A 110,144-nucleotide genomic window follows, 5' to 3' on the forward strand; every position below is an offset into this window, starting at 1 on the left:
GAACTCACCAAGGAAACCATTCGTTTCGATACTAAAAAGAAGGTGATAACCACTCAGCCAAAAGGCGAATGCCGATAAAGCAACGGCCCCGATCGTCCGAAGGCAAACCGCCGGCGCATTCAGGGTCCGTGACAGGCCAATATCGCGCAACGCAAAACCTGCAATCGCCACGAGGCCAGCCAGACCGCCAATCATCAAGAGCCCGCTATCGAGCAAATATCGGGTCACATCGCTCGCCGGGCCCATATCCGTTGCCAGGGTTTGGGCAGACGCCATGCTGGGCAACAACAGGGCGGCGAAGATCAAGGACAGGCATTTCCGGCGCATAGGCCATTCTCCATCAGTCAATGCTTCATTGTCCTAAGAGTGTTTCCAAATCTGTAAAAGCGCCCGGAATTTGCGCCAAGCCCCGTTTTCGGGCCATACGCCGCATCCCAAGACCAGTAGACGCCAGCAGGCGGAAAGGCGAAACTGCGCCCATGACACAATCATTCGACATTGCGATTGTTGGCGGTGGCCTCGCGGGGGGCTTGGCTGCGCTTGCCTTTGCTTCAAAAGACTTTAGCTGCGCGATCATTGACGCTGGCGACCCCAAAAAAATGCGAACGGCTGGATTTGATGGTCGAACAACCGCGATCTCCTATGCTTCGGCGCGAGTCTTTCGTCGCCTCGACCTGTGGGACCAGATCGCACCCCATGCGGAACCGATCCGGGATATTCTGGTCACCGATGGCCGGGCCAAATCGCGCTTCGATGAAGGCACGGTATCGAGCTTTCATTTGCATTTCGACAGCCGGGAACTGGGCGATGACCAACCATTGGGCTTTATCGTTGAGAACCGGATCTTGCGGAATGTGATGTTCGACGCCATCGCCACCCATGACAACATCACCCTCATCGCCCCCGCAAAACGTAACGCAACCCAGTTTGACAGCGCCCGCGCCGTTGTAACGCTTGAAGACGGACAAGAAATTGTCGCCGCCTTGGTGGTCGCCGCCGATGGGCGCATGTCATCGCTAAGGGCGGAAGCCAATATCAAAACCAATCAATGGCGCTATCGCCAAACCGGTATTGTTGCGACGGTCGCCCATGAACGCCCCCACGAAGGTGTCGCGCAGGAATTTTTCTTACCGGCCGGGCCTTTTGCAATCTTGCCGATGACGGAGAACCGGTCGTCGCTTGTCTGGACCGAAAAATCCGACGCCGCCGACGCCTATATGCGCCTTGATGATGATAAATTCCGTATCGAGATTGAAAATCGTTTTGGTGAATATCTCGGCGCGCTTGAACCCGCTGGCCCGCGCTGGTCATATCCATTGGCCTTTACCCTTGCGCAAAGTTATGTCGCCCCGCGCCTTGCGTTAATCGGCGATGCGGCCCACGCCATTCACCCGATTGCCGGTCAAGGGTTCAATCTCGGCGTAAAAGATATCGCGGCCCTTGTCGATGTCATCACCGAAGGCCGCGATGTTGGTTTGGATATCGGCGCGCTGACCGTATTACAAAACTATCAGCAATGGCGTCGATTTGATTCCGCCGCCCTCGCTCTTGGTACGGATCTTTTAAATCGTCTGTTCTCAAATGATTTTACGCCCTTGCGGATCGCACGGGATATCGGCATGGGCGCGGTCAATTCAATCGCGCCGCTTAGAACCTTTTTCATGCGACAAGCCGGTGCCGATATGGGCACATTGCCAAGCCTGATGGCGCGCGAGACCTAAACTGGGGAGATCAATGATGCGACTAACCAAACGGGAACTTATCAAAGTAACGGGGTTCGCGGGCATCGCCGCTGCGACCGGCACCCAGGCGGCGAATGCCGCGCCACGAACCGACATGGCAGCTGGCGCAAAGCCGATCACCGCTGATGAACGCCGCACACGGATCGAAAAAGTACAGGGCTTGATGCGCGATCAGGGCATCAGCGCGCTCTTGCTCGATGCGGGTTCCGCAATGGTCTATTTCACCGGCATCAATTGGTGGCGATCAGAGCGCTTGACGGGCGTCATTATCCCGGCGGATGGAGAAATCGCGGTTGTCACGCCCTATTTCGAAGAGCCGTCCATTCGGGAAAGCCTCATGGTTGGTGATGACGTGCGCACCTGGCACGAACATGAAAGCCCGTTTGAATTGGTGGCCGGCATTCTAAAAGACCGTGGTCTGACGAAGGGCAAGCTCGCGATTGAGGATACGGTCCGGCACTTTATTGTTGATGGTGTCGCAAAGGCCGCCCCGGAATTTGAGATCGTTTCCGGACATGACGTCACCTTGGGCGTTCGGCTTTATAAATCACCTGCTGAATTGGCGCTGATGCAAATTGCAAATAACATCACCCTTGCGGCCTATAAGCATGTCCATTCAAAAATTGAAGCGGGCATGTCGCAACAGGATATTTCAGCCCTGATGAGCGCTACCACGGCCCAGCTTGGCGGCGCAGTTTCATTTTCGATGGCACTGATTGGCGAGTCCAGCGCCTATCCGCACGGATCGAACAAACCTCAGACGGTTCAGGAAGAGTCTATCATCCTGATGGATTGTGGATGTTCCGTACACGACTATCAATCGGACATTTCGCGGACTTGGGTCTTTGGCGAACCGACCGCCAAACAGCGCAAGGTCTGGAACACCGTCAAGCAAGGGCAGGAATTAGCGCTTGAAACCGCCCAGCTCGGCGTTAGCGCGGGCACTGTTGATGATGTGGTTCGCCGCTATTACGAAGCCGAAGGGTTTGGGCCGGGTTATAAAACACCGGGCCTTCCGCACCGTCTCGGCCATGGGATCGGCATGGACGTGCATGAGCCAGTTAATTTCGTTCATGGCGAGGAAAAACCGCTCGCGCCCGGCATGTGTTTTTCAAACGAGCCGGGGATTTATCTGTTCGGGGAGTTCGGCGTGCGATTGGAGGATTGCCTTTACATGACCGAAGACGGGCCGAAGCTCTTTACGGACCTGTCTCCCTCGATCGACGCGCCGTTTGGCTAGGGAAACCACACCGGTTACCCTACGGACGTTCTTTGTAGGTCGGTTTGGCGGTTTGACAGAGCGATAAAAATCGCTAGCGCGCATATGCAGTTGCTGATAATAATCTCCGTCGGGCGGAGGGGAGGTTTTTATGGCAACCACGGCACGGGTATCGTCTTTAGGGCGATCACAGTTTTACCTATATATGTCGCTTGGCCTATTGGCGACGGCGATCCTTGGGTTTTTCAATACCTATATCCAACCGCTCGCACTTGGCACCTTTAAAGGCCAAACGATCTTACATATTCATGGCGCGGTTTTCTTTGGGTGGTTTATCTTTTACGCCGTTCAAAACTGGCTGGTAGCGAGCGGCCGGACGCGTATTCATCGCGAAGTCGGTTTATTGGGCATAGCGCTTGCGACTGCAATGTTCTTTACGGTGATGATCACCACGACTATCCGCATCAATTATTTTGAAGCTCTCGGTTTTGGCGAACAGATTCGAATTTTCAGTTGGGTGCAGGTCGGCGGTATTCTTTTCTTCATAAGCCTTTTCACGCTTGCGATCCTGTCTATTCGCAACCCTGAAACCCATAAACGCCTGATGTTATTGGCGACAATATCTTTGATGGACGCGCCTATTGCGCGCATTCTGGCCCTGTTTTTATTGCCGCCCCCACCGCCCGGCTTTATCGGGCCGCCGCCGGTCATGGCGGCCGTCATTGGCGGGCTTGGTGCATGTGTGTTTCTGATTTGGGCGGTTATTCATGATTGGCGCACAAGGGGCCGACCGCATTCGGTCTATTTATATGGTGGCGCGGCCTTTATTCTTCTTCAGCTCACCCGCATTCCCATCAGCGAAACAGGAATGTGGATGAAAATCTCAACGATGATCGGAAATCTCGGCCATTAGCCGCGCAGAACCAGTTCGCCTTTGCGCGCTTCAACGCTTTCAAGACGTGAAAGATAACTCATGCCCAATAGATTGATGTTGAGCTGGTCGTCTTTCAGGATAAAGGCTTTGACCCCTTGAATGCGAAGGCCGTCAATGTCGATCTCATCAATCGTTACAAACGCCGCTTTGGTTTCGCCATTTGCCGTATGCACCGGATAGGTATAGTCCGTCCACGATGTATAAATGCCGGCGGCGCGGGCATCGCTATCACGGAGCGCGACATAGCTTGCACCGGTATCGACCAAAAATTTAGCGGGCCGTTGATTGACCGCTGCGTCCACATAAAATTGCTGATCCGGTGATGCTTTAATCCGGATTTCATCACCCCAATGGGAAACCCGGTTTACCTGCGGTTCTGGTGATTGCAGGCTCGCGGCGCGCGCAGGGGTTTTTGGCTGAGCCGATAGGCGCGCCTCAAAAACCCGCGGTGCCGCAATGGCTGTCGCGACAATAATAGCAGCAGCAATAATTTCGGTACGCATGTTCGTCCCTTCACTTCAGGGACTATATAAACAACTCTTTATTTCAGCTTTTTCTGCGCTTTAGTTCAAATTCGACCGTTTCGAATTAACCAAGACCGAGCACATCACGCATCGTATAAAGGCCAGCGGGCTTGCCCATAACCCATTGCGCGGCTGCCACCGCACCCTTGGCAAAAAGACCGCGATCAATGGCGCTATGGGATAGGGTGATAACCTCTTGCATGCCCGTAAAAGCCACCTGATGTTCGCCCACAATACCGCCACCGCGCATGACCGAAAAGCCGATGTCACCCTGCTTGCGTTTACCGGCTCTGGTGTCATCAACGCCCGAAGAGACCTGGTTAAGATCGACCCCGCGCCCGCGCGCCGCCGCCGCACCCAGCATCAAGGCCGTACCGGAGGGGGCATCGACCTTTGCGCGGTGATGGGCCTCGAAGATTTCGATATCGTAATCATCGCTAAGTGCTTTCGCACCGGCCTCAACAAGGGCGGTTAAAACATTAACGCCGACACTCATATTGCCGGACTTCACGATAGGAATGGATTTCGCCAGATCAGCGATCTGCGATTCTTCCTCATCGGAAAAACCGGTCGTGCCGATCACATGGGCGACGCCTTTTTCCGATGCGGCGCGGGCATTGCTGATTGTGACCTTGGGGGCGGTAAAATCGATCAACGCACCGGCCCGGGTGAGGCCTTTTTCCGCAGCGTCTTCGACCGCAAGGCCAATCGCATCAAGCCCCGCAAGCACGCCAATATCTTTACCAATATCGGGACCGTCCGGTCTTTCGAAACCACCTGCGAGCGTCGCGCCGGGGGTTTTCAAGATCTCAGCAACAATCGCGCGGCCCATGCGACCACCGGCACCGGCAACTAAGATGGATGTTTTCGCCATGGGACTTCCTTACTCGACTGACTTCACGATCCGCGCGGGAACGCTGTTCCGTAGCGGTGCGCGAAATATTTCGCAATGTCTCGCGCATTATCAATGAACCGGGCCCCATTGGCGGTTTGAACCGGCGTGTCGCCGGCGTCGGAATTATCACCCAATAAAAGTGTCGGGCAATTTTGATGATCATCGCCCAACAGGCCCGTGAGTTCGAGACGCGGGCGGTCAATAGGTTGATAGCGGATATCGAGCGATTCTTTAATCGCAGGATAATAGCTCAGTACCCCCCATATTTCTGCACATTCCGGGCAAAATTCACGTCGGCCATTGGCCGAAAATCCCGGCGGTAGCAAAAATAATACGTCTCGCGTCATCTTAGTCCTTTCCAAATACCTTTTTATTCATAGTGGCGTCTTGGGCATCACCAAGACCGCCACCGCTCAGGGTTTGTTCTGCCCCTTCGCCCATCAACATTTCAAGCACGGCTTTAGTCTCTTCTTGCGAGTTCACGCGCGGGAAGTCCATATCCGGTTCTGGCACGCCGAGAAACGCACAAAGCGGTGCCCAGCCATCCTTGACCTCGAAAACCAATAACCGCTCTGGCGCAATGGTGTTTTTCACGGCCTGAACATGGCGATCAAACGCATCGAGCATCTTGGCGCGGTCATGCACATCGCCGCCGAGATAGCTCCATATCGCTTTTTCCGACAAGGTGCCAAAGGGCGTCGGTCGCGACATATCAACCATGCGCGGGCTCAAAATCGTTTCCTGGGTGGAGACGAACCATTTTTCCGGATCGCGGACCGTCAAAATTATTTTGGCATCGGGATAATGGTCGGCAAGTTCACGCCAGAAACCCGCAATCGGAAAATCGCAACCGGATTGATAGTTACTGAAAATCGTTTCCCAATCAGGAGTTTCACCGGCTTTCACCTGATCGGCTGCCCGGATCCACAGATCGATATGACCCGGCGTCGCAAAGACCTCGCTCATATGATAGCACGGCCCGATCCCCAAGGTTTCCAATGCGACTTTCAACGATGCCGTACCCGTTCGGCCAAAACCAACACCAATAACTTTCATAATGTTCTCCCATTTCGGGCGAGCCTAGCACCATATTCAGAATGCGCATATCGCATTGACAATCAGAAATTGGGATTGCGCCTAAAAACCTTCCGACTATGTTCGCGCGGGTTATGTCACGCATTCCTTCCCTCCGCGTTTTTCGCCATCAAGGTTATCGGCATTATTGGTTCGCCCGGCAGTTGATTTCTGCTGAGCGTCAAATGGTGGCCGTTGCTATTGGCTGGCAGATTTATGACCTCGCGCGGGAAACCCGTTCGGTGGAGGAGTCGGCCTTCCTGCTTGGGCTTGTTGGTCTTGCGCAGTTTCTGCCGGTTTTCTTTCTCTCACTGGTGGGTGGTCAGGCCGCAGACCGGCTAAACCGAAAAATGATTTTGGTGGCCTCGAACCTGATCCGCTTGCTGATCATTGGGGTTCTGTTTACCGCGAGTTTCTATCCGGCGGCGGTTGCCATCCCTGCGATTTTTATTGCGGCGACGCTGACCGGCGGGGTGAATGCGTTCACGCCCGCAGCGGCCAATTCGCTTTACCCAACGCTTGTGCCGCGCGAAGACCTGCCGGTTGCGATTGTGTGGAATTCGCTCGGGTTTCAGACCGCGGCAATCTTCGGCCCGGCGATTGGCGGGTTTTTATATATTGGCGGGCCGCAGGTGGTTTACGCCACCGGTGCGGTGCTAATCGCCATCGCCATTGCCAGCCTTTGGACCGCGCAAACCCCCGCCCATGTGCCCAACAAACAGGCACGCGGCGTTAAAATGGTATTCGAAGGGTTACGCTATGTGCGTGATAATAAAGTCGTGCTCGGATCAATCTCACTTGATCTGGTGGTGGTCTTTTTCGGCGGTGTGACCGCATTATTACCGGTCTTTGCGCGCGATGTTTTGCATATCGGCACCGAAGGGCTCGGGTTCTTGCGGGCCGCGCCAGCCATCGGGGCCGGACTGGTGGCGCTGGCGCTCGCCATCAAACCTTTTAGCCGCCGGGTCGGCTTTTGGATGTTAAGCGCGATTGCGGTTTATGGCCTTGCCATGCTGGGCTTTGCGCTCTCCCCCTATTTCTGGCTTTCCATGATCATGCTTGCCATCACCGGCGCGGCCGACATGGTGTCGATGTATGTGCGATCGTCGGTGATGCAGCTCGCCACGCCGGATGGCATGCGCGGCCGGGTTTCATCGGTGTCGTTCATTTTCGTTTCAGCATCGAATGAGCTTGGCGAATTTGAAAGCGGTGTCGCTGCGCGCTTTCTTGGCCCGGTCGGGGCGGTTCTGTTGGGCGGTGTTGTTTCGATTGTTGCGGCGGGCGCGTGGATCAAACTGTTCCCGGCGCTGGCGCGCGCGGACCGCTTCGAAGACACAGCGACCATCGGGCAGGAAAAAGCCTAACTCGCAGCCTCCAGCGTTGCGAGATTTTCGACTTTCCACGTCAGGCGATAGGTCACCATATAGGCGTCATGGTCGGATAGCATTTTACCGTTGCGCGGTTTTTCAAACATCTTTTCCGCGCGGATCGGGCGAATATCAATTTGCGGCACACCGGCAAAACCCTGCAGGTCTTGGGTGTCGAGCCAAGGGGCGTCGCCCGTCCATGGCATGCGCGCATCACAAGCCGATTGCGGCTCAAGACAATATTGCGCCACCAGCTTACCCGGCAGGGTCTTGGCATTATGCCCAAAGCGGTCTTCTGAATGGCGGGTGTTGAAATCACCGGCGTAAATGATCGGCCAATTGGGGTTGAGCGATTGCGCCATCAGCGCGCCCATTTCATCAACCTGTTGGCGATGGGCGGCGAGCGCCCGCGCCGCTGAAACACCGGACGCACCATTGGAATTGAGATGCGTGTTTAGAATCTGGATCGGCGCAGGCGCACCGGGGATCTCTATCACGGCGATCATTGCGCCTTTATTGGCAAGGCAATCATAACCGGCGCAGCTGTTTTCCTGAAACGGCGTCATATGCGCCGCAATCACCGGATAATCGCTGAAAATAAAAAGCCCGGATGACAGAACCTTACCGATGCGCTCGCCCTTTAAAAAGCGGCGGGCACGGACGAACCCTTGGTCAATGCGCGGCAGGTCAAGCGCGGTCACGTCTTTTGCGCTCGGGCCAGAGATTTTATGGGCATAAGGCGCGCCAACCGCTTCGGATGCGGGGGTAAATGCCTCCTGAAGGACGATTACATCGGGTGCGCGCTCCGCCGCATGCAACGCGACCATGTCACGGGCAATTTCCTTCAACGCCGCCGGGCGACCACGCCGAATCGGCCACGGCAACCCAGCGACATTATACGTCATCACCGAAAAATCCATCGACGCTGTCCCCCGCGCAGCATCGATCTTGATCCTCGGTGATTTCGTCAAATGTTGGACCGTGGGCGGATTATCGGCTTCGGTGGAATTACCGGAAAGCGCCGTGAATGCGCTCAGAACCAGTGCCGAAGCAACCAGTAGCGGCGTGCGAACGCGATTTCCAAACTTCATCATCACAAAGCCGATATGCCCCAATGATTGAGGCTATGGCGGAAGTCTATGACAGGAATTTATCCGGCAGATGAAAGTTTTATGGCGATAAACACCGTAGGCGGACCAAGTGCGCCTTATTTATTGTTAATGGCGGGAGGCGCGCGCAATCTATGCGCTGTTTTTGGTGCGCTAACCATTCAAGCTAAGATACAGGTCATCCCAGTCCGGATTAATCGCTTCGATCATCCGTAACTTCCAGCTGCGATTCCATTTTTTGATTTGTTTTTCACGAAGGAGTGCTGCCTCACGAGTATCGTGGGTCTCATACCAAACGAGTCGACCGACATCATATTTTGCCGTGAACCCTTTGCGGATTTTTTCTTTATGTTCCCAAACCCGTCGGCCTAAATCATCGGTCGATCCCGTATAGAGCGTGCCATTACGTTTACTCGCGAGGATATAAACAAAAAATGGTTTCATTCCCCGAGCCTAAAACCCTTCGCCAAAATCCGCCAGCCGACTAATTGTATTGGATTCTGGACCCCCGCCTTCGCGGGGGAGGACGGTGGTGGTGTCCCCAAAACCGACGATCCCCGCGCAGGCGGGGATCCAGTCAGTACAGAAGAAATTTCACCGCGTGCGGTATCAGCGACCGTCGGTGACGTTTTCCCAGAAATTCTTGGCGCGGTCGAAAAAGCCCCGTGATTGTGGGCAGGCCGCTTCGCCGCCGCCGGCCTCACAGAATTGGCGCAGCAGGTCTTTTTGTTCGGCGTTGAGGCCCGTTGGGGTTTCGACCTGAACCTCGACATAAAGATCGCCACGGCCTTTTTGGTTCAGGACCGTCATGCCTTTTGACCGTACACGGAAGCGTTTTCCGGTTTGCGCCCCTTCGGGCACAGAGATTTTAACGCGCCCGCCATCAATGGTCGGCGCTTCGAAATCACCGCCCAAGGCCGCCGTCGTCATGGGAATCGGCATCATGCAATAAAGGTCTGCGCCGTCCCGCTCGAACAAATCATGTTCTGTGACGTGAACGAAAATATAGAGATCGCCCTCGGGGCCACCGCGCGGTCCGGCCTCGCCCTCGCCCGAAAGGCGAATGCGGGTACCGTCTTCGATGCCGGCTGGCACATCGACACTTAACGTGCGCTCGCGCCGGACACGGCCCTGACCGCCACAATCTGTACACGGATCGGCAATCACCTGACCTTCGCCATGACAATGCGGGCAGCTGCGTTCAATGGTGAAGAAGCCCTGCTGAACACGAACCCGGCCTGCGCCCTTACAGGTGCCGCAATGGGTTGGCCCAGAGCCCGGCTTTGCGCCCGACCCTTCGCAGGATTCGCAAGCCACAGAGCCCGGTACGCGAATTTCGGTTTTCTTGCCCGCAAAGGCGTCTTCGAGGCTGATTTCAAGATTATATTTGAGGTCCGCGCCACGGCCCGGTCCACCGCGACGACCACCGCGCTGACCGCCCATAAATTCGCCGAAGATTTCGTCGAAAATATCGCCAAATCCAGCAGCGCCCGCGCCGCCACCAAAGCCGCCGCCCATACCGCCATGGCCGTTTGCGCCATTTTGAAACGCCGCGTGACCAAACCGGTCATAGGCCGCGCGTTTCTGATCGTCGGACAGGATTTCGTAGGCTTCGCCTAATTCTTTGAATTTTTTTTCCGCTTCCGGATCACCCTGATTTCGGTCGGGATGATATTGCATCGCGCGCTTACGGAAGGCCGATTTAATGGCCGCGCCGTCTGCGCCGCGTTCTACGCCCAGAACTTCATAATAACATGCTTGCGCCATAGTGATTTTCGCGCCCGTCTTACTGGGGTTTTTAACGCAACCCCTTTGGCCGGATTTGCGCCCATTAGAACGTACCCGGTTGAAATGACTGCGCCGCGCATATTCTGCGCGGCGCAATTAATGGTTTAGTCTTTCTTGTCGCCGTCGACTTCTTCGAAGTCCGCGTCGACAACATCATCGTTGTCTTCTGCGGCGCTATCAGCTGCAGCCGCAGCGGCACCGCCATCTTCATCTTCGGCACCGGCCTCATACATGGCTTCGCCAAGTTTCATGGTCGCGGTTGCGAGTGTTCCGGCAGCGTTGTTGATGTCATCAACGCTTGCGTTCTCATCTTCGAGCTTGGCTTTAAGCGCGGCCAAGGCATCATCAATGGCTGACCGATCTTCCGGCGCGAGCTTGTCGCCATGTTCTTCAACATTTTTCTCTGTCGAATGGACAAGTGCTTCGGCGCGGTTCCTCGCTTCGACGCCTTCACGACGCTGCTTATCGGCGTCCGCATTGGCTTCGGCGTCTTTGACCATTTTTTCGATATCGTCATCGGACAAGCCACCGCTCGCCTGAATACGGATCGACTGTTCTTTGTTGGTCGCTTTGTCCTTGGCTGAAACGTGGACAATACCGTTGGCGTCGATATCGAAGGTCACTTCGATTTGCGGCACACCCCGCGGCGCTGGCGGAAGGCCCACAAGATCGAACTGGCCAAGGCTCTTATTATCGGCGGCCATTTCGCGCTCACCCTGGAAGACACGGATCGTCACAGCGGACTGGTTGTCTTCAGCGGTCGAGAAGGTCTGCGACTTTTTCGTCGGGATCGTCGTGTTTCGGTCGATCAGACGGGTAAAGACACCACCCAAGGTCTCGATACCGAGCGACAATGGCGTAACGTCGAGAAGCAGAACGTCTTTGACGTCACCTTGAAGAACACCGGCCTGAATTGCGGCACCAAGGGCAACAACTTCGTCAGGGTTCACGCCTTTATGCGGGTCTTTGCCAAAGAACTGTTTTACCGTTTCCTGAACCTTTGGCATCCGGGTCATACCACCGACAAGGATCACTTCGTCGATATCGCCAGATGTCAGGCCAGCGTCTTTGAGCGCTTCTTTACAAGGCGCAACCGTACGCTTGACGAGATCCTCAACGAGGCTTTCGAATTTCGCCCGTGAGAGCTTCATGGTCAGGTGTTTCGGACCAGACGCATCAGCAGTGATGAACGGCAAGTTCACTTCATAGCTTGATGTGGTTGAAAGCTCTTTCTTGGCTTTCTCCGCTTCTTCTTTCAGGCGCTGCAGCGCAAGTTTGTCTTTGCGCAGATCAATGCCCTGATCTTTTTTGAACTCATCCGCGAGATAATCAACGATACGAAGGTCAAAGTCCTCACCACCAAGGAAGGTGTCACCATTGGTTGAAAGCACTTCGAAAACGCCGTCGCCGATTTCGAGGATCGAAATATCGAAGGTACCGCCGCCAAGGTCATAAACCGCGATTTTCTGACCGCCGGTTTTCTTGTCGAGGCCATAAGCAAGCGCCGCCGCTGTTGGCTCGTTGATGATCCGAAGGACCTCAAGGCCAGCGATTTTACCGGCGTCTTTTGTGGCCTGACGCTGGGCGTCGTTAAAGTAAGCAGGAACCGTGATAACCGCTTGGGTTACATCCTGGCCGAGATAGCTTTCGGCGGTTTCTTTCATTTTCTGAAGGATAAACGCAGAAATCTGTGAAGGGGCGTATTTCTCGCCGCGCGATTCAACCCATGCATCGCCATTGTCACCTTTGACAATTTTGTAGGGGACCATCTCTTTGTCTTTTTGCGCGGTCGGGTCGTCATAAGGGCGACCGATCAAGCGCTTAATCGCGAAAAAAGTATTTTCCGGGTTGGTGACTGCCTGGCGCCGCGCTGGCTGGCCCATCAGGCGCTCATTGTCCTCTGTGAAAGCAACAACCGACGGCGTCGTCCGCGCGCCTTCGGCGTTTTCAATCACTTTCGGCTCTTTACCCTCCATGACGGCGACGCAAGAGTTCGTCGTACCGAGGTCAATGCCAATTACCTTACCCATTCGTTCGTTCTCCGTTTTAGCGAGCTGTCCATTTATTCCCGGCCTTTACGTCGGGCCTCAAAAATGAAGTGGCGCCAAAAAGCGCCGGAAGCGGACACGCCCCTGATCATCAGTGACACAAAATGGTCGCAGTCACCCAAAATTCAATTGGCCCCGACTGCGACGTTCGGGCGGGATATAAGTAGGGGCGAAACAGGTCGCAACCCCGTGAGCATGGGCATTGCGCCAAAAATTTGGACGAATGCTCAAGAACCACGATCACGGTGTGAATTAGACGGCCCTGACCGAGCGAACCGGATTCGATTATGGCCATGATTTCGGAGCGCGATGTGGGCCGAGACGGACGACTACAGAGCGGACATTAGGCGTTCTAATTGGCGTCGCCATTACCCTCTTGAGGGAATTGCTTACTCGACCCAGAATATGCAAATGTGTGATATTATCACACTTTCTTTTATTTGTGGGCGGGAGAACACATGACAAACCAACAAGACATGCCGAGCGGCGCGTTTAAAAAAGAACACGCGGCTAATTATGATGATCGGTGGAAACCGCTGGCAGCGATCACCGACGCGTTGCATCTTTTCAGCCGAAGCGCGCTTACATCGCTTCCTGATGATGCGCATATTCTCTGCGCGGGCGTCGGAACGGGGGCAGACATCCTCGCCTTTGCCGAGGCCTATCCCGGTTGGCAATTCACGGGGTTCGATCCGTCAGAGGACATGCTGGACGTTTGCCGGGATAGAATGGACGAAGCCGGGCTCGCGGGCCGGTACACCCTTCATCAAGGTTATATTGACGACCTCCCGCCGACAGCGCCTTTTGACGGCGCGGTCAGTTTCCTTGTCTCGCATTTCATTACCAACGCCAAAAAACGAGCGGAATTCTTCCGCGCAATTGCGGACCGGCTTTCGCCCGGCGCGCTCTATTTAACCGCCGACCTCGCCGCCGATTTTAACGATCCCACCTTTGACGATTTGATGGACATCTGGCTCGGGACAATTGCGATGGCGGGTATGAATGCAGAGGGGCAAGCCAATTACCGAAAAATGTTCCGTAAGGAATTTGCCGCCCATACGCCGGTCGAAGTTGAGAAAATGATCGAAGCCAGCGGGTTCAATAGACCCATCCAATTCTATCAGGGCGGGCTGATCCGCGCATGGGCGGCGCAGAAACCTGAATCTGAGCCTAATCGTCGATTTTGGCGGCGGCTCTGACGAGATTGATAAACTCGGCGCGGTCGCCATAGGGATCTTTACCCTTGGAACCGGATGCCAGATCAATAATCTCTTCATACGGATATTTATCCGTATAGCCCGCGCGTTGCAGCTTTTGTCCGAAAGCGGCAACGGCGGCGGCGAAACGTGCATCCGCGGGTGCGGTTTCAAGATTATCGGTCATATCGGCGGTCATAAAGGGTTGTTCGATCAATCGGCTGTCGTCTTCATCGGGCGATTTGTAACGCAGCCGAATGAAGGCCAATTCATCCGTGTTCCCCCCAATCTCCGGGCTTGGTTGATAGCGCAACGCATCAATCAGGCCCGCATCAGAACCGGTCAATGCCAATTCATACAGCGCCGTTACCGTATGGCCTGAACCGATATCGCCCGCATCGATGGCATCATTATTAAAGTCTTCGCGATTAAGCAGCCGCGTTTCATAGCCAATCAACCGATATTCTGCGACCACCGCCGGATTGAACTCGACCTGAAATTTGAGGTCTTTCGCGATCGGAAATAAGGTCGAGCGGAATTCACGCACAAAGACCTTACGCGCTTCATTTAACGTATCGATATAGGCGGCATTTCCATTTCCGGCCTGCGCCAGTTTCTGGGCAATGACGTCATTATAATTGCCTTGGCCAAATCCAAGGATGGTCAGATAGATCCCGCCTTTGCGTTTTTGAGCAACAAAATCTTCGAGACTGCCGGGGTCCGTGATACCGACATTAAAATCACCATCGGTCGCGAGAATGATCCGGTTGATTTTATCCTCGGCAAAATTCTCTTCCGCCAGCTTATAGGCGAGTTCCAACCCTTCGCCGCCAGCGGTCGAACCGCCCGCTTCGAGATTATTCAGCGCTTCAATAATTTTTGTCTTTTTATTGCCCGGCGTTGGCTCAAGAACGACACCCGCAGCGCCCGCATAAACAACAATCGACAAGCGATCATCCCGCGACATCTCATCGACCAAAAGCTCGACAGACTTTTTCACGAGCGGCAATTTGTTTTCGGCATTCATCGACCCGGACACATCGAGCAGCAGAACAATATTGGCGTCCGGCGTTGTTTCGGGCTGCAGGTCATAGCCCTTGACCCCGATATGCATCAGCCGTGTTTTTGCATTCCACGGGCTCGGCGTAACCCAGATCGTTGGCGTAAAGGGTTCTTGAGCGCTTTTTGGTTCTTTATACTGATAATTGAAATAGTTCACATATTCTTCGATGCGAACGGAATCCGATGGCGGCAGACGGTTATCTTTTGAAATATAACGGCGCATAACCGAATAGGCCGTTGTATCCACATCCGATGAGAATGTTGAAACCGGTTCTTCGGCGGTCAGCTTGATGGGATTTGGGTCGGTATCTTCATATTGTTCGGTGACCTCCGGCGCGGGAGCGACCATACGGTCAGCGCTGGCATATCCGGCCATATTCGCCATGGCCGCGGGCGGCGCATATTGCCGCTTTCCGGTGACGACAACGTTTTCATCGGCAGCTAATTCCTGATTTGTCTGCGGATCCGATGAACACCCGACAAGCGCTGCAACGATCAAAACACTCGCACTGAATTTCGCAAAATCTGTGGCCATGATCTCTCCCCTTGTCCGCTTCGCACGCGGCAAGCACCCCTGCTGTGCTATTGCAGTTAAGTATAGGAAAGGGCGAAATTGCGGCAAAGACAAGTCAAATGAATGAAGATCATTGCCGGTCAGTTTTAGTGTAGATCGCGCGCAACCCGGAAACCATTGTCATATTCACGGGTGGTTTTTGCTTTGGCGATACGGTGCCCGGCGCGCAGGCGCCACCCCCCGGTATTCCATGCACCGCCTTTCAAGACACGGCGATCGCAATCGCCATTGCCGCGCGGTGAGCCATCGGGCATGCCGCCCGTATGGGACGCAGACCAACAATCGCTTGTCCATTCCCAGACATTCCCGTGCATATCAAAAAGCCCATAGGGGTTTGGCGCGAAACTTGCGACCGGCACCGTCCGTTTACGGAAGGTTTCTTTCTCAGCGCCATAAGGGAAATTGCCGTTAAAATTCGCTTTGGCAATGGTAAGCGTCCCTTCGAACCCGAAAGGCCGGGTGGTGCCGCCACGCGCTGCATATTCCCATTCGGCTTCGCTCGGCAGGCGATAATTGCGCCCGGTTTTATTCGACAGCCACGCCGTATAGGCCTGAGCATCCTCAAAGGACACGCTGACAACGGGGTGCTTATCCCGGCCCCAACCATGATCCGGCGCGCGATAGGCCTTGCACCCGCCATCGGCGACACAGGCATCCCACTGCGCGAAGGTCACTTCGCGGGAGCTAAGCGCAAAATCACGCGCAATTGCGACTTCGAGGAGCGGACCTTCGCTTTTATCGGTTGCCCCCATCAGGAAACGGCCCGCAGGAATGACTGCCATATCTGGGCAGTCCACGCATTCCTTAAAATAATTCCCGGTAAATGCGGCGTCGGTGATCACCGCCGGTAAGGGCGTCACGTCGCTCGCCTCGCCGACGGATTCGGCGCTTGCACTTGCGACGAGCATTTCCATTTCGTCTGTGTCGTCCGCTATGTTTTCGGTCGGTTCGGTTGAGACTTCGGTCTCAGTGATTGGGTCCGACGCAATTTCGCGGTCCTCGGCAATGGCATCATTGGCCGACACCATGGGCAGGGCCGGCACGTCGAGCGGCGGTTCGCTGATGGTTACACTTGCGAGATTGCTTGGCGTAATCGGCGAAGGATCTGGGGTCGTATCGACCTGGCGCGGCTCAGCGATCGTTTCCTGCACCAGTCGATCACTACTCGGCACCGGTAAAATGATCGGCACAAGGACGGCTGTCGCCGCTGCCATCAAGACAAGGGCGGCCGTCCCGCCAAAGGCAACATCACGCGCTTTGAACCGGATAGGCTCGCGCTTTTGCGCGAGGAACGGCGGGAGCGCATCCATTTCATCCGTATAGGGCTGACCGGCCTCGGGGTATATTGGCGCTTGCTCAAATTCAATGGGGTCTTGGTCGGGCGTAATATCTGGCTCGGTAAAGGCGGTATCTTCAACCGGTTCCGTTTCCGGTTCGCGCCACACCATGCCGTCTTGGAGTTTCATGCGGCTATGGGCCAATTGAATTTCTTCAAGAATAAACCGGAACCGTGGATCATCGGTCGCACCGGACCAGCCGGAAAGATCGACCGGGGGAAGTGCCTCGAACCCGCCGGGCGGGGACGCACCATTCACCGCCACGGGAATAAGCGCGCCGCGGGCCATCGCATCAAATGCCTGTTGGTGCAGTTTCGCGAGCTTTGCGGCGGCATGTGTCCACAGAACGATCGCGGCGCTTTCGCTTTCGGATGATTGATCCGTACCGATATCATTATCCGCAAAGACCCGTTTGGTTGCGTGGCCGGCATGACTTAACGCTGTGGCGATTTTCTCGCCCAACGCTTCGTCACGTGGTGCATGGATGATGGAGACAGCGGACATAAAGGATCGTTTCTATAGCGGTATAAGTAGGTTCGCCGATAGGCTGCGCAAATTATGAATCCCGCTCTTTTAAGGCGAATCGGTGCGATCCGCCGATAGTCGTTAACTAAAAGTTTTGCAAGGATCGATTGTGGAAAACCCATCGACCATACGCTTTTGGTGGAAAATTTGTTCTTGATATGTTCTGATTATCCTGTATCGTCCCGCCCAAGTTGTTGGCTTAAGGGACTTTTCTTTTCGGCAGAGATTGCGCCATTGCGGGGGGAGCCAAATGGTCGCGCAGATCACCACATTTGCATTTCACGGGGTCGATGCCCGTCCGGTCACCGTTCAGGTCCAACTGACCAGTGGTTCGAACGCGTTCTCGATCGTTGGCCTTCCCGACAAAGCGGTGTCGGAAGCGCGCGAACGGGTGCGGGCCTCTTTGGCGGCAGTCGGCCTCGGGCTCCCGGTCAAGCGGATCACCGTTAATCTGGCACCGGCGGATCTCCCAAAGGAAGGCAGCCATTTCGATTTGGCGATTGCTTTGGGGCTTTTGATTGAAATGGGTGCCGCGCCCAAAGATGCGGGCGAAGGATTTGCGGTGATGGGGGAGTTAGGCCTCGATGGATCGATCGCGCCCTGCGCCGGTGCCCTTCCTGCGGCGGTCGCGGCGAATGCTATGGGGCTTGGGTTAATTTGCCCGGCAACGAGCGGCGCGGAGGCAGCATGGGCCGGTGGTGACGCCACGATTTTGGCACCGAAATCAATTCTTCAACTGGTTAATCACTTCAAGGGAACACAGGTTCTTTCATCGCCCGCGCCGGGTTCGCTCGAAGCTGCCCCATCGGTGCCGGATCTTATCGACGTAAAGGGCCAAGAGACCGCAAAGCGCGCCTTGGAAATCGCGGCGGCGGGCGGACATAATCTTTTGATGGTCGGGCCGCCCGGTGCCGGTAAATCAATGCTTGCCGCGAGGCTGCCGGGATTGTTGCCGCCCCTTTCCCCGGCGGAAATGCTCGAAGTTTCAATGGTGCAATCCTTGGCCGGTTTATTGGAGGGAGGCCGCCTCACCCGCGCACGCCCCTTCCGCGCGCCCCATCATTCTGCCTCTATGGCGGCGATGATCGGTGGCGGCATGCGAGCGAGGCCGGGGGAGGCCTCGCTCGCCCATCATGGGGTATTGTTTCTTGATGAGCTGCCGGAATTTTCCGGCCTTATGTAGCAAACGCACCAAAAATATCATGGAACTAAGCGCCTGAGAATCCTAAACTTTCCCAATGGAAAGACCGAACACAGTATCAGCCCTAGAGGCTAAACGCGCCCAGCTTATCAAGGAACTCAAGCTGGCAAAGAAGGCGGTTAAAGCGATCCGCATAGACCTACAGCATGTAGAGGCGGCAACACGGTTATTCACGGACAACACCCCAAGGGCGATACCGCGCCGTGACGTTCAATTCAGGGCTGAGCGGGGCGAGATGCTCCGGCATGTCTTGAACAGCTTCAGGACGGCAAAGGAGCCTCTAACCTCGCATATAATCGCAGAGGCATGGTGCAAGGAACGGGGCCTGAAAGCGGACCACGAAACCTATGTCCTCATGCGTAAGCGCGTTGGGGCCTGCCTGAACAAGCTGAAGAAACGCGGCACCATTAAGCATATCGCTACGGAAGGGCTGCATAAGCATTGGGTGCTATGCAAAGAACGCTAACGGACATACTGGGCCAAATATCGCCACGGGAGCGCATGGAGCGCCGTAGACGCTTGAACGCAATTGCGGACTACTGGGCGCTATATTTGACCCAGAAATACGGGAATGAAGCCCTGTACCGGTGCAGGTGTCATCAAGTGAATACAGCTAAGGCTGGGGCAATGCTGCGGAACCATATTTGGGGACGGGTGGCGGAGCGATTGAAAGGAGAGAAAGGTTGCGAGTGAAATTGCTGCATTTGATGGCGAAGCTATTGGGAGTCCAATTCCATGTGGATGGACTCCCGTTTGGTGCGCAAATTAGCCGTAAAGGCGGTTTGCGGGGCTCGACTTGTTCCAGCGGCGGCGGATCGTCTCAGCCGTCGTTGTATCTAGTCCGAACCAAGCCGCCATATCCGTTGTCGAATTGACAACGAATACAGTATCATTTGCGTCGATTACGCGAACCAATGCATCGCGCACTTGGGCCTCATTGTAGTTGCTGTCGAGGTACCACAGGGATTTGTGAACCTTTACCGCTGCGCCCAATTGCTTGATTGCATTGATAATTTTACTGTAGTCCTGTCCGGGACGGTACAGGTCGTACGAGATCGTCAAGTTGAACTTAGCCATTTTTAATCTCCTATGGCTGTAAGTCGCATTTGCCTTGACGCTTAAAACGGTACAGATAAACTCTGCATTCGAAAGCCTTAGATCCGCGGGCAAATGCAACTGGATTTGCGGATCGCCGCGGCGCGGAATCACCACAATTCCGCGCCGCAACTTTATCAACCATATAGATCGCTGATTTTCCGTCTCTGAGTCAAGATACGGCGCCTACGGATTATTCCCAGCACAACATATAGAGTTTTCCTTATATGCTGCGCTGCCAATATCCTTTCCACTGGCGGCTCACCGGTGCAGTCATAGCGTTCCGAACAATGCGGCCAGCTAAAGCGCCATTGCTTTCGCGGCGATGATCTTCAAGCCATGCAGCGTGCGCGGCGTACTGGTGCAGGTATTGCGGCGAAACGTGATGGTGCTGGCCGGAAACCATGCGGCGAAGGCGTGAAAAGTAGCTTTCAACTTGGTTCGTGCAGATACCGTTCGCGCTATAGGCTTCGCTGTGATTGATGCGGTTAACTGGGAAGAAGGCGTTCAGCGTATCCCAGTGTGAAGCCTCGTCAGCGTGGATTTCAGCGCCGTTTGCAACGCGGTTGCGGGCAATCTCGACACCTTCCGCTTCCGACTTCCGAATGAAGGTCAGTGTGCGGCCTGAGCGCTGACGAAGTGCGATAACAACGCGGCGCTTGCCTGTCTGGTGACGGGCAAGGCGACGGTCAACGCGGTTAATCTCTTGGTTTGCTGGGCGGATATGGCCGCCGAAATATGCGCCATCGATTTCTACCGTGCCTGACAGCTTGGTGTTTTCTGTTTCGTCTGAAAGCGCTTCGCGGATCTTATGCGCGAGAACGAAAGCGGTCTTGTACTGCACGCCAAGGTCACGGCTTAGCTGAACCGATGAAACACCCTTCGCGGCGTTCGCAACGATGCAGATCGCGGCCAATAGGTCGGTGAACTCCATTTTGCGGCTGGCAAAGATGGTGCCTGACGTAACAGAGAACTGGTGCGAGCACGCTTTGCATTTGAACTTGCGACGGGTCGAGATGTCGTAAGTCTCAACACAGCCGCAACGTGGGCAAATGGCGTCGCCATCTGTTTCAGGCCAGCGGATTTCGCAGAATTTACGGTAAGCGGCTTCTTCCCCAGCTTTGTAGATGTCCTTGAGCTTGAGGGTGCGAGAAGCGGCTGAAAGTAAAAAATGCTGTGTCATGGTACTGTTTCCGATGCCTTATGCATCGTATATAGTACCTAATAGTACTGTTTACAATACCCTTGGTGTCGTTTATGATAAAAAAAGTAACATAAACGGTATCTATATGAGCGAAACAGACTGGGAAAAGAGGGTCAGCAACCTCCTAAAAGCTGAGTTAAAACGAAAAGGCATCACCTATAGCCAGCTAGTCGAAAAACTGGCTGAAATAGGAGTTGAAGAAAAGGAAGCAAACATCAAGAATAAGCTCTCTAGGGGCAAATTCTCAGCGGTGTTTTTATTACAAAGTTTGCAGGCCATTGGTTGCGAGTCGTTGTCGTTACGGTCGTAACGATTGCGTTTGTTGCCGTTGCGATGAAGTTAGCGCCAAACGAACCGTCAATAAGAGAGCAACGGCCAGATGATGAACGGGCTGCCAATTATAGCAATAGCGTAACCTGTGAGGCGGATTGCCAAGTGTCTTTTGGACTCGCCAATCGACATTCCGGCGAGCAGGGCGAAATATCCCAAGGCGGAAATTACGGCGCGAACGATGATGTCTTGACCCTTGGCGAGTCCGATTTGCTCGCGCAAGAACGAATGGCCTTTTGGACCAAGGCCATTGGCGTTTTTACTGCAATCGGTCTTGGCATCCTTTTCGTCACTTTTGCGGCAACCCGTGATGCTGTTGTTGAAACTAGGAAAATCGGCGAGGCGCAAACGCGGGCATATTTGTCCGTCATTGACGCAGAAATAGTCGATCCGGAATTTTCCGACTTTGCCTTTGATGTAATCGTCACCATTAAAAACTTTGGCCAGTCGCCAGCCTTTCAGTTTCGCTGGCTTGCAGAACCGACTTTGCAGTATTTTTGGGGCAATAATCACCATGCGCCATCGGAAAGCGACCTTGAGAAAATCCGGCCTTTTGATACGCCAATCGTAATCAGCGCTGGAACTGAAGAACAAATTCGAATCCCCATTCTGGAAAAGGCCGTTCATGAAATCATGGACGGTAGAGGGCCGGGCGATTTGATTCTTGTCGGCTCCATCGAATTGTTTTGGAAAGACGTTTTTAAGCGCGATAATCAAGCCACAGCTTGGCTGCGGCCCGAAATTGATAGCGACACGCTGCCGGGATTCCGTGGAAAGTTGATGGTGACAAACCACGATCCAGAGAAAGACAAAGCAAACGCCAAGAAGCCTTAACACCTAGCGCCCCCATGCCTGAGAGCGCTTGGTGCGTTTGCTACATAAGACCGGAATTTTCGGCCACCGTGCTCGATAGCCTCCGGCAACCGCTGGAAACCGGTGATGTCTTGATTGCCCGAGCCAATTTTCATGTGCGCTATCCGGCACGTTTTCAGCTCGTCGCAGCGATGAACCCTTGCCGTTGCGGTTACGGCAAAGCGAGCGGCCGGGCCTGTGGGCGCGGGCCGAATTGCGAGCAGGTTTACCAATCGCGGATTTCGGGGCCGATGCTCGACCGGATGGATATTTCGATTGAGCTACCGGCCGTGACCCCGGCGGATCTGGCCGCGCCAGCCAATGGCGAAAGCACCGCCGCGGTTGCTGCGCGCGTCGCCAAGGCCCGCGCCGCGCAATCGGAACGCGGTGATCCTGCCGCAACCGGGCCGGTCTCATCAAATGCTGCCATGAGCGACGCTGACCTCACCCGCTATGCAACGCCCGATCCAGAAGGCAGTGCCCTACTGGCCCGTGCGGCGGAAGCCTTGGGTCTTTCGGCCCGGGCCTATACCCGGATTTTGCGGGTCGCCCGCACCCTCGCTGATCTTGACGGTAGTGATGGGGTCAGGCGTCGCCATGTAGCCGAGGCGGTCAGTTTTCGGCGGCGGAGCGATATGGGGATGTCGTCAAAAATGCCTATGGGTGCGCAAATTGCCTCATAAATCCGCAATTTAGGGGAAAACCCGGACGAAATTAACCAAAGCTATCAACCATTTTTCAAGGCCCTGCCCCCATTATGGGCCATCAAAAATTGTGGGGGTTCGTCCATCAATGCCGCAATCGGGCAATACATCATCCAAATCACAAGAACTGATTATCGTCTGTGATTCAAACGGGCTTATCCGGTTCGTTTCTCAAAGCTTTGCACATTTGTTCGGTGCCGCCGTAGAAAACTGGCTCGGTCGGCCATTTGCCCCCGGCGGCGATACGGCAAAAATCGGTGCCCCGGCCCGCTATAAAACCGAAGCGCAGATCGGCGGTCGCGACCTCATTGTTTCCTGGACAGAAACCCTGCTTGAGGGCGGCGAGCGCCTTTATGTCGGTGAACCCGATACGCAAACGGGCGATGACGAAATCACCGACGCCGCCACTCAGATCGAAGCACGCGGCAGCGAAGACAGCGCCGATTCCGTTGACCCGAAACTCCAGATGCTCGCAACCATGAGCCACGAAATGAGAACGCCTTTAAACGGTATTCTCGGCATGACGTCGCTATTGCTCGATACAAATCTTGAGCCCAATCAACGGGCCTATGCAGAATCTGTCCGCGAATCTGGCGTATCGCTCCTTGCCCTGATTAATGATCTTCTTGATTTCTCTAAAATCGAAGCCGGGCGGCTGGAAATTGATCACGCGCCCTTTAGCCCGCTTAATCTGGTTCAATCCGTAGCTGAACTATTATCCACAAAAGCCGCTGACAAAGGCGTCGAACTGACGGCCTATGTTGATAGCGCTGTGCCGCAACAGCTTTTTGGCGACGAGGCACGTTTGCGGCAGGTCTTGATCAACCTTGTGGGCAATGGCGTTAAATTTACCGATCGCGGCGGCGTCAGCATCGAAGCCCGGTTGGTCAATGCAGAAAACGGCACAGCGCATGTCGTCTTTTCGGTGCGCGATACGGGTATCGGCATTGATGAAGACAAACAGGCGACGATCTTTGATGAGTTCTCGCAAGCGGGCAATGATTCCGCGAGCCGCCGTGAAGGAACGGGCCTCGGCCTTGCCATTGCGCGCAAAATTGTCATGGCCATGAATGGCGACATTACTTTTGCCTCGACACCGGGCGAAGGCAGCACCTTCGCCTTTACGGTTGATTTGAATTACGAAGGTGAAGCGCCATTACGGCCCGCGCCGTTTGATGCGCCAATCGTAATTGCGTCGCGATCAGAGGTTCTTTCGCGGTGTCTTGAGCTGCAGTTAAGCGCCATCGGTGCCCATAATGTTCACAAAATGACAACCCCGGATGACGCCGCCGAAACCCTGCGCAAACATCCGGATGCGATTTTGCTATGTGATATTTTCATCGCGGGCGAAAGCAACGAATCCCTCGCGAAAATGGCCGCCCGGTCTTATGTTCTTTTATCGCCGCTTGCGCGCAACCGCATTGGTGAAATGCGCGAAGCCGGTTTTGGCGGCTATTTTATCAAACCAATTCGCCAATCATCCTTACATCAACAATTATTCGAAGATGACGTCAAAGCCCCAGCGCCGGTAAAACCCGAGCCACAAAACACAAATGACATCACCTATCGGGTATTGCTGGCGGAAGATAACCAGATCAACGCGGTTCTTGCGACCACCATTATCAAGCGCGCTGGCCATACGGTCGATGTCGCGCCCAATGGCGAAGAAGCCGTCAAAATGATCCGCGCGCAAGATTATGATATCGTCTTGATGGATATGCATATGCCCGAAGTTGACGGGCTCGAAGCGACGCGCCGGATCCGCAATCTTGAAAGCGATATGCGGCGTGTGCCGATCATCGCGCTGACGGCCAATGCGATGGCGGCGGATCGCCAGAAATGTATCGCTTCGGGGATGGATGATTTCCTGTCAAAGCCGTTTGAACCAAAAGACCTGACCATGTTGTTGGCGAAATGGGGTAAAAGCGGCAGCGCCTATAGCGAAGCCTCCTGATCCGAAAAATCACAGGTGCCCTATTCGGGTGCCTTTATTTCACCGAAAAACAAAAGTAGCGTCGCCGCCATGACAGACATTTCGCGCGCCGACGACGGCAAAAAATCACTCCTTGAATCGCTTGCCGCCTATCTTCGGGCGCGCAGCGTTGTCATGTTGTTGCTTGGCTTCTCCGCCGGCTTGCCGTTTTACATGATCTATCAAAACCTCTCGCTCTGGCTCGCAGAGGCGGGGGTCGAGAAAAGTGAAATCGGCTTGTTTGCGTGGACCGGCTTTGCGTTTTCATTCAAATTTGTCTGGGCCCCCTTGGTGGATCGCACACCGATCCCGGTCTTGGAAAAGCTAATCGGCCGGCGCCGGGCATGGATGGCGGTTGCGCAAATCGCGATTGCGCTGACCCTTTTAGCGATGTCAGCGGCAAATCCCTCTGGAAATCTCTGGATCGTCGCGCTGATTGCGGTTGCCATGGCCTTCGCCGCCGCGACCCAGGACATCGCCATTGATGCTTGGCGGATCGAAGCGGCCACCGATGAAGAACAAGGCGTCATGGCGGCGATGTATCAATATGGCTACCGCGTTGCGATTATGGTTGCGGGGGCCGGGGCGCTGTTTGTTGCCGATCAGGTGAATTGGCCCGCGGCCTATCAATTCATGGCGCTGTTGATGGGCATCGGTTTATTGACCGTATTCTTTGCGCCCAAGGTCGAAGTTCGCGCCTATGAACCGCCACCGCGCGCGCCCTTGGCCGAAACCTTTTCGCGATCCGTCATTGGTCCGTTTCGGGATTTCTTTGCCCGGTACGGTGTTCATGCGCTAGTGATTTTATTGTTCATCGCGCTCTTCCGCGTGCCTGATTTCCTTATGGGCTATATGGCCGGGCCGCTTTATATTGATCTTGGTTATGACAAAACCACTATCGGTGCGATACGGTCGGGTGCCGGACTGTTCGCGACGTTGTTTGGTGTCTTTCTTGGCGGCATTTTGGTCGCCCGCTTTGATTTCCGCTGGAGCCTGTTGATCGGTGTTCTGGCGCAATCCCTGACGAACTTGATCTATAGCTGGCTTGCCCTATCGGATGCGACCACGGGCGGCCTCGCCTTTGCGGTCATTGCCGACAATATCGCCTATGGGGCCGCAGGTACGATCTTAATCGCCTATATGTCGAGCCTGACCAACACCGCATTCACCGCCACCCAATACGCACTGTTTAGCTCGTTTTATGCGCTGCCCGGAAAATTTGTCGGTGGGTTTTCCGGTTTCATGGTCGAGGCATTTGGCTTTGCGTGGTTCTTTGCCATCACCGCGATTATCGGCCTGCCCGCTGCGATTCTGGTTTTCTTTCTGAAACAGTCAGAAAAGAAATTCAAAGCAGAACCGGTCGCGCCTTAGCCCGCCGCGAGACAGTCAACGAGGTCAGGTTTTTCGGAACCTGACTCGAGCGCCGTGACATCAACATGTTCGACCGTCGGTATGCCCAACTCGTCCGGATAAAGAATAACGATCACGGTACATTCTTTAAGGGCATAGCGCCGGAATTCGCCCTCGCCTTCCCGGCGTGTCAGGGCCGGGGTGCCCAAAAGCGCATCGATATTCTGGCCATTGGTCCCTAGCAATTGATCGAGCTGATAGACCGGGCCGGTCTCGATTTTTGGCTTGGGTTTAGTGGTGATTTCCGGGGATTTTTCCGTGGCCGTACTACAGCCAGCAATCAAAGACAGACCTGCAAATATTGTTAAAATACCAAACTGTCTCATCCGAGCCCCTTTTACTTTTCCCAAGACCCAATGGCCTTTAGCCCCTTACTGGTCGCGAACGATACGCGCGGTGCGATTTTACGACAACCACATAATTCTGTAATTTCATTTAGCCCGCCATGGGGGACCGCGCCTTGCCCTGATGCGCCGGGATACCTATAAGCCGTGCGTGAAAAAGCTGCCCATAAGGAAAATTGATGTCTCAATCTGATCTCGACGTGATTGGCGTCGGCAATGCAATCGTTGACGTTCTCGCGAAAGCGGATGACGCATTTTTGGCGACCCACGACATTCCCAAGGGCGGCATGTTGTTGATTGACGAAGATCAAGCCCGGGTCATCTATGATGACATGGCCCCTGGCGTCGAAGTTTCTGGCGGGTCCGCCGCAAATTCAATTGCTTGCGTGGCTTCTCTGGGCGGTAATGGCGGTTTTGTCGGTAAGGTTTCTGCCGATGCGCTGGGCGATATTTTTCGCCATGATTTGCGGGCAATGGGCGTTGAGTTTGACACCAAACCGCTCACCGAAGGACCGGGCACGGGTCGTTGCCTGATTAATGTCACGCCGGACGCGCAACGCTCGATGATGACATTTCTTGGTTCAGCCGGATATGTGGCACCGGATGATATCGACCCTGCGCAGATCAATCGCGCAGCAATTACTTTTTTTGAGGGCTATCTTTTCGAGCAACCGGTTGCGCGCGAAGCCTTTTTGCGGGCCTGTGAAATCGCCAAAGAGAACGGCAAGAAAACGGCGCTGACGCTTTCGGATGCAAGCTGCGTTGATCGGCAGATCGAAATATTGCCGGATTTCATTTCGAACAATGTCGATATTTTGTTGGCCAATGACGTTGAAGCCGCCGCATTGTTCGGTACCGACGACATTGACGCAATGGTCGAAAAAGCAAGAGCCCTTTGCCCGCTAACGGCGGTTACGCGCTCTGAAAAAGGCTCGGTCTTGATCCCGCGCGAGGGTGATGTGGTTTATGTCGACGCCTATGCGCCATCTTCGCTGATTGATACGACCGGTGCGGGCGACGCCTATGCGGCGGGACTGCTATTCGGTCTTGCCCGCAATTATTCACTGGATAAAGCTGGTAAACTCGGGTCTATCGCGGCGAGCGAAGTGATTAGCCATTTTGGCGCACGTCCTTCGGAAAGCCTGAAAGACCTCGCTGAGAAAGCTGGTATTTTATAGGGGGAAGTGAATGAAACATTGGCAAATCGGATTAATCGTCCTGACCATCATTGCCGGTGTTTTGTTCTGGAAGCGCGAGCCATTGGTGTTCGCCTGGTATTCCGGCAAAATCGAAAAATCCACGCTGGCAGAGCGGATTGATCTGATCGATGACGCGATTGAGATCCGCCTGCCCGATAATCAAGCTGCGCCCTATCCGGTTGTTTTACAGTTTCATGGCTGCGCCGGTATTCGCCCCGAATTTCAACATCAATGGGCCGACATAGCGAACAACAATGGCTATGCGGCTGTGATCGTCGACAGCAATTCACCGCGCGGCTATTCGCGCGAGGAATCGCTCGAGATTGTATGTGCCGGGAAAGACCTTTTGGGGTTTGAGCGCGCTGGCGATGTTTATGCGGCGCTTGAATACATCAAAAACGACAGCCGTCTTGATACGGATAATATTATCTTGGCCGGTTGGTCGCATGGGGCTTGGACAGTCATGGATTTCTTGACCATGGACCCGGAAAAAGCACCGCCGGGCATAACCGACCGTTCGGTTTCAAGCCCAACAATAGACGGTGCAATTCTGTTTTACCCTTATTGCGGTTTTGGCACGCTGACCCGGTTTCGGCCGCTATCCCAATCGCCGAAAATGCTTGGTTTCATTGCGGAAAAGGACGAGATGGTCGATGCGCAGGCCTGTATCGAGTATTTTCAAAAACAGAAAAAACGCGACCCGGCGCTAGAGTTCATTACCTATAAAGACGCCCATCATGTTTTCGATGATCCGTTTTTGGAGCCCGATTATATTCATTGGTATAATGAAGAATACTTCGCGGATGCCAAAACACGCTATGTGAATTTCCTGAACGACATTGTCAGTGCGCAGTAGCGCGGGAGACAATATCTTCGTAGGCCGCTTCGACTTCGGCGCGGGTTCCTTCAAGCGATTGACCAGTATTAATTACATAATCGGCGCGCTGACGTTTGTCAGAATCCGGTAATTGTAACTTCAAAATCGCATCGAGTTTTTCCGCTGTCATGCCCGGCCGCGCCAACACGCGCTCGCGTTGCACCTCTTCGGGCGCGCTCACAACAACGGTCGCATCGAAAAATTTGTCGGTGCTGTTTTCAAACAAGAGCGGGATATCAAGCACAGCAACCAATGCGCCCGCATGGGCCGCGGCGGTCATAAATCGCTCTCTGTCTTCGCCCACCAAGGGATGCACAATATCTTCAAGCATTTGGAGCGCCGCCGGATTGTTAAGAACCTCCGCCGCTAACCGGCCCCGATCAACCTGGCCATCAACAATGGTCTCGGGAAATTCCTTTTCGATTGCCTTTACCGCAAGACCGTCTTTTTCATAAAGTCTGTGTACGGCATCATCGGCATTCCATGTGGCCGCGCCGAGCCCCGCAAACATCCGCAAGACTGTGGATTTACCCATACCTATTGAACCGGTGAGACCGATTTTGATCATGTTGTTTCTCGTCTTTTAATCTCTTTAAGGAGGATGTTTTTTAAATCCTCATCGACTTTTGCGTTGCCGCGAAACCATTGCTCGAAGCCCGGTACGGCCTGATGCATCAACATCGCCAGGCCATCAATGGTGTGATGATTTTTTGCGGCCCGAAGCAACGGGGTCTCCAGCGGCGAATAGACAATATCAGCAATGACGGATTTTGATTTTAGCGGTGAAAGATCAATTTCCAAAGGCGGTTGTCCGGTCATGCCGAGGCTGGTCGTATTGACCAAAAGGTCCGCACCATCAAGGACTTCGCTCCGTTTATCCCAATCAACGACCGCTAGGCCAAATTCGGCGGCCAGCGCTTCGGCTTTTTCGCGCGTGCGATTGGTGATGGTGATTTTCTGAATGCCTAATTCCTTCAAGGCCAGAATCACCCCGCGCGCGGCACCGCCGGCTCCTAAAATCACGCCATGATCGCCGGGCTGATCGGTATGGTCTTTCACCGCATTGGCAAATCCCACAACATCAGAATTATCCGCATAGATATGATCTTCGCGAAAGGTGAGCATATTTGCGGCACCTGCGCTTTTTGCCGTTCCGCTGGCGTCATCGGCGATGCGCAATGCGTTTTCTTTATGGGGTTTTGTGACATTGATCCCCGCAAAACCAACCTTGCGCAGACCGGCAATGACCGCCCGAAAATCGTCTTCGGTCGGTTCAATTGCAATCGGGATATAATATCCATTTATGTTTGCCCGATGCGCCCAAGTTGAATGAATGACCGGCGACAAAGAATAGGTTACGGGCCAACCGGCAACACCTGCAAGAATAGGAACATTTTTCATTTAATAGGCCAGAATGTTTTCGCGCCGTAAAAGCGCCAATAACGGAAACAAGGATAATCCGAGAACGGCGTAATGATCGCCATCAATATGGTCAAAAAGGCGGCTGCCCAGTTTTTCGATTTGATAGGCACCGACACTATAGAGGATTTCGGGGCCCGCTTCTTCGAGATATTGGTCAATCTCTGCTTCGCTCAATGACCGCATATGAAGGGTCGGGCGATCGAGATTGCGCCAGATGATTTCACCATCGCGGGCAACCGCAATCGCATTTATCAAAGTATGAGCAGCGCCTTGCGTTTCTAAAAGCCGGTCTTTGGCTTCGGCCATGGTTTTTGGCTTATCATAGGCGCGGCCTTCAAATTCCATGATCTGATCGGAGCCAATAACAATACCCGGCGTCGTCGCGGCGACGGCCATACATTTTGCCTCGGCCAATAGCATTGCCGTTTTTTCGAGGTCTATGCCATCGGATTTTGCTTGCTGTTTGATTTCGTCTTCATCCACATCGGGTTTGACCACATCAAACGGGACGTCCGCGCCGGAAAGGATCGCTGCGCGGATCGAGCTACCGGAGGCGAGCGTTACGCGAGATTTTGAATTCATCGGTTTTGTCTTGCAGAAAGTTTGGTGAGAATAGCGGCTGCGGTTTCTTCCACGGATTTCCGCGTGACATCAATCATCGGCCAGCGATGTTTTGCGTATAATCGCTTGGCGGCGAGGACTTCTTTGCGGATTGCATCCAGATCGGAATAATCCTCGACCGAGCCTTCGGCGTTCATACCGCCAAGACGGCTTTTCCGAATTTGCGCAAGCCGCTCAGGGGATGCGACCAAACCGACGACCATGGGTTTGCGCAGGGCAAATAACTCTTTCGGCGGCGGCGAAGTCGGCACCAATGGAATATTGGCGGCCTTGATCCCGCGATTAGCCAGATACATGCAGGTCGGTGTTTTCGAGGTACGGCTGACACCGACGACGACCACATCCGCCGGTTCAAGATCCCAAACCATCTGGCCGTCATCATGGGCCAGCGTATAATCAAGCGCGGCAATCCGTTTGAAATAGGCATCATCAAGCTGATATTGCGCGCCGGTTTTCATGGTCTGCTCAAGCCCAAGATAATCGGTGAACGCATGGCGCAGCGGATCGAGTACCGAAATCGCCGGGGTTTGCAGCTCGCTGCAGCGGATTTCCAACAGCCGCCGCAATTCAGGATTAATCACCGTATAAAGAACAAGCCCGGGCGAGGCTTCGATTTCCGCAAGGGCGCGTTCCATTTGGGCGCGCGAGCGGATAAGCGCGTATATATGTTCCAATGGTTTTGCCGCATTAAACTGTGACGCCGTTGCCTTGAGCATCGCGTTCAAGGTTTCACCGGTCGAATCCGACACCAGGTGAACATGAAAATAGGTCGCGATCGGCTCTTTTCTGCGCACTACTTTTGGCGTCGAGGCCTTGTTTTCTGCGGTTTTCGCCATGAATTAACTACTTCTACCCAGTTCTGCGTTTGCCCTGTGGAATTATAGGGGAAACATGGTCCAATTCGCGAGCACGATTTTAGGCCGTTGTATAACTACCCGAGTCATACCAGCGAGGCGCCCAAGCGGATTTGAAAAGTATGACCGGTCATACTTTGCTCCCCCTTTTTGCTAGGTCCACGGGATGAATCAAGGGCGCCAATTTTTATCCACATTGTTTTTTGAACAAGCTGCGGCGTTAGAGCGGCTTTTCAACATGATTGGGAATACTTATTCCCACCGGTGAAACTCTGTGGGAATTAAGTGTATCTTCAGGGGATTCATCTTTCCGGCGATTTTATCCCCGGGATTCAGCCTGACTCTTAATCTTAATACTTTATTAAGAAAGATTTATAGAAAGTTAAGAAGGAAGATTTTCGCGGTATGGCCGAAAACGGAAACGACGCACCTTCAGGCGACGCTCAGTCAAAATTCATTCGAGTGTTCGAAGGAGATGTGCCCTCTGTTCCACCAATGTGGTTCATGCGGCAGGCAGGTCGCTATTTGCCGGAATATCGCGAACTCAGATCAAAGGCCGGATCGTTTCTCGATCTTTGCTACAATTCTGATCTCGCTGCAGAGGTAACACTTCAACCGGTTCGTCGGTTTGATCTTGATGCAGCTATTCTCTTCGCGGACATCCTGTTGATCCCGCATGCCCTCGGACAGGATTTGCGTTTTGTCGCTGGCGAAGGACCAAGGCTTTCGCCGGTGGTCAGCGCCGGTGATCTCGATGCGTTTCGGCAGTGTGACATCCATCCAACGTTGAGCCCGGTTTATGAAACGGTCGCAAAGACCAAAGCCGAACTCGGCGCGGACAAAGCATTGATCGGTTTTGCCGGCGCACCGTGGACAGTCGCGACCTATATGCTTGCGGGCGGTCCGATGAAGGACCCGGCCAGTTTGCGTCGCCGGTTTTATGAAGAAAACGATTTCATCACTGGCTTGATTGATGTGCTGTGTGAAAAAACGGTCGAGTATCTGATCAAACAGATCGATGCGGGCGCAGATGCGGTGCAGCTGTTTGATACATGGGCCAGTGGCTTGCCGTGGCCGGTATTGGAAGCGGTTTCGGTGAAGCCGCTTGAACATATCGCTAATCAAATAAAGAAGGCACGGCCGGGCGTTCCGGTCATCCTTTTCCCTAAGGGCGTTGGCGAGAAACTTGGTGAATATGCACTGATCCGAAATTGCGATGGCGTCGGCATCGATTATGCGATGGACCCGAGCTGGGCCAGAACCCATCTGCCGGGCCGTGTCGTCGTTCAGGGTGGGCTTGATCCGCTTTTAGTTGTCGCGGGCGGCAAAGAGATGGAACGGGCCGCAGAGACCTATCTGAAGCTGTTTCACGATGTCCCCTATATTTTTAATCTCGGTCATGGCTTCATTCCGGAAACGCCGCCGGAAAATGTTGCGGCGCTGGTGAAATTTGTCAGGAGCTATAATGGCTGAGTTTCTAGGCTCGATTTATCTGTGGATTAAATCGGTGCATTTGATCATGGTCATCGCCTGGATGGCGGGCATGATGTATTTGCCGCGGCTGTTCGTTTACCAGCACCAATCGGAAAAAGGCGGCGAGGCGGAGCGGTATTTCATCCAGATGCAACGGCGTTTGATGAAAGGCATCATCAATCCGTCGATGGTGCTTGTCTGGGTGTTGGGGATTTTGATGCTGGTGGCAAATCCGGCGATTTTGTCCGCGGGCTGGTTCCACGTGAAGCTGACGATTGTCGTGATTATTTCGGCCATTCACGGGTTTTATTCATCGTCGCGCCGGAAATTCGAGGCCGGGGAGCGCCCGCGCACCGAGAAATTCTGGCGAATTATGAACGAAGTCCCGTTTTTAGGCCTGATTGTGATCGTAATTATGGTGATCGTGAAGCCATTTTAGGCGCTTAGGCGAATCATCGATTGACGAAATCCGTTGTTAGATTATATCTAGCGCAACTTTCCTTTTTTGCGCGCTAAAACTCACGCTGCGCGCCTGTTTTTTTCATTGCTGACCATCTATGACCTCGCGGGTGATGCTCGCGCGGGTTTTTCCGATTGAGGATTTCCATGCTGCCTAAAACCATGTCGCTCGAAGAGCTCAAAGAAAAATCACCAGCAGATCTGGTTGCTTTCGCTGAGGAAGTGGAAGTCGAAAACGCCTCGACCATGCGGAAACAGGATTTGCTCTTCTCGATTTTGAAAGAGCTTGCGGATCGCGATGTTGAGATTAATGGCGGCGGCGTGCTTGAGGTTTTGCCCGATGGGTTCGGGTTCTTGCGTTCACCGGATGCAAGCTATCTTGCGGGACCGGATGATATTTATGTTTCGCCAACCCAGATCCGCCGTTTTGCGTTGCGCACCGGCGACACGGTACAAGGCGAGATCCGCAGCCCGAAAGATGGCGAGCGGTATTTTGCGCTTTTAAAAGTCCATACGATCAATTTCGAAGACCCGGAAAAAGCGCGCCACAAAGTTCACTTCGATAATTTGACGCCGCTTTATCCGAATGAGCGCCTGAAAATGGAAGTTGAGGGTGCCTCATCAAAAGATCTGACCGCGCGGGTCATGGATCTGGTGGCACCAATGGGGAAAGGCCAGCGGGGATTGATCACCGCGCCGCCGCGTACCGGTAAAACCGTTATTCTGCAAAACATTGCCCATTCAATCGCGACCAATCACCCGGAAGCCTATCTGATCGTTCTATTGATCGACGAACGCCCGGAAGAGGTGACGGACATGCAACGGTCGGTGAAGGGTGAAGTTGTTTCATCAACCTTTGACGAACCCGCAACTCGTCACGTTGCAGTCGCAGAAATGGTGATCGAAAAAGCGAAGCGCCTGGTTGAGCATGGCCGTGATGTTGTGATTTTGCTCGATTCCATCACGCGCCTTGGCCGTGCCTATAATACGGTTGTGCCTTCATCCGGTAAGGTTTTGACCGGTGGTGTCGATGCCAATGCGCTGCAACGGCCGAAGCGCTTTTTCGGTGCCGCGCGGAATATCGAAGAAGGTGGTTCACTGACGATTATCGCAACGGCGCTGATCGAAACCGGTTCGAAAATGGATGAAGTCATCTTTGAAGAATTCAAAGGGACCGGTAACTCTGAACTTATCCTTGACCGTAAAGTTGCGGACAAACGGACCTATCCAGCAATCGATATTGCGAAATCCGGCACCCGGAAAGAGGATCTCATTACCTCCAAGGCCGATCTTCAGAAGGTCTTTGTGCTTCGCCGTATTCTTTCGCCGATGGGCACATCGGACGCGATTGAATTCCTGATCGAGAAGTTGAAACAGACCAAATCGAACCAGGACTTCTTCGATTCAATGAATACGTAACTGTAATCATTACAGCCGCAGGCTTTTGCGGAACTAAAAGTCAGTCATTCCATTGGTTTTATGCGGGCGCATAAAAATGGAGACGTGACTATGACTGACTTTATCGCACGCGATGAAACAGCTACATTGATTTCTGCCGACAAAGTTGAGGGAACTGCCGTTTTCAATCATGACGGCGAGAAACTCGGCTCGGTCGAAGATGTGATGCTGGATAAACGCCAGGGCAATGTCGCATTCGCGGTCATGTCTTTCGGTGGGTTTCTGGGAATGGGTGAAAAACATCACCCACTGCCTTGGGATACGCTGGATTATGACGAAGACCGCGATGGCTATGTCGTCAATCTTTCAAAAGAAAAACTGGAAGACGCGCCGACCATTGAGCGTAACGAGACCAATCGTCTTTATGATCGAAGCTATGGCGAAAAGGTCTATGGCTATTATGGCGTTCAGCCTTATTGGAACTAGATGGAAAAACCGGCCGGAGGTCTCTCCGGCCGGGCCAATCAGCCAATAAATAAAAGCGCACGCAAAAGATAAGCGACGCTGGCGACAACGGCTGCGCCGGCGACCGCGAGAAGTACAAACCAAACCAGTTTGGATTTTACTGCATGGTTTTCTTTTTCGTCCTTGGACGGACCAACGGGTTTGAAAATATTAGCCATGATACCCTTCCCCGGATTGCACTTTCCCCCAAAAGAGCGAGTACACATAAACCGTATAGGCAAGGATGGTCGGCAATAATATGCCGCCGCCCACAAGCAGGAACCACAAGGATTTATCATGGGCTGCGGTTTCCCAAATGGTTTTTGCAAACGGGACGTTATAAGGGAATAGCGAGACCACAAACCCAAGATAGCCGGTCAGGAAAATGCCCGCCGCCAGCACAATCGGCAGCCAGTCTTTGGTGGTTTTGACCGTGAGTTGCCGCCACAAGACGAGAATGAGCGCCAGCCCCGCAAGCGGTATTGGCGATACGGTCAAAAATTTTCCGAACTCAATATTTGTCATGGAAACACCCCAGCGCGCCGTCACGCGCGGATCAATCGACAAGGTGGCGAGGCTGACAGCCGCCATGGCAAGGGCAACCCCGATCAGGGTTCGGCGCGCCCATTTTCGTGCGCCCTCGCGGGTTTCCCCTTCGGTTTTCAAGATGAGCCAACACGCGCCAAGCAGAACATAGCCAATTACCACTGATATTCCGACCATCACCGAAAATGGGGTGAGCCAATCAAACCCGCCGCCGGAATAGGCGCGGCCCGTGACCTCGATGCCTTGAATGAAAGCCCCGAGAATAACCCCTTGAGAGAATGCAGCGATAAGCGACCCGCCGAAAAAGGCGTTGTTCCAGAATTTTTTCGTCGGTTCGCGCACGGCCTTGTGCCGGAACTCAAATGCCACGCCGCGGAAAATCAATGCGGCCAGCATAATCAGAACAGGGATATAAAAGGCCGGAATGATAATCGCGTAAGCCAATGGAAACGCGGCGAATAATCCGCCGCCGCCAAGGATCAACCAGGTTTCATTTCCATCCCATACCGGTTCAATAGTTGCGGTCATCATCGACCGTTCGGCTTCGTCTTTGGCGAAGGCCGTCAGGATACCGATGCCGAGGTCAAACCCGTCAAGCAGGACATACATCATAACGGCAACGGCGATAAGAATGGCCCATATCAATGCAACATCCATGATACCTCTCCCTTATGATGCGCTCGGCGCGAGGCCAGTAGGTTTATCATCGTCGGTTTCAGCGGGGTCGTGAACAGAGCCGAGCGGCGTGCCCGGTGCACGTTTTTCGTCCTTAGGCGGACCAACGGGCTCATCATCAAAGCCGCGGGTAGCGATCCGGGCCATGTAAACAACGCCAGCGGTGAAAATGATGGCGTAGACGATCATGAAAACCAAAAGCGAAAATGCAACCTGACTTGCAGGCACGGGCGAGACACTATCGACCGTGCGCAGCACCCCATAAACCGTGTAGGGCTGGCGGCCTACTTCGGCGACGACCCATCCGGCGATCACTGCAACAAAACCAAGGGTACCACCGGGCACCGCGAGGTAATGGAACAACCCCGGTTTTGTGAGCTTTTTTGCTCGCCAAAGCCAAAGGCCCCAAAGGCCAATTGCCAACAAACCCAGTCCGGCCCCGACCATAATCCGGAATGCCCAGAACACGATAAAGACCGGCGGATGTTCAGACTCCGGAAATGCATCCAACCCTTTGAGCGGTTTTTCGCCGCCGACCACCACATCACCAAGGCCGGGAATCCCGATCTCGGCGATATTGCGCTGGTTCTCCTGATCAGGGAGCGCAAAAAGAATGGTCGGTTGACCCTCTTTGGTTTCCCACCAGCCTTCCATGGCCGCGACTTTTGCGGGTTGATAGTGGTGCGCGATTTCACCTGACCAATGACCGGCCCAAATCTGGAGCGGCATTAACACCGCGAGCGTCCCGGCGGCCATGCGCATTTGCCACCGGGTTGGCTCCGATATGCGTCCGCGTATGACCTGAATTGCGCCAGCGGCCATAATGACGGCAGCGGTCGTAATAAAGGCCGCAAGCATCATATGCACATATCTTGCGGGGAAGCTGGGATTGAAAATCACTTCCATCCAGCTTGTTACATAAAACCGATCATCCGGACCCAGCTCAAATCCCTGGGGGGTCTGCATCCAGCTATTGGCGGAGAGAATCCAGAACGCGGAAATCATCGTACCGATGGAAACGGCGAGCGTTGCGATGAAGTGAAGTCGATTACCAACGCGCTTCCACCCAAACAACATCACGCCAAGGAAGGTTGCCTCAAGGAAGAAGGCCGTCAGGACTTCGTAACCCAGAAGCGGCCCCATCACATTGCCGGTTTTATCAGAAAAAACAGACCAGTTAGAGCCGAATTGATAACTCATCACGACGCCGGACACGACGCCCATGGCAAAGGCGAGCGCAAAGATCTTCACCCAGTGGAGATAGAGCCGCAAAAACACATCGCGCTTGGTTTTAAGCCACAACCCCTCGCAAACGGCCAAAAACGCAGCCAGTCCGATCGTGAATGACGGGAACATGATGTGAAATGCAATAACGAACGCGAATTGCAAGCGTGACAGGATAAGCGCGTCTAGTTCCATAGGGCCCACCATTTTTTGCTGACTAGAAACTAATGAGTTTATTCGAATACTCAAAGCGCATGAGATGACGCAGCGGCGGCATGCCGCATCGCACAAGCCTTAGTACAATTTTGTCGCATCCCGGACGATCAGACAACAGCCAAATCGGTTCGTCGCATAAGAATGGGATTAATCGCGTAATGGCGACCGTTCACCGAATGGTGATTGAACGTCGAAACGCGGCGATCTAGGTTTATCGTATAGCTTCATCAGTACACGACACTCTTGGCCGGGGCGCACAGGAGGGGGGTGGATCTGTGTTGCAAAATGAAAAGGAGAGTCCGATGAGAAAAACAGCTAGTTTTGTTGCGTTGATTGGGTCGAGCACGCTTTTGCTAACCGGCATTGCACATGCTGATTATGCTTCGGTGCAAGAAAAATATGTGAGCGGAGCATTTTCCGAGGCCGATGATGATTGGCGCCGGATTATGATTAACCGCAATGATGCTTGCGGATCATACGGCAAGAATGGCACGCGCCGCATTGATGTGTTGATCGACGATTACGAAGCCCTCGGCAAAGCGATTTCGCAGGGCAATGAGGCAACCGCGACGAAAGCCGCCAAGGAGCTTGCATCATCAATCGAACGCAACCAGCGATTTAAATCCTGCTGGCGCAAGATTTCGCGCAAGAACGGAATTACAACATCCTTTACCGTCGCCCTTAAAAAACTATAGGGCAGCGATTGCTCGCCAATAAGTGATCTTGTTGGCGGCCTTTTTACTGCGATCGATGATTGCTGTCTTTGATGTCAGCGCGCATAAAAATAACAGGGCCCGGTCGGGCATTATTTTATGGAGCGCTGGCACATGACGATGAAACTTATCCATTTTCCAATGACCCGGAGTATCCGCGTTGCATGGGCAATTTATGAACTTGGCCTGGACGTGGAAATCGAGACGTGCCCCTTTGAGCGGGAGAAATTAAAAGAACCGGAATATCTGGCGCTGAACCCTGTTGGGAAAACACCGGTATTTCTGGAAGACGGGAAACCGATGCTCGAGTCGGTTGCGATCATCGAATATCTTTCCAATAAATATGCGGATGGACGTTTATCACGCGGACCGAAAGATAGTGACTATGCGGATTATCTTCAGTTTATGGAATTTGGTGAAGCGGGGATGGGCGCTTATATCGGGATGCTTGCCGGTCAGACCGCGATATTGCCGAAAGAGCAACGTATTGAGGCAATGAAAATCTGGTCGCAAAACGAGACCAAGAATTGCCTAAACTTTCTCGAAAAACATCTAACGGATCGGGAATATCTTCTTGATGAGTTTTCACTCGCAGACATCTCGGTCGGTTATGCGTTGTTCCTGATAAAAATTACGCGCAATGGCGAATTGATGGACGATGCGACCAAAGCCTATTTCGAGCGATTAACCGCGCGCGACGCATGGAAAAAAGTGTCGGCGCTGGAGCCTGCATAAAAGAAAACGGGCTGGCCAAAACGGAAGCCAGCCCGTGTGTTCTCCCCCCGGAAACAGAATTGAATTATTCGACGACCTCTGCGGGCGCGGCTTCAACCGGTGCCGCGTCGCAATTGCGGCCTTCATAAAGGCCGACCATGTAAATCCAGCGCTTCTCTGCGATCGCTTTACGCATGGCTTCCTTTTCTTTCTTCTTTTTGGAAGAGCGACCGAGCAATCCGCCCACTTGTCCCACGGCCCCGAGGGCTTTTCCGCCCGCGCCGCTAGAAATCATTGCCTGTTGCGCGAGCGAGGTGCCCATGCCGGCAAGCTGTTCCGCATCCATTAACCCGCTGGCGGGCGATCCGCCGAGCACGGTTTCCATACGGCCAGCTTCGGCGATAATCGCGTCACAGCTAAGGCGCGCATCACCCATTTTCATGGGCTGGGTAATTTCAATGTCGGATGCATCATCGCCTGCAAAAGCAGAAGCGCTAAACAGGGCTGTGGCAGCGGCGGTGGCAGTCAGTAGTTTTTTCATATGGAGTCCCCTCATTCGTTCGGTCACGACCCAGTCAATGCCGTGAACCGTGTGAAGTCATGACGTGCTGTGGGGATGGCGGCATCCCCCTTGCGGGGTATGCCGGTCAATTTGTGTGATAGAGACGTTAGAAAGGCAGGTTTAGCTGCCACGACACGCCATAGCGGTCATTTATCCACGCAAATCTTTTCGAAAAACCCCAATCCCGAAGGGGCATCAGGGTATCACCGCCTTCTGAGAGGGCGTCAAAGACATTCGATTGCTCTTCTTCGGAACTGCAATCGACAAAGATCGACAATGACGGCGTAAACGAAAAGTCGTGTTTCACCGGACTATCAAGCGCGATGAACCCTTGGTTACCGATTGAAAAATAGGCGCGTTTCACCGTGTTTTCTTTACCGGCCTCATCTTTTGACCAGTGTTCGATGCTTTTTAGTTTTGCATCCTTAAAAACCGAGACATAGAAATTTATGGCTTTTTCTGCGTCCTTTTCGAACATCAGAAAGGGCGTTACCTCCTGAACCATTTTTGGCTCCTTTTCTTTATTTAGGGATTATTGTTGGCCTCCTCCGCTGGTGGACCAGTAAATTCGGCATCGATGCGAAAGGTCACAAGATCTGCGACGCCCATTGTGCTGCCTTCTGGCGGCAATCCGGTGTCGAGCCCGAAATGGCTTCGGTTTATTTTACCCTCCGCGATAAAGCCAATGCGCGCATTCGGATCATAGGGGGGATAGCCGGCATAACCGCCTTTATAAGTCACGTCGAAGCTGAGCGGCACCGTCGTGCCGAGCATGGTCATATTGCCATCGACACGCGCGCTGTTCGGTCCCGTCGGGATGAGTTCATTCGAATGAAAAATAATCTCTGGATGGGTATCGGCATCAAACCAATCTACACCAAGCAGTTCTTCAAGAAACCCATCGGGCGGTGTCGGAATGTCTAGCGAGCTAACGTCGATGCTTGCACTGAGGGTCATGGTCTCGGGTGCGCTTGGGTCGAAATTGAGCGCCGCATCAAACCGGTCAAAACTCGCGGTGTAATGAGAAAAGCCCAGATGATCGACCCGGAAAACCAAGCTGGCATGGGATGGGTCAAGAACGTAAGCCCCTGATGGCGCGGTGATTTCTGCGGCGTTAGAGGGTGTTTTGGCGTCCGGCGCCGGGGCTGTCTCGGCCGAGCATCCGATGATCGAAAGCGCTATGAAAAGGGGTAAAACGCGCATGGATCAATCACCAACTTTTTGAATGCCGCATTGACCATCGCTCGGCGCGCGCCCGGCATCATCCAGTGCAATATGGGCGGCATACGGACGGTCGGTTGCGATTATATCGACGCCTTGCGCGGCAATTTCGGCATAACGATCTTCATCACCATCAGCCGCAATCGCCCGGTCAATCGAATCTCTTCCGCCGAGTGTGCCGAAAATAACCTCGACATCGCGGCTATTCAGTATGGAGAACAAACGCGGGCGCGGATCTTCGATGCCGGTAAAGCCGAGAATTCTGTCATCAGGAATGCCAGTCGCCACGGCGCGGTTAAGGTCGGATTGGGAATTCAAGCTAAGGGAGATCATCGCATTGGGCATGAGGCTATGGAGTTTGCGAGCTGAGGCCCGTGAATAGGCAATAAGAATGACGCGGTTTTCTGCGTTCTGGGCGATTATCTCTTTGGCGACATCTTCATATTTGGTGGTGCGCTTGAAATCGACCTGAATGATTGTGCGGCCCTCAGCCCATGCCAGCGCGTCAGCAAAGCGGGTTGGGGCAAAATTGGTGATCCGCCCGTCATTATCTTCGAGCTTTAATTTCTTTAGCTCTGCCCATGACAGGGCGTTTGTTTCGCCTTCGCCATTTGTGGTGCGCTCAAGCGTGTCATCATGCATGAGGTAAAGAACCCCGTCGCTTGATGTGGCCACGTCAATTTCCATGACGGCAGGGATTTTGGTCATGACCTCGGCCATGGTTTCGAGAGCATTTTCCGGAAATCCGGGAGTCGGTCCACCGCGATGGGCCGAGACCAAAGTGACCCCTTCGTTCTCCAGGCATTCAAAGAAGGCGTTGAGATCATTCCCGGCGGCGATCCGCCATCCCATGGATGAATTGAGCCGAGGTGTTTGTGTGTCTGTGTCAGTTACAGAGTCACTGCAAGCGACCAAGGCCAGGCTACTGGCGGCGAGAACCCATCTAAGCATCTGAATTTCTTCTCTTATGTTGTTAAAATGATTGAACCCGTGGTGGTACCACTTTCGAGGAGCCGGTGCGCTTCGGCGGCATTCGATAGGGCAATGCGGTGGCTTATTTTCGGGATGATCGCCCCTTGGGTAATCATCGCAAACAAGGTTGCGGCCATCGCGGGCAGATGATCGGGCGTCGCGTAGTGGAATAAGGTTGGCCGGGTCAGGGTCAGCGAACCGCGCCGGGCCAGCTCAAGCGGTTCAATCGCCGGGGGCGGCCCCGAAGCATTACCAAAGGTGACCATATGCCCGCGCGGGGCGAGACTATCGAGAGACGCGGTGAAGGTCGCAGCGCCAACGGAATCATAGGCGACCTGCACGCCCGCACCATTGGTCAGACGCCGTACTTCCTTGGCAATATCCGTATCTTTATCGCGGAGGATAATTTCGTCTGCGCCGCTCGCTTTGGCGATGGCTTTTTTGTCTTCGGAGCCAACGACGCCGATAATCCGTGCACCGATATTACGGGCCCACTGACAAAGGATCGTGCCGACACCGCCCGCTGCCGCGTGGACAAGGCATGTGTCTTGGGCTTTTAACTCATAGACCTGACGGAGCAGCATTTCGGTGGTGAGCCCTTTCAGGAAAAGTGAGGCCGCAACATCTTCGCCGATGCCATCGGGAATTTTTGCGGCGCTGCCGGCGCTGACATTCACATATTCCGCATAGGCACTATTACCGGTGAGGCAGGCAACACGGTCACCGACCGCAAGGCCCGTTACCCCGTCGCCGAGCGCATCAATGACTCCAGCAGATTCTGACCCCAGAATTGCGGGCATCGACAGCGGATATAGGCCACGCCGTTGATATATATCGATAAAATTGACGCCGATCGCGGTGTTTTTGACGCGGATTTCGCCGGGTCCAGGCGGCGGCAAATCATGATCGCGAAATTCAAGAACGTCAGCAGATCCGTTTTGGTCAATGAATATTGCTTTGCTCATAATATTCCCGTCTGGCTCAACTTCCGCACGTTTTGGCGAAGCCGGATTGACCATGGCTTGCTACGCGCTCATCTTACGCAGGACTTTACATGGTGGGGCGGCGTTATGCGACACTTTCTGGTGGTTTTCGTAGCGACCTTGGGTTTGACCGGGTGCGCGACCGAAATCATGAGCGAAAAAGAATGTCTGGCGGGGAACTGGTCAGCGGCAGGGTTTGAAGACGGGTCAAAAGGCCTGCTCGCGCGCACCTTTGATGAGCGCGCTGCGAGATGTAGCGAATTTGGTGCGCCTGCCGATCGCGGAACCTATATGGAGGCGCGGGAATCCGCGCTTTATCAACTTTGCACCGATGAAGGCGGCTATCGCTTTGGCCGTGCCGGGTCGAGTTATCTCGGGGTTTGTCGTCCATCGCGAGAGGCAGATTTCCTGAACGGCTATATTTCAGGCCGACGGATTTATACCTATGAGCGATCGCGCGATGCGGCCCAGCGTGAATATGACGAGGCGGTCAATACGCTGGAGCGTCATCGGGACGAGGTGCGTCGCTGGCGCGCGGCATTGCGCGATGATGATTTAACGCCCGAGGAGCGGAATAAAGCGCGCAAAAATCTCGATTATCACCGTGAGCAAATCCCTTATGCGGAGCGGCGGGCGGACAATACGCTTTATGAGCTGGGCCGCGCGGATGAAGCCTTATCAACGGCGCTTCGGGGCAGTGACGCGTGGGAGCGTACCAATGAGTTTCTGGAAGCGCGTGACCGGTTGATGGAAGTGCATGATTTTGCGCGTGCTGAACCGAGTATCGATCATTGTACGGATCAACTGCCTTATTACCAGCCAATGTGTTATCTGAGTTTTGGGACCCGGCTGACTGACAGCCGAACCGGGGCCATGTGCGCCCAGGGGCCGGGGGAAGCGCGCTCGGGTCGGCGTTCGATCGAACGCGATGCCCAAGACGGTGAAGTCACTGGTTTTACACAGTTTTTCGACTTTTATAGCGTTGATGAAAGGGGCCGTGCATCGCGTCAGCCGGTTGGCGCGTTTCAGGTATTCTTTGATGAACGCGGAGCCTATGAAGGCGTCGCGTGTTCGTTTTTACGCTAAGCTGTCAACAGCGGTCGATCCGCGCTAAACAAGTCATCAGCAAGGAGGCCCTATGAAATTTACAATCAATATTGATTGCACACCGGCAGAAGCGCGCGCATTTTTTGGTATGCCGGACGTTGAGCCGATGAATAAAATGATCGTCGATGAGATGACACGGCGCGCGAAAGACAATCTAGATACGCTCGCTGATCCGGAACGGTTCATGGCGCAATGGATGCAGATGTCCGGCAAGAGCATGGAGCAATTCCAGAACCTGATGGGCTCTGCCATGGGGGCCGCGCCGAAGAAGAAATAGATCAATCGGTTTTCGGTTTTGCAGGAAACGCCGTCACAATGGCAAGCCCGACCATCAACATGATCGCGCCGAAAAGCTGAACCGCGCTGACATTTTCGCCAACAACGAAGATGGCCAAGACCCAAGCCGTTAGCGGTTCGGCGAGGGCGAGGGTCACCGCGGTCGATGCGGTGACGTGATTAAGCCCCCATGTATAAAGTACATAAGAGACCCCGGTGGAAACGACACCAAGGAACAGAAGCGGCAGCCAGACAGTGCCGCCGGTCATCCACGCAACGGGCAGGAACAGAAAAACCGGCAGGACAAAAAGACTGGCGATCGAAAAGGTCGCGGCGGCGGTGGTAACAGATGGCGCGCGCGGGCCGATCTGGCTGGTGATGACGGAATAGGCTGCATAGGCCGCACCGGCGAGGGCCGCAAAACCAAATCCAACCACCGACCCGGAACCAGCACCGCCCGCCAGCACCAATAAAAGGGCACCGCTAATTGAAATCGTCTGGCCGATGATCCGCGTTAAATGCGGAAATTGTCTTTTGATGACAATCTCATAGAGCGTCACCCAGATCGGCGCGCTGCCCACGGTAATAGCCGTTCCAATCCCGACCCCAGAATTAAGCACGCCAATAAAGAAGGCGATATTATAAACCGCGATCCCAAGACCAGCGAGGAGGATCGGGCGCAAGGGCAATAGGCGAAAGCTGTTGCGGGTTTTTGCGCTCAGCATTGCAAGCATGATCAGCGTCAACGCACCAATAATAATGCGCATGGCACCGACGATGATCGGCTCTTTGCCCTCGGGGAGTAGGGTCTGAATGGTGCCGGTCGTGCCCCAAAGTATGGCGGCGGCAATGACGGCGATTATTCCGATGGAACGAGCGGCAGGCATGGAGGACTCCGGGGGGCGGGACTTTCAGGGCGCTTTGCCGTTTTCTTGATGGAAGTGTCAATCGCGAAGGCCTGTGGCATTTATACAGAAAGGCCTGACAGGACCGCGCTCTTGATGATAAGAGGCGCAGATATTGGTGATGGGTTTTAGATGATGGCCGGTAAAGGCGATACAATTTTTGCGAAAGCGTCCGGTGCCGGGAAAGCCGGGGTATCGGTCTATCGTCTGTCGGGACCGGCGGCGCACGCGATCTCCGCGCAATTAGTTGGTAGACAGATTAAATTACGCGAGGCCGCATTGGTGGCATTACGCGACCCGAAAGATGGCGCAATTATCGATCGCGGTTTGGCCATACTTTTTGAAAACCCGAAAAGTTTTACCGGCGAAGACGTTGCGGAATTCCATCTTCATGGCAGTCACGCAGTCGAAATTTCGCTCTATGAGGTGCTCTCGCGGCTCGGGGCGCGGCCTGCGGAAGCGGGCGAGTTCACCCTCCGAGCGCTCAAGAATGGCAAGCTCGATTTGGCCCAGGCAGAGGCGCTTGCAGATCTTATCGATGCCGAAACGACCCTTCAGAAGAAACAGGCATTGGGCCAGCTAGACGGGCGTTTATCGGCGGTGGCCGAAGACTGGCGGCGGGAGATTTTGGCGGTCATGGCCCCGCTCGAAGCGGATATTGACTTCCCCGATGAGGGCGATGTTCCGGCGGCGATTGCCGCGGCGGCAGGTCCGGCGATTGCGCGCCTTCGAGAGTCGTTGATTGCATTTCTCGATACATCAGGACGTGCACGGACGATTAGGGAAGGCGTGTCGATTGCGATTATCGGTCCGCCCAATGCGGGCAAGTCATCCCTTGTGAACGCCCTCGCCGGTTCGGAGATCGCAATCGTTTCAGACATCGCCGGCACGACGCGAGACATTGTCGAAACGCGGCTTGATCTTGGCGGCGTGGTGGCGGCCATCGCCGATACGGCGGGTCTGCATGGTGCGCAACATGATGTCATCGAAGCGGAAGGCATGCGCCGGGCGCGGGCGCGCGCAGAGGGGGCTGACCTGCGTGTCGCCGTCCTCGATCCACGCAGCGAATTTGTTTCACGTGAAACACTCGACCTCCTTCGGCCCGGTGACTTTCTGATCTGGTCGAAGGCGGATCTGAGTGCGGGCATACCGGATGAGGCCCCGGAAGGGGTCATTGTCCATCAATTGTCATCGAAATCCGGTGCGGGCCTACCGGCATTTGTCGAAAAGCTGACCGAGGCGGTGGCCGGTGGCGCAAATGCCGATGGCCCTGCCCTCACCCGCGCGCGGCATGTCAAAGCGGTGGAAGAAGCGATTGATGCCCTCGCCCGGGCTGAGGCCAATATTACGCGCGCGCCGGAATTGGCCGCCGAAGATGCTCGACTTGCGGCCCGCGCGCTGGGCCAGATCACGGGCGCGGTAGGCGTTGAAGACATATTGGGCGAGATCTTTTCGAGCTTTTGCATTGGCAAGTAAAACTTGTATAGCAATACTTTTTAATTTTACGAATACTTGTATTAGTAATGTAAAAACCATACTAGGGAGGTTCTTGTTATGGCTAAGTGTGGGCATTGTGGCGGTATTGGCAGTAATATTGAAACAGTAGCACCTAGCGGCGCATCATATAAACAGTGCGCTATCTGTTGTTCCAGATGCAACGCGATCCTAGGTATTACTGGCTATTATGACGCTGGTGCTCTTGTTAAAAATCAAGAAGATCAAATTAAATCACTTAAGCGTGACGTAGATCAAATTACCTATCAACTTAGGAAAATAGAGACAGCTCTGATAAGAAAACAGTAGTCACTTTGCCAGTTCGCAAATGACTAGGGTTTATATTTTCTCTGATGAAGCCGGTGACTTCGTTTTTCGGAGTAATGGTCGTGCCAGTAAATATTTCATTGTTTGTACCATCGCTTTGGCTGACTGCGAAGTTGGTAACAAATTGCTCGAATTGAGACGGGACATGGTTTATCGCGGGCTGCCCGCGAAAGACTGGTTTCATGCGACCGAGGATAAACAAATTGTTCGAAGTGAGGTTTATGACTTAATTTCACGGTATGAGTTTAAGATTGATGCTACTATTCTTGAAAAATCAAAAGCACAACCTCAGACGCGCGTTAATGAAGCGAGATTTTATCAGTATGCTTGGTATTATCATTTGAAAAACCAAGGCGCGGAAATCTTTGACGGAAAAACCGAAGCTCTAATTACGGCCGCCGCTATTGGCACAAAAAAAGGACAAGCGGTCTATACAAGTGCGGTAAATGACGTATTGCAACAAACCATTCACCGGCAACATTGGGCGACTACATTTCCAAAATCTGCAGCTGAACCTTGTCTCCAAGTAGTGGACTACTGCGCATGGGCTATACAACGAAAATGGGAACGTGGGGACGTTCGTAGCTATAACCTAATAGCCGACAAAATTCGGCGTGAGTATGATTTGTTTGAGAGAGGAAGAGTACATTACTACTGAAATGCAGTGTGGCCCGCAACTTGGCTATCCGGTTAGGGAAGCGCCCGAGGGGTCTTATCACCAAGCAAGGGCCACGGCTCATAAGTACGCCTGTTTAATATAATTTCAAGTTAAATTTCACAAATACAGCGCTATTTGGTCTCGGCCATATTATCTACGAGATCCAATGGTTTTCTGGCTCTCGAATTTAGACTTAAAATCATAAACACCATTAATTACAATGGGGTATGATTTTCTATCCACCCCCTTTTTAACGCCCGTATAATGCGCATCTGGACATCCACGGGAAGATCGCTAGAACCGCGCTTCCCCCCTGTGTAAAACCGAAGAGCCGAGATGAAAGAATACGACGTCATTGTGATTGGTGGTGGGCATGCTGGCTGCGAAGCCGCAGCGGCGGCCGCGCGCGCGGGTGCGAAAACCCTGCTTGCGACACACCGCAAGGACACAATCGGCGAGATGTCGTGCAATCCGGCGATCGGCGGTCTGGGCAAGGGCCATCTGGTGCGCGAGGTCGATGCGCTTGATGGGGTGATGGCGCGGGTCATCGATCAGGCCGGTATTCAGTTCCGGATGCTCAACCGCTCAAAAGGCCCTGCGGTTCGCGGCCCACGGGCACAAGCTGACCGGAAGCGCTATCGCACCCAGATGCAGGCATTGCTTAGCGACTATCCCAATCTCGACATTGAAGAGATGGCCATTGAAGATTTGATCGTCGATGAGAATGTTCCACGTGGAACAATCACCGGCGTCCGCGCGATGGACGGCACGGAAGTCCGCGCCCGCGCAGTGGTCCTGACCACGGGGACATTCCTGAAAGGCGTTATACATATCGGCGACCGGCGTATTCCTGCGGGGCGCGCCAATGCCCGCGCCAGCGACAAGACATGGGGCGGGGTCGAACCGCCCGCATTGGGACTGTCGGATCGGCTTTATGGTCTGGGCCTGGAGATGGGACGCCTCAAAACCGGTACCCCTGCCCGCCTTGATGGTCGGACGATCCATTGGGACAAGCTGGAAATGCAGCCCGCAGATCCCTCGCCCGTGCCGTTCTCTTTCCTGACCGATCAGATCAAAGTCCCGCAGATATCCTGCGGCGTAACCGGGACCACACCGGACACCCACAAGATTATCGAAGAGAATATCGGTAAATCGGCGGTCTATGGCGGGGCGATCTCTGGTCGCGGTCCGCGCTATTGCCCATCGATCGAGGATAAGGTGGTTCGTTTCGCCGAACGCGAGACCCATCAGATCTTCCTCGAACCGGAAGGGCTTGATGATCATACGGTCTATCCGAACGGGATTTCGACCTCCCTGCCTGAGGAAGTGCAGGCGGCCTTTTTGAAAACCATCCCCGGTCTCGAAGACGCGGTGGTCATTCGATATGGCTATGCCATTGAATATGACTATGTAGACCCGCGCTCGCTCAAGCCATCGCTGGAAACAAAGGCCCTGCCCGGTCTTTTCCTTGCGGGACAGATCAACGGGACCACCGGCTATGAAGAAGCTGCGGCGCAAGGGCTTATGGCCGGCGTAAACGCAGCGCGCCATGTCTCGGGGGCTGAGCCCTTCGTGCTGGATCGGTCCCAAGGCTATATCGGGGTGATGATCGATGACCTTGTAACGCACGGAGTTACAGAACCCTATCGCATGTTCACGAGCCGCGCCGAATACCGCCTGACGCTTCGCGCGGATAATGCGGATCAACGCCTGACGCCCCTCGGGATCGCGGCAGGTATCGTCGGCGAGGCACGGGCGCAGATGTTCCACGTGAAACAATCGGCGCTGAATGCGGCGCGGGTTTGGGCACAGGAAACCACGCTCACCCCGAACGAAGCCGCAAAATACGGGCTAAAAATCAATCAAGATGGTCGTCGGCGTAATGTGATTGACCTGTTGTCCCTGCCCGATGTCTCGCTTTCGGATCTCGCCGCCATATGGCCAGACCTCAAGGCGCTTGATCCTGCGGTGGCGGAACAGCTCGAATTCGATGCGCTTTATTCCGGTTATCTTCACCGGCAAGAGGCGGATATCGTGGCCTTCAAGAAGGACGAAAGCCTCGCCCTGCCCGCCGATCTGGATTATGCGGCGATCAAAGGCCTCTCAAACGAGGTTCGGAACAAGCTGGTCGAGGCCAAGCCCACCACCCTCGGACAGGCGGGCCGCATCGAAGGCGTGACCCCGGCGGCGCTGGCATTGCTGCTTGCCTGGGTGAAAAAGAACGTCCGCGCTACCGCGTGACGAATTAGTTTTCCGCAATTGGCGAATCTGGCGCGCAGGCCGCTATGCGACGCCGAAAAGGTTAGCTATCACCAGAGGTTCAATCCCCTTGCCCCATGGCAAAGCCCTTATGGTTAAAGGCTCATGACCCCCGAAGCGTTTCAAACCGCCGCAAATGTTTCACGTGAAACAATGGATCGGCTTTTGGCGATGGACACGGTTTTTCTCGATTGGTCGTCGCGTCACAATCTCGTTGCGCGCTCGACAATCGATGACCGCTGGGCGCGGCATTACCTCGATTCCGCCCAGATCGTTCCGTTTTTGCCGGAGGATATGACCACGCTCGTGGACCTTGGTTCTGGTGCCGGCTTTCCGGGGCTGGTTTTGGCGGCGATGCTCGCAGATCGAAAAGTCTCTGTGACCCTGATCGAATCGATTGGCAAAAAGGCGGCTTTCCTTCGGGCGGCGGGCGACGCCATGGGTCTCCAAAATTTAACGGTCATACCGGCGCGAATCGAATCACTTAAGCTACAGAAAAAGCCTGATGTCATCACGGCGAGAGCGCTCGCCCGGCTTGATAAATTACTTGGCTATGGCGTTGGATTACAAAAGAAAACTACCAAGTATTACTTTTTGAAGGGACAAGATGTAGCGGGTGAATTGACCGAAGCCACTAAATATTGGCATATGGATGTGAAACGACATCAAAGCCGAACCAATGCAGATGCGACCATTCTGGAGATCGGAAATGTCGCCCGGGCACGGAAATCGTCAAATGGCTAATCCTCGCATTATCTCTATCGCCAACCAAAAAGGCGGCGTCGGCAAGACCACAACGGCGATCAATCTTTCGACGGCGTTGGCCGCTGTGGGCGAAAAAGTCCTGCTGATTGATCTCGACCCGCAGGGGAATGCCTCAACCGGCTTGGGAATTTCCGCCGCAGAGCGTGGCGTCACCACCTATGACGTTTTGTCTGGCGAATATCGGATGGAAGCGGCCGTGACCGAGACCGATATTCCCGGCTTGATGCTTGCGCCGGCTGGTGTTGACCTGGCGGGCGCGGAAATTGAGCTAATCGACGCTGACCGCCGGCATTTTCGCCTGAAAGACGCGCTCGAAGACTATACATCAAGCGAAAAAGGCGCGGACATAACCTATGTCTTGGTCGATTGCCCGCCATCGCTCAGCTTGCTGACTATTAATGCCCTCGCCTCGTCGGATGCGGTGATCATTCCGCTTCAATGTGAGTTTTTTGCCCTCGAAGGGTTGTCGCAAATCCTGCGCACCATTGATACGGTCCGGGCACGGATTAACCCGATGATCGAATTGCAGGGTGTCGTTCTGACCATGCATGACCGCCGCAACAATTTGACCAATCAGGTCGAAGACGATGTGCGCGGGCATTTGGGCGATAAGGTGTATCGCACGGTGATCCCGCGCAATGTCCGCATTTCCGAAGCGCCGAGCCACGGAAAACCGGCGCTTTTATATGACCTCAAATGCCCCGGCAGTCAGGCCTATATCCAACTGGCGTCAGAGGTCATCCAGCGCGAGCGTAGCCGGGCCAAAGCTGCATAAAGGTATATAAATCATGGCAGTAGCAGAAAAGAAAAAGAGCAAGGGATTGGGCCGCGGCCTTGACGCCCTGTTGGGTGATGCCCCTTCGGCGCGGCGCACAAACACCGAAACGGAACGCGCCACCGGTCCGAAACGCGAATTGCCGATCGAGCAATTAAAAGCGAATGCGGACCAGCCGCGCCGTGTTTTTTCTGATGATGCCATCGCCGAGCTGGCGACTTCGATTGCGGATAAAGGCATCCTGCAGCCGATCCTCGTTCGCCCCTTGGGCAAGGACCAATATGAAATCGTCGCCGGGGAGCGTCGCTGGCGTGCTGCGCAAAAAGCAAAGCTGCATAAGGTTCCTGTTATTATCCGTGAACTGACGGATGAAGAAACCGCAGAGATCGCGCTGATTGAAAATGTGCAGCGCGTTGATTTGAACCCGGTTGAGGAAGCCGCCGCCTATCAGCGCCTCGCTGACGAATATAAACGAACCCAGGATCAGATCGCCAAAGCGGTCGGCAAATCCCGCAGTCATGTGGCGAATATCATGCGGCTGTTGGCGTTGCCCAAGAAAACCCTCGATACGCTTCAGCGCGGCGATATTTCCATGGGCCATGCGCGGGCCTTGCTCGGCTCGTCGACGCCCGATGCTCTTTGCGATGCGATTTTGAAAGAAGGCTTTTCCGTTCGCCAGACAGAAGAGCTCGTCCGCAAAGCCGAGCGCAAGGAAAAGGATGTTGCGCCGGACGCAACAAATAAGGCCGGAAAATCAAGCGCTTCTGGTGGGTCAAAAGATGCCGATACGCGTGCGCTCGAACGTGACCTGTCTAATATTCTGGGTCTTGAGGTGGCAATTGATCACTCGAAAAAGGGTGCCGGTTCTTTAACCGTCAATTATCTGACGCTCGATCAGCTTGATGACCTTTGTCGTCGTTTAATGGGCTCTGGGGTTTAATCTCGTTCGGGAATTTTACCCTCAAGCAGCCATTTTTTTGCGAGCGCCACGTCGGAGAAAGCGCGAACCCGGCCATTTGCCAGTGCTTTGACCGTCCGCGAGGCACTGGCATAGGTATCAATGCCTTCGACTTTCACCGACGCATCGGGAAGAACCACCGCTTCGCGTTCCAGCCCCGCGCTGAACGCAGCGGGCATGATTTCGTTCATCAGCCAATCTTCAGAATGAGAAAAATCCGACAGCATGAAACGGAGATCCGCTAGCCAATACTGAAAGGAACCGGTTTGGAACAGCTGTAAAACGTGGCGCAACACGTGCCGAAATTCATCCGGTCGGTCATAGCGGTCAAACCAGACATCCGACACGATCCCCAATTCCCGATTGCATCCAACAATCGCATAGACTTGGTTGTTTGCGCGATGGAAAACTTGATCGGACTTAACGGAAAACGCCTTCGCAATATCAGGCTGAATTACCGGGGAGGTTTGCATACACGATACCAGAATTCATTTTTTACTCTCCCCTACGCGCGGGACCATAACATGTAATCAACTCGGTTCAAGGTTGCGTTTCAGCGTGTTTTCTGTGGTGTTTTAGCGTTTGCCCATGACTGCCAAACGAAGCGCTGTTCGTTCAACAATCTCTCTTTGTGGTGCGCCAGTGGTTTTTGCATCCAGCTCGGCATCGATCAGCATGCGGAGCGCAAGGTCAAGTTTTGTGCCACGCCATTTATGCAGCCGGTTTTCAAATGCGCGCTGCTCGCCAAAGAAAACCGGCGGCCGCAATTTCTTCATTGCTGATGCGGCACTTTCTCCTTGATCGATGTAATCATTAGCTGTTTTCAGTCGTGCAAACTGGCGTTGTAACGCGCGCAAAAGCCCGATTGGGCTTGCGCCGGCGGTGGCGGCTTTGTGCAACGCATTGGCAAGACGGGTCGGTGCACCGTCCGCTGCCGCGCTAGCAGTATCGTCTAATGCGTCACCCAGACCGTCCACCAAAGAGGCTTTGACGTCATCAAGGGTAATTGTTGCGGGGCCCGATCGTAGTGATTTTGGTCCGACATAAAGAATGAGTTTGTTGATCTCTCCGCGAGAAATTCCGTGATCCTCACCCAAAATTGCGACCAATAAATCAAGCGCATCATCATCAAACCGGAGGTCTTCTGCCCGCGCCATCTCTGTGGCCAAGGCTCGAACATCGCCGGCCCCTTCGACATAACAAGGTAGCGCCGCACCGGATTTCGATTTCTCAAAGGCTTTCCGCAGTCCTGATCGGGGGCTTAACTCCCCTGCCTCAATGATGACAATGCCGTTGGGTTTCAGGTGTCCACCATCAAGTGCATCCAGCAAAATGCCTGCGGGCTTTGCGGCAGCTTCGCCACCTGTCCGTATCCGGATGACCCGCTCACCACCCGCAAAAGATAGCGCTGCGATCTCGTCGGCAAGCCGCCCTGGTTCCTCTTTCAGGTCGGCATCAGAAAGCTCAAGATAATTAAACGGGTCTTTGAAATCAGCGACCACATCTTTCGCAAGTTTGACGGCGCGTTCCCGTGCCAGTCCAGAATCCGGCCCATAAATAAGGATCGCGGCGATGTGTGCGTCGCGGCTAGAGAGAAAGCTTTTTATGGCGCGGCCTTTTAGGGCGACCATACCTACTCTTCCACTATGGGTTCGATGACTTCGCCGCGGCGCGGCTCTGTTAGAATTTCTTCCGGGCTCAGTTCAGTCTCGTAGGACCGGCCTTCATTCTTGGTGCGCTCTTCCGGCGGCTCATCAAAGCGGATCAAAAGATCGCGCTCGATTTCCTCTGCCAACAAGCGGGCCGCTTTTTCAACGGCGGTTCGTTCGGCAAAAAGTGTCGAATATTGCGAGCTCACGATATTGTAGGATGTTACTGCGCGGGCACTGCCCCTGAACCGCGAGCCATTGGTCAAATCAACCACGGTATAGCGGGCGCTCAGGCGGTAATTATATCGTGTCACGGTCGCATCGATCTGAACCGCAAGCCGTTCAGCCGACTCCGTCACAGTCACATAAAGCTCGTATTTTGGTTTGATCCCGTCGACAGTGGACATCCGCGCATTCAGCGCTTCGGTTACCACCGGCTCGACCGCTGTCGGCCCGGCCACATGGCGCACCTGAATCTGGCGGAAAACCGGATCGCCCGTTGCCGAATCTGTCGTTGCGTAAATCGGGTGAAACCCGCAGGCGGAGACCGCGAACAACATTGTCGAGGCAGCGAGCGCTCTCAGTTTGATCATGGTCTTTTCCTTTCCGCCCGCAATCAATTCGCGACGATATTTACAATCCGGCCCGGTACAACCACCACTTTGCGAATGGTCAGGCCATCAATATGGCGCTGAATGGTCTCATCCGACAAGGCCACTTGTTCCACAGTGTCTTTATCCGCATCAGCCGCCACAGAAATTTCACCGCGCCGCTTGCCATTGACCTGAACACCAATGGTCAGCTCGTCTTGTGCCAATAGGTCTTGATCAGCCACCGGCCACGGCGCATCGCAAACAAGACCTTCATTTCCGAGATGGCTCCAACATTCCTCTGCGAGATGCGGAATGAACGGCGCAATCAGCCGGACCAGCGCAGATAGGGCTTCGGCTTTGGCCCAATCGCCTGCGCCTTTGTCGGCTTTTTTGAGGGCGTTCAGGAATTCGTAGACCCGTGCAATCGCTTTGTTGAAACGGAAATGCTCGATGTCCTCGGTAATACCGGCAATGGCACCGTGGGTTGCTTGCCGCAATGGTTTATCCGCATCCGTCACATCTGGTTTGGTGAGATCGACATTGCGCGCAGCGTCGGCACCGGCAGATACCGTGTCCCAAATCCGGTTGATCAGGCGCCATGCCCCTTCGACACCGGAATCGGTCCATTCCACATCGCGCTCGGGCGGCGAGTCAGAAAGCATGAACCAGCGCGCGGCATCAGCACCATATTGCGCAGCAATGGCTTCTGGGGCCACGACGTTCTTTTTCGATTTCGACATCTTTTCGATCGGACCGATCTTCACCGGTGACCCATCATCAAGACGTCGCGCTTTGCCCTTCTCGACGACGACATCTTCGGGAAGCACCCATTCGCCGTTTTCGTCTTTGTAGGTTTCGTGGACGACCATGCCTTGGGTAAAGAGATTGGCAAATGGCTCATCGACAGAGGTGTAGCCCGCTTGCTTCATCATCCGCGAGAAATAGCGCGCATAAAGAAGATGCAGGATCGCGTGTTCAATACCGCCGATATATTGATCTACGGGCAGCCAATAATCGGCCGTTGACGGATCAACCGGCTTATTTTCAGGCTGCGAGGCAAAGCGCGCAAAATACCACGAGCTATCAACAAAAGTATCGCACGTGTCCGTTTCCCGGCGGGCTTTCGCGCCACATTCAGGGCAATCCACATGCTTCCATGTCGGGTGCCGATCAAGCGGATTTCCGGGTACTGAAAAATCGGCCTCTTCCGGCAATACAACCGGCAGATCTTTTTCCGGTACCGGCACGATCCCGCATTTCTCACAATGGATCGCCGGTATCGGACAGCCCCAATAACGCTGCCGCGAGACGCCCCAATCGCGCAGGCGATATTGGGTTGTACCCTCGCCCAAACCCATGGCTTCGATTTTCTCGATTGCCATTGCGATGGCGTCGCTGCTCTCAAGCCCGTTCAGGAACTCAGAATTATAGATTTTGCCCGGACCCACATAGGGTTCGTCGCCGATTTCGAATGTCGCCGGATCTGCGTCTGGCGGCAGGACCACCGGCGGCACAGGGAGGTCATATTTCCGTGCGAAATCGAGGTCGCGCTGGTCATGGGCCGGACAGCCGAAAACCGCGCCGGTGCCGTAGCCCATCAAAACGAAATTCGCCACATAGACCGGGAGCTTCCGATCATCGAATGGATGCGCCATTTCGAGGGGAAGTTTAAAACCGCGCTTCTCGGCTTTCTCGATGGCCTCTTCTGAGGTGCCGGTTTTCTGGCACTCAGTGATGAAATCCGAAAGACCGTCGACTTTGTCCGTCATTTCTGCGGCCAAAGGGTGGTCTGGCGAAATCGCCACAAAGCTCGCGCCAAAAAGCGTATCCGGCCGGGTCGTGAAAACCTCGATACCGTTATCATGCCCGGATGGTGCATTAGTTCCGTCAGCGAAACGGAACTTCATCTTCAAGCCCTTTGACTTCCCGATCCAGTTTTTCTGCATCAGGCGGACATTTTCGGGCCAGCCGCTCAGGCGGCCATCATCAAGCGCGGCCAGCAGGTCGTCTGCCGCGTCGGTAATCTTGAAAAACCACTGCGAAAGGTTGCGCCGTTCGACGGTCGCGCCAGACCGCCAGCCCTTGCCGTCGATGACCTGTTCATTGGCCAAAACGGTTTGGTCCACCGGGTCCCAGTTGACCATGCTTTCTTTGCGATAGGCGAAACCGCGTTTCCAGAAATCAAGGAACATTCTTTGTTGATGGACATAATATCCCGGATCGCAGGTCGCGAATTCCCGGCTCCAATCAATCGAAAGACCCATTTGCTGGAGCTGCCCACGCATGATCTCGATATTGCTGCGGGTCCATTTCGCGGGATGCGAGCCGGTTTGCATCGCTGCGTTTTCCGCTGGCATCCCAAATGCGTCCCATCCCATCGGATGCAGTACGTTAAATCCGCACGCTTTTTTATACCGGGCAATGACATCGCCCATCGCATAATTGCGCACATGCCCGATATGGATACGCCCTGACGGGTACGGGAACATTTCGAGCACGTAATATTTTTTATTGGTCGTCTTATCGCTGGTTTCGAACGATTTCGCGTCGGACCAGGCTTTTTGCCACTTTGGCTCGACCTCTTTGGGATTATAGCGGGACATCAATCTGTCTTTCGAATTCTGAATTCATTACCCGCCTTTAGGCTGGGTCATGCGCAAATAGCAGCTTTCGAGCCTGTTGGGGAACAGGCTCGGCCTTTGTTTGCTACATTTAAATTGTCGCTGTTGTTAGTCGTCGATGACGTTCAGGCGAAGCTGACGAGCGCGGGTCAGAATCGCATTCTCGATTTCCCGCGCCGTGGCTGGGTTCACGGTCGCATCATTCCACGCGCCGGCCTCGTCCCGTTCCTGACGGAAAACCGAAACCCGCAATGCGTCTGCCCGTAGGGCGCTGTCGAGAATGTAAACATTCGTCTTGAAGCGCTCATTCGGGATTTCCGGGTTCACATACCATTCGGTAATGATCAGGCCCGCAATCGGGTCGGCCGAAAATACAGGAAGAAAATCGAGCGTTTCGAGCGACGCTGCCCATAGATAGCGATTAACGGTCGTCGCTTGTGCACCGCGGCCAGATTTGTAATCCGCCAAAGTCGCATTGCGGTCTGCATCGGCGCGATTGCCACCACATGCAGCGAGGGCAGCGGCAGCCCCCGCCATAGCGAGAAGTTTGATAATATTGCGTTTTTCGGGCTTCATCGTGCGAAATCCTGTATCCTGGCCGATAATTAGACCATTTCCTGTAACCATATCGCTGGAGGGCGGTCGGGCACTCCTTAACGAAGGCCGTGGCTTTGTTACCACAAACCGCCAATTACACAACGGGGAAACCTGCGCACTGCTTGAACCTGCCCTTTTGAGATGCGAATATATGGATTGGTCATAAAGTCAGAACTTTGTGCCGTTAACCATTTTGAGAAAAATGCTCTGATAGCATTCTCAAAGCAGGGTTTGATTTCGGGGTTGTTACCCGGAAATTGAACAACCACGGACCCGTCGCATTTTTGCAACGGCAACGGTGGAAAACTGTGCGGTTTAGCGGTCCGGGCTTTGGACTCCCCTTGGTTTGGGGTACAGGGGCGCTATGTCGGGAGGGTCCGGGCTTTTGTCCGGAATTGTTTGAGTAAGTTGTGGGGACTCGCTCAGGCATAAATTGAGAGACGATGACGCGACCGCTGCCTGTAGGTCAGGTTGAGGTGAGTTTTGTAGAGGCGCGAAGGCAAGGATTTCCGGATCCTTCGCAAATAGGGACGGTAGTGAGACTGATGACCAGTCTTCGGACAGCGATGTTAGGTGTTAGCGCTGCGGCTTTGACCGCTGGTGCCGCGCTTGCTGCTGACCCCGTCGAAATCGACGTCGAAGGCGAAGCGAGCGTTGCTGCTGGTCTTGTCGATGGCGATGCCAAAGCAGACGCCAACGTGGAAGTCTCGATCAAAGGGTCAACACTTTTAGATAACGGTATCGAAGTCGGCGCGGTTGTTTCCGGTCGGCTTGATGGTGATCAGCCCCGCCAGATGTTTTCTGGCGGACGTTATTCAAGTCTCCTGAGCGGCGGCCCACGCGGTATCGCGCCGGACGAAAGTGATGCCTATCTACAGGGTGCTTATGCTTATGCGCGCGGCTCCTTCGGCCAGGTTATCGTTGGCCGGGATCAGGGAGTAGCGCGGCTTCTTGGTGTAACGTCACCAACGATTTTCTCTTCGGTGAATGTCAATAATTGGCAGACTGACCTTTCAGGGCTCAATGACATTCATACGCTAAACGATTTTACTGGTTACGCGACAAAGCTAACCTATATGCCGCCGGCGAATTTCCTTGGTGGTGTGCTTGGCGGGCTTCAACTTGGCGTTTCCTACTCACCGGTTTTGAGAAATTGCGGCGATTTATTATGCGCCCCGGAATCCGGATTTGTCGTTTCACCAGAGGGCATCATGCTCACGGAAACGAGCAAATGGGATGATGCTATCGAAGCGGCCATGTACTACGAAAAAGGGATTGGTCTTGGCACTGATCGTTTGTTCGTTGGTGTGGGTGCAAGCTTTATTCACGCTGATGAAGACACGCGGACATTGTCTTCGGTTTTTGGTGATTATGAAGCCTATTCCGTCGGTTTGAACCTCGCCTATCGCGGTATTACGCTTGGCGGGTCGATCAAATCGACAAATGCCGGTCTCGCGACGTTTGGCGAAGACGGCTATCTCGCATTTGATGCGGGTGTGACCTACCGCACCGGTGAAGAAGCTGGTGATGTTGCTTTCATGATTGGCGTTGGTCAGTCAGAGGCAAATGTAATTGGTGCGAACCCGATCGACCCAACCTTATTCAGAGATACACGCAGCGCACAGGCTGGCGTGACCTATGTTCTCGGACGCGGCATATCTGTCGGCGCAGCCGCCCAATATGTCGAATCCAAGAAACCCGTGGCCGCAGGTGGACCCGAAGAAGCCACCACGGTTGTGATCGAAAGTTCGATCAAATTCTAAGAATTCTAAGCGCCTAAAGCTTAGAGGGGATATGAGATGGGGCAGTTCTTTTTTAAGGGCTGCCCCATTTCGCATAATTGGGTTTCATGATAAGGCATTCCCTCGATACCGGGGAGAAATGTTCATGTCACACACCAATAACCATATTGATTATGTCGAGTTTACTGCTGCTGATCTTGGTGCGGTAAAGGCATTTTATGAGAAAGCATTTGGTTGGGAATTTGAAATCTGGGGTGACGACTATGTCAGCTTTAAAAGTGCCGGCCTTGAAGGCGGATTTCTTCGCGCCGAAACACCCAGCGCCGCCGGTGCATTGATTATTCTTTATGCCGATGATTTAGAAAAGAGCGAGAAAAATGTTGTCGATGCTGGCGGTGAAATCATCGCGCATCATGAATTCCCCGGTGGCCGTCGGTTTCACTTTCGTGACCCCGGGGGAAATAGACTTGGGGTCTGGACGCTCGCCAGTTAATCGCCCCAAAAAGCGCCTATGGCGGCTAAACCGACGACATTTCGGCCGGTCAACTGATTAGCATTTAACGCTGTGACGCCGCCCAGAGCGATAATCGGGATCGACGCATTCTCGGCGATGGTTTTGAAGCCGCTCGCGCCTAATACATTCCCATCGGGATGGCTGCGCGTTTCAAACGCGGGCGATAGGATCGCAAGATCAGCGCCAATTTTTTCAGCTTCGGCAAGCTCCTCTTTGTTGTGGCATGATGCCGTCAACAAAAACCGTGCCGGCAAATCCGCTTTCGTCAGTGTACTCCACCGCGGTCGATGAACACCCGCAGCGTCAACGGCAATGGCAAGATCGGGGTTGCCCGCAATTAACAGGGAAATCCCACGGGCTTTGCATATGATCGATAATCGCCGTGCCAATGCGGCGCGCTGCGGCAAATCGTAATCGCGCAAAATCACCGCAGCGCCTTTGGGCAAAATCCGGGCTATCAATTCGGGATGGGTGACGCGCGCCTGATCGGTCATAAATACCAGTGAGAAAGGCGAGTTTCTGCCCGATTGATATTTGAGTGCAGTCGCTGCGGCTGCTAATTTTGCAGTCCGTAAGCGGAGCCCCTGATGACGATCGACGACCAAAATAACCTTCCTGACGATATCAATCCGGCCGAAAATCTCGCCGCAATCACCGAAGATATATCCGCAGCATTGCGCGAAGCCGGAAAAGAACAAAACCATGTTACCATTGTTGCAGTGTCAAAGCAGCATGAGGCGGCGCGGATTTTGCCGGTGCTCGAAACGGGGCACCGCGTCTTTGGCGAAAACCGCGTTCAGGAAGCACAGGCGAAGTGGTCGGCACTGATCGAAAAATATCCTGACACCGAGCTTCGTCTGATCGGGCCGCTTCAAACAAATAAAGTCAAAGAAGCGGTGGCGCTGTTTGACGTTATCGAAAGCGTAGACCGAATAAAACTCGCAAAGGCGTTGGCAAAAGAATTCGAAAAACAAGACAAACGGCTCAAGCTATTTGTCCAGGTCAATACTGGCGAGGAAGAACAAAAGTCCGGTATTGCCCCGAATGACGTTGTGACCTTCGTTGATGAATGTCGTGACCAGCTGGGGCTTACGATCGAGGGGCTGATGTGTATTCCGCCCGCCGCGGATGATCCGGCACCGCATTTTGCACTTCTAGCGAAACTGGCAAAAGACTGTGGCGTGTCAGCGCTATCAATGGGCATGAGCGGTGATTATTCGATTGCGGCGCAGCTAGGCGCTACCCATGTAAGGGTTGGAAGCGCAATATTTGGCCTACGCCCTGCAAAATGATGTAAGGTTTTGGATAAGGTCACAGGGCCGTAACAAAAAGTTGTCTCGTTGTGAATTTCATTTGGGGTCGGTTCAGGGGTATGACCCGATCTCATGAAGCTGACTTATTAAGGGAAGAGGCTGGCAGAGCATGAACCGTTCAAAGAAGATTTTGCTGGTAGATGACGACGAGTTGCTGCGTGACGCGCTTGTCGATCAGTTTGGGGTTCACGATGAATTCGCACTCGAGCCGGTATTAACCGCAAGTGCTGCAATCGAACGAGCCAAAGAAGAAGCCCATATCGACCTCGTTTTGCTCGATGTCGGGTTGCCCGATATGGATGGTCGCGAAGCCTGCCGCATTATGCGCAAGAACGGTTTTAAATCGCCGATCATCATGCTGACCGGTGCCGATAGTGAAGCCGATACGATTTTAGGGCTCGATGCTGGTGCGAATGATTACGTCTCAAAGCCATTTAAGTTCGGTGTGTTGCTGGCCCGGGTACGCGCCCATTTGCGTAGCCATGAACAAAGCGAAGATGCGGTATTCAAAGTCGGCCCTTACGAGTTTCGTCCGGCGGTGAAGATGCTCGTCACCGAAGACGACAAGAAAATCCGGCTGACCGAAAAAGAAACATCAATCCTGAAATTCCTTTACCGTGCGGGTGGAAAACCAGTGACGCGGGATGTCTTGCTAGACGAGGTATGGGGCTATAATTCTGGTGTGACGACACACACACTTGAAACCCATGTTTACCGCCTGCGTCAGAAGATCGAGCCTGATCCGTCAAATGCTTCTATTTTGCTGACAGAAAGCGGTGGATATCGTTTGTCTTTATAGAGAGCAAAATGACAGTAACGATTTATCATAATCCGCGTTGTTCGAAATCACGCCAGACATTAGAGTTGCTTGAGAAAAATGGCGTCACGCCAAAGGTCGTTCGTTACCTTGAAAATCCGCCAAGCAAGACGGAACTAAAATCAATCGTCAAAAGTCTCGGCGTTAAAAGCGCGCGCGAAGTTATGCGCGTCAAGGAAGCGCCGTATACAGATCTTGATTTGAAAAATGTAACCGCTGAGAGCGCCTTGATCGACGCCATGGTGGAAAACCCGATTTTAATTGAACGGCCTATCGTTGTTAATGGCGATAAAGCCGCTATCGGACGCCCGCCGGAATCAGTACTCGACATCCTTTAGCGGGTGGCCGGGCTTCAGGCGGCAATCAGGGCTTCGATTTCGATCCGTTTTACCATTAGTGATCGATAGCCTTCCTCGATAAATTCGTCAGCGCGATCGAATGATGTCGGCATAGCGTCGCGCATATCGGGCTTGATCATGATTTCTGGCGCGTCGATCACCGCTTTCGCACGCGCCAATTGCATTTGGAAAATGTCTGCGGCGGCATAGGCGGTTTCAAATAGATGGGGCTTGGCCCCTGCCCGAGCTTTGGCAAACTCAATCTGTTTCTCGATTGCGGCTTTTGTGTCTTCGATCAACTTGCTCACTGCGCCGGTAACCGTGTCCGGTGCGGGTACGCCGGGCGGGATCACCGCCGGGACAGAGCTTGGCGGTGCATCGAAACGATCAAGAACTTTGGGCACGGCGTTTAGGTCAATCGCAATAACAATATCTGCGCCTAATTCCCGTGCGAGGGAAACCGGGACGGGGTTTGCCAATGCGCCATCGACCAGCCAGCGGTGGTTCATATAGACCGAGTGAAACACAACCGGGATGGCGCTTGATGCGCGGGCCGCATCAATCACCGAACCCCGCAACATTTTGACTTCCTCACCGGTAGCAAGATCGGTGGCAACCGCGCCAAACTTAACCGGCAGGTCTTCGATATTCTTGTCGTAATCTCGAAATGCCTCAAAAGCCGGTGCGGTGTCGATGAAACCGCCCCGATGGACCTTTAGTGAGAAGTGTTGAAGCGCGGACAATGACCCAAGCGATCTCGCCCATCTGCTGAACTCATCAAGCGCGCCGATTAGATGCGCGCCGCCAACCAATGCGCCCACTGAACACCCGGCAATGACATCGGGTTTTGCACCGATTTCTTCCAGGGCGCGCAAAGCACCGATATGGGCCCAACCGCGTGCGGCACCGGAGCCAAGGACTAATCCGATTTTTTTTGACATGCGCCTCTCCGCTCTAGGATCTTCCCTTGGTCATCTCGCGGTGTGATATAATCATTGCGAGGCCACATCATAACATGAACCATCGGTTAGGTTGTGTTTTCTGTCTGTGGAAAAGTGGCGCTTATTGTTGCCGGCCTAATCGCGGATGACGCCAGCGCCGAGGTGGCGTGGTCCACCGAACCGCGTCATAGTTAACGGTCGAATCACTCTTTTGGAGAACCCCCAGTGTCAGGTGCGGAACCCGTAAAAACCTCGCAAGAAGAGCCTCTTGATCAATCGAATGGCGAAACCCCGCCGCGGCCGCCTACGAATGAAGAGATAATCGCGATGATGGATGAAGCGGCGTCGAAAGCGAATGCGTCAGATAATGACGATGGCGGCTTGGTCAATATCGCAACATTCTGGTTGCTGTGGGCCGGGGTTGCGATTGCCCTTCTCGCGGTGGTCTATGTGATCATCAGCGCGGGCGAAAGTGGCGGAACCGGGTTGGTTCTTGCGGGCGGCATTGCGCTGCTGGTGGCGCTCTTTCTCGGTGGGGCGGCGTTAAAAATGTTCTCGCCGGTTTTGGCCGCAGGGGTAATGATGCGCCGGGTTACTGGAAAAAAACCGGCTGAAGCGGTGGAGCTTGCAGGTGCGGAAATTTTGAGCGCTCTTGGCCTTGCTGAACGCGTACTCGACGCGGATATGGACGCCCGCTTGGTGGCGCGTCGTGATGGCGTCGTTACCTACGCAAACCGCGCTTACACACAGCTTGCAAAAGATGCCGGCGTCATGGGTCCCGCGGGCTTGCCACCGCGTATTGATCGCCTGTTCGCGCAGCAAGGGGCCGAGGCAACAAAAGTGTTCCGCCTTTGTAAGGCCGCGAAAAGCGCCGAAGCGGCGGAAGAAATTATCTACCAAACCATGGGGCTTGATGGCGGTGGTGACCGTCGCCGGTTTGAAGTCAGTGTACGGCCCATTCGCGGCGCAGATGATCATGTTGCATGGCGTCTGCGCGAATTGCCGGTTGAAGAAGAGGAACAGGATAGTCTTGCGGCCGCCTATGCAGACTTTCCTCGGCCCGTTTTTGCGCTTGAAAAGTCTGGGCAAATTGCCTGGACCAATGCAGAAATGCGCAAAAAACTTGGCGCAGATCGCGGAACGATTACTTCGATCGATGATGTGGTGCTTGGCGAAACAAGCAATCTGGTCCGCAATCTTTGGCGCATTGATCGGTCATCGTTTACGGCCCATGTCCGCCGTAAAAATGCTGATCCTACCGAGGCAAACTTTTGTTCGTTCCGGCGCGGCGGTGTCGGTGAAGGCTTTGCCTGTGTCGAGTTGACTATCGACGAATCCGTTGACGAAGTTGAGGATGTTGCCCTGTCTGGTGACATTTCTGAATCGCCCTTCGGTGTTTCTATTATCGAAGGCGAGATCAATCGTGACGGTCGGGTGGTAGAGGCGAACAAGGCCTTCGCCGAAGCCTTTGGTGCGCAAAAGAAGAATGCGCCCCTGTCGAAATCCCTCAGCGCAGAAACGCTTGAAGAGATTGCCGAAGAAATTCGCCGCAAGACCCGCGCAGGAGGGTCACCAAAGCCAATTGAAGCCACAGTCGGTTCAGGCGTACACGCGCGAACTTTTGCGCTATATGCGCGGCCCGTGCGCCGTAAGCGGGGGTCTTACGGAACGCGCCGTACACTGCTTTATTCGGTGGATGTAACCGATCGCAAGCAGATGGAAGAAGAATATGCGCAGGACCAAAAACTGCGCGGCATCGGCGAGCTGGCAAGTAAGGTCGCGCACGACTTTAACAATTATCTTCAGGTTGTTATCGGTCATTGCGAGCGCTTGATGTTGAAACATCCGGCGGGTGATCCGGCCTATCCGGATTTGGTTCAGATCCGCGAAAATGCTCAGCGTGCGGCAAATACAACGAAGCAACTCTTGGCCTTCTCACGTAAGCAAACGCTCAAAAGCGAAGTGCTTTCGATTACCGAATTGTTGCGTGACTTCTCGCGGTTCCTGACCCGTTCGATAAGTGAGAAAGTCAAACTCGAGCTTGTAAATGGACGCGCCCTGCCGTCGATCAAGGTTGATCGCCATCAGTTGGAAACCGCGATCATGAATCTCGCTGTGAATGCGCGGGATGCAATGGGGAATGCAGGCGGAACATTGACGATCCGGACGCAGTGTATTCCGGCGGAAGAGGTGAAGTCTCGCGAAGTCATTGGCCTTCTCGATCAGGATTATGTCTTGATCGAAATCGCTGACACCGGCCCCGGCGTGCCAAAAGAAATCGCGGACAAGATTTTCGACCCGTTTTTCACGACGAAAGATTCTGGCAAAGGCACCGGCCTCGGCCTTTCCACCGTCTACGGTATTATTCGCCAGCTCGATGGTGTTATTGCGCTGAAACCGGGCGTGAAAAATGGCGCGACATTCGAGATATACCTGCCGGCCTATGACGCAGAAGAAGCTGCGCAGACCGAACCGGCGGCTGCACCAAAGAAAGAGCCACAGGACTTAACGGGTGCCGGGCGTATTCTGATCGTCGAAGATGAAGATCCGGTCCGTAATTTCGTAATCGCCACTTTGGGCGATTGCGGCTACGAAATCAGCGAAGCCGAAGACGGTGACGAAGCATTAGAAATTCTGGAGGAAGATCAGGATTTTGATCTGATCATTTCTGATGTGATGATGCCGGTCATGGATGGCCCATCAATGGTCGCCGAGGCTCGTGAAAAACTCGGCATAAAATCTAAAGTCATATTTATGTCTGGATATGCCGAAGCCGCTGTGCGAGAGCAGCTCGATGTGATTGACGGTGCGGGCTATATTCAAAAACCATTTACCCTCAAAGGAATTGCGGTCGCGGTAAAAGAAACGCTTTATTCTTCTGAGGATTAATTACAATAAAAGACATCTGGCGGATGTCGGGACGACCAAGAAAGGAAACGGGGCGGCGGAATGCGGCAGATCGTATTTGACCTTGAAACAACGGGTTTCAAATTTGCAGAAGGTCACCGAATTGTGGAAATCGGTGCCGTCGAAATGGTCAATGGTGCAGTGACCGGCCGTAATTTCCATTCCTATGTTAACCCTGAGCGCGACATGCCAGAGGGCGCATATAAAGTACACGGACTATCGGCGGAGTTCCTGAGCGATAAACCGATCTTTACCCATCCCGAGGTTGCACCGGCTTTTCTGGACTTTGTCGGCGATGCGCAATTGGTTGCCCATAATGGGATCGGCTTTGACCTTCCTTTTTTAAACGCTGAACTTGCGGCGGCGAAGCTGCGCATTCTTGATAGGGATAACATCGTCGACACGCTGCATATTGCGCGGCGGAAATTCCCTGGCTCGCCTGCTAGCCTTGATGCTTTGTGCGCACGCTTTGGTATTGATACGTCAACGCGAGAGCGTGATGGCCACGGGGCTTTGCTCGATTCAAAACTGCTCGCCGCGGTCTATATCGAACTGACCGGCGGTGCCCAAGCGGGGCTCGATTTCAAACGCGATGACAGTGACGAAACGCAATCGAGCGGGATTAACGTAACACGCGCGCCAGCGCGCCAGCGGCCACAGCCGCTTCGGTCTTTGGTTACGGAAAGTGAAAAATCAGCGCATGACGCTTTCGTCGCGGAACTTGGCGAAGAAAGCGTCTGGAGCCGGTTGGCTGGCGTAAAAGCCGACGCCTAGTTGACGGCTGGTGCCGCCTCTTCGCCATTCTCTTGCGCAGCGCGGCGCTGCTGGTTGGCGATGTAAATGCCCATGAAGTCGATTGGCTCAAGCATCAATGGCGGGAAGTTACCATTCCGCGTTGCGTCGGCCACGATCTGGCGCATGAACGGGAAAAGAAGCCGCGGGCACTCGACCAGCATGACCATTTCCAGCTGTTCGCGCGGGACATTGGTAATCTCGAACACCCCTGCATAGGTCGCTTCGACCACAAACATCGCTTCGCCATCTTCACGATTGGCGCGGGCAGCAACCGAAAGTTCGATCTCATATTGGTTCGGGTTCAAGGCGCGGCCTTGAACGTCAACATTGACCTCGATCTTTGGGGTTGAATTGGATTGATAGACCCCTGGCGCGTGTGGATTCTCGAAGGAGAGGTCCTTGAGATACTGAGCGAGGACAGTAAGCGACGGTGCCGCTTGTTGGCCCTCAGGGGCAGCAGAATTCGGATTGGCAGGCGTATCGGACATGAGATCGTTCCGTTTTCATATTTTGAAAGAGCCGGCTCATTACACGGTAGGCGAAGATGCTGCAACCCGAGCCGGAAAAACTGCGAAAACTAGCGCATTAAGTCGTCGCGATGGACCACGCGGGCGCGGATAAACCGCAAGGCAATACGGGCGAGTTCGCGTCTTATGGGCGGTACAAGCAGTAAGAACCCTGCGGCATCGGTTAAAAAGCCTGGTGTCATCAAAAGCGGCGCAGCGACAATCAATAATGCGCCATCGACCACAGAATCGACTGGCAGCCGCCCCGTCTGAAGGTCACTCTGGGCCGCATTCAGCGCCGCCAAGCCCTGCATTTTGATCAAAAAACCGCCTAAAAAGGCCGTAAAAATACAGGCGAGAACGACCGGCAATGCGCCGAAAGCATTGCCCGCAGTCAATAATACGGCGATTTCAGCGATCGGGCCGACAATAAATAGCGCAAGGAGGATAAACAGCATGTTGCTCCGGGTGTATTCTGCTCGTTTGCTCCTATATAGAGTGCGCTTTGGGAATATTAAGGTTTGAAGGCAATATTGGACGCTATGGATCCAGTTCTTCTCTTTTTCGCCGGTGTAGCGGCATTTGTGATTTTTCGGCTGATCTCCGTGATGGGTACTCGTACCGGTCACGAACAGAATACCGATCTGGAAGCCATTCAGCGCGCGTCGCAGAAACGGGCGAGCGATGATGGCCGCGAGGAGACGAATGACGCTGATGAAGTCGTTGTTCAGAAGCCGGTATCGGCGAATGCGCGCCCATTGCGCGAGGCCGATCCTACCTTCGATGAGGCCAGCTTCCTCGCGGGTGCGCGTAGCGCCTATGAGATGATTATTGAAGCATTTGCCTCGGGCGACCTCAAATCAATCCGCGGTTTTCTAAACAGCTCCGTTTATGAGGCGTTTAAGGGTGCGGTCGTTGAGCGCGATGCCGCTGGTTACACGACCGATCTTAAATTCGTTGGTATTGAGCGGGCTTCGATTATCGAAAGCGCTGTCGAAGGCGAGAATATGGTCGCTATTGTCGAGTTCGCTTCCAATCAGGTCCGGGTGACACGTGACCGCGACGGTCAAGTGGTAGACGGCGATCCGAACCGGATTGATCTGGTCAAAGACCGTTGGAAGTTTTCTCGCAAACGTTCGAGCCGCGATCCGAATTGGACGCTCGTGGCGACCGGCGGTGCGGATTAATTCTGAAATGCATTGCAGCAATTCGCGGTCTGGCCGATAACATTTCTATGTTTCGGTCAATCATGAATTTATCCCTTTCATGACCGAATGCGTATTTTGATCCTGATGGGGAACACTGGGCCGTGAAGTCATCAACAGGAACGCTACTCCGACTCTTTTTGGCTGGTGCGCTGCTCGTTGCGATGGCGGCAGCGGCGTTGGTGTTTTCGGGTGTGTTGCCGCCCTATTATGATCGGGAATTTTCTGACGAAGATTTTGGTAATCCGGCGCTGCAACTGTTGCCGATTTCGTATGACGAGATCGATGGTTGGCACCGGGATGATCCGACTGAGGCCCTCAATGCCTTCATGCGATCGTGTGAGATATTCGAAAAACAAGATCCGTCACAGGCCGCCAATCCACTGGAAAATACTCTATTAACAGGGGTTTCCCTTGCAGGTACCATCGCCGATTGGCAGCGGCCCTGCCACGAAGCGCGGGCATTGACCGTCAGTGCATATAGCGATCCATCCATTCGGCGCGGCGCGATTCGAAAATTTTTTGAATTCCATTTCCAGCCAATTGAAGTCTCTGTGAAACGCGCGCCCCTGCCCGATAGTCGCGCGCGTCGGGCACCGCCGAAAATCGAAAATGACGGTGTGTTTACCGGCTATTACGAGCCTGTCTATCCCGCATCGAATACTCAGACAGACCGGTTTTCCGCACCCCTTCTTCCGCGTCCGGATGACCTTGTCGAAGTTGATCTCGGGATGTTTCGCGATACCCTCAAAGGTGAGCGTATTGCCGGCAAGATCGAAGGCAACCGGCTTGTTCCCTATGCCGACCGAAAGTCGATTGAAAACGGCGGCATTGATGGCGATCCAATAGCCTGGCTTGATCCCAACGATTTATTCTTTCTGCAGATTCAAGGATCCGGGCGATTGTTCTTTGAGGATGGAACCGCCCTGCGTGTTGGTTATGGCGGCCAGAATGGTCATGCCTATACAGCGATTGGCCGGGTGATGGTTCAACGTGAAATCATGCCGCTTGAAGACGTTTCCATGCAGTCTATTCGGCAATGGCTGGTTGATGCTGACCCTGTTGAGGCGCAATCCCTGCGAGAAGAAAATGCATCATATGTCTTTTTCAATCGCCTCGATCAGGTCGCTCCCGAGTTAGGCCCCCTGGGGGCACAAGGGGCGTCATTGACGCCGGGCCGGTCACTGGCGGTTGATCGCCGTTATTATCCGCTCGGTATGCCTGTCTGGATCGATATTCGCTTGGACGAGAATGCTGACCCCTTACGGCGGTTAGTGATCGCTCAGGATACGGGCGGCGCTATTCGAGGGCCCATTCGTGGCGACTATTATTGGGGGTCTGGCGAAGAAGCCGGTAAAATGGCCGGTGAAATGAACGCGAGGGGTAAGATGATTATTCTTCTGCCCCAGCGTCTGGCCGAACGGATCGAGTTTAAAAGGGCAAATCGCTTGTGAAACGACGGCGGCATCTGACGGGCGAGGAAGAGGCACTTTGGCGAAAAGTGACCAAAGATGTTTCGGCTTACCGCCCCCAAAAGCAAGAAGAAGTGCCGCTTGTTTCGCCATCGCAACATCGTCCGGCGTCTTCGGCAAAGCACCAGAATTCGGCTTATCGGCCCGATCAGAGGCCGATACAGAAAAAATCAGGTCCCACCCCGAACCCAATGGGTGCGGGTGACCCGCGCATGGACAGGCTCGCAGGTCGCGGGCGCATTGCGATTGATGCGGTTCTCGATCTCCATGGCCATAATCAGGTTACGGCGCGCATGGTTCTGCATAATTTCATCCGCGAAGGTCATGCCCGCGGCGCAAAATGTTTGCTGGTTATCACCGGCAAAGGCGGCATGGTCTCAGGCGGGCTGGTAAAGCACGATGCGCATGATGGCTTTGCCAATAAAGGGCGGGGTGTCTTACGTGGTCGATTTCAGGATTGGTTGAGCGAGGACAGTGTTCGGCGTTTTATTTCCCGGTCCAGCTCGGCCCATCAACGCCATGGCGGTGATGGGGCCTTTTATGTTTTTTTGAAACGTTAGCCGTTCAGCAGAACTTTCCAGACAAACGCAACGACAATTGCGATTGGCAATACGATAAACATCAACAAACGCGGTAGCCGGATCGCGAAGTTGGTTTCAACAAAGTCAGCAGCCCAATCCAACACAGCTTCATTCCACCAGCGACGGGGCTTGTGTTTCGGCAGTTGCGCCTGTTCTGGTTCAAACGGCATGGCAGCCAAAACGGTAACGCCGCGATTTTTCCAGCGCTGGAAGGATTTCTTGAGTGCGCCGTTAAGAACAGAACCGCGCAGGCGCCGCGTGAGCATTTTCATCGGCCCATAGGCGAAGTCACGGGGGTCGAACTCGATATCTAGCACCACCGAAGATGGCTTGTCGCGGCCGCTATCTTCGTCAATGCGTACGACCGAATGGCGGACGCCAAAATTCCGAAGATAGTTTTCGATATCCCCTAGCGAGGCCGCGGTCGCATCCCGACGGAAGCGCAGCATCACCCGAACGCCCTGCTCACCCGTTGGACGAACCGACAGGAACACCCAAGATATCAATGCGACGAGGGTGCCGAGGAGCACCGCGGACCCGGCCGTTAATCCGGAAAGCCAGGCAAGTTGCGGCGGATAATCAAAATTGAGCGGTGTCGCAGTGAGTAGCCCAAAACCACCAAGCCCGACTAATGCGATTGCGGCAGTACCGCCAACATAGCCAAGCATCTTCGAAAAGCCGGAACCGATTGTGCCTGACGGGTTCGAAATAGCCTCAAGGCGGCGTACCCAATAGCCCGTTTTGGCATCGGTCGTGCGATAACGGTCCTCGACCAGTGTTTGATCGGGATTATTCTCAACCACCATAAAACGGGTTTTCGCCGGGGCGGCATCATCATATTCATGATCGATTATGACGTAGTCGGATGAGCGCATCGCGACTTCGTAAGGCAAGACCATGGCAAAGAGCGGATTGCTTTGTGTGTCGGCTCCAAGCGTCGAGACAAACTGGGTTTTGCCGGTGACCGGGTCAAACATGGTGTTTGTCTGGCGGTTTGAATTTACCGAAGACCGCGCCAGTCGCGCCAGTTCCCGATGAGGTTCGATCATCTGCGAGGTCTCGCGCACCTCAACGCCGATTGCGCGCATGCCATCTAGCTTCGACTTGCAACGCCGCGCCGCCTCTGGGCCTGCAAAGACAACGTCTATCCGGTCACGGATCAGTTTTTGATCCGCCATATCGATCGGCAGACCAGCGCGCGGGCTTTCATTGGCATAATCACCGGTCGGCGCATTATCGCTGCCTGTATCTAAAAGGCCCCATGACTTTCTGAAGCGTCTTTGCAGCGCCGAAAAACCGGTACCCGGATGTGATGATTGAATAATGTCGTAGAGTTGCGATTCATGCACGGCGAGGCAAAGCTTGTCTGTCGCCTCGACCTGATCGACGCCCAAAAGCGTGAACTGGCTGGCCATCGCCCGCAGCGCTTCAAAGTCATAACCCGTATACGGATGATAAAACGGGATGACAGCAAAATCTGCCGTATCCTGTTTCACCGCCATCAAAGATTGCTCTTTGGTCCGCAGCGGCATTGTCTGCGCGTAATTATAGTCAAAATTGCTGTTGGTGCTGGCCCGTTCAAATTCGCGTTCGATCCGCGAGTTGACGGCTCCTAGACCGGCGTCAGGGACATTACCCTTTGCCCGCGCGCGGCGAAGGAAGGAATCCGTGGCTTGGTAGCCATATCCCCATTCCTCGCCAGTGAAGGCGATTTTCGGTTGCTTCTTGCCTTTTTCGAGCGGGCTTCGATTGCTGCGCTCGGCAGAATCCTCCGGCTTATCCGCAAAACGCGGGTCAGCATCCTCCGCAAAGGACATCATGGACCGTCGCTTCCAAGTCCGCGCCGCGCCGTCAGCCATGGTAATTCCCCGCTCGTTACCCTCTCACGAGCGGATAGATTAACCTGTCCTTAACGATCGTGAAAGCCCGGAATGAGGCGGGAAAGGGTGTCTAGGCGCATATTTATGCGGTTTCCCGCCAGAAAGAGCGGGAAATGCCACAGGTCGGCCCGTGAAAAGCGAAAAGTCACGGTTGTTTCGAAGGCGAAAATGACCTCGAAAACTAAAGGATATACTTTGACAGATCGGCGTTTTTCGTAATTCCGCCAAGCCGGTCATTGACGAAAGCCGCATCGATACTGATCGTCTCGCCAGTTTTGTCGGTTGCGGTAAATGAGACCTCATCGAGCACGGTTTCCATGATCGTGGCCAATCGGCGGGCACCGATATTCTCAACGCCGGAATTTACCTCTGCGGCAGCATCGGCCAGCGCGTCTATCGCGTCTTCGCTGAATTCAAGGGTCACGCCCTCGGTTTCCATGAGCGCGGAATATTGCTTGATCAGGCTTGCTTCCGGCTCTGTCAAAATCCGCCGAAGATCATCACGGGACAATGCATCTAACTCGACCCGAATAGGCAATCGCCCTTGCAGTTCCGGCAATAGATCAGATGGCTTTGAAAGGTGGAATGCGCCCGAAGCAATAAACAAAATATGGTCGGTTTTAACCGGGCCGTATTTAGTGGTCACGGTCGCGCCCTCGATCAAGGGGAGTAAATCGCGTTGGACCCCTTCGCGCGAAATATCGGCGCTGGCCCGTTCGGAACTCCGTGCAATTTTGTCAATCTCATCGAGGAATACGATGCCGTCATTTTGTGCAAGTTCAACCGCTTCGCGCCCGATCGCTTCGTCATCGAGCAATTGCTCTGACTCTTCTGCCAAAAGTGGTTCGTATGCGTCTTTTATTTTGATACGGCGCGTAACTTTTGGCGGCTGGAACGCTTTGCCGAGCATGTCTGAGAGGTTGATCATGCCCATTTGCGCACCGGGCATGCCCGGAATGTCAAAGGTTTGTGGCGCATTCTGCGTCTCGCGCAATTCAAGATCGATCTCGCGATCATCAAGCTCGCCGGCGCGTAATTTCGTGCGGAAGGCTTCTCTTGTGCTCTCACTTCCGCCCTCGCCGACCAAGGCATCAAGCACCCGATCTTCCGCAGCGGCTTGCGCTGCGGCTTTGACCTCTTCGCGTTTCTTTTCGCGGACAAGGCCGACAGCGATCTCGACAAGGTCGCGCACGATCGAATCCACATCGCGACCAACATAGCCAACCTCGGTGAATTTGGTGGCTTCGACCTTCAGGAAGGGCGCGCCCGCAAGGCGCGCAAGGCGGCGCGAAATTTCAGTTTTGCCGACGCCAGTTGGGCCGATCATGAGAATATTTTTCGGCGTAATTTCGTCCTGCAAAGCGCCTTCGACGCGGCGGCGGCGCCAGCGATTACGTAGCGCGATAGCAACGGCGCGTTTGGCGGCTTTCTGGCCAACAATATAGCGATCAAGCTCGGAGACGATTTCGCGGGGGGAAAATTCACTCATGAAGTATCAGGCATCCAAATAATCTGGTGAAACACCGCCTTCACATAAGCGTCTGTTTGAAAATCGCAATCCCGTACCCTCAATGAGGCACCCTTTAGATGCCTCATTTCCTGACGACGCGATGGAAATTTATAGTGTTTTTATTTTACGGCTGGCAAAGGCAAAGCCCGCAATCCCCGCAAGCAATAGCGGCAAGATCGCTGGTGCCGGGGTATCGGCCACCTGCTCAGCGCGGATGCTGACCGGTAACCAGTCGTCGTTTGAGCTGTTCGCTTCATTGGAATTACTCGCTACGGTCATGGTCTCGAAATTTGCCATTTCGCCAACCGGGTTTTCGGGTATCGCCGAACGAGGCAAGGCATTTGTTGAGGCTTGGGTACTGGTAGCAAACATTAGGACTAGAACTAGGAAAGAGAAAAATATCTTCACGCGAACTCCGAAAAATCAATTTTTCGCATGGCAGTCGCGTATCTCGACGTCTTGTGCTCGATAGGCGTGCCATTGCGGTGCAACACGCCCTAGAAGTGCAAGAATGAGGCGAGTTTAGCCCACGGGTTCGCGATTTCAGCGACGCGTATGAATTTCAATTTTCGGGAGTTCGGATGCCGCGCGACGAAAAGGCCCGGACCGTTCGGCCATTACCAGGGGATGAGAGGGGTGGTCCCTACCCGTCTATTGTCTCAATGGTCAACGAGTCGTTGGTATAAATACAGATCGTCGCCGCGATTCCCATCGCCTTGCGGACAACCTCCTCTGCGCCAAGATCGGTCTCGTTCATGAGCGCCAGAGCGGCAGACCGCGCGTAATCACCGCCGGAACCAATTCCTGTGACACCATATTGCGGTTCCAAAACGTCCCCCGCGCCAGAAAGGGTTAAGGTCACATCCTTGTCGGCGACAATCATCATGGCCTCAAGTCGGCGCAGATAGCGATCGGTGCGCCAGTCCTTGGCCAATTCCACACAGGCGCGGGTCAATTGTCCGGGAAATTGCTCTAACTTTGCCTCAAGCCGCTCTAACAGGGTGAAGGCATCGGCGGTGGCTCCAGCAAAGCCAGCGATGACCTTTCCACCGGCCAGACGGCGTACCTTTTTGGCGTCACCCTTCACCATGGTGGGCCCAAGACTGACCTGCCCGTCCCCACCCACGCAAACGGTATTCCCGCGGCGGACAGCGAGAATTGTGGTGGCATGCATGGACGGTTTACTCATGATTTTTCTCTATTCTGTATCTGAATGGACGTGGCGGCCATAATTCAATAGTAGGAACTTTGGTATAACGCGCATATGGACTGGCATCGGATTTACCGCTTCCTTGCCATCTAGGAATGCACAGGTCAAAGACAATGGGCGTCGCAACCTGAGAAGATAATTGCCCAAGGAGAGATTGCCATGCGTGCGGCAACAGTAGAACGGAAAACCAGAGAGACGGAAATCTTCGTCGCGATGGAACTGGACGGAACGGGCGATTACGATATCGAAACCGGCATCGGTTTTTTCGATCACATGCTGGAGGCTTTTGCCAAACATTCGATGATTGATCTCAAAGTGCGTGCGGAAGGCGATTTGCATATCGACATGCACCACACGGTCGAAGATGTCGGAATCGTCATGGGGCAAGCGGCGGCAAAGGCGCTTGGGGACTGCGACGGTATCCGCCGTTTTGGTGCGTCCTATATCCCTATGGACGAGACTTTATCGCGTGCAACGCTTGATATTTCAAAACGCCCCTACCTGATCTGGAAGGTCGCGTTCGCACGGCCAAAAGTCGGCGATATGGACACGGAACTCTTCAAGGAATGGTTCCATGCTTTCGCGATGAATGCGGGGATCTGCCTGCACGTAGAGAACCTGTATGGTGAGAATACCCACCATATCATTGAGAGCTGTTTCAAAGCGCTCGCACGGGCCTTTCGTGAAGCATTGGAGCTTGACCCGCGCAGCGATGGTAGCTCGCCTTCGACCAAAGGGTCCTTGGGCAGCTAGCGCATAAACAGCAGGTATACGATAGTAAACACAACGACGATTCCGGCTACGGAATAACCGAGAATGTAACGCACATGGTCACCGGTGTGACCCTGACGGACTTCCTCGGTGGTACGATCGGCTGGCGCAGGCTTCGCGGTTTCACTGTTTGCGACGTGAATCTCTTTGCGCGTGTTCTCCGCCTCCGCTTCCGTCTTCGGTGCGGCATCGTCGTCTTGTTTGATCTCGTTTTGACGTGGGGTATCCATCCCGCCTCCTTTCCTTGGTACCAACAGATCTGTTCTGCCGTGGTTCCCGCGATTTCTTTTCGCCGGGCTGCGAACAGTTATTGACGGTTTCGATCAATTCAGATGAGATCGCCCGCGGGTTGGAGACGTAGAGCGCCCCCTCCCTTGTTGTGTTTTCTTGTTTCGTATCAATTGGGCGCGAAAACTCAAAAGGGTTTAAATCTATGAAATTACACGGAATTTTGGCTGCCGGTTTTGCGGGAGCGACGATGATGAGTGTGTCGTTTGCTGGCGATCTTGCAGATCAATGCGTTGCGGCACTCGAAGCGGATGGCCGTGACGCTTCTGGCTGTGCATGCCTCGAAGAAGAGGTCGTCGCTAATGACCTTGTGGCAGAATTTACGGAGCTAGCCGAGATTGCTGATCCCGCAGCGCGTTACGATGCGGCGTCAGATGAGGCAAAAGCTGCCATGGATAAGTGTACGCGTTAATTGGGGAATCGGAGGGAACGACCATGAAAAAACGACTGACATTAATCGCCGCTGCCGGGTTTGCGATGAGCGCCCTGCCCGCCTTTGCATCGGAACTGGAAGCAAATTGCGAGGCCTATGCCGAGGCAAACGGAACTGACCCATCGGGGTGCAGCTGTCTTGCCGATACAGCCGATGCCAGTGTGGCAGACGAATTGAGCACGGTTGAGACCGAAGCCGATCTTGAATTGATCAGCGATGATGCGAAAGCGGCAATCCAAGCCTGTTGGCCTGACGCCTAAGCGCTAACGGTCAGAATTTCCAATAAAATCCAAGGGCGCGCGGGATTTCGCGCGCCTTTTTTATTGTTCCCCCTTGCCTCTCCTACCGCGCTGGCTACAAGCGCGTCATGGCAGAAACTCTGGCAATCATTGACTATGGCTCCGGCAATCTTCGGTCGGTTGAAAAAGCTGTTGAGCGCGCGGCGCGCGAAGCCGGCCTTGCGCGTCATATCAGCGTCACCGACGACCCGGACATTATCGGTAATGCAGACCGGCTGTTGCTGCCCGGTGTTGGCGCTTTCGCAGCCTGCATGGCAGGCCTCAGGGCGCGCAAAGGTGTCCTCGAAGCGATTGAACATGCCGCCCTCGTAGAACATCGGCCATTTCTGGGAATTTGCGTGGGTATGCAATTACTTGCGAGCAAAGGACTGGAATTTGGCGAAAGCCCCGGTCTTGATTGGGTACCCGGCGTCGTTGCGCCATTCGAGCCAACGACGGAACATCGTTCGCCCCATATGGGCTGGAACAAAGTCCACTCGATTAGCCATCACCCGGTGTTTGAAGGCTTGGATGGCGAAGTTTTCTATTTTGCTCATTCATTTCATTTCGACGTCGAGAACGAGGCGCATAAATTATGTGTCGCCGAACACGGTATCGAAATTTCTGCGGTGATTGGCCGAGATAATATTCTTGGCTGTCAATTTCACCCCGAGAAAAGCCAGCGTGCTGGTCTCGCCTTTTTATCTAATTTCCTGACCTGGTCTCCATCATGACACGAAAGCTAACTCTTTATCCCGCAATCGATTTAAAGGGCGGGCAATGTGTCCGCCTGTACCAAGGACAGATGGATCAATCCAAAGTCTACAATGAAGACCCTGCGGCGCAGGCGAAAGATTTCGCAGATGCCGGATTTTCATGGGTTCATATTGTAGATTTAGATGGTGCGTTTGCAGGCGAAGCGCGAAACGCAAGCGCAGTCGACGCCATTCTCGGCAATGTCGGGATAAAGACCCAGTTGGGCGGCGGTGTGCGCGATATGGCTGCGGTTGAACGCTGGCTTTCAACCGGTATGGCCAGAGTCATTCTCGGTACGGCCGCTGTGCACAATCCCGAATTTGTAAAAGAAGCCTGTCGCACCTATCCGGGGCAAATCGTTTTGGGCGTTGATGCCCGTGACGGACGCGTGAAAACCGATGGATGGGACGGCGATAGCGCGATCGATCCGGTAGAACTCGTAAAACGATATACCGATCAGGGTGTTGCTGCGGTGGTTTATACCGACATCAGTCGTGATGGTGCCCTTGCAGGGGTGAATGTAGAAGCGACCGCGGCGCTTGCAGAGGCATCAGCCATACCGGTCATTGCATCCGGTGGGGTTGCCTCGATCGACGATATACGGGCTCTTAAAACGGCACATGACAATATCGAGGGCGTAATCATCGGGCGGGCCCTTTATGATGGCCGGATAGACCCGAAAGAGGCATTAGCGCTTGCTAATAAAGGCTAATTTGTCCACAGGGTCAGTAGGGTCTATAATCATTACTTCGCCAGTTGCGTATGGAAGTGCCGCTCATGGGGACGGGACGCACGGAATTTGAGCTAAAATTCACCGGCAGCCCCGGTGACGTGGCAAAGCTCCCGAATAGCGACTTTATTGGCGCGATTGCGCCTCATGGCGCGTGGGAAAAGCTCGTTTCCACTTATTACGATACGCCGGACGAAGCATTCACCGGAAAGGGTCTGAGCCTTAGATTGCGCGAGGAGGGTGCCTCGCTGGTCCAGGCGGTAAAGGCAAAAGGGGCGAATGCGGTTTCGCGCGTCGAATATGAACGCGAATTGGACACAGAAGCTGATTTTCCGAAAAAATGCGGCGATCAAGAGATTGATGCGCTGATCAGGCTTTACAAAAAATCTCTGCGTCCGATTGCGCGGATTTCAGTAGAGCGGTGGTCGGCGATCATTTCGTTTAAAGGCTCTCGGATTGAGCTTGCCGTTGATGTGGGTACCGCTGAGAGCTGGGGCAGGGACGGCAGCAAAAACCTTTGCCCATTGGCAGAGGTCGAGCTGGAACTCATTGAGGGTGAGCCAAAAACCGTCTTTGCACTGGCACGCCTCCTGATCGGGAATGCCCCATTGCGTTTGAGTACGGGGACAAAATTAGCAACAGCGCTCGCATTGCGAACGCCGCCGGATAATTTGCCTTCGAATTCGAAAGTCACCGTCACCGCTGAGACGAAAGCATCAGCGGCGTTACGCCAGACATTGGATGCCACGGCGGCGCGTCTGTCGGCCCTACAAAGACACCTCGTCGAATTCCGAGCCCCGGAAGCTATCCATCAGATGCGCGTGGCGCTACGCCGGCTTCGATCCATCGAAAGGGTTTATCGACCCTTTTTGAAAACCGACGAAATCGCCGATCTCGCCGCTCAAGCGAAGACTTATGCGGATGTTTTAGGGGCTGCGCGTGATTGGGATGTTCTGCTCGGGGAGACGATACCAGCCACCCAAACAAGCGATTACGCGCCATCCGGGCTTCGATTGCTAAAAGCAAATGCCGAAGTAAAGCGTGCTGAAGCTTGGGCTGAAGTCATTGAGGCAATCGACCACGAACACTTCACGCGCTTCCTGCTATCGATCGTAGAGGCGAGCGTTATTGCGAAATGGTCATTGAAAGCCCGGCCATCTTTGCAGCTTCCGGTCATAGAATTCGCACCGCCTATTCTCGATAAGGCGCTTAAGCGTACAAAAAAGCTATCAAAGACCCTTGATGGCGTACAGGAATTGTCAGCGCGGCATCCTATGCGGATCGCGCTTAAAAAATTCCGTTATCCGGTTCAGCTATTTCGAAGCGCCTACCCAAAATCGAAACGCAAGGACTATATGGGCGCGTTATCTATGCTACAGGAGGCCTTTGGCCGGATTAATGATGCGGTTGTCGCGCAATCACTTGTCGATATCGCAGCAAAAGATGCAGGACCAGAAGCAATTAGAGCGGCGGGTTTTATTGCTGGCTTCAAGGCAGCAGAGGCACAAGCCGCCGCAGAACAGATAGATCAGGCATGGGCCGTATTTGCGGTGCAACGCCCATTTTGGCAGGAATAAAGTGCTCAATATACGGATTATCCCTTGTCTCGACGTCAAAGATGGACGTGTCGTTAAAGGCGTGAACTTTGTCGATTTGCGTGATGCTGGCGATCCCGCAGCGGCGGCAGAAGCCTATGATGCCGCTGGCGCGGACGAGTTATGTTTTCTCGATATTTCAGCGAGCCATGAGGGCAGGGGAATATTGCTTGATACGGTCAGCACTGTAGCGGAGCGTTGTTTTATGCCGCTCACGGTCGGCGGCGGTGTCGCCTCGCTTGATGATTTTCGCGCCCTTTTGCTCGCTGGCGCAGATAAAGTCGCCATAAATACCGCCGCGGTCCGGAACCCTGATTTGATCAATGCTGCGGCCGCGCGTTTTGGTGCCCAGTGCGTCGTCGTCGCTATAGACGCCAAGCGGGTTGGTGACGGCTGGGAGATATTTACCCATGGTGGCCGCAATGCTACCGGAATTGATGCAGGTGCTTTTGCTAAAGACGTCGTTGATCGCGGGGCAGGGGAGATATTGCTGACATCGATGGACCGTGACGGCGTGAAAACCGGCTATGATATCGAGCTTATCAAAGCGGTCAGTGATGCTGTTGATGTTCCCGTGATTGCGTCGGGCGGCGCTGGTGCGGTCGAGCATCTTGTAGATGCAGCCAAAAATGGTAACGCTTCGGCTGTTTTAGCGGCATCAATATTTCACTTTGGCGAAGTGACGATAGACGAAGCCAAAACCGCAATGGCAAAAGCGGGCCTGCCGATGCGGCAATCGGCTTTGAGCTAGGGGATCGTAATGTCTCAGTATAATGATCAATTTTCGGCCGTTCTTAGCCGTCTTGTGAAAACGATTGACGAGCGAAAAGGCGCAGAGCCCGGCAGCTCCTATACGGCATCGCTTTTTGCGGGCGGCGTTGAAAAATGCGCAAAAAAATTCGGTGAAGAATCGTTTGAATTAGCGCTTGCGGCGGCGTCTGGTGACAAAAGCCATACGGCCGAAGAAGCGGCGGATGTGCTCTATCATTATCTCGTTTTGCTAGGGGTCTCGGGCGTTGATCTCGACGATGTCGGTCAAATTCTGGCAAAACGTGAAGGCATGTCAGGCCACGAAGAGAAAGCGTCACGCTTGAAATAGCGGTTTTTCTAATAAAAAAGCCCCGCAACAGCGGGGCTTTTTCACAGTGTTGGTGATTTTACCAACCGCAAGAGCGGCCTTCATTTTGTTCCTGAAGATATTCCATCAGGGGCGCAAAATACTCGACCATTGCTGATCCGTCCATTTCACGTGTCCCTGTAAAGGCCTCCAATGCTTCGGGCCAAGGTTTTGATTGGCCCATTTCCAACATTGCATTGAACTTTTCACCAACCGCTTCTGATCCATAGATCGAGCAGCGGTGTAGCGGTCCTTCCCAGCCGGCCAATTCGCAGGCAGCTTTGTGGAATTGGAACTGGAGAATATGCGCAATGAAATAGCGCGTGTACGATACATTATTCGGGATGTGATATTTCCCGCCCGCGTCGAAATAGTCCGCCGAGCGTTCTACCGGTGGACGGATTCCTTGATACTCTTCGCGCAAATCCCACCAGCCTTGATTATAGGTTTCGGGTGTCAACTCACCGGAAAATACCTGCCAGCGCCATTTATCCATCAACAGGCCAAATGGCTCAAATGCAACCTTTTCAAGGGCTTGCGCCATCAATAGGCCGACGTCTTTTGAAGCATCAGGCGTTTGATCAATCAGGCCAAGTTGCTGGAGATAGTCCGGCGTGATCGACAGCGCGACCATGTCGCCAATCGCTTCGTGGAAGCCGCCATTGGCACCACCCTGAAAGATCGGTGACTGGTCTTTATACGCACGCTGATAATAGTTGTGACCTAATTCGTGATGGACGGTCTGGAAATCATCCGCATTCACCTTGGTGCACATCTTGATCCGGATATCGTCTTGTCCGTCCAGATTCCATGCAGACGCATGGCATGCGACTTCACGATCAGCCGGTTTGGTGATCTGCGAACGCTCCCAGAATGTTTCCGGTAGTGGTTCAAAGCCTAGCGAAGAGAAAAACGCTTCGCCGGTTTCGACCATCTTCACCGCGTCATAGCCATTGTTTTTCAACAAAGCGGTCAGGTCATAGCCGGGGTCTGCGTCGCCCGGTGCAACGAGGTCGTAAATATTGCCCCAGCTTTGCGCCCACATATTTCCGAGCAGATCGGCGCGGATTGGTTGGTCGAGTGGCACGACTTCGTCGCCATAGGTCTCGTTCAGTTTCGCGCGCACATGGCAATGGAGTTCATCATAAAGCGGTTTCACCTGCCCCCATAGGCGGTCTGTTTCCGCAGCAAATTCCGCAGGCGGAAGATCATAGCGTGCGCGCCACATTGTGCCGACATCGTCAAAGCCCAACTCGCGGGCGCCCTCATTGGCGATTGCCGCCATGGCCGCGTAGTCCTCTTTCATGGTCGTGCCATTTTCGTTTTGCGCAACCGGGATCTCACGCCATTTGACCCATATCTCCTGGAGACGTTCAGGGTCCCGAACATTACCCATCATTTCTTCGAGATCGACTCGCGAGACTTGCTCGCCATCAAGTTCGATCTTTCCGGTGGCATAGGTCGATGCCATCCGGGTATTGATTTCTGACAGTTCTTTTGCCGCGCCCGGGCGTTCAGGCGCAGGAAGGTTCAGGCCAAGCTTGATGATTTCAATTTTCCGGCGCATTTCTGCCGGAAGTTCGAGATCGTTGAACCGCTTCGCCTGATTGGCAAATTTCACACCGGCTTCGGTTCCCTCGGTGGAAACTTGAGTATTCAACCAGTCTGTATCGTAATTGATATAGGTTGCGTTGACCCATGCGACCCGTGCGGAATATTCACCGAACTCGCGGTAGAATTTTTCGACCTCTTCGATGAAGGCTTGGGCGTCAGCGACTGTTGGTTCGCTTTGGGCGCTGCTTTCGGTCGTTGTGTCGGCTGTGTTGGTTGTTTCCTGCTGTGTGCAAGCGGCGATAAGGGCGAGGCTGGATACTGCAGCAAAAGCACCTAATCGTTGCCGGAATTGTCGGTTTATCATGAAGGCTCCCTCGATAATTGTTGGGCGCAGCATAGCGAGGGAAACCACACGCGCAAAGGTCAGAAACACTTGGTTTTGACTACACTTTTTCAGCAATCTTTATTGCGGCGCGACATCCGATTTTAATGGCACCGGAAAGTGCACGGTAAAAGGGCGCTTGGTGCGCGCCTTCATCTTCGGCGGTGTGTTTATGGGCGAGTTCGTCTTCGCGAAACTGCTGGACGGTCTCACAAAGATCGGGCTCGCTATCCGTCAATTCATCAATCTGTTCGGCGTAGTGTTTTTCAATGACGTCTTCGACGGCAGCGGTGCAAGCCATGGCGGACTTTTCGCCCATTAAAGCGGTTGCTGCGCCAAGGCCAAAGCCGGCTGCGTTCCATAAAGGCGCTAACACTGTTGGCCTGACTTTGCGTTCCGCCAGGAGGCGATCAAAAGTCGAAAGATGATGCGCTTCACCATCCTCCATTTCCTCCAGAAGCGCGGCCATGCGGGCTTTATGCGGTAGCTTGTCGAATATCGCGCGTTGGCCCCGGTAGATCGCGACAGCACCATATTCACCGGCATGATCCACACGTAGCATTTCGGCTATGCGTTGCCGTTGAGGGCCAGGTTTTTTGGGATCGCTCATATTACGCGCTCCGATGATTGCGCCGTGCGGCCCGCGTTTCGGCGAGTGCTGCGAACAAGGTCAGTGCAAACAACCCCGCTGAGGCGAGCAAGTTGTAGCCGGCCATCGAAATTCCTAAGAACCGCCATTGCACATCTTCACATGAGGGCCCGCTGGCGGGTTTATCCAATGACTCCGCGAGATTGGTGATATCAAGATCAACAGCACCGCCGGAGCAGATCGCAGGGCCGGGCCAATACCCATATTCAACGCCCGTATGATAAAAGGCGAGGCCAGTGCTGACCGCATAGACAAGCGCCGCCGCGCCCACCGCCGCAGCAGCCCCCATCTTGGATTTAAACAGGCGCGCGATAACCAGCCCAACAAATGAAATCGCAAGGGCCGTCCAATGGGCTTCGCGCTGATCGAGACACAAAATACAGGGCAAAAGGCCGCCGATGCGCTCAAACATATGCGCGCCAGCAATCATTGCAGCGCTTGCCACCAGTGAAATAACGAGCGCGCGTTCAGTTAATGAAAAGCGGTTCAATAGTAAGAGCATCACGCATTATATAACCCTGAAACTCGCGCGACTGTCTAAGGCGGATCGTCACACTACGGGCTATGCGCCCATGCCTAACCAAGCCTTAATCAGGGAAATGGCTTCCTGTCCCAAAAATAAGAGCAAGAACACCCAGGCAAAACCGAATAATAAGCCCAGGATTACCAATACCCCGTCACGTTCGATCAGGCCGAGTGATGCGACCGCAATGCCAATTCCCGGTGCAGTGTTTGTCGATGGAAGTGGGATCAGGATCGATACGATCGGGATCAACATCAAAAAACCGACAATGCGGGAGCCAAGGTGGCTGGTCACGAATAAAAGCCGCGGCTTCGAAAAACGCTCCACCCAGCCAATATATTTGTCTGCCCGATCGATCACGCCCTCAAACGCCGGTATCGAGAAATCGCGATCATGTAATTTCTTGGGGAGCCACGGATGGTGGCTGCCCGCGGCCATTTGGCCCGCTAATGCCAACATCGGCAAGGCCACGATTTGCGGCAGCAGATAAACGAATGGCAGGCAGCAGGGCAATGCCAGCATGAGCAAAAGAAAGCCGAAAGCACGCTCATCAAGCCGATCAACGACCGCGCCCAGATGCGCTGTTGGTTCTTGATCGGGGGTGACGGGCGGCTCTTCGGCCGCAATTTTGAGATCCGACAGAATATCGCTCAGGATTTTCGTTGCGCCGCGCGCCCCCCGGTTCTGGCCCGCAGAGGCGGTCTTTGAATTCGTGTCGTCGGCACCCACGGTCATGCTCTTATCCTGCTCCAGTTTATCAGATGGTGATGTAGGCCACTTCGCAAACCATACATAGGGGGCACAGATTGAAAATTGGTGTCCGCATTTTGACAATTATATGGTCGCGGGGCGTGATCTCCGCTTGACCCGCGCAGCGCCGTACCTAATATGCGGCCCTCATCGTCGACCGAGACAGATGCCCCTCTGGCGGAACTGGTAGACGCGCTGGATTCAAAATCCAGTTCCTTCGGGAGTGCCGGTTCGATTCCGGCGGGGGGCACCACCTTTTACGCGGCGGATCTGAATTTCACAGCGGCCATCACAGCCCGCTGGAACAAAGAAAAAGCCCCCGAAATCGGGGGGCTTTCTTTTTTGATCTCTAGGCCCGGTTAGCAGCGCTTTTTGCGGCGATCCTTTTTCGAGCATTTATCGCCACCATTATTTTCGATGAAGTTGTTGGTGACTTTGGGCTCCAGACCTTCACGAATGAAAATCGATAACCCGTCATTGCCGATAATGTCGTTGTCTTCGATCACGCCATTCACGCCGAAGGGAACCGCAACACCATCGCCGCTATTCTGTGCAATTTCGTTATAGCGAACGAGCGAAAGCTTGGCGTATTTATCGAGAATAACGCCCGAGCCTTTATTGTTCCGGATTTTATTTCCGATCAGTTTTGCGGCTCCGTACCCGGATGATTTCACACCGCTGTCGAGATTATCGAAAATCTCGTTTCCAGCGATAACAACATCTGCCCGGCTGCCTGAAGCAATGTCGACACCGACCTTATTTTGTAAGATCTTGTTGTCGATAATAAAGCTCTGGGAGAGGGAATGCTGCTGAACGACGAATACGCCTTCTGAACCGGCACTAATGCGGTTCTTTTCAAGCATGACGGTGCCGCCATTGATTTTTACCGCAGGCCGTACGCCAGAGCCCAACACGTCACTTTCTTTCAAGGTGAATACACCTTGATCGATGTCGATACAGGCCGGTGCGGCGGAATTGATTTTCGCCGCAAATTGAACATTCGCGACAACCGCATGGGCTGTGCCATCTTTTGGCGCAAATTTGAGGCAGGATTCATTCATTGGCGCAGAGATTTCGACCCCTGAACCCGGCCCACGATCACCCTGAATGAAAACAGATTTCTCAAGCGAGATCGATTCATTATAGGTCCCGTGCATTACATAAACCACGCCGCCTTCGGCAACGTCTTTAATGGCATGCGAAATGGTCTTGTATGGTCCAGGGCCATTTGCATCCACAATAATCTGCATGGGTCCTTTTTTGCGGTTGGGTTTCCCTGCGCCGCTGCCGGATGATGATGTGTTTGCACCCGGCTCGTTAATTGGAAAACCGCCCAGCGTTCCGCCAGATTGTGCGCCGACAGAACTCAGGGTCATGCTGAGCGCAACGACAGCAACAGTTGCCGTTTTTGCCGAGGTCAGCGCGAAATGGTTCATCTTTGTGTGTCTCATCTCACAACCCCCTACTGAACATCACGAGTGTATTCGAAGCTTAGGCGACGCAAGGCGTCATTTGCCGGCTTATAACCGAGCGCCGAAGCCCGCGCTAAATGATAGGCAGATTTCCGTTCATCCGGAGTGATTTCATTGAGGCCGGTTGTGCCGTCCCGATAAACCACGCCAAGTGCATAATGCGCGATTGCCAGATTTTGTTCAGCCGCAGATTCAAGCCATTTTGCTGCGAGCTGACCATCCTGTTCAACACCAATGCCGCGGACGAACATGATGCCATAGACATATTGTGACATCGGGTGATTGGCTCTGGCGGCGTCTGCAAAGAGTTCAACGGTCTGGCGCGGCGTCAATACGCCGGTGACCACCGATTGTTTTTCGTCTTCGGTCATCGAGGTATCGCGTGCCACAGTCGAATATTGGAAGCGGCGGATCGCAGCGCGTGTTGATGGACCAAGTTTGTTGTCCACCGTACCTGCCCGTAACCCAAGCGCGTTCAGTGCACGTTGAATAAGCTCAACATCAATGTCCGAAACCGCTTCAAGCGCATCGGCCATTTTAATTTCTTCAAGCTCTTTCTTGAGACGCTCAAGTTCTTCTTGCTGACGGGTTTTGCCCGTGTGCTCTGGCGGCAGTGGTGGTTGCCAGTCCGCAGCTTTTTCAAGTGCGACTTTGATTTCTTTCGGGTTCATTAAAGGTTCAAGAACCTCGTAGGCGGCACTCGCTTCGCCAACGCCGCGCTCTTTCGCGAGGGCGTACATCTTTAAAGCTTTTGTGTTGTCTTTGGAGACGCCGGCACCCTTTTGATACATGTCGCCCAAACGGTAGAGATCATAAGCGCTACCGGCTTCAAAAGTCTGCGCTACAAGGCCTTCCGCCTTTTTCACGTCGCCAGAGCTCATCCGGAAACGAATATCGGTCAACCGCTGTTCAGCGAGGATCTGTGCGTTGACCTCTTCCGCCGTTGGTTGTTGGTATGCGGAGAAATCATGATAAGCGGCCAATGTGTACCACATCAATGATTGCACATTGTCGACCGGAATGGCTTCTAGCGGTGCGGTCGCAGATGACGCCGCTTCGAGTGGTGCGCCCGAATAAACATCACCGAGAATTTTCTTGGAGCGAATATCGCCAGCCACCGCGAACCGGCGCCATGTATCGAGCGCCTGTGAATACTGGCCGTTCTTATAAGCCTCAAGGCCGGATTCATAGGTGGCATGCGCTGGCGTCATCGCCGCTATGGCCAATACCGATGCTGCGGCCATGCCGCCAAGCAGACGGCGCGCTTTACCGGCCAGCTTGATTGGATCTCTTTTCATATCCCCGCTTCCCCTCAACAGTCTCTCCGAATGCGCGCCACCTGACGCGATTCATCCGAACCAGCCCACCAAAGGGAATGAACCATCCCCCGATGTGCCCACCAACCCGTCTATTAAAGCACGCATTGGCGCGTGGCTCTACATTAACCTTACCGATAGTGAAAGCAAAAGGGCAGTCGATGGCGATTTTTAGGCGTGTCACCAAAATTTTATGGACGCATCGCGCATTTACGTAGGTTTGCCTTCGGGCGTGACCAGAAAGACGCTAATCGGCCGATCATCGGTGCCTTCATTTTCGAGGCGAACGACTTTGTGACCGGCCTCCTTGCAAAAATGCGGGATATCGATCGCGGCGAGCGGGTCGTCAGCAAGGATTTTCAAGGAAAATCCGTCACTTAGCTTCCTCAGGGCAGCTTCGGCACGGATCACGGGTACTGGGCAGCGATAGCCCGTTGTGTCCAATTCCTCAATTTTATCAGTGGGTTGTGTCATTTTTTCGGATTCAGCACGCTGAGAACGTCATCACCAAGCTGGTTCGGGTCAATGCCGAAGGGGGCGGCGACGGTGGCGATTTCGGGTCGCAAGCGCAAAAGTTCGTCGATCAAGCTTGTTGGCGCTGCCGCCTCAGGGGTCGGTTGTGACACCACTATCGCGGCAACTGGGATCTGGCGACGCTCAAGCGACTCGAGCGCTGTCAATGTATGGCTGACTGCGCCAAGATAATTTGTTGTGACCAATATGGCCGGAAGATCGAGCGCGGCAATTAAATCGGCTTGAAGTATGTCATCGGTCGCCGGCGAAAGAACGCCGCCCGCGCCCTCAACCAAAATCAAATCGGCATCGGTCTTAAGCCCCCGCCGACAAAAATCCAGCAGCTCCTCGTCGTCGATCTCTACGCCCAATTGGCGTGCGGCCACATTTGGCGCGAGTGGCGGCGGAAAAGCGTGCAGGCAAATATCTGATACCGTTTCAGGTGTAACTTTTTCCCCTAACGCCGAAAGAAGAATTCCGGCATCCGACGCTCCATAGGCACCCGGCGCGAAGCCGCTCATCAATGGTTTCAGGGCGTGTACGGAATGATCTATCTTGCGCGCTGCGGTGACGATCGCCGCGCTAAGATAGGTCTTGCCGATCTCGGTTCCCGTGGCGGTGACAAATATGCGACTGGTCATTTTTCCTGTGCCTTTTTTATCGAAGCTGCGAGGCGTGCAATATCGTCTTCGCGGTGGCGCGCGGAAAATGCAATCCGCAAACGGGCCGTACCCTCGGGAACTGTGGGTGGCCGAATGGCGGTCACGAGAAACCCGTCTTCTTCGAGGCGCGCTGAGAACGCCATTGCGTCATCAGCAGCGCCAATAATGATAGGAACGATGGTGCTTTCCGGGACGGGTAGGTCCATCATGGCGCAGAACAACTTTGCGTTCGCTAATGCCTTTTCGCCCAAGCTTTTTTCATCCTCTATGATCTTCAGCGAAGCATTAACAGCACCCAAAACAAAGGGCGGAAGGCCGGTCGTATAAACGAAGCTGCGGGCACGGCTATGCAATAGCGCGATCAGCGCTTTTGGCCCGCAAACGTAACCGCCATAGACGCCCGCCGCTTTTGATAGGGTACCCATTTGAATTGGCGCAGGGTTTACCTGTTTCGCAATGCCAAGGCCATGCGCATCATCGGTCATGAGCCATGCATCATGCTCCGTACAAAGCGCAAATAATTCTTTTAACGGAGCGGCATCGCCATCCATCGAGAAAATTGTTTCCGTTATTAATAGCGTTCTCTGGTCTGGAGCGATTTCTTTCAAGATTGATCGGGCATGGTCGATATCATTGTGCCGGAAAACCTTGATGGTCGCGCCGGATAACCGCGCGCCCGAATGAATGCAGGAATGAACAAGCTCATCCAGCAAAATAACATCGCCTCTGCCCACAAGGGCCGGGATGGTTCCAATATTGGCGAGATAGCCCGATCCAAACAGCAAGGCGGCTTCGCAGCCCTTCAAACGGCTTAGTCGTGTTTCTACTTCTTCATTAAGCGGGTTTTCTCCGGTAACCAGGCGCGAAGCCCCGGCCCCTGCGCCATAGCGCTGCGCCGCCTGCACACCGGCGTCAATAACACGCGGATCGGTGCTTAGGCCCAGATAGTCATTATCACTAAAGGAAATCAGATCTCGGCCCGCACGCTTTACCGTTAGACCCTCATAGCGATTGGTTGGTTTCAACACCCGGCGCAGGCCTTTTTCAGAAAGCGTTTCGAGTTTTGCTTCCGCAAAGGCTGAGACCGATTTTGCAAGATTACTATTGGCCGGATCTGGGGAATGGTTGATTTGGGTCATGGCCGGTGTAGGTACTCCACTCATCTAGGCATCCGCAAGCGCTCTCAAGGGGACCGTAGCAAAAATGACTGAACCCAATTGGCTTTCCGAAGGACTTGACCATATCTGGTTGCCCTATGCGCAGATGAAAACGGCTCCGCGCCCCGCCGCCGCGGTTGGGACGAGTGGTGTTCACATCAAAATGGGTGATGGGCGGCAATTGATCGATGGCGTTGCCAGCTGGTGGACGGCGGCTCATGGTTACAATCATCCGCATATCCTCAATGCGGTGCGTGACCAGCTTTCGAAAATGCCACATGTGATGCTCGGCGGATTGGCGCATGAACAACCCTACCGGTTGGCAAAACGTCTAGCGGCAATGACCCCCGGTGATCTTTCACGTGTTTTCTTCACCGAGTCCGGGTCTGTTGCGGTCGAAGTGGCAATGAAAATCGCCATGCAATATTGGCGAAACAAAACCGGCGAAAAGCGGAATAAATTTGTTTCTTTCAAAGGCGGCTATCACGGCGACACTTTTGCCACCATGTCTGTTTGCGACCCTGAGGAAGGGATGCATAGCCTGTTTGCAGGTGCGGTTTCGGCGCAGCATGTAGTGGATTTGCCAATCGACGAAGACGCCGCGTCCGCATTGGATCAGCTTTTATCGACGCATAAGGACATAGCCGCGGTTCTTGTTGAGCCGCTATTGCAAGGGGCGGGCGGCATGCGCGTTCATGATGGTGCGACGTTGAAACGGCTTCGCGCATTATGTGACGCGCATGGTGTTTTGCTTGTGTTCGATGAAATATTTACAGGGTTCGGTCGCACGGCCGCTATGTTTGCCAGTGAAAAAGCGGGTGTTGTGCCGGATATCATGACCTTGGGCAAAGCATTGACGGGCGGTGTCGCCCCGCTCGCCGCAACAATTGCGAGCGAAAAAGTTTATGCTGAATTTCATGACGACGATGCGGCAAAAGCATTGATGCATGGGCCAACCTTTTGTGGTCATGCGCTCGGCTGTGCAGCGGCGAACGCATCGCTTGATTTATTTGAAACCGAACCGCGGTTAGAGCAGGCGCAAGCGATAGAAACGGCGCTACGAAAAGGGCTTTCAGGCCTTAAAAACGAGCCGGGCGTCGCTGATGTCCGCATACTTGGTGCGATGGGGGCGGTGGAGCTGGCGCAAGATTTCAGTGTCGACCAAGCGCGAGCCGATTTTATTGAAATGGGGTTATTCGTCCGGCCATTGGGACGCGTGATCTATTTGACGCCGTCACTTACGATTGAGATGTCCGACCTCAATAAGCTGATTGAGGGCGTAAACGAAATGGCGCGCCGGTTGGGCGCGCCATCATAACGATATTTGTACGAATTATTTTCTGAATTGATCAGCAATGTCTTTCATGGAGAAGGGAAAGACAATTGTGTTGGTTCGGTCGCCCGCAATGTCTTGGAGCGAGTTAAGATAACGAAGCTCCATTGCGCCCGGTGATGTTGCAAGGATCTCTGCGGCTTCGGAAAGCTTTGCCGCTGCTTGATGTTCACCTTCCGCAAGAATGATCTTCGACCGTCGCTCCCGTTCGGCTTCGGCCTGACGGGCAATGGCGCGGATCATGGAAGGATCAACATCAACATGTTTGATCTCAACATTCGAAACTTTGATACCCCATGCTTCGGTCTGGTTATCAAGGATCGCCTGGATGTCTTTGTTCAGCTTGTCCCGCTCTTGCAGCATCTCGTCGAGGTCGTGCTTACCGAGAACCGAGCGCAGGGTCGTTTGCGCTAATTGGCTTGTTGCCGCCATATAGTTTTCGACCTGAACAACTGCGCGCACGGCGTCAACAACGCGATAATAGATCACCGCATTGACTTTAACGGAAACGTTGTCTTGGGAGATAACGTCCTGGGTCGGAACATCATGCACCAAGGTCCGCATATCGACTTTGCGCATTTGCTGGATAATCGGAACAAGAAGGATAAGCCCCGGACCCGAGGCTTTATTACCAACTCGACCAAGCGTGAAGATAACGCCCTTCTCATATTCCCTGAGAATTTTGATTATGTTGGTTGCCAAAAACAGGGCAACCAGCAGGAAGGGGAGGAAATATCCAATACCGCCAAACATAGGCTTTTCCTTTGATTAGCGCCGATACACGTTTGTGCGTCAGGCGGGTTTCTTCTTTACTTGTAACTTTAGGCCATTCACCGAAGTAACGGTTACCGCGTCACCAGGGGCAAGGTCATCCGCAGAATTCGCGCTCCATAATTCGCCGCCTGCCGAAACGAAGCCCTTGCCATTTTCCCATTCGACCACTTCGGCATGATCAACATTCATCTCATCGCCCAGCCGAAATGGCGTTTTCCAACCCATGAAAAATAGGCCGTACACTTTTGCGATGGCAACAAGGGCAAAACCGATCAAAAAGGTTACACCAATAAACACCGCCGGATTGGAGGGCATGTAAATAGTTTCCATGATCCGGATTTAAGCCTCTTTGGGTTGCAATCCACTTAAAAACCCACTGGACTTTGCTTGTTTCACCACCAAAACGAGGCCTTCAATCTCTATCACACGCACCTTGTCGCCGGGGGATAGCGGCTTGTCGGATCGGGCCCGCCAGCGCTCACCCTCAACAATGACCCATCCCTCACGGCCGTCCCATTCATCCACGATGCCCTCGCGGCGGCGAATGGCTTCTGCGCCGATCATCGGGCCATGGCTGCGTGAACCGACTATCGCAAAAAGAACAAGGGCTAGAAAACCGCCGGCTGCGGCGAGGATTGTGCCAATCACCGGTGTCGAGACTCGGAACCCATCGGGAAAGACGACGTAAAGACCGAAGCCAAACAACAATAGACCTGCCAATCCTATGAGCCCGAATGTGGGCGTATAGGCTTCGACCGCCATGAAGACAGCGCCTATGCCAATCAATGCGAGGCCAAGCCCGTTATAAGGAAGAACCTGAAAGGCATAAAAGCCCAGCAGCAAGCAAGTGATGCCCACCGCACCGGGGAAGATCGAACCGGGGTTCCACATTTCGATGATGATGCCGGTCGTGGCCAGCGACATCAAAATAACAGCAACATTTGGATCGGCAATAAAGCTTAGAATGCGTTCCGCTAAGGTCGGTTCTATTCGTTCAAGCTTCACATTCTCCGTAGACAATGTTTTCTCGCCCGAAGCCACTTTGACTGTGGTGCCGTTCATTTGCGCCAAAAGATCATCAATGTCATCGGCAACAATATCAATGACATTCAATTCCAATGCTTCATTTGCTGTAATCGAAACTGCATCGCGGACGGCACTTTCGGCCCAATCTGCATTACGGCCCCGTTCCTCTGCCAGCGCGCGAATATAAGCAACGGAGTCATTTATAATCTTGGCACGAAGTGCATCTGGCGTTGATAGGGGTGCAGAAGGTTCGGGTTCGTTGGCGCTGTCGGTTTCTTCGCTTTCCGCTTTGGATTGGCTTTCTTGTGTTTCTGTTTGGTCGCTATCCTCGCTCGGTTCTTCTTCTGTTGGGGTTGCGTCTTCAAAGGGGTTTTCATCCGATGGCGCGCCGCCCACTTCAACCGGGGTTGCAGCCCCGGTATTGGTCGCCGGTGCCATTGCGGACACATGGGCCGAATACATGATGTAAAGCCCGGCGCTGGCTGAACGTGCGCCCTGTGGTGATACATAGGTCGCAACGGGTGTGTCAGAGGCCAAGATGGCTTTGATGATGGTTTTCATGGAATCCATCAGGCCGCCAGGCGTATCTATTTCGAGAATGACAATTTCTTTGCCCGTATCCGATGCCGCTTTGATTTCTCGTGCGAGATATTGGGCAACGGGCGGTGTGACCGCACCATCAAGGGTTAGAATAACGCCGGATCGGTCATCGCTTGGGGCGGGTTGCGCAATTGCAGAAAGGCCAAACAATACCGCACCCAGAACAAGAAGCCCGGTCAGAAACTGAAGTCTTATTTGTTTAGCCATCATGTCCTCACCCCTCGTGATGCCCTCCCTTTAAGATAGAGGTGAATTGGCGGGAATCAACGGGAGATTGAAGCAAGATGTGAAATCAAAGCTTTGACCGGTTTAATCAAACCACTGTAACCCTCAAATATCAGGGGCCAGAATGTCTGAAGAATAGGCCTCGTTCCCAGTTGAGGAGGAACGAATGCGGCAGATCGTTCAAATCATTGCTGCAATCTATTTGCTTCATGGATTGTATATGCTGGTTGCCCCCTTTGTCTGGTATGAAAATACCCCCGGTGTATCGATGCTTGGACCGTATAATACGCACTTTGTACGCGATGTTGGCCTAGTCTATATCGTAACAGCAATCGGGATTATTTGGGGCGCGCGACCGCGCAATGCCAACCTGTTGTTATTCGCGAGCGTCTGGCCTGCGCTCCACGCGATCTATCACGCATGGATGTGGACCGGTCGCGATTTCGCCCTCGATCTTGTGGCGCTGGTAAATCTTGTGGGTATTCAGATCCCCGCATGGCTTACGCTCTATGGCGCAATGCGCATGCGGCGATCCGAGAGATTGATTTAATAGGCTGCGATTTCGACTTCGTAGCCTTCTTTACGCAGATTATCGATAATCCGGTTCAGATGCTCGCGGCCCTGCGTGTCGACCGTGACGTCCATGCAGGTCATTTTCGCAGGCAAATCTGAATAGGTTCGGTGGTGGCCGACATCAATCAAATTGCCATCCTGATTGGCGATAATTGTTGCGACACGGACGAGTTGTCCCGGCATATCCAAAAGCTGGATGCGCAAGCGCGCCAACCGGCCTGACCGTGCGAGATCGCGCATCAGGATCATCGATAGGAGTCGCGCATCGATGTTGCCGCCACAAAGAACAAGCCCGACTGTCTTGCCGGCGAACCTTGCTGGATCATCGAGAATGGTCGCGAGCCCTGCGGCACCGGCACCTTCCACGAGAACTTTTTGCTCATTCATCAATATAGACAGGGCGCGTTCGAGAATCCGTTCATCGACCAACACAATATCGTCAATGCTTTGCGCCACAATCTCGCGGGTCAACATGCCGGCTTCTTTCACAGCGATGCCTTCGGCCAATGTGTTGCCGCCGGTCGGGCGCTCGCCGCCGTCGCGCGTATTTAACATTGACGGAAACAGAGCGGTCTGTACACCGATCATTTCTGTTTCAGGGCTTTTGTCTTTCACGGCGAGTGCCATGCCGGCAATCAATCCGCCGCCGCCAATCGGAACGATCATCGCGTCGAATTTAGGACCATCTTCTAACATCTCAATGGCGATGGTTCCCTGTCCGGCGATCACTTCAGGGTCATCAAATGGATGGACGAAGGTAAGACTACGTTCATCTTGAATTTTCGCCGCGGCCAGTTTCGCTTCGTCGAAATCATTCCCGACAAGGACGACTTCTGCGCCAAGCTCGCGCGTTTGGCGTACTTTCACATCCGGCGTCGTGATCGGCATCACGATGGTCGCAGGAATTCCCAAAGCGCGGGCGTGACGGGCCAGGCCCTGGGCGTGGTTACCCGCCGACGCGGCAATAACGCCGCGCGCACGTTCGTCGTCGGAAAGTAATAGGAGCTTGTTGAGCGCGCCCCGTTCTTTGAAGGCACCGGTATATTGCAGGTTTTCAAGTTTCAGCCAGATATCGGCACCGGTCATCGCGGACAGTTTTTCCGCGTGAATAATTGGCGTGCGCGTAATCCGTCCTGCGATGCGTGGCGCAGCAGCGCGTACGTCATCAGCGGTAGGAAGGGCGGCAGGCAATATTTGCGGTTTCATTGTTCTATCCGTATCTAAGTGGCCATATTCAAGGCTAAAGGGCGTTGCTGCCCTCGATCTATCGCAGCGCAGCAACACTGCCCATTTGGCGCAAATGTTCATTGAGGTCTAGTTTTTTGGTTGAAAATTATCATCCCGATCCAGTTTTTGTTCGTCTTGGCGATAAAAATGGCGCGCCTTTCTACGATCCGGTCACGGCTGCCGATTTTCCCGAGACAATACTGCGCTATCGCAACCAGCGCTGGGCCGAGCGGGTCGGGCTAGGCGATCTCAGTGAAAAGGCTTGGCTATCCCATTTCGGCCGGTTTTCGCCGCTGCCGGACAATCAATCCGGGCCGGTGGCGATGCGCTATCACGGCCATCAATTCCGTTCTTACAACCCCGATCTTGGCGACGGGCGCGGGTTTCTTTTTGCGCAATTGAGAGATGACCACGGGCGGCTCCTAGACCTAGGGACAAAAGGGTCAGGCCAGACCCCCTATTCTCGGGCAGGCGATGGCCGCTTAACGCTGAAGGGCGGTGTGCGAGAAATTCTGGCGACCGAAATGCTAGAGGCGCTCGGGGTTTATACCTCAAAGACATTTAGCCTGATCGAGACCGGTGAAGCCTTAATGCGCGATGATGAACCTTCGCCAACCCGTTCGGCGGTGATGGTTCGGCTTTCACATTCGCATATTCGTTTCGGCAGTTTCCAGCGCCTTGCCTATGAAGAGAATTATGACGCAGTCAGGGCGCTTGTTGATTATTGCGTGACCCATTTTTATCCGCATCTTTCGTCGACAGCGGGTGATGAGCGGATCGTCGAATTTTTCAAAGCGGTCATTGCCAACACGGCGAAACTAACGGCGCAATGGATGGCGGCGGGTTTTGTTCATGGTGTTCTGAATACGGATAATATGAACATAACCGGCGAGAGTTTTGACTATGGGCCCTGGCGTTTTATTCCAACCGCAGACCCTTCTTTTACCGCCGCTTATTTCGATAGGACAGGGCTTTATTCCTTTGGCCGTCAGGGTGAGGCATGTGCGTGGAACCTTGCGCAATTGGGCGGTGCGTTATCACGCGTTACTGATATTGATGCGCTAAATGAAGCGCTACAAACCTATCCGCCGAATTATGAAGCCGCGATGGCCGACGCATTTTTTGCGCGGTTAGGATTGCTGCGAACGGGCGATAATGATTTCAGCTTTGTTGCCAATTTCCTGCGCTGGTTGAACGAAACTGGCGCGCCCTATGAACAGGTTTTCTTTGACTGGTTCTGCGGTGCCGCATCGCGAAAGCGCCCAGAACGCAGCCCGATCGCGGAGCTTTACGTTCAGGATAAATTCAAAGATTTGGGGATCGCGCTTACAAGTTATGATCCGGATCGGCCTGAGCGTCTTGACCATGAATATTTTGCCGGATCGCCGACAACGATGTTGATTGATGAAGTTGAAGCGATCTGGGCACCGATTGCGGAATCTGATGACTGGTCCCGCCTGGAGCAGAAAATTTCAGCAATCGGGTCAATGCGCGAGGCTTATGGGTTCGAGGCCTCGTCTTATGGCTAGGCGATTATTTCTTGCGGTTGTCGAGGTGTTTGACGCTTCGCTCGATAACATAAAGGCCCGCAACTGCCATATTTGTGCCGATAAAGCCCATAATGACCCATTCGACCAGACTGAAAGTCTCAAACGCTAATATCGGCATAATCAAGCTCTCCCTTCTCGATTACGCATAGTCTCGGGCAAGTTTATGAAAATTTTGCCCAATTTTTTCGGGTCAATGGCTAACGGCTGGTAACCTCAAAAATCGCGGATTTTCAGGGCTGCGGGTCATTTCCGGCCAGTTGTCTTGTTTCCAAGCGTGATTTTTACCGTTAACATCTGGTTACGGGCCCCCGTGCCATCCCATCGTTGGGGAGGGTGGTAGGCGAGGGGTTGTCAGGGGAAGTCGTGAGGGGTCGATGACATCCGAAGTCGTGTTGATGAACCGTCAAGCAGTGGCAATGGCGGCAGATAGTGCGGTTACTATTTCCGGTGATCGCTATCTAAAAACCTATCAGTCTGTCGATAAAGTGTTCCCGCTGGTTGATAATCAACCGGTCGCGGTGATGATTTATAATAATGCTGAAATTATGTCGACGCCGTGGGAAACCGTAATCTCGCTCTATCGCGAACAAGCGGGCGGACGCTCGCTTGATACGGTTGCCGATTATGCCGAAGACTTCATGGAGTTTCTCTCCGGCAATCCGGACCTGTTTCCCGCAGAACATCAGGATACCGAATTTTTTAAAGTCGTCGCGGTTGTGTTTACGGTGCTGGCTGAGGAATTTGACCATCAAGTTCGGCAGTTCGCGGAATCGCGCCAGGGCAATGTGCGCGATCATATATCTGCGATTTTTGAATTTGTTGTCGGGCAAATGCACACCGATTATATGCGGTGTCCGGATGATAGTCCGCGCAGTGAATTGCCCTGTTTCCCGAAGGGAATGTCCGAACAGATCCGCCGTCGCTATGGGAATGAAATTGACCAACTGATCGGCAGCTTGCAGGGGTCGTTGAAAAACGAATATCCGGGGCTGGTTATCTCCGATGATACCCGGGCGCGCCTTCGGGAAATCGCTGTTCATGCTGTCGTGAAAGATGCGTTCTTCGAACATTATACGGGCGTTGTTTTTGCGGGGTTTGGGGCGAGAGAGAAATTCCCGTCGATGCGGTCTTATCTCGCGTCGAGTGTCATTCTCGGAATTTTAAAACGTAAGCGAGATCGGCAAGCCGATATCGGCGCAGACTCCGGGCCGGTTTTTCAACCCTTCGCACAAGACCGGATGATCCGCACCTTCCTGACTGGGATGGACCAGTATCTTCGGATGTTTGTTTATTCTGAAACGCTCAAGCTCTCGATGGGGCTGGTTTCGGATATCGTCGGGCGAACACCGAACTTATCGGATGCGCAGCGCAACGCAATATTCCGCGATTATAGCGAGAACAATCTCGGCGTTGCCTTGAACGAGTTTTTCCGGTCCATCGATAATTATCAGTATGCAGTTCATACGCGGCCAATTTTGCGGGCAATCAATTCGCTCCCCAAAAAAGAGTTGGGTGAAACAGCGGCGTCCCTGATTAAATTGAATTCATTCCAGCAAAAAGTGATGCATTCTGTCGAAACCGTTGGCGGCCCTATTGATGTTGCCGTCATTACACGGAATGGCGGTCTTGAATGGCACCGCGAGAAACCGGATCTATAGGAGCGCGTAATGAGTGACAGGCTAAAACAGATTTGGTCAGGTTTTTCAGGAACCACAACCCGCCATCTGACAGGTCGCGGCGTTGATAATATTCTTGTGCCCCACCGCAGCGACTATGCGGCGACCGACGAAAACTTTCTGCCAGAAAATTTCAGTGCGCCCGCCGAGGCCGCGTTTTCTGCATTGCGTGAAAGTCTTGCCGAGAAAGAGAAACTGTTCGGCAGCAAGAAGAAAAAACGCTACACCCCCAAGCCCGGTGCAATCCCGTCTGAGGCCGAAGATTTCGTGGCTGCGACTGCGTTTTCCGCTTCCGGCGATGATCTGATCCGTGGTCTTCGGGCGACGGCGATGCGGGTAGAGCGCCCTGATATCGATTATGGTGCCTATTTCGCGTCGAGCGAAGGGAAGGCAGCGTATAAGAAATACAAGAAAAAGAAGCGCTTCGGGTTCTTTTAATCGCGAATTTCGAACTTATCGCCGCCAAAAGGCTCGTCGCTGCTTGAAGCTGGCAAGCGGGCCTGCCATCTCCCTATTTCATCAAAGGGAGAAATAAATGATTGTTACCACTACTGATGGTGTGCCGGGCCGTGAGGTTGCATCAAGCGTCGGTGTCGTCGCTGGCGAGGCGATCTTGGGGGTAAACATCTTCCGCGATCTTTTTGCGGGGATCACAGACATTCTGGGTGGTCGTTCGGGCGGCTATCAAAAAGCTCTTCGCGAAGCGCGCGACCATGCCATGCGGGATATGGAAGAGGAAGCCAGTCGGCTTGGGGCTGACGCCGTTGTCGGCGTCGATATCGACTACGAAGCGGTCGATACCCAAAAAGGCGCTATGCTCATGGTGTCGTGTAATGGAACGGCGGTGACACTCCGTTGAGTGTCACCAAAGAACGCAGCTTTTAGTGCGCGTCGTCTTCAGTAGCGGCCTCTTCGGCAGCTTCTTCATCTTCTTCGGCCGCTGGTGCTGGTTCTGGGAAAGGAACAGGATCAGCTGAGAGCGAGCCAAGATAGGCAAGCAGATCCGCCCGCTGGTCATCACGTGGGAAGCGCTGAACCATGGCTGTCCCCGGAATGTATTCCTGTGAATTCTTCAGATAAGCGTCAAGACGCTCATAGGTCCAAACACCGCCGGCTTCTTGCAGGGCATTGGTGTAGCTAAAGCCAGCATGGCCTGCGACCGGGCGATTGACGATATCCCAGAGATTTGGACCTGTGCCGTTGGCACCGCCTTCTTCGAAAGTGTGGCAAGATCTGCACAATGCAGCCCGGCGTTCGCCGCCGGCGGCGCTCGCATTGGCCAGAAGCTCAGCCAAGCTGACTTTTGGTTCTTCTTCTGCTGGGGCCGTCGTTTCCAGCTGGATATCACCGCCATAGGCCAGATGAAGCTCGTCGCCACCACCATGATGACCACCGCCAAAAAGCGCAGCCGTCAGCTGTGGAAGGCCAAAAATCAGGAGAAGAGCGGCCAGAATTGCCGCCGCGATTTTGTTGCCAAAAAGTGGGTCTTTCATGGAACGGTCCCGGTAAACTCGAAAATCAATGCATTTCGCGCGCCCAAGGGCGTCATGCGGTTAAAAGTCGACAGGTTCGTAACGGTCTTCTTGCACTTGTGCAATCCTGCGCGTTCACCCGGTGGCGCGGCCTTTTCACGCGGGGGGCACGGGGTCGGGCGGGTAGGGCCGTCGGCATTGCGATTGCATCCCTGAAAATCCTTGGGCATAAGCCGAAACGGCCATATTTGCGCCGCCAAGGGGCGGCGTGGGGCCGAAAGAGGGACAAAATAGATGAGTGAAGAGGCAAAAAGTTCGGTTCGGTTGATCAGCTATCAAGGGGAGCCCGGTGCATTTTCCGAGCAAGCCTGTAAGGCCTATGCACCGGATTTTACGCCTTTTGCTTGCGGGACCTTTGACGAGGCGGTGGCCGCCGTGGCGGATGGCCGGGCCGAGCGGGCCATGTTGCCGATCGAAAATTCGCTGGCGGGCCGGGTGGCTGATATTCACCACTTATTGCCGCGTGCGGGCCTTCATATCATCGCCGAGCACTTTTTGCCGGTTGAGCACAATCTCTTGGTGAAGCCGGGTACAAAGCTCGAAGACATTAAAATTGCGCGCTCGCATCCGGTTGCGCTCGCGCAGGTGCGGGAATTCTTGGAGGCTAACAACATCCGGCCGGAAACGGCAGGCGATACCGCGGGCGCGGCCCGTCGCCTTGCGGAGTCTGACCATATGGACGAAGCGGTGATCGCGTCCGAACAAGCGGCCGAGCTTTATGGGCTGGAAATTCTCGCACGGAATATTCAGGACGCCGACCATAACACCACCCGATTTTTGGAAATGGCCAGCGAACCACAGGATGCTGGCCCTGATGATGGTCCGGTCGTCACCAGTTTCATTTTCCAGGTTCGAAACATCCCGGCGGCGCTTTATAAAGCGCTTGGCGGCTTTGCAACCAATGGCGTCAACATGACCAAGCTCGAAAGCTATCAGCTAGAGGGATCGTTCAGTGCAACGATGTTCTACGCGGATATTGAAGGGCACCCAAGCCATGAACCTGTTCGTTTGGCGCTGGAAGAATTGAGCTTCTTCTCGTCTTCCTTGCGTATATTGGGCGTTTACAAGGTTGGCCGCGAGCGCGCGTAAGCGCTAGCGGGCCCAAACCTCCAATAATTGCCGCGCAATAGTAAAGCGTGGCGGGACGAAAATACCTTCCGGGGCGTTTTCGTCCTTGGCGAGCAGTAACCTGATGTCGCTTTTGGCGACCCAGCAGGCCTCTTCAATTTCATTCGTATCAAGATTTAAATCACGGCCTGTGGCATCGGCGATGAAACCCATCATCATTGAAGCCGGGAATGGCCAAGGCTGCGAAAATTGATAGCGAACATCCGTAAGAGTGACGCCCGCTTCTTCAAAAATTTCTCGCCGCGCGGCTTCTTCCGGTGTTTCGCCGGCTTCGATAAAGCCCGCCAGCGCCGATAAAAATCCCGGCGGCCAACCCGGTCCGCGTCCCAACAGGCACGCATCGTCATGGGTTGCCAAAACAATGGCCACAGGGTTGGAGCGCGGAAAATGAACCGCTTCGCAATTAGGGCACTGACTTTTCGCGCCGCCTAGCTCAAGCGCCGTTTCATGACCACATGCAGAACAGAACCGGTGGGTGCGTCGCCATTCAATCAACCAGCGGGCGTGGCCAATAATCGATAGATCCTCGCGGCTGACCACGCTCGCAGCTTCGCGCAGCGGCATATATTGGCCAATGTCAGAAAACGCGGCGGCCTCTGGTGTTTGACCCGTCGCCGACGCGTCGATACCGAAATAGGCACGGTTATCTTTAAGCCCCAGAAATACAGTGGGCGCAGATTGCGGGAATTCTCTTCGCGCCGCCGCCGAGAGGAAACCGGCGTCTTTACCGCCAATTACCAAGGGATCGCCGCGCCAAAGCGGGATCATAAGGCTATCCGCATCCGCAAGCCGGTCTCGGATGAAAGCCTCATTGTCTTTTTCGTTGTTTAACCGCGCCAAAGGATTATTGGCGAACCAGTTCGGATTAGCAGCAATTTCCATGGTTGGTTATCTCGGACAGCTTTTTGGGCGATGCAAGCTTTATGCGCTGTTGCGGAGCCATGCGGTTACACTTGCGCGCCGGAAAATCATGATTAGCACCGCTAAAACCCACGTCACGCAGGCCGAATAAAACAATGCCGGAGAATATTTCGTCGGCGAACCGGCCGCCCATTCAACGGGTGTTTCGATCCCCAATGGAGTGAAGAGATGAAAAATGATCGCGCCGCTCATAATGCCGAAGGCGGCCAGCGCCCCGAAAAATTGTGACGGGCCAATCAGCGCTTTCTTCCCTGTGAAATGCAAAATCAAGGGAAGTCCGATCAGCAAGATCGACGCGGCCAGCTCGCCCAGGCCGATGATCCACGGGCCGGCCGGAAAAAACAGAGCAATGCCCGACCATTCTTTCAAGGTCGTGAAAATATGTTCAGGGGTTGGGTGCCCGGTAAATTTGAACCGCAGCGAGTCGAGAAAGATGGCTGAAATAAAGAGCCCACCACCCCAAAAGAGAAGTGTTCCGGCGATATTATTTTTACGGATCATGAGGTCTCACCACGGTTATGGGCCCGGTCAAAACCCGAAATGGCCCCAAAATTTATCCCCAAAAGCCTATCACAGGCGGGAAAAACCCGGACAACACAACGCACCCACTTGCAATCACGAAGACGAGCGCAGATATTCCGTCTCGGAAGGCTGGCGGACGTGCTTCTCGCCAACCCGGTCAGGTCCGGAAGGAAGCAGCCGCAACGAGTTTTCGGCACGGGTCGTTCAGTCTTCCACCTTTCGCCTCAGAATTTATCGCCCTTTCGCAAGCAATCGATCGATTGAGCGCGATTGCGCGGCATTTTGTGTAAAAATGGATGGTTGAGCCAACTGACGGCCCCGGCATATTAATGCTATGCCTTTTGGGGGTAGTGGTCGGAGTTTCATGACAGAATCGGACAAATCAATCGAGACGGCCAAGGACGGTGCCAAAGCGGCCGCCTATCAGGTGCTTGCCCGGAAATATCGTCCGCAGAATTTTGACGACCTGATTGGCCATGGCCCGATGGTCAAAACCCTGCAAAATGCATTTGCCTCTGACCGGATCGCCCATGCCTATATCCTGACCGGGGTGCGCGGTGTCGGTAAAACCACCACGGCGCGGATCCTTGCCCGCGCGCTCAACTATGTTGGGCCAGATGGCGAAGATAACGGCCCTCAAATCGAGATGTCGGTCGAAGGCCGTCATTGCAAAGCCATCGCTGAAAGCCGCCATCCTGATGTTTTAGAGATGGACGCCGCGTCGCGGACCGGCGTTGGTGATATCCGCGAATTGATCGAGGGCGTGCGCTATGCCCCGGTAGAAGCGCGATACAAAGTCTACATCATCGACGAAGTGCACATGCTCTCGACAGCGGCGTTTAATGCGCTATTGAAAACGCTCGAAGAGCCGCCAGCGCATGTGAAATTTATCTTTGCGACGACGGAAATTCGCAAATTACCGGTGACGGTTTTGTCTCGTTGCCAGCGTTTTGATCTTCGCCGCATTGATCCGGATGTCCTTACCGATCATCTGGGGTCAATTGCGGAAAAAGAAAACGTCAAAATTGACCGTGATGGATTGTGGATGATCGCCCGCGCTGCCGAAGGGTCTGTGCGCGATGGGCTGTCTATCCTCGATCAGGCCATTGTTCAGCATGCGGCACAAAAAACTGATGATGCGGTAAGCGCCGAAATGATCCGCGATATGCTTGGCCTTGCGGATCGAAGTTCTGTTTGGGCGTTGCTGGATGCGTGTTTCAAGGGTGATGCCAAAGGTGCGCTCGAAAATTTCCGCGCGCAATATGATGCGGGCGCAGAACCATCGGCGATCTTGCGCGATCTTTTGGACCTCACGCATTTGCTCACCCGGATCAAAGCGGCGGGCCCTGCAGCGGCCTCCCATGGCCCGGCGGGCGAGGCGGATGCAGAGCGCGCGAAAACCATGGCGGATGCGCTTGAGATGAATGCGCTGACCCGCGCCTGGTCGCTCTTGATGAAGGGGTTGGGCGAGACGCAAATTGCCCCCGACGCCGCCGCATCGGCGGAGATGGCTCTTATTCGGCTTACGTTTGCGGCGGACCTGCCGACCCCCGATGAAGCCCTAAGGGCCTTAAAAAAAAATAGTTTAGGTGGGGCAACCGGGTCCCAAAATGCAGGCGGTGGGCCAAATGGCGGGCCACAGGCGTCCCAGCAATCGGCGCAAGTTTATGACCTTCACCCCGCGCCCAAGCCGGTTTCATCGTCACCGCAAATCAAAACCTTTAAAGATGTGATCCGGCTTGCGGGCGAGAAGCGCGATGCGGTTTTAAGGGTAGAACTTGAGTCCTATATTCACATTGTCTCCTTTGCGGTGGGGCGGATCGAACTACGCCTTCATGATGATGCGCCGCCCGATCTTGCGAACCGATTGGCCCTGCGCCTAAAGGAATGGACCAAGAGCCAATGGGTGATTTCGGTCACGAATGAGGAGCAAGGCGAGGAGACCGTGCGCGGCGCGCGCGAGCGCGAAGTGATGGAACACCCCATGGTCATGCACGCCATGGAACTCTTTCCGGGTGCGGAGGTTACGTCTATTCGCGAGGTCGAAGCGGCGATTGCCCCGGTGCCCGATGACGATGAAGACATGCCGATCGACCCGGATGATGATGCGGTCGCCGCCGCCATGTCTGCAAACAAACAAAGACAGGAAACAGGAAAAGCGTAATGGATATTGGTGAGTTGATGAAACAGGCCGGCAAGATGCAGGCCAAAATGCAAGAGGTGCAGGAACAAATCGCTGACCTTGAGGCGACCGGTGAAGCGGGCGCAGGTATGGTCAAAGTGGTTCTGAACGGCAAGGGCTATGCGAAATCGGTAACGATTGAGCCATCCTTGATGAAAGAAGATGACGCCGAGATATTGGAAGACCTTATCGCCGCGGCCATCAATGATGCGAAATCGAAACTCGAAACCGCAACCCAAGAACATATGAAAAAAATGACGGCCGGTATGCCATTGCCGCCCGGTATGAAACTGCCGTTTTAAAAGAGTATTTGTTGCGTTATGCCCGCATCTCCCATTGGTCCCGAATTACAGCGCCTCATTGATCTCCTTGCGAAGATGCCGGGGTTCGGGCCACGCTCGGCCAAGCGGGCAGCGCTTTATCTTTTGAAAAAGCGCGAGCCGGTCATGCGTCCGCTCGCCTTTGCGCTTGATGACGCGGCCAACAAGGTCAAGGCATGTAGCGTCTGCGGCAATTGGGATTCGATTGATCCGTGTGCGGTTTGTGAAGACATAGATCGTGACAACACGGTTCTTTGCGTAGTTCAGGACGTTGCGGATTTATGGGCATTGGAACGGGCCGGTGCGCATAAAGGCCGGTATCACGTGTTGGGCGGTCTGCTATCGCCGCTCGATGGGGTGGGGCCTGATGATCTCAATATGGGGGCGTTGATCGCGCGCGCGACAGAAGGCACGATTACCGAGGTTGTCCTTGCCCTGCCCAGTACGGTTGATGGCCAAACAACGGCGCATTATCTGACCGAACATCTTGAAAATGGTACGGTTAAGGTAACACGCTTGAGCCAGGGTGTGCCGGTTGGCGGCGAGCTTGATTATCTTGACGAGGGAACGCTCGCGGCGGCTATGCGCTCGCGCCGTCCGTTTTAATCCGTCTCAGGATAAAGAACGCAGCAATAGAAACCACGATAAGACAATAATTGATCCCCATTTGCCTCGGGTCGCCCGGCAAGAGCATGGGCAATAAAAACAACGCCGCCAAAATAAGGTGGTCAAATGGCCGCCCGTTCTCGTCCTTGGCCAGCAATGCCAATGGCACCGCAATGATGATCAGTTCATAATAATAGGCATAGGGCGCGACGAAAAATGCCCCGCAACAGACGACCGCCGCTTTTAATGCTGGGCTTCGCGAATTGCGCCAGACAAAAACAGTCGCCGCGATCGCCATTAGGGCCACCAATATATGCGCGGCGAGTGCAAGGCTCTTTGGAAGCCCGATCATCGCAAGCCCGGCATAAAGGGTCGGCATTTTGAACAAGGGTAGCTCGCCCGTGCTGATCCGTGATGTCGTGCCGAGAACGCTTTCAAAAAACGCTGCCCACGGAGCAATGCCAAAGGCCAGATAGCTTGCCACCCCAAGCGCTACCGCGCCCATTGCCGCAACCGAAAAAGCCCGCCAATGCCCGCCCGCCATAAACGCAAAGGGAAGGAGCACGCCTAATTGTGGTTTCACCGTTAACATCGCCGCGCAAAGACCGGCAACGACCGGGCGTTTGTCGGGCAACAGTGTTGCGCCCAGAAACAGCGCGGCGGTTAGGAATCCGTTCTGACCCGTAACTGCGGTGTGAAAGGCCACCGGCGAGAAGATCACCGCAACAAGCGGCCAATGGCGAAGGCCGCTCGCATGCGCCGATGCGGCAAGGGCGGCGATCGAGCCGCCGGTCCAAACCGCATAGCCAAGCCCATAGGGCAGATAGGCCAAAAAACCGATCACGAAGAAATAGGTGGGCGGATATTGCCAGCTTAGGCCCCAACGCTCCTGCGCGGGGGCAATGCGATTCAACCACGCCTCAAATGTGACGGGGTCGTAAATCGCCGTCATCTCTCCCGCTGCCATTGCTTTGGCCGCGGTCCAGAACGCTGCGAAATCGCCCCCGACGGGTGTGCCAGCCGGGGTAACGAGGTTCCGGGCTAGCAATAGCTGGAGGATGAAAACCGCACCCATCGATAACGCAACGACGCCCACGCCAATTTTGGCGTGCCGCGCGGATATCCGAATATCGGCCGTTTTGGTCAGCGTGGTTTCCATGACCCGACAATAGGGTTAACGGCTAAACAAAGGATTGATCGCGCGAAAATCAGCCGGGCTGGGGATTAAGAATCGGCAGGCCAAATGGCGAATCGGCCTAAAAGTCAATTATGATTTATCAAACTCTAGACCGCGCGGGCCTCGCGCCAGATGCGCCGGCCTTTTGGCTGGTTTTGTTTCTATTGATCGGCGCGATTTATTTTTTGCGCGCCAATACCAAAGCCAATGGGCGAAATGTGCAATTGCGCTCAGAGCTCGAGCAGGCTCGCATTGACCTGGCTTCGGCCCGCGAACAAGCCGGGGCGGTCGATACGTTGCGTGATGAGCTATCGGTCGAGCGCGATGAACGTGAACGCCTGCAGCGCGATGCCGCCGCCAATCAGGTCAAGCTTGAGGAACGCGAACGAGCGCTCGCGGAACTGAAAACGCGGATGGAAACGGAGTTCAAGGCAACGACTGCGCAATTGCTCGAAGGGGCGAATGAGGCATTCCTAAAACGCGCCGCAGAGACTTTTCAACGCTATAGCGAAAACGCCCAGAATGAAGGCGAGAAACGCCGCAAGGCGCTCGATGATTTGTTGAAACCTGTGAGCGAGACCCTGACGCGGTATGAGACGGGCCTTGCTGAAATGCGCGCCGAGCAGCAAAAATCGCGCGGTGCACTGACAAACCAGATCGGCGAGCTGGCTAAATCGACACAAGACGTTCGGACAGAGGCGCAAAAACTTGCGACGGCACTACGGGCCGGGCCGAAGACTCGCGGCCGTTGGGGCGAAGAACAATTACGTAACGTCGTCGAAATCGCCGGTATGAATGCCTATGTGGATTTCGTCGAGCAGGCCAGTCACGATGATCATGAACAACGCCGGAAACAGCCGGACATGGTTGTACGTTTGCCCGGCGGGCGCGTGGTTGCGGTCGATTCCAAAGTGTCGCTCGGCGCTTATCTTGATGCAGTCGAAGCGGAAACCGACGAGGCACGTGCAAGCCATTTGGCGCGTCATGCGGATGATATTTGGAAGCATGTTAAGGGGCTGTCGGCCAAGGATTATGCCACATCGCTTCGGGACTCGCTCGACTATGTTGTGATGTTTGTTCCGGGTGAGAACTATTTCTCAGCGGCACTCGAGGCCCGGCCACAGCTCTATCAAGACGCGTTCGACCGCAAAATCCTGATCGCCTCGCCGACAATTTTGATTGCCATGCTGAAATCCGCTGCCTTGAATTGGCGTCAGGAAAAAATGACCGAAAATGCGCAAGCCGTGGCGGCAATGGCCAAGGATCTTTACGATAGTCTGCGGGTCATGAGTAACCATCTCGGCGGGCTAGGTAAGGCGCTCTCTGGTGCGCTCAATAAATACAACGCAACCATTGGCGGATTTGAATCGCGCGTGTTACCGCGCGCGCGTAAATTCGCCGAATACGAATTGCCAGGGGTCGAGAATAATATCGATCCGCTTGATGTTGTCGAAGGGTCGCCGCGTTTATTGCGCGATACGTCTCCGGATACGGAAGATGCCAGTAAGCAATAATTAACTACCCCTACCGCAAGGGGAAGGGCGGTTTTGATTCCGGCTTTTTCGTCTCTGTGCTAACTGGATCAAGGCCCATCTGGTTTTCGTAAATTGAAGTATATTCCACGGTGGGCTGCGATGCCGGGCCATGTTCGGCCGGCATTTCGGGTTCGGGTCGCTGTGGTTCCGACTTTTGCGCTGGGGCTTCGCGCGCTTCGAGCGCGGCAAGGCGATTGTTGATTGCTTTCAACGCTTTTTCGACCCGATGATCTTGATCGACCGGCGCGCGCGCAGTGTTGCCCATGACGGCGCTAATGGTGTGTAATGTGGCCATCAACGAAGTTGGCGCGACCATCCAAATGCGCGCGCGATTGCCTTCTTGGACGAGATCCGAGAAATGGGCGTGGAGTTCCGATAGGATGTGTTCTGATGGAATGAACATCATTGCACAATCGGCTGTTTCGCCTTTTGCGATA

At 54.0% G+C, this 110,144-nt stretch carries 116 protein-coding genes, 1 tRNA gene, 1 other RNA gene and 1 pseudogene (2 of these 119 only partly in view); 59 read left to right on the top strand and 60 right to left on the bottom strand.

What is annotated here, in order from left to right:
- Positions 1-327, bottom strand: partial view of a hypothetical protein gene (locus tag ABFZ83_RS11785; RefSeq protein ID WP_411816750.1) — the start only. 945 nt of this gene lie to the left of the window's left edge; only the first 327 of its 1,272 coding nucleotides appear in the window; it begins with the start codon at positions 325-327; its stop codon lies off the left edge, out of view.
- A 152-nt stretch (positions 328-479) separates the two neighbouring features.
- Between ABFZ83_RS11785 and ABFZ83_RS11790 the strand changes: the two genes are divergently transcribed.
- The 3 genes from ABFZ83_RS11790 to ABFZ83_RS11800 all read left to right on the top strand — a co-directional run bounded on the left by ABFZ83_RS11790 (position 480) and on the right by ABFZ83_RS11800 (position 3,874).
- Positions 480-1,721: a UbiH/UbiF/VisC/COQ6 family ubiquinone biosynthesis hydroxylase gene (locus ABFZ83_RS11790; RefSeq protein WP_411816751.1), complete on the top strand. Its 1,242-nt coding sequence runs from the start codon at positions 480-482 to the stop codon at positions 1,719-1,721.
- 16 nt (positions 1,722-1,737) lie between these two features.
- Complete coding sequence (locus ABFZ83_RS11795; RefSeq protein WP_411818831.1) at positions 1,738-2,982, top strand: M24 family metallopeptidase; 1,245 nt, start codon at positions 1,738-1,740, stop codon at positions 2,980-2,982.
- A gap of 130 nt (positions 2,983-3,112) precedes the next feature.
- Positions 3,113-3,874 (top strand): hypothetical protein, encoded by a 762-nt coding sequence (locus ABFZ83_RS11800; RefSeq protein WP_411816752.1) that lies wholly within the window; start codon positions 3,113-3,115, stop codon positions 3,872-3,874.
- Here the strand turns inward: ABFZ83_RS11800 and ABFZ83_RS11805 are convergent.
- The 4 genes from ABFZ83_RS11805 to ABFZ83_RS11820 all read right to left on the bottom strand — a co-directional run bounded on the left by ABFZ83_RS11805 (position 3,871) and on the right by ABFZ83_RS11820 (position 6,370).
- A complete protein-coding gene (locus ABFZ83_RS11805) occupies positions 3,871-4,398 on the bottom strand; it encodes a TIGR02281 family clan AA aspartic protease (protein ID WP_411816753.1) in 528 nt (175 codons plus the stop codon). The two genes, ABFZ83_RS11800 and ABFZ83_RS11805, sit on opposite strands and share 4 nt — an antisense overlap.
- 85 nt (positions 4,399-4,483) lie before the next feature.
- The gene (gene dapB / locus ABFZ83_RS11810) at positions 4,484-5,293 is read right to left on the bottom strand and encodes a 4-hydroxy-tetrahydrodipicolinate reductase (protein WP_411816754.1); all 810 of its coding nucleotides are present in this window, start codon (positions 5,291-5,293) and stop codon (positions 4,484-4,486) included.
- Between the two features lie 23 nt (positions 5,294-5,316).
- On the bottom strand, positions 5,317-5,661 hold the full coding sequence (locus ABFZ83_RS11815; protein ID WP_411816755.1) for a DUF3088 family protein: 345 nt from the start codon (positions 5,659-5,661) through the stop codon (positions 5,317-5,319).
- 1 nt (position 5,662) lies between these two features.
- Positions 5,663-6,370 carry a sulfotransferase family protein gene (locus ABFZ83_RS11820; protein ID WP_411816756.1) on the bottom strand — a complete coding sequence of 236 codons (708 nt, stop codon included), beginning with the start codon at positions 6,368-6,370 and terminating at the stop codon, positions 5,663-5,665.
- A gap of 113 nt (positions 6,371-6,483) precedes the next feature.
- On the opposite strand from ABFZ83_RS11820, the gene ABFZ83_RS11825 reads away from it, so the two are divergent.
- The gene (locus ABFZ83_RS11825; protein WP_411816757.1) at positions 6,484-7,752 is read left to right on the top strand and encodes an MFS transporter; all 1,269 of its coding nucleotides are present in this window, start codon (positions 6,484-6,486) and stop codon (positions 7,750-7,752) included.
- Here ABFZ83_RS11825 and ABFZ83_RS11830 read toward each other — a convergent pair.
- The 4 genes from ABFZ83_RS11830 to dnaK all read right to left on the bottom strand — a co-directional run bounded on the left by ABFZ83_RS11830 (position 7,749) and on the right by dnaK (position 12,682).
- Positions 7,749-8,849, bottom strand: a complete 1,101-nt coding sequence (locus ABFZ83_RS11830) for an endonuclease/exonuclease/phosphatase family protein (protein ID WP_411816758.1) — start codon at positions 8,847-8,849, stop codon at positions 7,749-7,751. The genes ABFZ83_RS11825 and ABFZ83_RS11830 overlap by 4 nt on opposite strands.
- Positions 8,850-9,017: 168 nt before the next feature.
- Positions 9,018-9,308, bottom strand: coding sequence for a GIY-YIG nuclease family protein (locus tag ABFZ83_RS11835; RefSeq protein ID WP_411816759.1), 291 nt, complete (start codon positions 9,306-9,308; stop codon positions 9,018-9,020).
- 165 nt (positions 9,309-9,473) lie between these two features.
- Positions 9,474-10,631, bottom strand: a complete 1,158-nt coding sequence (dnaJ, locus tag ABFZ83_RS11840) for a molecular chaperone DnaJ (RefSeq protein ID WP_411816760.1) — start codon at positions 10,629-10,631, stop codon at positions 9,474-9,476.
- A gap of 125 nt (positions 10,632-10,756) precedes the next feature.
- Entirely contained in the window at positions 10,757-12,682 is a 1,926-nt protein-coding gene (gene dnaK / locus ABFZ83_RS11845) for a molecular chaperone DnaK (protein ID WP_411816761.1), read from the bottom strand.
- A 476-nt stretch (positions 12,683-13,158) separates the two neighbouring features.
- Between dnaK and ABFZ83_RS11850 the strand changes: the two genes are divergently transcribed.
- Positions 13,159-13,899 (top strand): class I SAM-dependent methyltransferase, encoded by a 741-nt coding sequence (locus ABFZ83_RS11850; protein ID WP_411816762.1) that lies wholly within the window; start codon positions 13,159-13,161, stop codon positions 13,897-13,899.
- On the opposite strand, the gene ABFZ83_RS11855 is transcribed toward ABFZ83_RS11850, so the two are convergent.
- Positions 13,871-15,493 (bottom strand): vWA domain-containing protein, encoded by a 1,623-nt coding sequence (locus ABFZ83_RS11855; RefSeq protein WP_411816763.1) that lies wholly within the window; start codon positions 15,491-15,493, stop codon positions 13,871-13,873. The genes ABFZ83_RS11850 and ABFZ83_RS11855 overlap by 29 nt on opposite strands.
- Positions 15,494-15,618: 125 nt before the next feature.
- On the bottom strand, positions 15,619-17,373 hold the full coding sequence (locus ABFZ83_RS11860) for an SUMF1/EgtB/PvdO family nonheme iron enzyme (protein WP_411816764.1): 1,755 nt from the start codon (positions 17,371-17,373) through the stop codon (positions 15,619-15,621).
- A gap of 271 nt (positions 17,374-17,644) precedes the next feature.
- On the opposite strand from ABFZ83_RS11860, the pseudogene ABFZ83_RS11865 reads away from it, so the two are divergent.
- Both ABFZ83_RS11865 and ABFZ83_RS11870 read left to right on the top strand, forming a co-directional pair.
- A pseudogene (locus ABFZ83_RS11865) lies at positions 17,645-18,562 on the top strand (YifB family Mg chelatase-like AAA ATPase); the annotation flags it as partial.
- A gap of 70 nt (positions 18,563-18,632) precedes the next feature.
- The gene (locus ABFZ83_RS11870) at positions 18,633-19,061 is read left to right on the top strand and encodes a hypothetical protein (protein ID WP_411816765.1); all 429 of its coding nucleotides are present in this window, start codon (positions 18,633-18,635) and stop codon (positions 19,059-19,061) included.
- Positions 19,062-19,360: 299 nt separating this feature from the next.
- Here the strand turns inward: ABFZ83_RS11870 and ABFZ83_RS11875 are convergent, their stop codons facing one another.
- Positions 19,361-19,672: a hypothetical protein gene (locus ABFZ83_RS11875; protein ID WP_411816766.1), complete on the bottom strand. Its 312-nt coding sequence runs from the start codon at positions 19,670-19,672 to the stop codon at positions 19,361-19,363.
- A gap of 241 nt (positions 19,673-19,913) precedes the next feature.
- Entirely contained in the window at positions 19,914-20,873 is a 960-nt protein-coding gene (locus ABFZ83_RS11880; RefSeq protein ID WP_411816767.1) for an IS1595 family transposase, read from the bottom strand.
- A 106-nt stretch (positions 20,874-20,979) separates the two neighbouring features.
- Between ABFZ83_RS11880 and ABFZ83_RS11885 the strand changes: the two genes are divergently transcribed.
- From ABFZ83_RS11885 to ABFZ83_RS11905, 5 genes are all read left to right on the top strand, one after another.
- Entirely contained in the window at positions 20,980-21,204 is a 225-nt protein-coding gene (locus tag ABFZ83_RS11885; protein ID WP_411816768.1) for a DUF6471 domain-containing protein, read from the top strand.
- A complete protein-coding gene (locus tag ABFZ83_RS11890) occupies positions 21,177-22,058 on the top strand; it encodes a hypothetical protein (RefSeq protein WP_411816769.1) in 882 nt (293 codons plus the stop codon). The genes ABFZ83_RS11885 and ABFZ83_RS11890 overlap by 28 nt, the downstream gene beginning before the upstream one ends.
- Positions 22,059-22,126: 68 nt before the next feature.
- Positions 22,127-22,759, top strand: a complete 633-nt coding sequence (locus ABFZ83_RS11895) for an ATP-binding protein (protein ID WP_411816770.1) — start codon at positions 22,127-22,129, stop codon at positions 22,757-22,759.
- A gap of 109 nt (positions 22,760-22,868) precedes the next feature.
- Positions 22,869-24,734: a response regulator gene (locus ABFZ83_RS11900; protein ID WP_411816771.1), complete on the top strand. Its 1,866-nt coding sequence runs from the start codon at positions 22,869-22,871 to the stop codon at positions 24,732-24,734.
- A 69-nt stretch (positions 24,735-24,803) separates the two neighbouring features.
- A complete protein-coding gene (locus ABFZ83_RS11905; protein WP_411816772.1) occupies positions 24,804-26,123 on the top strand; it encodes an AmpG family muropeptide MFS transporter in 1,320 nt (439 codons plus the stop codon).
- On the opposite strand, the gene ABFZ83_RS11910 is transcribed toward ABFZ83_RS11905, so the two are convergent.
- Positions 26,120-26,488: a hypothetical protein gene (locus ABFZ83_RS11910; RefSeq protein WP_411816773.1), complete on the bottom strand. Its 369-nt coding sequence runs from the start codon at positions 26,486-26,488 to the stop codon at positions 26,120-26,122. The two genes, ABFZ83_RS11905 and ABFZ83_RS11910, sit on opposite strands and share 4 nt — an antisense overlap.
- Before the next feature lie 197 nt (positions 26,489-26,685).
- Between ABFZ83_RS11910 and ABFZ83_RS11915 the strand changes: the two genes are divergently transcribed.
- Positions 26,686-27,684 carry an adenosine kinase gene (locus ABFZ83_RS11915; protein WP_411816774.1) on the top strand — a complete coding sequence of 333 codons (999 nt, stop codon included), beginning with the start codon at positions 26,686-26,688 and terminating at the stop codon, positions 27,682-27,684.
- Between the two features lie 10 nt (positions 27,685-27,694).
- Entirely contained in the window at positions 27,695-28,561 is an 867-nt protein-coding gene (locus ABFZ83_RS11920) for a dienelactone hydrolase family protein (RefSeq protein ID WP_411816775.1), read from the top strand.
- Here ABFZ83_RS11920 and coaE read toward each other — a convergent pair.
- From coaE to ABFZ83_RS11940, 4 genes are read right to left on the bottom strand one after another with little or no spacing between them, the layout of a single operon-like run.
- Positions 28,548-29,150 (bottom strand): dephospho-CoA kinase, encoded by a 603-nt coding sequence (coaE, locus tag ABFZ83_RS11925; RefSeq protein ID WP_411816776.1) that lies wholly within the window; start codon positions 29,148-29,150, stop codon positions 28,548-28,550. The genes ABFZ83_RS11920 and coaE overlap by 14 nt on opposite strands.
- A complete protein-coding gene (locus tag ABFZ83_RS11930) occupies positions 29,147-29,983 on the bottom strand; it encodes a shikimate dehydrogenase (protein ID WP_411816777.1) in 837 nt (278 codons plus the stop codon). The genes coaE and ABFZ83_RS11930 overlap by 4 nt, the downstream gene beginning before the upstream one ends.
- Entirely contained in the window at positions 29,984-30,586 is a 603-nt protein-coding gene (locus ABFZ83_RS11935; protein ID WP_411816778.1) for a Maf family protein, read from the bottom strand.
- The gene (locus tag ABFZ83_RS11940) at positions 30,583-31,461 is read right to left on the bottom strand and encodes a pyruvate, water dikinase regulatory protein (protein ID WP_411816779.1); all 879 of its coding nucleotides are present in this window, start codon (positions 31,459-31,461) and stop codon (positions 30,583-30,585) included. Before ABFZ83_RS11940 ends, ABFZ83_RS11935 begins: the two co-directional genes overlap by 4 nt.
- Before the next feature lie 423 nt (positions 31,462-31,884).
- Here ABFZ83_RS11940 and hemE point away from each other — a divergent pair, with 423 nt between their 5' ends.
- From hemE to ABFZ83_RS11960, 4 genes are all read left to right on the top strand, one after another.
- Positions 31,885-32,952 (top strand): uroporphyrinogen decarboxylase, encoded by a 1,068-nt coding sequence (gene hemE / locus ABFZ83_RS11945; RefSeq protein WP_411816780.1) that lies wholly within the window; start codon positions 31,885-31,887, stop codon positions 32,950-32,952.
- Positions 32,945-33,391, top strand: a complete 447-nt coding sequence (gene hemJ, locus ABFZ83_RS11950; protein WP_411816781.1) for a protoporphyrinogen oxidase HemJ — start codon at positions 32,945-32,947, stop codon at positions 33,389-33,391. Before hemE ends, hemJ begins: the two co-directional genes overlap by 8 nt.
- A 182-nt stretch (positions 33,392-33,573) precedes the next feature.
- On the top strand, positions 33,574-34,830 hold the full coding sequence (gene rho / locus ABFZ83_RS11955) for a transcription termination factor Rho (protein ID WP_411818832.1): 1,257 nt from the start codon (positions 33,574-33,576) through the stop codon (positions 34,828-34,830).
- Positions 34,831-34,920: 90 nt separating this feature from the next.
- Positions 34,921-35,295: a PRC-barrel domain-containing protein gene (locus tag ABFZ83_RS11960; RefSeq protein WP_411816782.1), complete on the top strand. Its 375-nt coding sequence runs from the start codon at positions 34,921-34,923 to the stop codon at positions 35,293-35,295.
- Positions 35,296-35,333: 38 nt separating this feature from the next.
- On the opposite strand, the gene ABFZ83_RS11965 is transcribed toward ABFZ83_RS11960, so the two are convergent.
- The 3 genes from ABFZ83_RS11965 to ABFZ83_RS11975 are packed head-to-tail and all read right to left on the bottom strand — an operon-like array spanning position 35,334 to position 37,953.
- On the bottom strand, positions 35,334-35,492 hold the full coding sequence (locus tag ABFZ83_RS11965; RefSeq protein ID WP_411816783.1) for a hypothetical protein: 159 nt from the start codon (positions 35,490-35,492) through the stop codon (positions 35,334-35,336).
- Complete coding sequence (gene cydB, locus ABFZ83_RS11970) at positions 35,485-36,516, bottom strand: cytochrome d ubiquinol oxidase subunit II (protein ID WP_411816784.1); 1,032 nt, start codon at positions 36,514-36,516, stop codon at positions 35,485-35,487. The genes ABFZ83_RS11965 and cydB overlap by 8 nt, the downstream gene beginning before the upstream one ends.
- A gap of 12 nt (positions 36,517-36,528) precedes the next feature.
- Positions 36,529-37,953 (bottom strand): cytochrome ubiquinol oxidase subunit I, encoded by a 1,425-nt coding sequence (locus ABFZ83_RS11975; RefSeq protein WP_411816785.1) that lies wholly within the window; start codon positions 37,951-37,953, stop codon positions 36,529-36,531.
- A 323-nt stretch (positions 37,954-38,276) separates the two neighbouring features.
- Here ABFZ83_RS11975 and ABFZ83_RS11980 point away from each other — a divergent pair, with 323 nt between their 5' ends.
- Both ABFZ83_RS11980 and ABFZ83_RS11985 read left to right on the top strand, forming a co-directional pair.
- Positions 38,277-38,669, top strand: a complete 393-nt coding sequence (locus ABFZ83_RS11980) for a hypothetical protein (RefSeq protein WP_411816786.1) — start codon at positions 38,277-38,279, stop codon at positions 38,667-38,669.
- A 132-nt stretch (positions 38,670-38,801) separates the two neighbouring features.
- On the top strand, positions 38,802-39,422 hold the full coding sequence (locus ABFZ83_RS11985) for a glutathione S-transferase family protein (RefSeq protein ID WP_411816787.1): 621 nt from the start codon (positions 38,802-38,804) through the stop codon (positions 39,420-39,422).
- Between the two features lie 64 nt (positions 39,423-39,486).
- On the opposite strand, the gene ABFZ83_RS11990 is transcribed toward ABFZ83_RS11985, so the two are convergent.
- From ABFZ83_RS11990 to ABFZ83_RS12010, 5 genes are all read right to left on the bottom strand, one after another.
- Complete coding sequence (locus ABFZ83_RS11990) at positions 39,487-39,942, bottom strand: hypothetical protein (protein WP_411816788.1); 456 nt, start codon at positions 39,940-39,942, stop codon at positions 39,487-39,489.
- Positions 39,943-40,069: 127 nt separating this feature from the next.
- A complete protein-coding gene (locus ABFZ83_RS11995; protein WP_411816789.1) occupies positions 40,070-40,468 on the bottom strand; it encodes a VOC family protein in 399 nt (132 codons plus the stop codon).
- Positions 40,469-40,488: 20 nt separating this feature from the next.
- Positions 40,489-41,166, bottom strand: a complete 678-nt coding sequence (locus ABFZ83_RS12000) for a YceI family protein (RefSeq protein ID WP_411816790.1) — start codon at positions 41,164-41,166, stop codon at positions 40,489-40,491.
- Positions 41,167-41,169: 3 nt separating this feature from the next.
- On the bottom strand, positions 41,170-42,135 hold the full coding sequence (locus tag ABFZ83_RS12005; RefSeq protein ID WP_411816791.1) for a glycerophosphodiester phosphodiesterase family protein: 966 nt from the start codon (positions 42,133-42,135) through the stop codon (positions 41,170-41,172).
- A 14-nt stretch (positions 42,136-42,149) separates the two neighbouring features.
- On the bottom strand, positions 42,150-43,121 hold the full coding sequence (locus ABFZ83_RS12010; protein ID WP_411816792.1) for a quinone oxidoreductase family protein: 972 nt from the start codon (positions 43,119-43,121) through the stop codon (positions 42,150-42,152).
- Between the two features lie 105 nt (positions 43,122-43,226).
- Between ABFZ83_RS12010 and ABFZ83_RS12015 the strand changes: the two genes are divergently transcribed.
- A complete protein-coding gene (locus ABFZ83_RS12015; protein WP_411816793.1) occupies positions 43,227-44,225 on the top strand; it encodes a DUF2799 domain-containing protein in 999 nt (332 codons plus the stop codon).
- A 52-nt stretch (positions 44,226-44,277) separates the two neighbouring features.
- Positions 44,278-44,523, top strand: a complete 246-nt coding sequence (locus ABFZ83_RS12020; RefSeq protein ID WP_411816794.1) for a DUF6489 family protein — start codon at positions 44,278-44,280, stop codon at positions 44,521-44,523.
- A 1-nt stretch (position 44,524) separates the two neighbouring features.
- Here the strand turns inward: ABFZ83_RS12020 and ABFZ83_RS12025 are convergent, their stop codons facing one another.
- Entirely contained in the window at positions 44,525-45,409 is an 885-nt protein-coding gene (locus tag ABFZ83_RS12025) for a DMT family transporter (RefSeq protein WP_411816795.1), read from the bottom strand.
- A 150-nt stretch (positions 45,410-45,559) separates the two neighbouring features.
- On the opposite strand from ABFZ83_RS12025, the gene mnmE reads away from it, so the two are divergent.
- The 6 genes from mnmE to ABFZ83_RS12055 all read left to right on the top strand — a co-directional run bounded on the left by mnmE (position 45,560) and on the right by ABFZ83_RS12055 (position 52,645).
- Positions 45,560-46,903 (top strand): tRNA uridine-5-carboxymethylaminomethyl(34) synthesis GTPase MnmE, encoded by a 1,344-nt coding sequence (gene mnmE, locus ABFZ83_RS12030; RefSeq protein WP_411816796.1) that lies wholly within the window; start codon positions 45,560-45,562, stop codon positions 46,901-46,903.
- Positions 46,904-47,249: 346 nt separating this feature from the next.
- Complete coding sequence (locus ABFZ83_RS12035; RefSeq protein ID WP_411816797.1) at positions 47,250-47,906, top strand: DUF3800 domain-containing protein; 657 nt, start codon at positions 47,250-47,252, stop codon at positions 47,904-47,906.
- A gap of 336 nt (positions 47,907-48,242) precedes the next feature.
- A complete protein-coding gene (gene mnmG, locus ABFZ83_RS12040; RefSeq protein ID WP_411816798.1) occupies positions 48,243-50,147 on the top strand; it encodes a tRNA uridine-5-carboxymethylaminomethyl(34) synthesis enzyme MnmG in 1,905 nt (634 codons plus the stop codon).
- 123 nt (positions 50,148-50,270) lie between these two features.
- A complete protein-coding gene (gene rsmG / locus ABFZ83_RS12045; RefSeq protein WP_411816799.1) occupies positions 50,271-50,909 on the top strand; it encodes a 16S rRNA (guanine(527)-N(7))-methyltransferase RsmG in 639 nt (212 codons plus the stop codon).
- Entirely contained in the window at positions 50,902-51,705 is an 804-nt protein-coding gene (locus ABFZ83_RS12050) for a ParA family protein (protein ID WP_411816800.1), read from the top strand. The genes rsmG and ABFZ83_RS12050 overlap by 8 nt, the downstream gene beginning before the upstream one ends.
- Positions 51,706-51,718: 13 nt before the next feature.
- Entirely contained in the window at positions 51,719-52,645 is a 927-nt protein-coding gene (locus tag ABFZ83_RS12055) for a ParB/RepB/Spo0J family partition protein (RefSeq protein WP_411816801.1), read from the top strand.
- On the opposite strand, the gene ABFZ83_RS12060 is transcribed toward ABFZ83_RS12055, so the two are convergent.
- From ABFZ83_RS12060 to ABFZ83_RS12080, 5 genes are all read right to left on the bottom strand, one after another.
- Positions 52,642-53,136 (bottom strand): hypothetical protein, encoded by a 495-nt coding sequence (locus ABFZ83_RS12060; protein ID WP_411816802.1) that lies wholly within the window; start codon positions 53,134-53,136, stop codon positions 52,642-52,644. The two genes, ABFZ83_RS12055 and ABFZ83_RS12060, sit on opposite strands and share 4 nt — an antisense overlap.
- A gap of 102 nt (positions 53,137-53,238) precedes the next feature.
- Complete coding sequence (holA, locus tag ABFZ83_RS12065; protein ID WP_411816803.1) at positions 53,239-54,294, bottom strand: DNA polymerase III subunit delta; 1,056 nt, start codon at positions 54,292-54,294, stop codon at positions 53,239-53,241.
- 2 nt (positions 54,295-54,296) lie between these two features.
- Positions 54,297-54,905 (bottom strand): LPS assembly lipoprotein LptE, encoded by a 609-nt coding sequence (lptE, locus tag ABFZ83_RS12070; RefSeq protein WP_411816804.1) that lies wholly within the window; start codon positions 54,903-54,905, stop codon positions 54,297-54,299.
- Positions 54,906-54,928: 23 nt separating this feature from the next.
- Complete coding sequence (leuS, locus tag ABFZ83_RS12075; protein ID WP_411816805.1) at positions 54,929-57,508, bottom strand: leucine--tRNA ligase; 2,580 nt, start codon at positions 57,506-57,508, stop codon at positions 54,929-54,931.
- A 126-nt stretch (positions 57,509-57,634) separates the two neighbouring features.
- Positions 57,635-58,102 carry a DUF3576 domain-containing protein gene (locus tag ABFZ83_RS12080; protein ID WP_411816806.1) on the bottom strand — a complete coding sequence of 156 codons (468 nt, stop codon included), beginning with the start codon at positions 58,100-58,102 and terminating at the stop codon, positions 57,635-57,637.
- Between the two features lie 566 nt (positions 58,103-58,668).
- Here ABFZ83_RS12080 and ABFZ83_RS12085 point away from each other — a divergent pair.
- Positions 58,669-59,886: a porin gene (locus tag ABFZ83_RS12085; protein ID WP_411816807.1), complete on the top strand. Its 1,218-nt coding sequence runs from the start codon at positions 58,669-58,671 to the stop codon at positions 59,884-59,886.
- 124 nt (positions 59,887-60,010) lie between these two features.
- Positions 60,011-60,358, top strand: a complete 348-nt coding sequence (locus ABFZ83_RS12090) for a VOC family protein (protein WP_411816808.1) — start codon at positions 60,011-60,013, stop codon at positions 60,356-60,358.
- Here the strand turns inward: ABFZ83_RS12090 and ABFZ83_RS12095 are convergent.
- The gene (locus tag ABFZ83_RS12095) at positions 60,355-60,984 is read right to left on the bottom strand and encodes a thiamine phosphate synthase (protein ID WP_411816809.1); all 630 of its coding nucleotides are present in this window, start codon (positions 60,982-60,984) and stop codon (positions 60,355-60,357) included. The genes ABFZ83_RS12090 and ABFZ83_RS12095 overlap by 4 nt on opposite strands.
- Between ABFZ83_RS12095 and ABFZ83_RS12100 the strand changes: the two genes are divergently transcribed.
- The 3 genes from ABFZ83_RS12100 (at position 60,967) to arsC (ending at position 62,847) form a co-directional block, all read left to right on the top strand.
- Positions 60,967-61,671: a YggS family pyridoxal phosphate-dependent enzyme gene (locus tag ABFZ83_RS12100; protein WP_411816810.1), complete on the top strand. Its 705-nt coding sequence runs from the start codon at positions 60,967-60,969 to the stop codon at positions 61,669-61,671. The two genes, ABFZ83_RS12095 and ABFZ83_RS12100, sit on opposite strands and share 18 nt — an antisense overlap.
- A 130-nt stretch (positions 61,672-61,801) precedes the next feature.
- Complete coding sequence (locus ABFZ83_RS12105) at positions 61,802-62,491, top strand: response regulator transcription factor (RefSeq protein ID WP_411816811.1); 690 nt, start codon at positions 61,802-61,804, stop codon at positions 62,489-62,491.
- An 8-nt stretch (positions 62,492-62,499) separates the two neighbouring features.
- Positions 62,500-62,847 (top strand): arsenate reductase (glutaredoxin), encoded by a 348-nt coding sequence (arsC, locus tag ABFZ83_RS12110; RefSeq protein WP_411816812.1) that lies wholly within the window; start codon positions 62,500-62,502, stop codon positions 62,845-62,847.
- Between the two features lie 14 nt (positions 62,848-62,861).
- On the opposite strand, the gene ABFZ83_RS12115 is transcribed toward arsC, so the two are convergent.
- The gene (locus tag ABFZ83_RS12115; protein WP_411816813.1) at positions 62,862-63,788 is read right to left on the bottom strand and encodes a patatin-like phospholipase family protein; all 927 of its coding nucleotides are present in this window, start codon (positions 63,786-63,788) and stop codon (positions 62,862-62,864) included.
- Positions 63,789-64,013: 225 nt separating this feature from the next.
- On the opposite strand from ABFZ83_RS12115, the gene ABFZ83_RS12120 reads away from it, so the two are divergent.
- Together ABFZ83_RS12120 and dnaQ are read left to right on the top strand one after the other, a co-directional pair.
- Positions 64,014-66,677 (top strand): response regulator, encoded by a 2,664-nt coding sequence (locus ABFZ83_RS12120; RefSeq protein ID WP_411816814.1) that lies wholly within the window; start codon positions 64,014-64,016, stop codon positions 66,675-66,677.
- A gap of 60 nt (positions 66,678-66,737) precedes the next feature.
- Positions 66,738-67,469 carry a DNA polymerase III subunit epsilon gene (gene dnaQ, locus ABFZ83_RS12125; RefSeq protein ID WP_411816815.1) on the top strand — a complete coding sequence of 244 codons (732 nt, stop codon included), beginning with the start codon at positions 66,738-66,740 and terminating at the stop codon, positions 67,467-67,469.
- Here the strand turns inward: dnaQ and secB are convergent.
- Together secB and ABFZ83_RS12135 are read right to left on the bottom strand one after the other, a co-directional pair.
- Positions 67,466-67,978 carry a protein-export chaperone SecB gene (gene secB / locus ABFZ83_RS12130; RefSeq protein ID WP_411816816.1) on the bottom strand — a complete coding sequence of 171 codons (513 nt, stop codon included), beginning with the start codon at positions 67,976-67,978 and terminating at the stop codon, positions 67,466-67,468. The genes dnaQ and secB overlap by 4 nt on opposite strands.
- A gap of 89 nt (positions 67,979-68,067) precedes the next feature.
- Complete coding sequence (locus ABFZ83_RS12135) at positions 68,068-68,454, bottom strand: FxsA family protein (protein WP_411816817.1); 387 nt, start codon at positions 68,452-68,454, stop codon at positions 68,068-68,070.
- Between the two features lie 84 nt (positions 68,455-68,538).
- Between ABFZ83_RS12135 and ABFZ83_RS12140 the strand changes: the two genes are divergently transcribed.
- From ABFZ83_RS12140 to ABFZ83_RS12150, 3 genes are all read left to right on the top strand, one after another.
- Complete coding sequence (locus ABFZ83_RS12140) at positions 68,539-69,183, top strand: Tim44/TimA family putative adaptor protein (protein ID WP_411816818.1); 645 nt, start codon at positions 68,539-68,541, stop codon at positions 69,181-69,183.
- Between the two features lie 122 nt (positions 69,184-69,305).
- A complete protein-coding gene (locus ABFZ83_RS12145) occupies positions 69,306-70,655 on the top strand; it encodes a murein transglycosylase A (protein ID WP_411816819.1) in 1,350 nt (449 codons plus the stop codon).
- Positions 70,652-71,233 (top strand): Smr/MutS family protein, encoded by a 582-nt coding sequence (locus ABFZ83_RS12150; RefSeq protein WP_411816820.1) that lies wholly within the window; start codon positions 70,652-70,654, stop codon positions 71,231-71,233. The genes ABFZ83_RS12145 and ABFZ83_RS12150 overlap by 4 nt, the downstream gene beginning before the upstream one ends.
- Here ABFZ83_RS12150 and ABFZ83_RS12155 read toward each other — a convergent pair.
- The 4 genes from ABFZ83_RS12155 to hslV all read right to left on the bottom strand — a co-directional run bounded on the left by ABFZ83_RS12155 (position 71,230) and on the right by hslV (position 75,833).
- Complete coding sequence (locus ABFZ83_RS12155) at positions 71,230-73,113, bottom strand: hypothetical protein (protein WP_411816821.1); 1,884 nt, start codon at positions 73,111-73,113, stop codon at positions 71,230-71,232. The genes ABFZ83_RS12150 and ABFZ83_RS12155 overlap by 4 nt on opposite strands.
- Before the next feature lie 202 nt (positions 73,114-73,315).
- Positions 73,316-74,623, bottom strand: coding sequence for an ATP-dependent protease ATPase subunit HslU (gene hslU, locus ABFZ83_RS12160; protein WP_411816822.1), 1,308 nt, complete (start codon positions 74,621-74,623; stop codon positions 73,316-73,318).
- A 129-nt stretch (positions 74,624-74,752) separates the two neighbouring features.
- On the bottom strand, positions 74,753-75,016 hold the full coding sequence (locus ABFZ83_RS12165) for a PEP-CTERM sorting domain-containing protein (RefSeq protein WP_411816823.1): 264 nt from the start codon (positions 75,014-75,016) through the stop codon (positions 74,753-74,755).
- A gap of 271 nt (positions 75,017-75,287) precedes the next feature.
- A complete protein-coding gene (hslV, locus tag ABFZ83_RS12170; protein WP_411816824.1) occupies positions 75,288-75,833 on the bottom strand; it encodes an ATP-dependent protease subunit HslV in 546 nt (181 codons plus the stop codon).
- Between the two features lie 180 nt (positions 75,834-76,013).
- Here hslV and hisB point away from each other — a divergent pair, with 180 nt between their 5' ends.
- Complete coding sequence (gene hisB / locus ABFZ83_RS12175; protein WP_411816825.1) at positions 76,014-76,607, top strand: imidazoleglycerol-phosphate dehydratase HisB; 594 nt, start codon at positions 76,014-76,016, stop codon at positions 76,605-76,607.
- Here hisB and ABFZ83_RS12180 read toward each other — a convergent pair.
- The gene (locus ABFZ83_RS12180; RefSeq protein ID WP_411816826.1) at positions 76,604-76,855 is read right to left on the bottom strand and encodes a hypothetical protein; all 252 of its coding nucleotides are present in this window, start codon (positions 76,853-76,855) and stop codon (positions 76,604-76,606) included. The two genes, hisB and ABFZ83_RS12180, sit on opposite strands and share 4 nt — an antisense overlap.
- A gap of 203 nt (positions 76,856-77,058) precedes the next feature.
- On the opposite strand from ABFZ83_RS12180, the gene ABFZ83_RS12185 reads away from it, so the two are divergent.
- The 7 genes from ABFZ83_RS12185 to ABFZ83_RS12215 all read left to right on the top strand — a co-directional run bounded on the left by ABFZ83_RS12185 (position 77,059) and on the right by ABFZ83_RS12215 (position 81,804).
- Positions 77,059-77,325: a hypothetical protein gene (locus ABFZ83_RS12185; RefSeq protein ID WP_411816827.1), complete on the top strand. Its 267-nt coding sequence runs from the start codon at positions 77,059-77,061 to the stop codon at positions 77,323-77,325.
- Between the two features lie 23 nt (positions 77,326-77,348).
- Complete coding sequence (locus ABFZ83_RS12190) at positions 77,349-77,606, top strand: hypothetical protein (protein ID WP_411816828.1); 258 nt, start codon at positions 77,349-77,351, stop codon at positions 77,604-77,606.
- A gap of 107 nt (positions 77,607-77,713) precedes the next feature.
- Positions 77,714-78,358 (top strand): imidazole glycerol phosphate synthase subunit HisH, encoded by a 645-nt coding sequence (gene hisH / locus ABFZ83_RS12195; RefSeq protein WP_411816829.1) that lies wholly within the window; start codon positions 77,714-77,716, stop codon positions 78,356-78,358.
- Complete coding sequence (gene hisA / locus ABFZ83_RS12200) at positions 78,355-79,092, top strand: 1-(5-phosphoribosyl)-5-[(5-phosphoribosylamino)methylideneamino]imidazole-4-carboxamide isomerase (protein WP_411816830.1); 738 nt, start codon at positions 78,355-78,357, stop codon at positions 79,090-79,092. The genes hisH and hisA overlap by 4 nt, the downstream gene beginning before the upstream one ends.
- Before the next feature lie 65 nt (positions 79,093-79,157).
- On the top strand, positions 79,158-80,687 hold the full coding sequence (locus tag ABFZ83_RS12205) for a CHAD domain-containing protein (protein WP_411816831.1): 1,530 nt from the start codon (positions 79,158-79,160) through the stop codon (positions 80,685-80,687).
- A gap of 1 nt (position 80,688) precedes the next feature.
- A complete protein-coding gene (gene hisF / locus ABFZ83_RS12210; RefSeq protein ID WP_411816832.1) occupies positions 80,689-81,456 on the top strand; it encodes an imidazole glycerol phosphate synthase subunit HisF in 768 nt (255 codons plus the stop codon).
- 9 nt (positions 81,457-81,465) lie between these two features.
- Positions 81,466-81,804, top strand: coding sequence for a phosphoribosyl-ATP diphosphatase (locus ABFZ83_RS12215; RefSeq protein ID WP_411816833.1), 339 nt, complete (start codon positions 81,466-81,468; stop codon positions 81,802-81,804).
- Positions 81,805-81,862: 58 nt separating this feature from the next.
- Here the strand turns inward: ABFZ83_RS12215 and ABFZ83_RS12220 are convergent, their stop codons facing one another.
- The 4 genes from ABFZ83_RS12220 to ABFZ83_RS12235 form a co-directional block, all read right to left on the bottom strand.
- Positions 81,863-83,740 (bottom strand): M2 family metallopeptidase, encoded by a 1,878-nt coding sequence (locus ABFZ83_RS12220; protein WP_411816834.1) that lies wholly within the window; start codon positions 83,738-83,740, stop codon positions 81,863-81,865.
- Positions 83,741-83,819: 79 nt separating this feature from the next.
- Complete coding sequence (locus ABFZ83_RS12225) at positions 83,820-84,368, bottom strand: demethoxyubiquinone hydroxylase family protein (RefSeq protein WP_411816835.1); 549 nt, start codon at positions 84,366-84,368, stop codon at positions 83,820-83,822.
- Position 84,369: 1 nt separating this feature from the next.
- Positions 84,370-84,909, bottom strand: a complete 540-nt coding sequence (locus ABFZ83_RS12230) for a disulfide bond formation protein B (protein WP_411818833.1) — start codon at positions 84,907-84,909, stop codon at positions 84,370-84,372.
- Positions 84,910-84,969: 60 nt separating this feature from the next.
- Positions 84,970-85,665, bottom strand: a complete 696-nt coding sequence (locus tag ABFZ83_RS12235; RefSeq protein ID WP_411816836.1) for an exopolysaccharide biosynthesis protein — start codon at positions 85,663-85,665, stop codon at positions 84,970-84,972.
- Positions 85,666-85,848: 183 nt separating this feature from the next.
- On the opposite strand from ABFZ83_RS12235, the gene ABFZ83_RS12240 reads away from it, so the two are divergent.
- Positions 85,849-85,933 (top strand) — tRNA-Leu (locus tag ABFZ83_RS12240).
- Between the two features lie 106 nt (positions 85,934-86,039).
- Here the strand turns inward: ABFZ83_RS12240 and ABFZ83_RS12245 are convergent.
- From ABFZ83_RS12245 to ABFZ83_RS12265, 5 genes are all read right to left on the bottom strand, one after another.
- On the bottom strand, positions 86,040-87,131 hold the full coding sequence (locus ABFZ83_RS12245; RefSeq protein ID WP_411816837.1) for a right-handed parallel beta-helix repeat-containing protein: 1,092 nt from the start codon (positions 87,129-87,131) through the stop codon (positions 86,040-86,042).
- 11 nt (positions 87,132-87,142) lie between these two features.
- Positions 87,143-88,450 carry a peptidoglycan-binding protein gene (locus ABFZ83_RS12250; protein WP_411816838.1) on the bottom strand — a complete coding sequence of 436 codons (1,308 nt, stop codon included), beginning with the start codon at positions 88,448-88,450 and terminating at the stop codon, positions 87,143-87,145.
- 228 nt (positions 88,451-88,678) lie between these two features.
- Positions 88,679-88,942 (bottom strand): sulfurtransferase TusA family protein, encoded by a 264-nt coding sequence (locus tag ABFZ83_RS12255; protein ID WP_411816839.1) that lies wholly within the window; start codon positions 88,940-88,942, stop codon positions 88,679-88,681.
- Entirely contained in the window at positions 88,939-89,622 is a 684-nt protein-coding gene (bioD, locus tag ABFZ83_RS12260; RefSeq protein ID WP_411816840.1) for a dethiobiotin synthase, read from the bottom strand. Before bioD ends, ABFZ83_RS12255 begins: the two co-directional genes overlap by 4 nt.
- Positions 89,619-90,782 carry an aminotransferase class I/II-fold pyridoxal phosphate-dependent enzyme gene (locus ABFZ83_RS12265; RefSeq protein ID WP_411818834.1) on the bottom strand — a complete coding sequence of 388 codons (1,164 nt, stop codon included), beginning with the start codon at positions 90,780-90,782 and terminating at the stop codon, positions 89,619-89,621. The genes bioD and ABFZ83_RS12265 overlap by 4 nt, the downstream gene beginning before the upstream one ends.
- 64 nt (positions 90,783-90,846) lie before the next feature.
- Here ABFZ83_RS12265 and ABFZ83_RS12270 point away from each other — a divergent pair, with 64 nt between their 5' ends.
- Positions 90,847-92,118, top strand: a complete 1,272-nt coding sequence (locus tag ABFZ83_RS12270; protein ID WP_411816841.1) for an adenosylmethionine--8-amino-7-oxononanoate transaminase — start codon at positions 90,847-90,849, stop codon at positions 92,116-92,118.
- A 15-nt stretch (positions 92,119-92,133) separates the two neighbouring features.
- Here ABFZ83_RS12270 and ABFZ83_RS12275 read toward each other — a convergent pair whose 3' ends face one another.
- Genes ABFZ83_RS12275 through ABFZ83_RS12285 form a run of 3 tightly spaced genes read right to left on the bottom strand, consistent with a single transcriptional unit; the run spans position 92,134 to position 94,743 of the window.
- Complete coding sequence (locus tag ABFZ83_RS12275; protein ID WP_411816842.1) at positions 92,134-92,886, bottom strand: slipin family protein; 753 nt, start codon at positions 92,884-92,886, stop codon at positions 92,134-92,136.
- 39 nt (positions 92,887-92,925) lie between these two features.
- The gene (locus ABFZ83_RS12280) at positions 92,926-93,237 is read right to left on the bottom strand and encodes an NfeD family protein (RefSeq protein WP_411816843.1); all 312 of its coding nucleotides are present in this window, start codon (positions 93,235-93,237) and stop codon (positions 92,926-92,928) included.
- Positions 93,238-93,246: 9 nt separating this feature from the next.
- A complete protein-coding gene (locus ABFZ83_RS12285; RefSeq protein ID WP_411816844.1) occupies positions 93,247-94,743 on the bottom strand; it encodes an NfeD family protein in 1,497 nt (498 codons plus the stop codon).
- Between the two features lie 181 nt (positions 94,744-94,924).
- Between ABFZ83_RS12285 and ABFZ83_RS12290 the strand changes: the two genes are divergently transcribed.
- Positions 94,925-95,308 (top strand): hypothetical protein, encoded by a 384-nt coding sequence (locus ABFZ83_RS12290; RefSeq protein WP_411816845.1) that lies wholly within the window; start codon positions 94,925-94,927, stop codon positions 95,306-95,308.
- On the opposite strand, the gene ABFZ83_RS12295 is transcribed toward ABFZ83_RS12290, so the two are convergent.
- Positions 95,305-96,537 carry a threonine ammonia-lyase gene (locus tag ABFZ83_RS12295; RefSeq protein WP_411816846.1) on the bottom strand — a complete coding sequence of 411 codons (1,233 nt, stop codon included), beginning with the start codon at positions 96,535-96,537 and terminating at the stop codon, positions 95,305-95,307. The two genes, ABFZ83_RS12290 and ABFZ83_RS12295, sit on opposite strands and share 4 nt — an antisense overlap.
- Before the next feature lie 116 nt (positions 96,538-96,653).
- Here ABFZ83_RS12295 and ABFZ83_RS12300 point away from each other — a divergent pair, with 116 nt between their 5' ends.
- Positions 96,654-98,087 carry a protein adenylyltransferase SelO gene (locus ABFZ83_RS12300; RefSeq protein WP_411816847.1) on the top strand — a complete coding sequence of 478 codons (1,434 nt, stop codon included), beginning with the start codon at positions 96,654-96,656 and terminating at the stop codon, positions 98,085-98,087.
- A gap of 4 nt (positions 98,088-98,091) precedes the next feature.
- On the opposite strand, the gene ABFZ83_RS12305 is transcribed toward ABFZ83_RS12300, so the two are convergent.
- The gene (locus ABFZ83_RS12305; RefSeq protein WP_411816848.1) at positions 98,092-98,226 is read right to left on the bottom strand and encodes a hypothetical protein; all 135 of its coding nucleotides are present in this window, start codon (positions 98,224-98,226) and stop codon (positions 98,092-98,094) included.
- 256 nt (positions 98,227-98,482) lie between these two features.
- Between ABFZ83_RS12305 and ABFZ83_RS12310 the strand changes: the two genes are divergently transcribed.
- The 3 genes from ABFZ83_RS12310 (at position 98,483) to ABFZ83_RS12320 (ending at position 100,643) form a co-directional block, all read left to right on the top strand.
- Positions 98,483-99,766, top strand: a complete 1,284-nt coding sequence (locus ABFZ83_RS12310; RefSeq protein ID WP_411816849.1) for a hypothetical protein — start codon at positions 98,483-98,485, stop codon at positions 99,764-99,766.
- 9 nt (positions 99,767-99,775) lie between these two features.
- A complete protein-coding gene (locus tag ABFZ83_RS12315) occupies positions 99,776-100,222 on the top strand; it encodes a hypothetical protein (RefSeq protein WP_411816850.1) in 447 nt (148 codons plus the stop codon).
- A 97-nt stretch (positions 100,223-100,319) separates the two neighbouring features.
- Positions 100,320-100,643 carry a heavy metal-binding domain-containing protein gene (locus ABFZ83_RS12320; protein ID WP_411816851.1) on the top strand — a complete coding sequence of 108 codons (324 nt, stop codon included), beginning with the start codon at positions 100,320-100,322 and terminating at the stop codon, positions 100,641-100,643.
- A gap of 22 nt (positions 100,644-100,665) precedes the next feature.
- Here the strand turns inward: ABFZ83_RS12320 and ABFZ83_RS12325 are convergent, their stop codons facing one another.
- Positions 100,666-101,277, bottom strand: coding sequence for a c-type cytochrome (locus ABFZ83_RS12325; protein ID WP_411816852.1), 612 nt, complete (start codon positions 101,275-101,277; stop codon positions 100,666-100,668).
- Positions 101,278-101,550: 273 nt separating this feature from the next.
- On the opposite strand from ABFZ83_RS12325, the gene ABFZ83_RS12330 reads away from it, so the two are divergent.
- A complete protein-coding gene (locus tag ABFZ83_RS12330; RefSeq protein WP_411816853.1) occupies positions 101,551-102,405 on the top strand; it encodes a prephenate dehydratase in 855 nt (284 codons plus the stop codon).
- Between the two features lie 3 nt (positions 102,406-102,408).
- Here ABFZ83_RS12330 and nudC read toward each other — a convergent pair whose 3' ends face one another.
- Both nudC and ABFZ83_RS12340 read right to left on the bottom strand, forming a co-directional pair.
- Positions 102,409-103,326: an NAD(+) diphosphatase gene (gene nudC, locus ABFZ83_RS12335; protein ID WP_411816854.1), complete on the bottom strand. Its 918-nt coding sequence runs from the start codon at positions 103,324-103,326 to the stop codon at positions 102,409-102,411.
- 39 nt (positions 103,327-103,365) lie between these two features.
- Positions 103,366-103,866: a hypothetical protein gene (locus tag ABFZ83_RS12340; RefSeq protein ID WP_411816855.1), complete on the bottom strand. Its 501-nt coding sequence runs from the start codon at positions 103,864-103,866 to the stop codon at positions 103,366-103,368.
- A gap of 141 nt (positions 103,867-104,007) precedes the next feature.
- On the opposite strand from ABFZ83_RS12340, the gene ffs reads away from it, so the two are divergent.
- From ffs to recR, 4 genes are all read left to right on the top strand, one after another.
- An RNA gene (ffs, locus tag ABFZ83_RS12345) (signal recognition particle sRNA small type) lies at positions 104,008-104,107 on the top strand.
- Between the two features lie 144 nt (positions 104,108-104,251).
- Complete coding sequence (locus tag ABFZ83_RS12350) at positions 104,252-106,051, top strand: DNA polymerase III subunit gamma/tau (RefSeq protein WP_411816856.1); 1,800 nt, start codon at positions 104,252-104,254, stop codon at positions 106,049-106,051.
- A complete protein-coding gene (locus ABFZ83_RS12355) occupies positions 106,051-106,371 on the top strand; it encodes a YbaB/EbfC family nucleoid-associated protein (RefSeq protein WP_411816857.1) in 321 nt (106 codons plus the stop codon). The genes ABFZ83_RS12350 and ABFZ83_RS12355 overlap by 1 nt, the downstream gene beginning before the upstream one ends.
- 18 nt (positions 106,372-106,389) lie before the next feature.
- Complete coding sequence (recR, locus tag ABFZ83_RS12360) at positions 106,390-106,995, top strand: recombination mediator RecR (protein ID WP_411816858.1); 606 nt, start codon at positions 106,390-106,392, stop codon at positions 106,993-106,995.
- On the opposite strand, the gene ABFZ83_RS12365 is transcribed toward recR, so the two are convergent.
- Positions 106,970-108,154, bottom strand: a complete 1,185-nt coding sequence (locus ABFZ83_RS12365) for a glycosyltransferase family 87 protein (RefSeq protein ID WP_411816859.1) — start codon at positions 108,152-108,154, stop codon at positions 106,970-106,972. The two genes, recR and ABFZ83_RS12365, sit on opposite strands and share 26 nt — an antisense overlap.
- Positions 108,155-108,264: 110 nt before the next feature.
- Between ABFZ83_RS12365 and rmuC (ABFZ83_RS12370) the strand changes: the two genes are divergently transcribed.
- Positions 108,265-109,686 (top strand): DNA recombination protein RmuC, encoded by a 1,422-nt coding sequence (rmuC, locus tag ABFZ83_RS12370; RefSeq protein WP_411816860.1) that lies wholly within the window; start codon positions 108,265-108,267, stop codon positions 109,684-109,686.
- Between the two features lie 10 nt (positions 109,687-109,696).
- Here rmuC (ABFZ83_RS12370) and rmuC (ABFZ83_RS12375) read toward each other — a convergent pair whose 3' ends face one another.
- Positions 109,697-110,144: the 3' end of a DNA recombination protein RmuC gene (gene rmuC, locus ABFZ83_RS12375; RefSeq protein ID WP_411816861.1), read on the bottom strand. 1,328 nt of this gene lie beyond the right edge of the window; only the last 448 of its 1,776 coding nucleotides appear in the window; its start codon lies off the right edge, out of view; it ends in the stop codon at positions 109,697-109,699.

Origin of the sequence: Hyphococcus formosus, from assembly GCF_046736345.1 — a bacterium.
In the GTDB taxonomy this organism is placed as follows: Bacteria; Pseudomonadota; Alphaproteobacteria; order Caulobacterales; family Parvularculaceae; genus Hyphococcus; species Hyphococcus formosus.

What these genes read in the sequence shown, in the direction of transcription:
- ABFZ83_RS11880 (WP_411816767.1), bottom strand. Translation starts at nt 20,873, where the DNA reads ATGACACAGCATTTTTTACTTTCAGCCGCTTCTCGCACCCTCAAGCTC.
- ABFZ83_RS11980 (WP_411816786.1), top strand. Translation starts at nt 38,277, where the DNA reads ATGAGAAAAACAGCTAGTTTTGTTGCGTTGATTGGGTCGAGCACGCTT.
- ABFZ83_RS11940 (WP_411816779.1), bottom strand. Translation starts at nt 31,461, where the DNA reads ATGGCGAAAACCGCAGAAAACAAGGCCTCGACGCCAAAAGTAGTGCGC.
- ABFZ83_RS12085 (WP_411816807.1), top strand. Translation starts at nt 58,669, where the DNA reads ATGACCAGTCTTCGGACAGCGATGTTAGGTGTTAGCGCTGCGGCTTTG.
- hslU (WP_411816822.1), bottom strand. Translation starts at nt 74,623, where the DNA reads ATGAGTGAATTTTCCCCCCGCGAAATCGTCTCCGAGCTTGATCGCTAT.
- ABFZ83_RS11975 (WP_411816785.1), bottom strand. Translation starts at nt 37,953, where the DNA reads ATGGAACTAGACGCGCTTATCCTGTCACGCTTGCAATTCGCGTTCGTT.
- ABFZ83_RS11815 (WP_411816755.1), bottom strand. Translation starts at nt 5,661, where the DNA reads ATGACGCGAGACGTATTATTTTTGCTACCGCCGGGATTTTCGGCCAAT.
- ABFZ83_RS12205 (WP_411816831.1), top strand. Translation starts at nt 79,158, where the DNA reads ATGGGGACGGGACGCACGGAATTTGAGCTAAAATTCACCGGCAGCCCC.
- ABFZ83_RS12220 (WP_411816834.1), bottom strand. Translation starts at nt 83,740, where the DNA reads ATGATAAACCGACAATTCCGGCAACGATTAGGTGCTTTTGCTGCAGTA.
- ABFZ83_RS11855 (WP_411816763.1), bottom strand. Translation starts at nt 15,493, where the DNA reads ATGGCCACAGATTTTGCGAAATTCAGTGCGAGTGTTTTGATCGTTGCA.
- dnaK (WP_411816761.1), bottom strand. Translation starts at nt 12,682, where the DNA reads ATGGGTAAGGTAATTGGCATTGACCTCGGTACGACGAACTCTTGCGTC.
- rho (WP_411818832.1), top strand. Translation starts at nt 33,574, where the DNA reads ATGTCGCTCGAAGAGCTCAAAGAAAAATCACCAGCAGATCTGGTTGCT.
- ABFZ83_RS11805 (WP_411816753.1), bottom strand. Translation starts at nt 4,398, where the DNA reads ATGCGTACCGAAATTATTGCTGCTGCTATTATTGTCGCGACAGCCATT.
- hemJ (WP_411816781.1), top strand. Translation starts at nt 32,945, where the DNA reads ATGGCTGAGTTTCTAGGCTCGATTTATCTGTGGATTAAATCGGTGCAT.
- ABFZ83_RS11990 (WP_411816788.1), bottom strand. Translation starts at nt 39,942, where the DNA reads ATGAAAAAACTACTGACTGCCACCGCCGCTGCCACAGCCCTGTTTAGC.
- ABFZ83_RS12010 (WP_411816792.1), bottom strand. Translation starts at nt 43,121, where the DNA reads ATGAGCAAAGCAATATTCATTGACCAAAACGGATCTGCTGACGTTCTT.
- ABFZ83_RS12330 (WP_411816853.1), top strand. Translation starts at nt 101,551, where the DNA reads ATGAGTGAAGAGGCAAAAAGTTCGGTTCGGTTGATCAGCTATCAAGGG.
- ABFZ83_RS12180 (WP_411816826.1), bottom strand. Translation starts at nt 76,855, where the DNA reads ATGGATACCCCACGTCAAAACGAGATCAAACAAGACGACGATGCCGCA.
- ABFZ83_RS11850 (WP_411816762.1), top strand. Translation starts at nt 13,159, where the DNA reads ATGACAAACCAACAAGACATGCCGAGCGGCGCGTTTAAAAAAGAACAC.
- ABFZ83_RS11790 (WP_411816751.1), top strand. Translation starts at nt 480, where the DNA reads ATGACACAATCATTCGACATTGCGATTGTTGGCGGTGGCCTCGCGGGG.
- ABFZ83_RS12055 (WP_411816801.1), top strand. Translation starts at nt 51,719, where the DNA reads ATGGCAGTAGCAGAAAAGAAAAAGAGCAAGGGATTGGGCCGCGGCCTT.
- ABFZ83_RS12225 (WP_411816835.1), bottom strand. Translation starts at nt 84,368, where the DNA reads ATGAGCGATCCCAAAAAACCTGGCCCTCAACGGCAACGCATAGCCGAA.
- ABFZ83_RS12325 (WP_411816852.1), bottom strand. Translation starts at nt 101,277, where the DNA reads ATGAAAGACCCACTTTTTGGCAACAAAATCGCGGCGGCAATTCTGGCC.
- ABFZ83_RS12140 (WP_411816818.1), top strand. Translation starts at nt 68,539, where the DNA reads ATGGATCCAGTTCTTCTCTTTTTCGCCGGTGTAGCGGCATTTGTGATT.
- ABFZ83_RS12310 (WP_411816849.1), top strand. Translation starts at nt 98,483, where the DNA reads ATGACATCCGAAGTCGTGTTGATGAACCGTCAAGCAGTGGCAATGGCG.
- ABFZ83_RS11795 (WP_411818831.1), top strand. Translation starts at nt 1,738, where the DNA reads ATGCGACTAACCAAACGGGAACTTATCAAAGTAACGGGGTTCGCGGGC.
- ABFZ83_RS12185 (WP_411816827.1), top strand. Translation starts at nt 77,059, where the DNA reads ATGAAATTACACGGAATTTTGGCTGCCGGTTTTGCGGGAGCGACGATG.
- ABFZ83_RS12350 (WP_411816856.1), top strand. Translation starts at nt 104,252, where the DNA reads ATGACAGAATCGGACAAATCAATCGAGACGGCCAAGGACGGTGCCAAA.
- hisH (WP_411816829.1), top strand. Translation starts at nt 77,714, where the DNA reads ATGGCAGAAACTCTGGCAATCATTGACTATGGCTCCGGCAATCTTCGG.
- lptE (WP_411816804.1), bottom strand. Translation starts at nt 54,905, where the DNA reads ATGATCAAACTGAGAGCGCTCGCTGCCTCGACAATGTTGTTCGCGGTC.
- ABFZ83_RS12235 (WP_411816836.1), bottom strand. Translation starts at nt 85,665, where the DNA reads ATGACCGTGGGTGCCGACGACACGAATTCAAAGACCGCCTCTGCGGGC.
- ABFZ83_RS12080 (WP_411816806.1), bottom strand. Translation starts at nt 58,102, where the DNA reads ATGAAGCCCGAAAAACGCAATATTATCAAACTTCTCGCTATGGCGGGG.
- ABFZ83_RS12315 (WP_411816850.1), top strand. Translation starts at nt 99,776, where the DNA reads ATGAGTGACAGGCTAAAACAGATTTGGTCAGGTTTTTCAGGAACCACA.
- ABFZ83_RS12035 (WP_411816797.1), top strand. Translation starts at nt 47,250, where the DNA reads ATGACTAGGGTTTATATTTTCTCTGATGAAGCCGGTGACTTCGTTTTT.
- ABFZ83_RS12115 (WP_411816813.1), bottom strand. Translation starts at nt 63,788, where the DNA reads ATGTCAAAAAAAATCGGATTAGTCCTTGGCTCCGGTGCCGCACGCGGT.
- ABFZ83_RS11820 (WP_411816756.1), bottom strand. Translation starts at nt 6,370, where the DNA reads ATGAAAGTTATTGGTGTTGGTTTTGGCCGAACGGGTACGGCATCGTTG.
- ABFZ83_RS12295 (WP_411816846.1), bottom strand. Translation starts at nt 96,537, where the DNA reads ATGAAACCGCAAATATTGCCTGCCGCCCTTCCTACCGCTGATGACGTA.
- ABFZ83_RS12000 (WP_411816790.1), bottom strand. Translation starts at nt 41,166, where the DNA reads ATGCGCGTTTTACCCCTTTTCATAGCGCTTTCGATCATCGGATGCTCG.
- leuS (WP_411816805.1), bottom strand. Translation starts at nt 57,508, where the DNA reads ATGTCCCGCTATAATCCCAAAGAGGTCGAGCCAAAGTGGCAAAAAGCC.
- ABFZ83_RS11860 (WP_411816764.1), bottom strand. Translation starts at nt 17,373, where the DNA reads ATGTCCGCTGTCTCCATCATCCATGCACCACGTGACGAAGCGTTGGGC.
- hisB (WP_411816825.1), top strand. Translation starts at nt 76,014, where the DNA reads ATGCGTGCGGCAACAGTAGAACGGAAAACCAGAGAGACGGAAATCTTC.
- ABFZ83_RS11835 (WP_411816759.1), bottom strand. Translation starts at nt 9,308, where the DNA reads ATGAAACCATTTTTTGTTTATATCCTCGCGAGTAAACGTAATGGCACG.
- ABFZ83_RS12165 (WP_411816823.1), bottom strand. Translation starts at nt 75,016, where the DNA reads ATGTTTGCTACCAGTACCCAAGCCTCAACAAATGCCTTGCCTCGTTCG.
- ABFZ83_RS12320 (WP_411816851.1), top strand. Translation starts at nt 100,320, where the DNA reads ATGATTGTTACCACTACTGATGGTGTGCCGGGCCGTGAGGTTGCATCA.
- ABFZ83_RS12020 (WP_411816794.1), top strand. Translation starts at nt 44,278, where the DNA reads ATGAAATTTACAATCAATATTGATTGCACACCGGCAGAAGCGCGCGCA.
- hisA (WP_411816830.1), top strand. Translation starts at nt 78,355, where the DNA reads ATGACACGAAAGCTAACTCTTTATCCCGCAATCGATTTAAAGGGCGGG.
- ABFZ83_RS12100 (WP_411816810.1), top strand. Translation starts at nt 60,967, where the DNA reads ATGACGATCGACGACCAAAATAACCTTCCTGACGATATCAATCCGGCC.
- ABFZ83_RS12270 (WP_411816841.1), top strand. Translation starts at nt 90,847, where the DNA reads ATGACTGAACCCAATTGGCTTTCCGAAGGACTTGACCATATCTGGTTG.
- ABFZ83_RS12060 (WP_411816802.1), bottom strand. Translation starts at nt 53,136, where the DNA reads ATGCAAACCTCCCCGGTAATTCAGCCTGATATTGCGAAGGCGTTTTCC.
- ABFZ83_RS11985 (WP_411816787.1), top strand. Translation starts at nt 38,802, where the DNA reads ATGACGATGAAACTTATCCATTTTCCAATGACCCGGAGTATCCGCGTT.
- recR (WP_411816858.1), top strand. Translation starts at nt 106,390, where the DNA reads ATGCCCGCATCTCCCATTGGTCCCGAATTACAGCGCCTCATTGATCTC.
- hslV (WP_411816824.1), bottom strand. Translation starts at nt 75,833, where the DNA reads ATGAGTAAACCGTCCATGCATGCCACCACAATTCTCGCTGTCCGCCGC.
- ABFZ83_RS12355 (WP_411816857.1), top strand. Translation starts at nt 106,051, where the DNA reads ATGGATATTGGTGAGTTGATGAAACAGGCCGGCAAGATGCAGGCCAAA.
- nudC (WP_411816854.1), bottom strand. Translation starts at nt 103,326, where the DNA reads ATGGAAATTGCTGCTAATCCGAACTGGTTCGCCAATAATCCTTTGGCG.
- cydB (WP_411816784.1), bottom strand. Translation starts at nt 36,516, where the DNA reads ATGGATGTTGCATTGATATGGGCCATTCTTATCGCCGTTGCCGTTATG.
- ABFZ83_RS12305 (WP_411816848.1), bottom strand. Translation starts at nt 98,226, where the DNA reads ATGCCGATATTAGCGTTTGAGACTTTCAGTCTGGTCGAATGGGTCATT.
- holA (WP_411816803.1), bottom strand. Translation starts at nt 54,294, where the DNA reads ATGGTCGCCCTAAAAGGCCGCGCCATAAAAAGCTTTCTCTCTAGCCGC.
- ABFZ83_RS12105 (WP_411816811.1), top strand. Translation starts at nt 61,802, where the DNA reads ATGAACCGTTCAAAGAAGATTTTGCTGGTAGATGACGACGAGTTGCTG.
- rmuC (WP_411816860.1), top strand. Translation starts at nt 108,265, where the DNA reads ATGATTTATCAAACTCTAGACCGCGCGGGCCTCGCGCCAGATGCGCCG.
- ABFZ83_RS11915 (WP_411816774.1), top strand. Translation starts at nt 26,686, where the DNA reads ATGTCTCAATCTGATCTCGACGTGATTGGCGTCGGCAATGCAATCGTT.
- bioD (WP_411816840.1), bottom strand. Translation starts at nt 89,622, where the DNA reads ATGACCAGTCGCATATTTGTCACCGCCACGGGAACCGAGATCGGCAAG.
- dnaQ (WP_411816815.1), top strand. Translation starts at nt 66,738, where the DNA reads ATGCGGCAGATCGTATTTGACCTTGAAACAACGGGTTTCAAATTTGCA.
- ABFZ83_RS11905 (WP_411816772.1), top strand. Translation starts at nt 24,804, where the DNA reads ATGACAGACATTTCGCGCGCCGACGACGGCAAAAAATCACTCCTTGAA.
- ABFZ83_RS11995 (WP_411816789.1), bottom strand. Translation starts at nt 40,468, where the DNA reads ATGGTTCAGGAGGTAACGCCCTTTCTGATGTTCGAAAAGGACGCAGAA.
- rsmG (WP_411816799.1), top strand. Translation starts at nt 50,271, where the DNA reads ATGACCCCCGAAGCGTTTCAAACCGCCGCAAATGTTTCACGTGAAACA.
- dnaJ (WP_411816760.1), bottom strand. Translation starts at nt 10,631, where the DNA reads ATGGCGCAAGCATGTTATTATGAAGTTCTGGGCGTAGAACGCGGCGCA.
- ABFZ83_RS12230 (WP_411818833.1), bottom strand. Translation starts at nt 84,909, where the DNA reads ATGCTCTTACTATTGAACCGCTTTTCATTAACTGAACGCGCGCTCGTT.
- ABFZ83_RS11825 (WP_411816757.1), top strand. Translation starts at nt 6,484, where the DNA reads ATGTCACGCATTCCTTCCCTCCGCGTTTTTCGCCATCAAGGTTATCGG.
- ABFZ83_RS12135 (WP_411816817.1), bottom strand. Translation starts at nt 68,454, where the DNA reads ATGCTGTTTATCCTCCTTGCGCTATTTATTGTCGGCCCGATCGCTGAA.
- ABFZ83_RS12265 (WP_411818834.1), bottom strand. Translation starts at nt 90,782, where the DNA reads ATGACCCAAATCAACCATTCCCCAGATCCGGCCAATAGTAATCTTGCA.
- ABFZ83_RS12190 (WP_411816828.1), top strand. Translation starts at nt 77,349, where the DNA reads ATGAAAAAACGACTGACATTAATCGCCGCTGCCGGGTTTGCGATGAGC.
- ABFZ83_RS11885 (WP_411816768.1), top strand. Translation starts at nt 20,980, where the DNA reads ATGAGCGAAACAGACTGGGAAAAGAGGGTCAGCAACCTCCTAAAAGCT.
- ABFZ83_RS11870 (WP_411816765.1), top strand. Translation starts at nt 18,633, where the DNA reads ATGGAAAGACCGAACACAGTATCAGCCCTAGAGGCTAAACGCGCCCAG.
- ABFZ83_RS11875 (WP_411816766.1), bottom strand. Translation starts at nt 19,672, where the DNA reads ATGGCTAAGTTCAACTTGACGATCTCGTACGACCTGTACCGTCCCGGA.
- hemE (WP_411816780.1), top strand. Translation starts at nt 31,885, where the DNA reads ATGGCCGAAAACGGAAACGACGCACCTTCAGGCGACGCTCAGTCAAAA.
- ABFZ83_RS11800 (WP_411816752.1), top strand. Translation starts at nt 3,113, where the DNA reads ATGGCAACCACGGCACGGGTATCGTCTTTAGGGCGATCACAGTTTTAC.
- ABFZ83_RS11965 (WP_411816783.1), bottom strand. Translation starts at nt 35,492, where the DNA reads ATGGCTAATATTTTCAAACCCGTTGGTCCGTCCAAGGACGAAAAAGAA.
- ABFZ83_RS12290 (WP_411816845.1), top strand. Translation starts at nt 94,925, where the DNA reads ATGCGGCAGATCGTTCAAATCATTGCTGCAATCTATTTGCTTCATGGA.
- ABFZ83_RS12025 (WP_411816795.1), bottom strand. Translation starts at nt 45,409, where the DNA reads ATGCCTGCCGCTCGTTCCATCGGAATAATCGCCGTCATTGCCGCCGCC.
- ABFZ83_RS12155 (WP_411816821.1), bottom strand. Translation starts at nt 73,113, where the DNA reads ATGGCTGACGGCGCGGCGCGGACTTGGAAGCGACGGTCCATGATGTCC.
- ABFZ83_RS12285 (WP_411816844.1), bottom strand. Translation starts at nt 94,743, where the DNA reads ATGATGGCTAAACAAATAAGACTTCAGTTTCTGACCGGGCTTCTTGTT.
- secB (WP_411816816.1), bottom strand. Translation starts at nt 67,978, where the DNA reads ATGTCCGATACGCCTGCCAATCCGAATTCTGCTGCCCCTGAGGGCCAA.
- dapB (WP_411816754.1), bottom strand. Translation starts at nt 5,293, where the DNA reads ATGGCGAAAACATCCATCTTAGTTGCCGGTGCCGGTGGTCGCATGGGC.
- mnmG (WP_411816798.1), top strand. Translation starts at nt 48,243, where the DNA reads ATGAAAGAATACGACGTCATTGTGATTGGTGGTGGGCATGCTGGCTGC.
- ABFZ83_RS11900 (WP_411816771.1), top strand. Translation starts at nt 22,869, where the DNA reads ATGCCGCAATCGGGCAATACATCATCCAAATCACAAGAACTGATTATC.
- ABFZ83_RS12050 (WP_411816800.1), top strand. Translation starts at nt 50,902, where the DNA reads ATGGCTAATCCTCGCATTATCTCTATCGCCAACCAAAAAGGCGGCGTC.
- ABFZ83_RS12015 (WP_411816793.1), top strand. Translation starts at nt 43,227, where the DNA reads ATGCGACACTTTCTGGTGGTTTTCGTAGCGACCTTGGGTTTGACCGGG.
- ABFZ83_RS12250 (WP_411816838.1), bottom strand. Translation starts at nt 88,450, where the DNA reads ATGAAAAGAGATCCAATCAAGCTGGCCGGTAAAGCGCGCCGTCTGCTT.
- ABFZ83_RS12215 (WP_411816833.1), top strand. Translation starts at nt 81,466, where the DNA reads ATGTCTCAGTATAATGATCAATTTTCGGCCGTTCTTAGCCGTCTTGTG.
- mnmE (WP_411816796.1), top strand. Translation starts at nt 45,560, where the DNA reads ATGATGGCCGGTAAAGGCGATACAATTTTTGCGAAAGCGTCCGGTGCC.
- ABFZ83_RS12255 (WP_411816839.1), bottom strand. Translation starts at nt 88,942, where the DNA reads ATGACACAACCCACTGATAAAATTGAGGAATTGGACACAACGGGCTAT.
- ABFZ83_RS11910 (WP_411816773.1), bottom strand. Translation starts at nt 26,488, where the DNA reads ATGAGACAGTTTGGTATTTTAACAATATTTGCAGGTCTGTCTTTGATT.
- ABFZ83_RS12090 (WP_411816808.1), top strand. Translation starts at nt 60,011, where the DNA reads ATGTCACACACCAATAACCATATTGATTATGTCGAGTTTACTGCTGCT.
- ABFZ83_RS12005 (WP_411816791.1), bottom strand. Translation starts at nt 42,135, where the DNA reads ATGCTTAGATGGGTTCTCGCCGCCAGTAGCCTGGCCTTGGTCGCTTGC.
- ABFZ83_RS12275 (WP_411816842.1), bottom strand. Translation starts at nt 92,886, where the DNA reads ATGTTTGGCGGTATTGGATATTTCCTCCCCTTCCTGCTGGTTGCCCTG.
- ABFZ83_RS11930 (WP_411816777.1), bottom strand. Translation starts at nt 29,983, where the DNA reads ATGAAAAATGTTCCTATTCTTGCAGGTGTTGCCGGTTGGCCCGTAACC.
- ABFZ83_RS11920 (WP_411816775.1), top strand. Translation starts at nt 27,695, where the DNA reads ATGAAACATTGGCAAATCGGATTAATCGTCCTGACCATCATTGCCGGT.
- arsC (WP_411816812.1), top strand. Translation starts at nt 62,500, where the DNA reads ATGACAGTAACGATTTATCATAATCCGCGTTGTTCGAAATCACGCCAG.
- ABFZ83_RS12245 (WP_411816837.1), bottom strand. Translation starts at nt 87,131, where the DNA reads ATGAGACACACAAAGATGAACCATTTCGCGCTGACCTCGGCAAAAACG.
- ABFZ83_RS12365 (WP_411816859.1), bottom strand. Translation starts at nt 108,154, where the DNA reads ATGGAAACCACGCTGACCAAAACGGCCGATATTCGGATATCCGCGCGG.
- coaE (WP_411816776.1), bottom strand. Translation starts at nt 29,150, where the DNA reads ATGATCAAAATCGGTCTCACCGGTTCAATAGGTATGGGTAAATCCACA.
- ABFZ83_RS12280 (WP_411816843.1), bottom strand. Translation starts at nt 93,237, where the DNA reads ATGGAAACTATTTACATGCCCTCCAATCCGGCGGTGTTTATTGGTGTA.
- ABFZ83_RS11830 (WP_411816758.1), bottom strand. Translation starts at nt 8,849, where the DNA reads ATGATGAAGTTTGGAAATCGCGTTCGCACGCCGCTACTGGTTGCTTCG.
- ABFZ83_RS12340 (WP_411816855.1), bottom strand. Translation starts at nt 103,866, where the DNA reads ATGATCCGTAAAAATAATATCGCCGGAACACTTCTCTTTTGGGGTGGT.
- ABFZ83_RS11960 (WP_411816782.1), top strand. Translation starts at nt 34,921, where the DNA reads ATGACTGACTTTATCGCACGCGATGAAACAGCTACATTGATTTCTGCC.
- ABFZ83_RS11935 (WP_411816778.1), bottom strand. Translation starts at nt 30,586, where the DNA reads ATGAATTCAAAATCTCGCGTAACGCTCGCCTCCGGTAGCTCGATCCGC.